114 protein-coding genes, 2 tRNA genes and 7 pseudogenes (2 of these 123 cut by a window edge) are annotated in these 110805 nt (G+C 63.0%); 56 read left to right on the top strand and 67 right to left on the bottom strand.

Going from position 1 to position 110805, the window contains the following annotated elements; all coding sequences use genetic code 11:
- On the bottom strand, positions 1-1244 hold the 5' portion of the coding sequence (gene groL, locus IVB18_RS32960; protein ID WP_247984489.1) for a chaperonin GroEL. 397 nt of this gene lie to the left of the window's left edge; 1244 of the gene's 1641 nt are visible here — the first part of the coding sequence; its start codon is at positions 1242-1244; its stop codon lies beyond the left edge, outside the window.
- Between the two features lie 44 nt (positions 1245-1288).
- Positions 1289-1603, bottom strand: a complete 315-nt coding sequence (locus IVB18_RS32955) for a co-chaperone GroES (protein ID WP_045008422.1) — start codon at positions 1601-1603, stop codon at positions 1289-1291.
- A gap of 377 nt (positions 1604-1980) precedes the next feature.
- Between IVB18_RS32955 and IVB18_RS32950 the strand changes: the two genes are divergently transcribed.
- Together IVB18_RS32950 and IVB18_RS32945 are read left to right on the top strand one after the other, a co-directional pair.
- Positions 1981-2268 (top strand): usg protein, encoded by a 288-nt coding sequence (locus IVB18_RS32950; RefSeq protein ID WP_247984488.1) that lies wholly within the window; start codon positions 1981-1983, stop codon positions 2266-2268.
- A gap of 256 nt (positions 2269-2524) precedes the next feature.
- The gene (locus IVB18_RS32945) at positions 2525-3064 is read left to right on the top strand and encodes a cupin domain-containing protein (protein ID WP_247984487.1); all 540 of its coding nucleotides are present in this window, start codon (positions 2525-2527) and stop codon (positions 3062-3064) included.
- A 204-nt stretch (positions 3065-3268) separates the two neighbouring features.
- Here the strand turns inward: IVB18_RS32945 and IVB18_RS32940 are convergent, their stop codons facing one another.
- The gene (locus tag IVB18_RS32940; RefSeq protein WP_247984486.1) at positions 3269-4519 is read right to left on the bottom strand and encodes a nucleoside transporter C-terminal domain-containing protein; all 1251 of its coding nucleotides are present in this window, start codon (positions 4517-4519) and stop codon (positions 3269-3271) included.
- Between the two features lie 172 nt (positions 4520-4691).
- Here IVB18_RS32940 and IVB18_RS32935 point away from each other — a divergent pair, with 172 nt between their 5' ends.
- Positions 4692-5915 carry an MFS transporter gene (locus IVB18_RS32935; protein ID WP_247984485.1) on the top strand — a complete coding sequence of 408 codons (1224 nt, stop codon included), beginning with the start codon at positions 4692-4694 and terminating at the stop codon, positions 5913-5915.
- Positions 5916-6477: 562 nt separating this feature from the next.
- On the opposite strand, the gene IVB18_RS32930 is transcribed toward IVB18_RS32935, so the two are convergent.
- The 6 genes from IVB18_RS32930 to IVB18_RS32905 form a co-directional block, all read right to left on the bottom strand.
- Positions 6478-7659: an IS110 family transposase gene (locus IVB18_RS32930; RefSeq protein WP_247983422.1), complete on the bottom strand. Its 1182-nt coding sequence runs from the start codon at positions 7657-7659 to the stop codon at positions 6478-6480.
- Positions 7660-7930: 271 nt separating this feature from the next.
- A complete protein-coding gene (locus tag IVB18_RS32925; RefSeq protein WP_247984484.1) occupies positions 7931-8689 on the bottom strand; it encodes an SDR family oxidoreductase in 759 nt (252 codons plus the stop codon).
- Positions 8690-8716: 27 nt separating this feature from the next.
- The gene (locus IVB18_RS32920) at positions 8717-9475 is read right to left on the bottom strand and encodes a proteasome-type protease (RefSeq protein WP_247984483.1); all 759 of its coding nucleotides are present in this window, start codon (positions 9473-9475) and stop codon (positions 8717-8719) included.
- A 133-nt stretch (positions 9476-9608) separates the two neighbouring features.
- Entirely contained in the window at positions 9609-10451 is an 843-nt protein-coding gene (locus IVB18_RS32915; RefSeq protein WP_247984482.1) for a transglutaminase family protein, read from the bottom strand.
- A gap of 100 nt (positions 10452-10551) precedes the next feature.
- The gene (locus IVB18_RS32910; protein WP_247984481.1) at positions 10552-11496 is read right to left on the bottom strand and encodes an alpha-E domain-containing protein; all 945 of its coding nucleotides are present in this window, start codon (positions 11494-11496) and stop codon (positions 10552-10554) included.
- A gap of 4 nt (positions 11497-11500) precedes the next feature.
- Positions 11501-12919, bottom strand: a complete 1419-nt coding sequence (locus tag IVB18_RS32905; protein WP_247984480.1) for a circularly permuted type 2 ATP-grasp protein — start codon at positions 12917-12919, stop codon at positions 11501-11503.
- A 224-nt stretch (positions 12920-13143) separates the two neighbouring features.
- Here IVB18_RS32905 and IVB18_RS32900 point away from each other — a divergent pair, with 224 nt between their 5' ends.
- The 3 genes from IVB18_RS32900 (at position 13144) to IVB18_RS32890 (ending at position 15218) form a co-directional block, all read left to right on the top strand.
- On the top strand, positions 13144-13881 hold the full coding sequence (locus tag IVB18_RS32900; RefSeq protein ID WP_247984479.1) for a molybdopterin-binding protein: 738 nt from the start codon (positions 13144-13146) through the stop codon (positions 13879-13881).
- A 38-nt stretch (positions 13882-13919) separates the two neighbouring features.
- Positions 13920-14447, top strand: coding sequence for a xanthine phosphoribosyltransferase (gpt, locus tag IVB18_RS32895; RefSeq protein WP_247984478.1), 528 nt, complete (start codon positions 13920-13922; stop codon positions 14445-14447).
- A 153-nt stretch (positions 14448-14600) separates the two neighbouring features.
- Positions 14601-15218: a hypothetical protein gene (locus IVB18_RS32890; protein ID WP_247984477.1), complete on the top strand. Its 618-nt coding sequence runs from the start codon at positions 14601-14603 to the stop codon at positions 15216-15218.
- On the opposite strand, the gene IVB18_RS32885 is transcribed toward IVB18_RS32890, so the two are convergent.
- Both IVB18_RS32885 and IVB18_RS32880 read right to left on the bottom strand, forming a co-directional pair.
- Positions 15215-15448: a hypothetical protein gene (locus IVB18_RS32885; protein WP_247984476.1), complete on the bottom strand. Its 234-nt coding sequence runs from the start codon at positions 15446-15448 to the stop codon at positions 15215-15217. The genes IVB18_RS32890 and IVB18_RS32885 overlap by 4 nt on opposite strands.
- Positions 15448-16470 (bottom strand): methionine synthase, encoded by a 1023-nt coding sequence (locus tag IVB18_RS32880; protein ID WP_247984475.1) that lies wholly within the window; start codon positions 16468-16470, stop codon positions 15448-15450. The genes IVB18_RS32885 and IVB18_RS32880 overlap by 1 nt, the downstream gene beginning before the upstream one ends.
- Positions 16471-16579: 109 nt before the next feature.
- Between IVB18_RS32880 and IVB18_RS32875 the strand changes: the two genes are divergently transcribed.
- Genes IVB18_RS32875 through IVB18_RS32865 form a run of 3 tightly spaced genes read left to right on the top strand, consistent with a single transcriptional unit; the run spans position 16580 to position 18914 of the window.
- The gene (locus IVB18_RS32875) at positions 16580-17281 is read left to right on the top strand and encodes a glutathione binding-like protein (protein WP_247984474.1); all 702 of its coding nucleotides are present in this window, start codon (positions 16580-16582) and stop codon (positions 17279-17281) included.
- 47 nt (positions 17282-17328) lie between these two features.
- Positions 17329-17937, top strand: a complete 609-nt coding sequence (locus IVB18_RS32870; RefSeq protein ID WP_247984473.1) for a 2-hydroxychromene-2-carboxylate isomerase — start codon at positions 17329-17331, stop codon at positions 17935-17937.
- Positions 17937-18914 (top strand): NADPH:quinone oxidoreductase family protein, encoded by a 978-nt coding sequence (locus tag IVB18_RS32865; RefSeq protein ID WP_247984472.1) that lies wholly within the window; start codon positions 17937-17939, stop codon positions 18912-18914. The genes IVB18_RS32870 and IVB18_RS32865 overlap by 1 nt, the downstream gene beginning before the upstream one ends.
- Positions 18915-18947: 33 nt before the next feature.
- Here IVB18_RS32865 and IVB18_RS32860 read toward each other — a convergent pair whose 3' ends face one another.
- The 8 genes from IVB18_RS32860 to IVB18_RS32825 all read right to left on the bottom strand — a co-directional run bounded on the left by IVB18_RS32860 (position 18948) and on the right by IVB18_RS32825 (position 29499).
- Entirely contained in the window at positions 18948-19838 is an 891-nt protein-coding gene (locus IVB18_RS32860; RefSeq protein ID WP_247984471.1) for a crotonase/enoyl-CoA hydratase family protein, read from the bottom strand.
- A gap of 138 nt (positions 19839-19976) precedes the next feature.
- The gene (locus tag IVB18_RS32855) at positions 19977-21398 is read right to left on the bottom strand and encodes an amidase (protein ID WP_247984470.1); all 1422 of its coding nucleotides are present in this window, start codon (positions 21396-21398) and stop codon (positions 19977-19979) included.
- Complete coding sequence (locus IVB18_RS32850) at positions 21391-22563, bottom strand: M20 aminoacylase family protein (RefSeq protein WP_247984469.1); 1173 nt, start codon at positions 22561-22563, stop codon at positions 21391-21393. Before IVB18_RS32850 ends, IVB18_RS32855 begins: the two co-directional genes overlap by 8 nt.
- Positions 22564-22624: 61 nt before the next feature.
- Positions 22625-24130 (bottom strand): M81 family metallopeptidase, encoded by a 1506-nt coding sequence (locus IVB18_RS32845; protein ID WP_247984468.1) that lies wholly within the window; start codon positions 24128-24130, stop codon positions 22625-22627.
- Between the two features lie 348 nt (positions 24131-24478).
- Positions 24479-26128 (bottom strand): ABC transporter ATP-binding protein, encoded by a 1650-nt coding sequence (locus tag IVB18_RS32840; RefSeq protein WP_247984467.1) that lies wholly within the window; start codon positions 26126-26128, stop codon positions 24479-24481.
- 127 nt (positions 26129-26255) lie between these two features.
- Positions 26256-27143 (bottom strand): ABC transporter permease, encoded by an 888-nt coding sequence (locus tag IVB18_RS32835; RefSeq protein WP_247984466.1) that lies wholly within the window; start codon positions 27141-27143, stop codon positions 26256-26258.
- Positions 27144-27166: 23 nt separating this feature from the next.
- Complete coding sequence (locus tag IVB18_RS32830; protein ID WP_247984465.1) at positions 27167-28108, bottom strand: ABC transporter permease; 942 nt, start codon at positions 28106-28108, stop codon at positions 27167-27169.
- A 260-nt stretch (positions 28109-28368) separates the two neighbouring features.
- Positions 28369-29499, bottom strand: coding sequence for a M20/M25/M40 family metallo-hydrolase (locus IVB18_RS32825; protein WP_247984464.1), 1131 nt, complete (start codon positions 29497-29499; stop codon positions 28369-28371).
- Between the two features lie 270 nt (positions 29500-29769).
- Here IVB18_RS32825 and IVB18_RS32820 point away from each other — a divergent pair, with 270 nt between their 5' ends.
- Positions 29770-31377 (top strand): ABC transporter substrate-binding protein, encoded by a 1608-nt coding sequence (locus tag IVB18_RS32820; protein WP_247984463.1) that lies wholly within the window; start codon positions 29770-29772, stop codon positions 31375-31377.
- A 231-nt stretch (positions 31378-31608) separates the two neighbouring features.
- Positions 31609-33204, top strand: coding sequence for a glycosyltransferase family 39 protein (locus tag IVB18_RS32815; RefSeq protein ID WP_247991792.1), 1596 nt, complete (start codon positions 31609-31611; stop codon positions 33202-33204).
- A gap of 206 nt (positions 33205-33410) precedes the next feature.
- Here IVB18_RS32815 and IVB18_RS32810 read toward each other — a convergent pair whose 3' ends face one another.
- Complete coding sequence (locus IVB18_RS32810) at positions 33411-34661, bottom strand: multidrug effflux MFS transporter (RefSeq protein ID WP_247984462.1); 1251 nt, start codon at positions 34659-34661, stop codon at positions 33411-33413.
- A 156-nt stretch (positions 34662-34817) separates the two neighbouring features.
- Between IVB18_RS32810 and IVB18_RS32805 the strand changes: the two genes are divergently transcribed.
- Complete coding sequence (locus tag IVB18_RS32805) at positions 34818-35597, top strand: crotonase/enoyl-CoA hydratase family protein (RefSeq protein WP_247984461.1); 780 nt, start codon at positions 34818-34820, stop codon at positions 35595-35597.
- Positions 35598-35662: 65 nt separating this feature from the next.
- On the opposite strand, the gene IVB18_RS32800 is transcribed toward IVB18_RS32805, so the two are convergent.
- The 5 genes from IVB18_RS32800 to IVB18_RS32780 all read right to left on the bottom strand — a co-directional run bounded on the left by IVB18_RS32800 (position 35663) and on the right by IVB18_RS32780 (position 38995).
- A complete protein-coding gene (locus IVB18_RS32800) occupies positions 35663-37225 on the bottom strand; it encodes a hypothetical protein (protein ID WP_247984460.1) in 1563 nt (520 codons plus the stop codon).
- A gap of 94 nt (positions 37226-37319) precedes the next feature.
- Positions 37320-38165, bottom strand: coding sequence for a hypothetical protein (locus tag IVB18_RS32795; RefSeq protein ID WP_247984459.1), 846 nt, complete (start codon positions 38163-38165; stop codon positions 37320-37322).
- Between the two features lie 264 nt (positions 38166-38429).
- A complete protein-coding gene (locus IVB18_RS32790; RefSeq protein WP_247984458.1) occupies positions 38430-38627 on the bottom strand; it encodes a hypothetical protein in 198 nt (65 codons plus the stop codon).
- A gap of 89 nt (positions 38628-38716) precedes the next feature.
- Positions 38717-38947 carry a hypothetical protein gene (locus IVB18_RS32785; protein WP_247984457.1) on the bottom strand — a complete coding sequence of 77 codons (231 nt, stop codon included), beginning with the start codon at positions 38945-38947 and terminating at the stop codon, positions 38717-38719.
- Positions 38908-38995 (bottom strand) — tRNA-Leu (locus IVB18_RS32780). Before IVB18_RS32780 ends, IVB18_RS32785 begins: the two co-directional genes overlap by 40 nt.
- A 222-nt stretch (positions 38996-39217) precedes the next feature.
- On the opposite strand from IVB18_RS32780, the gene IVB18_RS32775 reads away from it, so the two are divergent.
- Positions 39218-39907 carry an alpha/beta hydrolase gene (locus tag IVB18_RS32775; RefSeq protein ID WP_247984456.1) on the top strand — a complete coding sequence of 230 codons (690 nt, stop codon included), beginning with the start codon at positions 39218-39220 and terminating at the stop codon, positions 39905-39907.
- 48 nt (positions 39908-39955) lie between these two features.
- On the opposite strand, the gene IVB18_RS32770 is transcribed toward IVB18_RS32775, so the two are convergent.
- Positions 39956-40044: transfer RNA gene (locus IVB18_RS32770), tRNA-Leu, on the bottom strand.
- 167 nt (positions 40045-40211) lie between these two features.
- Here IVB18_RS32770 and IVB18_RS32765 point away from each other — a divergent pair.
- Positions 40212-40658, top strand: coding sequence for a twin-arginine translocation pathway signal (locus IVB18_RS32765; RefSeq protein ID WP_247984455.1), 447 nt, complete (start codon positions 40212-40214; stop codon positions 40656-40658).
- Positions 40659-40771: 113 nt separating this feature from the next.
- On the opposite strand, the gene IVB18_RS32760 is transcribed toward IVB18_RS32765, so the two are convergent.
- Complete coding sequence (locus IVB18_RS32760; protein ID WP_247984454.1) at positions 40772-41974, bottom strand: FAD-dependent monooxygenase; 1203 nt, start codon at positions 41972-41974, stop codon at positions 40772-40774.
- 19 nt (positions 41975-41993) lie between these two features.
- On the bottom strand, positions 41994-42239 hold the full coding sequence (locus tag IVB18_RS32755; protein WP_007602543.1) for a zinc-finger domain-containing protein: 246 nt from the start codon (positions 42237-42239) through the stop codon (positions 41994-41996).
- A gap of 293 nt (positions 42240-42532) precedes the next feature.
- On the opposite strand from IVB18_RS32755, the gene IVB18_RS32750 reads away from it, so the two are divergent.
- Positions 42533-43669: a hypothetical protein gene (locus IVB18_RS32750; protein WP_247984453.1), complete on the top strand. Its 1137-nt coding sequence runs from the start codon at positions 42533-42535 to the stop codon at positions 43667-43669.
- Positions 43670-43704: 35 nt separating this feature from the next.
- The gene (locus IVB18_RS32745; protein ID WP_247984452.1) at positions 43705-44460 is read left to right on the top strand and encodes an alpha/beta hydrolase; all 756 of its coding nucleotides are present in this window, start codon (positions 43705-43707) and stop codon (positions 44458-44460) included.
- Here the strand turns inward: IVB18_RS32745 and IVB18_RS32740 are convergent.
- A complete protein-coding gene (locus IVB18_RS32740; RefSeq protein WP_247991791.1) occupies positions 44418-45821 on the bottom strand; it encodes a hypothetical protein in 1404 nt (467 codons plus the stop codon). The genes IVB18_RS32745 and IVB18_RS32740 overlap by 43 nt on opposite strands.
- 277 nt (positions 45822-46098) lie before the next feature.
- Here IVB18_RS32740 and cysE point away from each other — a divergent pair, with 277 nt between their 5' ends.
- Together cysE and IVB18_RS32730 are read left to right on the top strand one after the other, a co-directional pair.
- On the top strand, positions 46099-46926 hold the full coding sequence (gene cysE / locus IVB18_RS32735) for a serine O-acetyltransferase (RefSeq protein WP_247984451.1): 828 nt from the start codon (positions 46099-46101) through the stop codon (positions 46924-46926).
- A gap of 135 nt (positions 46927-47061) precedes the next feature.
- Positions 47062-47280 (top strand): DUF3126 family protein, encoded by a 219-nt coding sequence (locus tag IVB18_RS32730; protein ID WP_007602550.1) that lies wholly within the window; start codon positions 47062-47064, stop codon positions 47278-47280.
- 159 nt (positions 47281-47439) lie between these two features.
- Here IVB18_RS32730 and IVB18_RS32725 read toward each other — a convergent pair whose 3' ends face one another.
- Positions 47440-48147, bottom strand: a complete 708-nt coding sequence (locus tag IVB18_RS32725) for a hypothetical protein (protein ID WP_247984450.1) — start codon at positions 48145-48147, stop codon at positions 47440-47442.
- 218 nt (positions 48148-48365) lie between these two features.
- On the opposite strand from IVB18_RS32725, the gene IVB18_RS32720 reads away from it, so the two are divergent.
- The 4 genes from IVB18_RS32720 (at position 48366) to IVB18_RS32705 (ending at position 51122) form a co-directional block, all read left to right on the top strand.
- Positions 48366-48695: a hypothetical protein gene (locus IVB18_RS32720; RefSeq protein WP_247984449.1), complete on the top strand. Its 330-nt coding sequence runs from the start codon at positions 48366-48368 to the stop codon at positions 48693-48695.
- Between the two features lie 84 nt (positions 48696-48779).
- Positions 48780-49310: a gamma carbonic anhydrase family protein gene (locus IVB18_RS32715; protein WP_247984448.1), complete on the top strand. Its 531-nt coding sequence runs from the start codon at positions 48780-48782 to the stop codon at positions 49308-49310.
- 119 nt (positions 49311-49429) lie between these two features.
- On the top strand, positions 49430-50626 hold the full coding sequence (locus IVB18_RS32710) for a PAS-domain containing protein (protein ID WP_247984447.1): 1197 nt from the start codon (positions 49430-49432) through the stop codon (positions 50624-50626).
- Positions 50601-51122: a PAS-domain containing protein gene (locus IVB18_RS32705; RefSeq protein WP_247984446.1), complete on the top strand. Its 522-nt coding sequence runs from the start codon at positions 50601-50603 to the stop codon at positions 51120-51122. Before IVB18_RS32710 ends, IVB18_RS32705 begins: the two co-directional genes overlap by 26 nt.
- Before the next feature lie 27 nt (positions 51123-51149).
- On the opposite strand, the gene IVB18_RS32700 is transcribed toward IVB18_RS32705, so the two are convergent.
- The gene (locus IVB18_RS32700; protein WP_247984445.1) at positions 51150-51314 is read right to left on the bottom strand and encodes a hypothetical protein; all 165 of its coding nucleotides are present in this window, start codon (positions 51312-51314) and stop codon (positions 51150-51152) included.
- Positions 51311-51541 (bottom strand): hypothetical protein, encoded by a 231-nt coding sequence (locus IVB18_RS32695; protein WP_247984444.1) that lies wholly within the window; start codon positions 51539-51541, stop codon positions 51311-51313. The genes IVB18_RS32700 and IVB18_RS32695 overlap by 4 nt, the downstream gene beginning before the upstream one ends.
- A 112-nt stretch (positions 51542-51653) precedes the next feature.
- Between IVB18_RS32695 and IVB18_RS32690 the strand changes: the two genes are divergently transcribed.
- Together IVB18_RS32690 and IVB18_RS32685 are read left to right on the top strand one after the other, a co-directional pair.
- Positions 51654-51968 carry a hypothetical protein gene (locus IVB18_RS32690; RefSeq protein WP_247991790.1) on the top strand — a complete coding sequence of 105 codons (315 nt, stop codon included), beginning with the start codon at positions 51654-51656 and terminating at the stop codon, positions 51966-51968.
- A gap of 98 nt (positions 51969-52066) precedes the next feature.
- The gene (locus IVB18_RS32685; RefSeq protein ID WP_247984443.1) at positions 52067-52426 is read left to right on the top strand and encodes a hypothetical protein; all 360 of its coding nucleotides are present in this window, start codon (positions 52067-52069) and stop codon (positions 52424-52426) included.
- A 194-nt stretch (positions 52427-52620) separates the two neighbouring features.
- On the opposite strand, the gene IVB18_RS32680 is transcribed toward IVB18_RS32685, so the two are convergent.
- From IVB18_RS32680 to IVB18_RS32655, 6 genes are all read right to left on the bottom strand, one after another.
- Complete coding sequence (locus IVB18_RS32680) at positions 52621-53121, bottom strand: hypothetical protein (RefSeq protein WP_247984442.1); 501 nt, start codon at positions 53119-53121, stop codon at positions 52621-52623.
- A gap of 177 nt (positions 53122-53298) precedes the next feature.
- The gene (locus IVB18_RS32675) at positions 53299-54030 is read right to left on the bottom strand and encodes an aspartate/glutamate racemase family protein (protein WP_247991789.1); all 732 of its coding nucleotides are present in this window, start codon (positions 54028-54030) and stop codon (positions 53299-53301) included.
- 4 nt (positions 54031-54034) lie between these two features.
- A complete protein-coding gene (locus IVB18_RS32670; protein ID WP_247984441.1) occupies positions 54035-54913 on the bottom strand; it encodes an ABC transporter permease in 879 nt (292 codons plus the stop codon).
- A gap of 3 nt (positions 54914-54916) precedes the next feature.
- Positions 54917-55876 (bottom strand): ABC transporter permease, encoded by a 960-nt coding sequence (locus IVB18_RS32665; RefSeq protein ID WP_247984440.1) that lies wholly within the window; start codon positions 55874-55876, stop codon positions 54917-54919.
- On the bottom strand, positions 55876-57165 hold the full coding sequence (locus IVB18_RS32660) for a PotD/PotF family extracellular solute-binding protein (protein WP_247984439.1): 1290 nt from the start codon (positions 57163-57165) through the stop codon (positions 55876-55878). The genes IVB18_RS32665 and IVB18_RS32660 overlap by 1 nt, the downstream gene beginning before the upstream one ends.
- Positions 57166-57207: 42 nt before the next feature.
- On the bottom strand, positions 57208-58194 hold the full coding sequence (locus tag IVB18_RS32655; RefSeq protein WP_247984438.1) for an ABC transporter ATP-binding protein: 987 nt from the start codon (positions 58192-58194) through the stop codon (positions 57208-57210).
- A 253-nt stretch (positions 58195-58447) separates the two neighbouring features.
- Here IVB18_RS32655 and IVB18_RS32650 point away from each other — a divergent pair, with 253 nt between their 5' ends.
- Positions 58448-59155, top strand: coding sequence for a GntR family transcriptional regulator (locus IVB18_RS32650; RefSeq protein WP_247984437.1), 708 nt, complete (start codon positions 58448-58450; stop codon positions 59153-59155).
- Between the two features lie 41 nt (positions 59156-59196).
- On the opposite strand, the gene IVB18_RS32645 is transcribed toward IVB18_RS32650, so the two are convergent.
- Positions 59197-60546 (bottom strand): tripartite tricarboxylate transporter substrate binding protein, encoded by a 1350-nt coding sequence (locus tag IVB18_RS32645; protein ID WP_247984436.1) that lies wholly within the window; start codon positions 60544-60546, stop codon positions 59197-59199.
- A 9-nt stretch (positions 60547-60555) separates the two neighbouring features.
- On the opposite strand from IVB18_RS32645, the pseudogene IVB18_RS32640 reads away from it, so the two are divergent.
- Both IVB18_RS32640 and IVB18_RS32635 read left to right on the top strand, forming a co-directional pair.
- A pseudogene (locus tag IVB18_RS32640) lies at positions 60556-60795 on the top strand (amidohydrolase family protein); the annotation flags it as partial.
- A gap of 115 nt (positions 60796-60910) precedes the next feature.
- Positions 60911-62678 (top strand): annotated as a pseudogene (locus tag IVB18_RS32635) (CHAD domain-containing protein).
- A gap of 122 nt (positions 62679-62800) precedes the next feature.
- Here IVB18_RS32635 and IVB18_RS32630 read toward each other — a convergent pair.
- The 4 genes from IVB18_RS32630 to IVB18_RS32615 all read right to left on the bottom strand — a co-directional run bounded on the left by IVB18_RS32630 (position 62801) and on the right by IVB18_RS32615 (position 66928).
- A complete protein-coding gene (locus tag IVB18_RS32630) occupies positions 62801-63427 on the bottom strand; it encodes a transglutaminase-like cysteine peptidase (protein ID WP_247984435.1) in 627 nt (208 codons plus the stop codon).
- A 331-nt stretch (positions 63428-63758) separates the two neighbouring features.
- Positions 63759-64370: a PilZ domain-containing protein gene (locus tag IVB18_RS32625; RefSeq protein WP_247984434.1), complete on the bottom strand. Its 612-nt coding sequence runs from the start codon at positions 64368-64370 to the stop codon at positions 63759-63761.
- A 68-nt stretch (positions 64371-64438) separates the two neighbouring features.
- Complete coding sequence (locus tag IVB18_RS32620) at positions 64439-65605, bottom strand: MFS transporter (RefSeq protein ID WP_247984433.1); 1167 nt, start codon at positions 65603-65605, stop codon at positions 64439-64441.
- An 81-nt stretch (positions 65606-65686) separates the two neighbouring features.
- Positions 65687-66928, bottom strand: coding sequence for an MFS transporter (locus tag IVB18_RS32615; RefSeq protein ID WP_256476480.1), 1242 nt, complete (start codon positions 66926-66928; stop codon positions 65687-65689).
- Between the two features lie 250 nt (positions 66929-67178).
- On the opposite strand from IVB18_RS32615, the gene IVB18_RS32610 reads away from it, so the two are divergent.
- The 3 genes from IVB18_RS32610 to IVB18_RS32600 all read left to right on the top strand — a co-directional run bounded on the left by IVB18_RS32610 (position 67179) and on the right by IVB18_RS32600 (position 69362).
- A complete protein-coding gene (locus IVB18_RS32610) occupies positions 67179-68330 on the top strand; it encodes a zinc-binding dehydrogenase (RefSeq protein WP_247984432.1) in 1152 nt (383 codons plus the stop codon).
- Between the two features lie 3 nt (positions 68331-68333).
- Positions 68334-68816 carry a DUF5680 domain-containing protein gene (locus tag IVB18_RS32605; RefSeq protein WP_247984431.1) on the top strand — a complete coding sequence of 161 codons (483 nt, stop codon included), beginning with the start codon at positions 68334-68336 and terminating at the stop codon, positions 68814-68816.
- A gap of 117 nt (positions 68817-68933) precedes the next feature.
- Positions 68934-69362 (top strand): VOC family protein, encoded by a 429-nt coding sequence (locus IVB18_RS32600; RefSeq protein WP_247984430.1) that lies wholly within the window; start codon positions 68934-68936, stop codon positions 69360-69362.
- 105 nt (positions 69363-69467) lie between these two features.
- Here the strand turns inward: IVB18_RS32600 and IVB18_RS32595 are convergent, their stop codons facing one another.
- Positions 69468-69836, bottom strand: a complete 369-nt coding sequence (locus IVB18_RS32595; protein WP_247984429.1) for an antibiotic biosynthesis monooxygenase family protein — start codon at positions 69834-69836, stop codon at positions 69468-69470.
- 97 nt (positions 69837-69933) lie between these two features.
- Here IVB18_RS32595 and IVB18_RS32590 point away from each other — a divergent pair, with 97 nt between their 5' ends.
- Both IVB18_RS32590 and IVB18_RS32585 read left to right on the top strand, forming a co-directional pair.
- Positions 69934-70410, top strand: a complete 477-nt coding sequence (locus IVB18_RS32590) for a MarR family winged helix-turn-helix transcriptional regulator (RefSeq protein ID WP_247984428.1) — start codon at positions 69934-69936, stop codon at positions 70408-70410.
- A gap of 368 nt (positions 70411-70778) precedes the next feature.
- Complete coding sequence (locus IVB18_RS32585; RefSeq protein ID WP_247991787.1) at positions 70779-72725, top strand: DEAD/DEAH box helicase; 1947 nt, start codon at positions 70779-70781, stop codon at positions 72723-72725.
- 109 nt (positions 72726-72834) lie between these two features.
- Here the strand turns inward: IVB18_RS32585 and IVB18_RS32580 are convergent, their stop codons facing one another.
- Positions 72835-73122 (bottom strand): hypothetical protein, encoded by a 288-nt coding sequence (locus IVB18_RS32580; protein WP_247984427.1) that lies wholly within the window; start codon positions 73120-73122, stop codon positions 72835-72837.
- Between the two features lie 127 nt (positions 73123-73249).
- Positions 73250-73756 (bottom strand): GNAT family N-acetyltransferase, encoded by a 507-nt coding sequence (locus tag IVB18_RS32575; protein WP_247984426.1) that lies wholly within the window; start codon positions 73754-73756, stop codon positions 73250-73252.
- A 138-nt stretch (positions 73757-73894) separates the two neighbouring features.
- Between IVB18_RS32575 and IVB18_RS32570 the strand changes: the two genes are divergently transcribed.
- On the top strand, positions 73895-74284 hold the full coding sequence (locus IVB18_RS32570; protein WP_247984425.1) for a hypothetical protein: 390 nt from the start codon (positions 73895-73897) through the stop codon (positions 74282-74284).
- A 478-nt stretch (positions 74285-74762) separates the two neighbouring features.
- Positions 74763-75569, top strand: a complete 807-nt coding sequence (locus IVB18_RS32565) for a transglutaminase family protein (RefSeq protein ID WP_247984424.1) — start codon at positions 74763-74765, stop codon at positions 75567-75569.
- 34 nt (positions 75570-75603) lie between these two features.
- On the opposite strand, the gene IVB18_RS32560 is transcribed toward IVB18_RS32565, so the two are convergent.
- The gene (locus IVB18_RS32560) at positions 75604-76032 is read right to left on the bottom strand and encodes a cupin domain-containing protein (protein WP_247984423.1); all 429 of its coding nucleotides are present in this window, start codon (positions 76030-76032) and stop codon (positions 75604-75606) included.
- A gap of 506 nt (positions 76033-76538) precedes the next feature.
- Between IVB18_RS32560 and IVB18_RS32555 the strand changes: the two genes are divergently transcribed.
- Positions 76539-77024 carry a phasin gene (locus IVB18_RS32555; RefSeq protein ID WP_247984422.1) on the top strand — a complete coding sequence of 162 codons (486 nt, stop codon included), beginning with the start codon at positions 76539-76541 and terminating at the stop codon, positions 77022-77024.
- A 278-nt stretch (positions 77025-77302) separates the two neighbouring features.
- On the opposite strand, the gene IVB18_RS32545 is transcribed toward IVB18_RS32555, so the two are convergent.
- Together IVB18_RS32545 and IVB18_RS32540 are read right to left on the bottom strand one after the other, a co-directional pair.
- Entirely contained in the window at positions 77303-78094 is a 792-nt protein-coding gene (locus IVB18_RS32545) for a Crp/Fnr family transcriptional regulator (protein WP_247984420.1), read from the bottom strand.
- Between the two features lie 217 nt (positions 78095-78311).
- Positions 78312-78866 carry a PAS domain-containing protein gene (locus IVB18_RS32540; RefSeq protein ID WP_247984419.1) on the bottom strand — a complete coding sequence of 185 codons (555 nt, stop codon included), beginning with the start codon at positions 78864-78866 and terminating at the stop codon, positions 78312-78314.
- 441 nt (positions 78867-79307) lie between these two features.
- Here IVB18_RS32540 and IVB18_RS32535 point away from each other — a divergent pair, with 441 nt between their 5' ends.
- Both IVB18_RS32535 and IVB18_RS32530 read left to right on the top strand, forming a co-directional pair.
- On the top strand, positions 79308-80114 hold the full coding sequence (locus IVB18_RS32535; protein ID WP_247984418.1) for a rhomboid family intramembrane serine protease: 807 nt from the start codon (positions 79308-79310) through the stop codon (positions 80112-80114).
- 187 nt (positions 80115-80301) lie between these two features.
- Positions 80302-80730, top strand: coding sequence for a CBS domain-containing protein (locus tag IVB18_RS32530; RefSeq protein ID WP_247984417.1), 429 nt, complete (start codon positions 80302-80304; stop codon positions 80728-80730).
- Positions 80731-80736: 6 nt separating this feature from the next.
- Here the strand turns inward: IVB18_RS32530 and IVB18_RS32525 are convergent, their stop codons facing one another.
- A complete protein-coding gene (locus IVB18_RS32525) occupies positions 80737-81768 on the bottom strand; it encodes a patatin-like phospholipase family protein (RefSeq protein ID WP_247984416.1) in 1032 nt (343 codons plus the stop codon).
- A gap of 237 nt (positions 81769-82005) precedes the next feature.
- Here IVB18_RS32525 and IVB18_RS32520 point away from each other — a divergent pair, with 237 nt between their 5' ends.
- On the top strand, positions 82006-83076 hold the full coding sequence (locus IVB18_RS32520) for a hypothetical protein (protein WP_247984415.1): 1071 nt from the start codon (positions 82006-82008) through the stop codon (positions 83074-83076).
- Between the two features lie 73 nt (positions 83077-83149).
- Here IVB18_RS32520 and IVB18_RS32515 read toward each other — a convergent pair whose 3' ends face one another.
- Positions 83150-84043, bottom strand: a complete 894-nt coding sequence (locus IVB18_RS32515) for a LysR family transcriptional regulator (protein ID WP_247984414.1) — start codon at positions 84041-84043, stop codon at positions 83150-83152.
- 105 nt (positions 84044-84148) lie between these two features.
- Between IVB18_RS32515 and IVB18_RS32510 the strand changes: the two genes are divergently transcribed.
- The 4 genes and pseudogenes from IVB18_RS32510 (at position 84149) to IVB18_RS32495 (ending at position 86976) form a co-directional block, all read left to right on the top strand.
- Complete coding sequence (locus IVB18_RS32510; RefSeq protein WP_247984413.1) at positions 84149-85132, top strand: aldo/keto reductase; 984 nt, start codon at positions 84149-84151, stop codon at positions 85130-85132.
- A 122-nt stretch (positions 85133-85254) separates the two neighbouring features.
- Entirely contained in the window at positions 85255-85650 is a 396-nt protein-coding gene (locus IVB18_RS32505) for a hypothetical protein (RefSeq protein WP_247984412.1), read from the top strand.
- 51 nt (positions 85651-85701) lie between these two features.
- A pseudogene (locus IVB18_RS32500) lies at positions 85702-85944 on the top strand (LysR substrate-binding domain-containing protein); the annotation flags it as partial.
- Positions 85945-86598: 654 nt separating this feature from the next.
- A complete protein-coding gene (locus IVB18_RS32495; RefSeq protein WP_247984411.1) occupies positions 86599-86976 on the top strand; it encodes a Rap1a/Tai family immunity protein in 378 nt (125 codons plus the stop codon).
- A gap of 160 nt (positions 86977-87136) precedes the next feature.
- Here the strand turns inward: IVB18_RS32495 and IVB18_RS32490 are convergent.
- Positions 87137-87978 (bottom strand): annotated as a pseudogene (locus IVB18_RS32490) (IS5 family transposase).
- Positions 87979-88119: 141 nt separating this feature from the next.
- Here IVB18_RS32490 and IVB18_RS32485 point away from each other — a divergent pair.
- The 4 genes from IVB18_RS32485 (at position 88120) to IVB18_RS32470 (ending at position 90789) form a co-directional block, all read left to right on the top strand.
- Complete coding sequence (locus IVB18_RS32485) at positions 88120-88650, top strand: AIPR family protein (protein WP_247984410.1); 531 nt, start codon at positions 88120-88122, stop codon at positions 88648-88650.
- Between the two features lie 14 nt (positions 88651-88664).
- Entirely contained in the window at positions 88665-89129 is a 465-nt protein-coding gene (locus IVB18_RS32480) for a hypothetical protein (protein WP_346732566.1), read from the top strand.
- A gap of 312 nt (positions 89130-89441) precedes the next feature.
- The gene (locus IVB18_RS32475; protein WP_247984409.1) at positions 89442-90272 is read left to right on the top strand and encodes a hypothetical protein; all 831 of its coding nucleotides are present in this window, start codon (positions 89442-89444) and stop codon (positions 90270-90272) included.
- A gap of 295 nt (positions 90273-90567) precedes the next feature.
- Entirely contained in the window at positions 90568-90789 is a 222-nt protein-coding gene (locus tag IVB18_RS32470; RefSeq protein ID WP_247984408.1) for a hypothetical protein, read from the top strand.
- On the opposite strand, the gene IVB18_RS32465 is transcribed toward IVB18_RS32470, so the two are convergent.
- Complete coding sequence (locus IVB18_RS32465; RefSeq protein WP_247984407.1) at positions 90779-90958, bottom strand: hypothetical protein; 180 nt, start codon at positions 90956-90958, stop codon at positions 90779-90781. The genes IVB18_RS32470 and IVB18_RS32465 overlap by 11 nt on opposite strands.
- A 247-nt stretch (positions 90959-91205) precedes the next feature.
- Here IVB18_RS32465 and IVB18_RS32460 point away from each other — a divergent pair, with 247 nt between their 5' ends.
- From IVB18_RS32460 to IVB18_RS32430, 7 genes and pseudogenes are all read left to right on the top strand, one after another.
- On the top strand, positions 91206-92393 hold the full coding sequence (locus tag IVB18_RS32460) for an MBL fold metallo-hydrolase (RefSeq protein WP_247984406.1): 1188 nt from the start codon (positions 91206-91208) through the stop codon (positions 92391-92393).
- Positions 92394-92459: 66 nt separating this feature from the next.
- The gene (locus IVB18_RS32455; protein WP_247984405.1) at positions 92460-92888 is read left to right on the top strand and encodes a hypothetical protein; all 429 of its coding nucleotides are present in this window, start codon (positions 92460-92462) and stop codon (positions 92886-92888) included.
- Between the two features lie 465 nt (positions 92889-93353).
- Positions 93354-93562 (top strand): annotated as a pseudogene (locus IVB18_RS32450) (SOS response-associated peptidase); the annotation flags it as partial.
- A gap of 727 nt (positions 93563-94289) precedes the next feature.
- Entirely contained in the window at positions 94290-94481 is a 192-nt protein-coding gene (locus tag IVB18_RS32445) for a hypothetical protein (RefSeq protein ID WP_247984404.1), read from the top strand.
- 522 nt (positions 94482-95003) lie between these two features.
- Complete coding sequence (locus tag IVB18_RS32440; RefSeq protein ID WP_247984403.1) at positions 95004-95390, top strand: hypothetical protein; 387 nt, start codon at positions 95004-95006, stop codon at positions 95388-95390.
- Positions 95391-95453: 63 nt separating this feature from the next.
- On the top strand, positions 95454-96053 hold the full coding sequence (locus IVB18_RS32435) for a TetR/AcrR family transcriptional regulator (protein ID WP_247984402.1): 600 nt from the start codon (positions 95454-95456) through the stop codon (positions 96051-96053).
- Between the two features lie 606 nt (positions 96054-96659).
- On the top strand, positions 96660-97415 hold the full coding sequence (locus IVB18_RS32430) for a Crp/Fnr family transcriptional regulator (RefSeq protein ID WP_247984401.1): 756 nt from the start codon (positions 96660-96662) through the stop codon (positions 97413-97415).
- 745 nt (positions 97416-98160) lie between these two features.
- Here the strand turns inward: IVB18_RS32430 and IVB18_RS32425 are convergent.
- A pseudogene (locus IVB18_RS32425) lies at positions 98161-99002 on the bottom strand (IS5 family transposase).
- Positions 99003-99127: 125 nt separating this feature from the next.
- Between IVB18_RS32425 and IVB18_RS32420 the strand changes: the two are divergent.
- From IVB18_RS32420 to IVB18_RS32410, 3 genes are all read left to right on the top strand, one after another.
- Entirely contained in the window at positions 99128-100348 is a 1221-nt protein-coding gene (locus IVB18_RS32420) for an IS701 family transposase (RefSeq protein WP_247984400.1), read from the top strand.
- A 943-nt stretch (positions 100349-101291) separates the two neighbouring features.
- Positions 101292-101474, top strand: coding sequence for a hypothetical protein (locus IVB18_RS32415; RefSeq protein WP_057855957.1), 183 nt, complete (start codon positions 101292-101294; stop codon positions 101472-101474).
- An 827-nt stretch (positions 101475-102301) separates the two neighbouring features.
- Positions 102302-102541 carry a hypothetical protein gene (locus IVB18_RS32410; protein ID WP_247984399.1) on the top strand — a complete coding sequence of 80 codons (240 nt, stop codon included), beginning with the start codon at positions 102302-102304 and terminating at the stop codon, positions 102539-102541.
- A 529-nt stretch (positions 102542-103070) separates the two neighbouring features.
- Here the strand turns inward: IVB18_RS32410 and IVB18_RS32405 are convergent.
- The 13 genes and pseudogenes from IVB18_RS32405 to IVB18_RS32345 form a co-directional block, all read right to left on the bottom strand.
- Positions 103071-103658 (bottom strand): hypothetical protein, encoded by a 588-nt coding sequence (locus IVB18_RS32405; protein WP_247984398.1) that lies wholly within the window; start codon positions 103656-103658, stop codon positions 103071-103073.
- A complete protein-coding gene (locus tag IVB18_RS32400; RefSeq protein WP_247984397.1) occupies positions 103630-104073 on the bottom strand; it encodes a hypothetical protein in 444 nt (147 codons plus the stop codon). Before IVB18_RS32400 ends, IVB18_RS32405 begins: the two co-directional genes overlap by 29 nt.
- A 169-nt stretch (positions 104074-104242) precedes the next feature.
- Positions 104243-105622, bottom strand: a complete 1380-nt coding sequence (locus IVB18_RS32395; protein WP_247984396.1) for a phage/plasmid primase, P4 family — start codon at positions 105620-105622, stop codon at positions 104243-104245.
- The gene (locus IVB18_RS32390; protein ID WP_247991785.1) at positions 105612-105914 is read right to left on the bottom strand and encodes a primase C-terminal domain-containing protein; all 303 of its coding nucleotides are present in this window, start codon (positions 105912-105914) and stop codon (positions 105612-105614) included. Before IVB18_RS32390 ends, IVB18_RS32395 begins: the two co-directional genes overlap by 11 nt.
- Before the next feature lie 51 nt (positions 105915-105965).
- Positions 105966-106396: pseudogene (locus tag IVB18_RS32385) on the bottom strand (bifunctional DNA primase/polymerase); the annotation flags it as partial.
- 252 nt (positions 106397-106648) lie between these two features.
- Positions 106649-107017 carry a hypothetical protein gene (locus IVB18_RS32380; protein ID WP_247984395.1) on the bottom strand — a complete coding sequence of 123 codons (369 nt, stop codon included), beginning with the start codon at positions 107015-107017 and terminating at the stop codon, positions 106649-106651.
- A 51-nt stretch (positions 107018-107068) separates the two neighbouring features.
- Positions 107069-107992, bottom strand: coding sequence for a hypothetical protein (locus tag IVB18_RS32375; protein WP_247984394.1), 924 nt, complete (start codon positions 107990-107992; stop codon positions 107069-107071).
- Between the two features lie 225 nt (positions 107993-108217).
- Entirely contained in the window at positions 108218-108616 is a 399-nt protein-coding gene (locus IVB18_RS32370) for a hypothetical protein (RefSeq protein WP_247984393.1), read from the bottom strand.
- Between the two features lie 70 nt (positions 108617-108686).
- On the bottom strand, positions 108687-109130 hold the full coding sequence (locus tag IVB18_RS32365) for a hypothetical protein (protein ID WP_247984392.1): 444 nt from the start codon (positions 109128-109130) through the stop codon (positions 108687-108689).
- 16 nt (positions 109131-109146) lie between these two features.
- Positions 109147-109656: a DUF3102 domain-containing protein gene (locus IVB18_RS32360; RefSeq protein WP_247984391.1), complete on the bottom strand. Its 510-nt coding sequence runs from the start codon at positions 109654-109656 to the stop codon at positions 109147-109149.
- Positions 109657-109736: 80 nt separating this feature from the next.
- The gene (locus IVB18_RS32355; RefSeq protein ID WP_247984390.1) at positions 109737-110009 is read right to left on the bottom strand and encodes a hypothetical protein; all 273 of its coding nucleotides are present in this window, start codon (positions 110007-110009) and stop codon (positions 109737-109739) included.
- 110 nt (positions 110010-110119) lie between these two features.
- The gene (locus IVB18_RS32350; RefSeq protein ID WP_247984389.1) at positions 110120-110572 is read right to left on the bottom strand and encodes a hypothetical protein; all 453 of its coding nucleotides are present in this window, start codon (positions 110570-110572) and stop codon (positions 110120-110122) included.
- Positions 110573-110678: 106 nt separating this feature from the next.
- A protein-coding gene (locus IVB18_RS32345; protein ID WP_247984388.1) for a site-specific integrase crosses the window boundary here: on the bottom strand, positions 110679-110805 show its 3' end. It continues 1124 nt past the right edge of the window; only the last 127 of its 1251 coding nucleotides appear in the window; its start codon lies off the right edge, out of view — the gene reads right to left on this strand; it ends in the stop codon at positions 110679-110681.

Raw genomic sequence — 110805 nt, 5'->3', positions numbered from 1 at the left:
CCGCCCGGGACGATGCCTTCCTCGACCGCTGCGCGGGTCGCATGCATCGCGTCATCAACGCGATCCTTGCGCTCCTTCACCTCGACCTCGGTCGCACCGCCGACGCGGATCACCGCGACGCCGCCTGCGAGCTTGGCCAAACGCTCCTGGAGCTTCTCACGGTCGTAGTCCGAGGTGGTCTCCTCGATCTGCGCCTTGATCTGGGCCACGCGCGCCTCGATGTCGGCCTTCTTGCCGGCGCCGTTGACGATCGTGGTGTTCTCCTTGTCGATCATCACCTTCTTGGCGCGACCGAGCATGTTGAGCGTGACGTTCTCGAGCTTGATGCCGAGATCTTCCGAGATCGCCTGGCCGCCGGTCAGGATCGCGATGTCCTGCAGCATGGCCTTGCGGCGATCGCCGAAGCCCGGAGCCTTGACGGCCGCGACCTTCAGACCACCGCGCAGACGGTTGACGACGAGGGTCGCGAGGGCTTCACCTTCGACGTCCTCGGCGACGATGATCAGCGGCTTGCCGGTCTGCACCACGGCCTCGAGCAGCGGCAGCAGCTCGTTCAGCGAGGAGAGCTTCTTCTCGTTGATGAGGATGTAGGCGTCGTCCATCTCAACGCGCATCTTGTCGGCGTTGGTGACGAAGTAGGGCGAGATGTAGCCGCGGTCGAACTGCATGCCCTCGACAACGTCGAGCTCGGTCTCGAGCGACTTGGCTTCCTCGACGGTGATGACACCCTCGTTGCCGACCTTCTTCATGGCGTCGGAGAGGAACTTGCCGATCTCGGCGTCGCCGTTGGCCGAGATGGTGCCGACCTGGGCGATCTCGTCGTTCGAGGTGACCTTCTTGGAGTTCTTGACGAGGTCGGCGACCACGGCTTCCACGGCCAGGTCGATACCACGCTTCAGGTCCATCGGGTTCATGCCGGCGGCAACCGACTTGGCGCCTTCACGGACGATCGCGGCCGCGAGCACGGTTGCGGTGGTGGTGCCGTCGCCGGCCGCATCGGCGGACTTGGAGGCGACTTCGCGCACCATCTGGGCGCCCATGTTCTCGAACTTGTCGTCGAGCTCGATCTCCTTGGCGACGGTGACGCCGTCCTTGGTGATGCGGGGAGCGCCGAACGACTTGTCGAGGACGACGTTGCGGCCCTTGGGGCCGAGCGTCACCTTGACGGCGTTGGCGAGGATGTCGACGCCACGCAGCATCTTGTCGCGTGCATCGACGCCGAATTTGACTTCTTTAGCTGCCATCTGGATTTTTCCTTAGGTGTTTAGCTGGTGGAGAGAGGGGGCTCTTAGGCCGCCTTCTTCTTGGAAGCGGGGACGTCGAGGACGCCCATCACGTCGCTTTCCTTCATGATCAGCAGATCTTCATTGTCGATCTTGACCTCGGTGCCGGACCACTTGCCGAACAGCACGCGGTCGCCGACCTTCAGGTCGATCGGGATCAGCTTGCCGGCTTCGTCGCGGCCACCGGGGCCGACAGCGACGATTTCGCCCTGCGAGGGCTTTTCCTTGACGGTGTCGGGAATGATAATGCCGCCAGCGGTCTTCTCTTCTGCGTCGATGCGCTTGACCACGACGCGGTCGTGAAGCGGACGGAATTTCATGCAGTCCTCCTAAGCGTTTGCTCGGATTGATGTTTTCAGGGTGTTAGCAGTCGATGCCCGCGAGTGCCAATGCGGGTGAAGATCAAATAGGCCAGGATTTTTGCGGGAGCAAGGGCTTCTAGCAGAAAAATAAGCACTCAGAAGCGCTGCCTGCCAGAATTCTTTACCATCGTTAACCGGCCTTGGGGACCGTATTAGCACCGTGCCGCATCTGCTGCTAACGCATTGAATTTCAACAGCTTGTTAAACTTTTGGGCTTGAGATGCATTGTCAGTTTGCGTCACATTTCTCTCATGTGAGCGCATCTCCACCGGGTGGCTCGTAGGGCGTACCGGAAAGCCACCCCTTGAATATGCGCTCCTGCACAGGAGGTTGGCATGGTCTCGCGGGTTGGGGTTGTTTCCGACGACTTCCGGAAGCAGGTGCTGGGTTACGGGCTGACGACGGCGCAAATTCTCTACCGAATGCCGGATCATCCTTCGCTGCTCCAGACCTACATCTGGCAGAACTACGACATGTTCCCGAAATTTCCGGTGCTGAAGGATTTCCTCGCGTTCTGGGAGGAAAAGCTCGACGGCCCCCTGTTCTCAGTGACGGTGGCGCATTCGAAGCTGATCAAGCCGGCCGAGCTGCGCGCAGTGGATGGCGTGTTCAGGCTGCATTGAGACGAGGCTTCGGGTGGGCAAAGCGGAGAGGCTGGGCAAGTATTCATTGCGGCGGCCGCGTCGTAGAACATCGTTCTTATCGCGTGGGCCCAAGGCGACTTTGATGGAATTTCCTGACTGCCTCCTCGTACAACAACGGATAATTTTCTACAGCATTGAAGATGCATTGGATACTTGCCCAGCCTCTCCGCTTTGCCCACCCTACGATTTCCCAATGTGTGATAGCCTCTCCCCATAACAACAACGGGAGGCAGCCATGGCCAAGAAGGTGAAATCGCGCAACGCGGCGCAAGCCGCCGTGAAGAAGAGGAGCGGCAGCAAAGCCGCGGCGCGATCCTCGGCACGCAAGGCGGTGAAGTCGAAGGCCCGCTCGGCATCGGCCAGATCATCTGCCAAGAAAGCTGTGCGGCCCAAGCAGCGCATCGCGATCAGCCATCACCGCGAGGAAGACTTCAAAGCCGATGGCCTGCGTGCCTACGCGAAATATCGCGATCTCGGCATCGCCGATGCGAGCCACGGGCTGGCTCGAGCGCATGTGATCCGGCTGCAGGGTCCCTGTAATCCGGACGAAGTGTCAAAACTGCACTTTCACGCCGTCGACTTCCAGATGGTCTACGTGCTCAAGGGCTGGGTGAAGACCTACATGGACGGCGAGGGCGAGACCTTGATGAAGGAAGGCAGCGCCTGGACCCAGCCGCCGAAGATCAAGCATATGATCCTGGACTATTCGGACGACGTCGAGCTGCTGGAGGTGATTTTGCCGGCGGAGTTCAAGACGGTGGAGTTAAAGGCGTAGGCGCTCTCTCCTCGTCATTGCGAGGAGCTCTTGCGACGAAGCAATCCAAAATCTCTCCGCGGATGCAGTCTGGATTGCTTCGCTTCGCTCGCAATGACGGGTCCCTTGTAGCCCGGCTGGAGCGAAGCGAAATCCGGGAAAGTCTCTCCGCGGAGAAGGTGGTCCCGGATTGCGCTGCGCTCCATCCGGGCTACGAGCTCGTTGCTATGCCAGCACCCCCACGATCGCTCCCATCAGACACGTCGTCAGCGTGCCCGACACGATCGACTTCAGCCCGAGCGTGTTGATCTCCGCGCGCCGTTCCGGCGCCATCACGCCGAGGCCGCCGATCATGATGCCGAGGCTGGCGAAATTGGCGAAGCCGCACATCGCGTAGAGCATGATCAGGCGCGAGCGCGCGTCGAGCGCGTCCGGCGCAAGTTTTGACAGATCGACATAAGCGATCAATTCGTTGAGCACGGTCTTGGTGCCCATCAGGCTGCCGGCCGTCACCGCCTGGTCCCACGGCAGCCCCATCAGCCAGCACACTGGCGCCATCACGAGACCGAGCAGGCGCTGCAACGAGATCGCAGCGCCGCCGATATTCGGCAGCAGTCCGAGGATGGCATTGACGAGATAGACCAGCGCCACCAGCACCAGCAACATGGCGACGATGTTGATCAGCAGCTCGATCCCTGCGCTCGTCCCTTTCACGATCGCATCCATCGTGCCGGAGACTTCCATCTCCGGATCCTCCAGCGCGCCGCCGGTGCGCTTGTCGGAGGTCTCCGGCACCATGATCAGGCTGACCAGGATCGCGGCTGGCGCGCCCAGCACGGAGGCGATAACGAAATGCGCGGCCGCGTCGGGAATGAGGGGCGCAAGGAGCGTCGCATAGAGCACCAGCACCGTGCCGGCGATGCCGGCCATGCCGCCGGTCATCACCAGGAATAGTTCGCTGCGCGTCATCTGCGCCAGATACGGCCGCACGAACAGCGGCGCCTCGACCATGCCGAGAAAGATGTTGGCGGCGGTCGACAGTCCCACCGCGCCGCCGACCCCGAGCGTGCGTTCGAGCAGCCAGGCCATGCCGCGCACGATCGGCGGCAGCACGCGCCAATAGAACAACAGCGTCGTCAGCACGCTCATCACCAGCACGATCGGCAGCGCCTGGAACGCCAGGATGAAATCGGCGCCCGGCACCTTCACGTCGAAGGGCGGGGGACCGCCGCCGACATAGCCGAACACGAAGGAGGAGCCGGCGCGCGAGGCCGCGGAGATCGCGCCGACAGCGTCGTTGATGGCGCCGAAGGCATGCGCGATGACGGGCAGCTTCAGGAGGACGATCGCGGTGACGAAGGTGGCGACAAGGCCGATCGCCGCCTGGCGCAGCGACACCGCGCGACGATTCTCCGCCAACGCCCAGGCGATCGCCAGCAATGCGAAAACGCCGAGTGCTGATTGCAGCCGCAGCATGATGTCCCCAAACCTCCAACGATTATGGCCGTGCGTGCGATGCAAACGCAATGCCGGAAGATCGACGGAGCGTCCCGCTGTTGACAAGCAAGTCCGCGTCAGCCACGCGAGGCCTCGTCAATATCAGGCGGATGGTCCAAGGGTGAGCCAGGAGCTAAGTGGAGTGCGGCCGGTGCCGGCGAATCCGCCAGTCAGCGCCCGTGCACTCCTCTCCCACCGCGCCTTCCTGTTCTTTCTGCTCTCGCGCAGCCTGTCGCGCTTTTCCAGCCAGATCGCTGCGGTCGCGATCGGCTGGCAGATCTACGATCTCACCGGCTCGGCCTTCGACCTCGGCATGGTCGGCCTCGTGCAGTTCCTCCCTACAGCGCTGCTGGTGTTCGTCGCCGGCCATGCCGCCGACCGCTACGAGCGCAAGCGCGTCGTTCAGCTCTGCCAGCTCGTGGAAGCCGCGACCGCGCTTTATCTCGCAGTCAGCACTTACCTCGGCGCGGTCAGTGAAGTGCAGATTTTTATCGCGACCTTCGTGCTCGGCATCGCCGGGGCCTTCGAAAGCCCGACCACCGCGGCGCTGCTGCCGCTGATCGCGCCGCAGGGATCGCTCCAGCGTGCAACGGCGGTTTCGAGCGGCGCGGCGCAGATCGCGACCATCACCGGGCCGGCGCTCGGCGGCTTCGCCTATGCGATTGCGCCGCATCTCGCCTACGCCGTGATGGTGCTGTTCTGGATTCTTGGGATGATCCTGACCGGCTTCATCCGGCCGCGCCCGCAGGCGGTCGCCAAGGATATGGCCGGCGCGGACAATATCTTTGCCGGCGTTCGTTTCATCCGCAGCAATCCGGCGATCATCGGCACCATCTCGCTCGATTTGTTCGCGGTGCTGTTCGGCGGCGTCACGGCGCTGCTGCCGATCTATGCCCGCGACATTCTCCAGACCGGCCCAATGGGGCTCGGGATCTTACGCGCCGCGCCGGCGGTCGGCGCGCTGGCGATGACCATGGTGCTGGCGCGGCACGCCATTTCGCGGCATGTCGGCCTGCGCATGTTCCAGGCCGTGATCGTGTTCGGCGTCGCCACCGTGGTGTTCGCGCTGTCGTCCTGGATGTGGCTGTCGGTGCTGTCGCTTGCGATCCTCGGTGCGGCCGATACGATCAGCGTCGTGATCCGCTTCTCGCTGGTGCAGCTGGCAACCCCCGACGAGATGCGCGGCCGGGTCGGGGCGGTCAACTTCCTCTTCATCAACGCCTCGAACCAGCTCGGTCAGTTCGAAAGCGGGGTGGCGGCCGCGCTGTTCGGCGCCATGCCGGCCGCGGTGCTCGGCGGCGTCTGCACCATCGCGGTGGCGCTGTTGTGGATGAAGCTGTTTCCGAGCCTGCGGCGGGTGGAAACGTTGGAGTAGGGCGAGAAGCTCTCCCCGTCATTGCGAGGAGCGAAGCGACGAAGCAATCCAAGCTGTTTCCGCGGAGGCAAGGATGAGCAGTCACCTTTTTGTTCGACTGCAGCCACCTCTTCGTCCCGACCGCGGGTTCTGCAGGATGGCGCGCGCAGATCAAGTCAAGGCCGGCCTGTTAGGGCCGCCGCGAAGCGGCTTGGCCTTGAGTTGAGCGAGCACGCCATCATGCTTGGTGCGTTGGGCCGATAGGAGCTCCTCGCGTTGGCGGTTCTGTCAGGGCATCTGCCATCCTCGCATTTGCGATCCAAGGGTCGAGCCGGTTCGACGATCTGGGTTGCTTGCCAGATCAAACTCACATTCGGTCGTCGCACAAGGCGACTGCACCACGATTCCGCTTGCGGCGGGCAGGCTCGAGAGGACGAGGCCATTCTTCGTTGCGGCGTTTGAAGCCATGCAATCCATCGGTTCGTCCACCCGGATCTTCCGAGACTGATCGGGCCTCGGCAGATGGGTTATGGTTCTTTCGTTGCGCGCGGGCGGCGAAGCACGCCGCTTGGTGCGGTCCGGATCAGGCGGCGGGCTTCATCACGGCCCCCTCGATGGTCTCGCCCGCGGTGACATACTTCCACAAGGTCACGAGAAGCTTGCGCGCCAGCGCCACGATCGCGCGCTTGCGGCCTTGCGGGCTTCGCTCCTTGAACCAGCGCGTCAGGGCCGACTGCGGCTGGTGACGTATCCACAGCCAGGCGAGCTGGATCATTGTGGTCCGCAGCCTGGGATTGCCGGCCTTCGACACGCCCTGCTCGTGCCGGATGCCTCCGCTTTGCCACGGCGTCGCCGCAAGCCCCGCATAGGCGGCGACCTGGCGGCGGTTGGAGAACTGCCGGTAGAACGCCTCCGACCAGAGCACGGCCGCAAAGTTGGCGCCGAGCCCTTTCAAGGCCAGCAGCATCGCCACCGGATCCGGCGCGACCTTGTCTGCAGCGTTCTTGTCTGCAGGCTTCCGGGCTGCGGCCAGCAGAGCATCTCGCGCGGCCTCGACCGCCTTGATCTGTTCCAGAAGCAGTTCGACCCGATCGAGCTCGCGGCCGATCTGCGCCTTCAAATGCGAAGGCAGCTCCCGCCCGTCGCCCGTGCGCAAGGCCTCAAGCCGCGCCCGCCGATTGCGCCGCAGCGGCACGTAGTCGGATATCCCCTGCGCGAACAGAAGACCCTTGATCCGGTTCACATGCGTGATGCGCTCGGCGATCAGCGTCGCTCGTTCGCGACACAGCCTGCGCCGGTCCTCCTCTTCAGGCGAGGGCGCAACCACCATCGCACAGACCCGCGGCTCGCCGCGCTTGTAGGCCAGAAGCGCCCGCAACAGCGCCTCGCCATCGAGCCTGTCAGTCTTGGCCCGCCGCCGCCGTCGCGACGTCGCAATCGAGGCGGGATCGACCACGTGGCTCTCAATGCCGTTCTGTTGCAGAACACGGTGCAGCCAGAACCCGTCCAGCCCAGCTTCCTGGATCGTGATGATCGGATAGCTCTCGCGGGTCCTGGCCTCCGCCTTGCGCCTGAGTTCCGCAAACAGCTTCATCAGCTCAGCCGTATCGCCGGCCGTGACGCTGTGCCTGGACATCTTCTCGCCCGTACCAGGCGAAAGTGACGTAATCACCCACGTCGAACGGCTCAGTTCCAAAGACACAAAAATTGCGCCAAACTGCGTGCGGATAGCGGTCGGTCCGTCGGAAGGATGATCGAGCAACATCGTCGTCTCCAGGTTGAGGGGGTCAGCAACCTCAGTCTGGCCTCAGACCTGGTCGCTATCCACTCCCCATGGAATCTTCGCTTCGCTAGGAAGAAAGTGGGTAGGTTCTGGGTCAAATTCGACCAGAGATGCTGACCCATTTTCATTCAGTCGGGTCGGCGCCTCGACGCCGGTCCCAACTCGCAATGACGACTGCGGAAATAGCGCAGATGAATCAATGGGGCGCCGCCGCGCGCCTACTGTGCATGGGGTTGTTTTCGCGTTTTTGTAGTTAGCCCCGTCCCACGAACGGCATCTTGCTGGCCATCACCGTCATGGTCAGCACGTTGGCATCGAGCGGCAGGCCGGCCATGTAGGCGACGGCATCGCCGACCGCCTTCGCATCCATGCGTGGCTCCTGCTTCATCGTGCCGTCAGGCTGCATCACGCCGGGGCCGGCGACCATGCGGTCGGTCATGGGCGTCGCCGCATTACCGATGTCGACCTGACCGACAGCGATGTCGTACATGCGGCCGTCGAGGTTGGAGGCCTTGGTCAGGCCCGTGATGGCGTGCTTGGTCGAGGTATAGGCCGCCGAGAACGGCCGCGGCGCGTGCGCGGAGATCGAGCCGTTGTTGATGATGCGGCCGCCGCGCGGGGTCTGGTCCTTCATGATGCGGAAGGCGTGCTGCGTGCACAGGAACGGGCCGGTGAGGTTGGTGTTCACCACCGCCTGCCACTGTTCGAGGCTGAGATCCTCGAAGTTCACCGGCGGCGCGCCCATGCCGGCATTGTTGAAGAGAACGTCGAGCCGGCCATAGGTCTGCGCCACCTTGGCGAACAACGCGGCGATCGAGTCCGGCTTGGTCATGTCGGCGGTGACGCAGAGGCTCTTGCCCGCGGGACCGAGCTTCGCCGTCTCCTCCAGCATGTCGAGCCGCCGGCCAACGAGCACCACGGTGAAGCCGGTGTTCATCAGCGCCAGCGACGCCGCGCGCCCAACTCCGGTGCCGGCGCCCGTCACCACTGCGATCTTTTTCGCTTCACTCATCGTTTCCTGCCTTTTTCTCTTAAGTTGTCAGGTTTTGGATTCTTTTTCGTTCTTGTAGGGCGGCCGCGGGATGTTCTGGTGCGCCGCGCGCAGCGCCGCCGACCAGCGCGAGCGCAAATCGTGGAAATAGGGCTCGCCCGCCTCGATGCGATGGTTGAGATCGGCATCGCAGGCATCGGCGCGCACCACCAGCACGTCGATCGGCAGGCCGACACCGAGATTCGAGCGCATGGTGGAATCCATCGAGATCAGGCCGGTCTTCAGCGCCTCGTAGAGCTCGACGTCGTAATGCATGGCGCGGTCGAGCACCGGCTTGCCGTATTTGTGCTCGCCGATCTGCAAATAGGGCGTGTCGGTGGTGCACTCGATGAAATTGCCGGCGGTATAGACCATGAACAGGCGCATCCGCGCGCCCTTGATCTGGCCGCCGAACAGGAAGGAGACGTCGAACGAGACGTCTTCCGATCTCAGCGCCGGCCCTTCCGTGGCGTGCACGGCGCGGATCGCCTTGCCGATGCGCTGGGCGGCCTGGAACATGGTCGGCGCGTTCATCAGCGTCTCGATGTCGCCGGTGGTGGGGTCTTCCAGGCCCTCGGTGAGCGTGGAGAGCACCGATTGGCTGATAGCGAGGTTGCCGGCGCTGGCGATCGCCATGATGCGGTCGCCGGGCTTGGAGAAGATGTGCAGCTTGCGGAAGGTCGAGACGTTGTCGAGGCCGGCATTGGTGCGGGTGTCGGCGATCATGACGAGCCCGTCCCGAACCAGGATTCCGCAACAATAGGTCATTTCCAGTCCCCGAACGCGTTTACGCGGAATTACTAGCCAATTTCAACGGCCGCTCCAACCCCAATTCCCGGGAGGAGGTGTCATTCCGGGGTGCGACCAACGGGTCCGCGCGAAGCGCGGCCCGGAACGACAGCTAGCTCTGCCGCTGCGATTGCGACTGGCCGCCGCGGCCGGCCTGCTCGACCTTGACCGAGACCGTGAGCGTCTCCGTGCCGCCGCCGTAGCGGGTGCCGCGCACGGGTGCGGCGCCGAGATAGTCCAGCCCGATCGCGACGCGGACATGGGCGTCGGTGGTGCAAATGCTGTTGGCGGGATCGAAGCCGACCCAGCCGAGATCGGGCATGTAAGCCTCCGCCCAGGCATGGCCGGCGTCCTGATGGACGGTGCCGTCGGAGCGCAGGAAATGACCGGAGACGAAGCGCGCCGGCACGCCGCCGCTGCGGGCGCAGGCGATGAAGATGTGCGCATAGTCCTGGCAGACGCCGCGCTTAAGCGTGAACGCCTCGGCCGCCGAGGTGCCGCTGTTGGTCGGGTCCTCGTCGAACGTCATGTGCTCGCTGATCTGCGTCATCAGCGTGTGCAGGAAGCCCAGCGTGTCGCTCTCGGCCTCGCTGCGCAACTGACGCGCGACGGCCGCCATCGCCGGATTGACCTCGGTCAGCTCGGTCGTGCGCAGGAACATGCCTGCCGGAAAGCGCTCGTCGGCGCCGCGCAGCACGCCGCCGGTGTCGTGGGTCTCGATCAGTCCCTCGGCGGTGATCTTGACGTCGCCGACGGGCCCGCAGGACAGCACATGGGTGACGTTGCCGAACGCGTCCTCATGGGTGTCGAGCCTGGTGTCGGTCGAGACGTCGATCTGCCATTCCGCCACGTACTGCCCGTCATGGCTGCCCGGCGTCATGCGCAGGATCTGGATCACGCCGGTGACCGGCGGCTCGTAGCGGTAGGTCGTGGTGTGCAGGATTCGCAGGCGCATGGTGTTTTGATTCCGTCATTCCGGGGCAGTCCGCAGGACCGAGCCCGGAATCTCGAGTTTCCGGGTTCGCCCTTCGGGCGCCCCGGAATGACAGCGTCTATCAGATCAAATACTGCTTCGTGATGATTTCGCCCAGCCTGGAATTGTCCGTGATGAATTCCTGAATGAATTCATGGACGCCATGCTGGAAAATGTCATTCATATTGCTGTGTTCGAGCCGGTTGCGGATGCCGCGGGCGTGGCGCTGGGCCGGGCCCTGGCGGCCATAGGCGACGCCGATCTGGTCGAGATTGCGTACGAGATTGCCGTAGCAGCTTGCAAGCGAGCGCGGCAACGTGTCGTTGAGAATGAGCAAATCAGCGATCAGCCAGGGCTTCAGCGTCTCGCGATAGACCCAGTGATAGGCCGTCAGCGCCGAGACCGAGCGCAGGATCGAGGTCCACTGATAGAAATCGAGTGGGCCGCCGACATGCTCCTCTTCGGGCAGCAGCACGTGATACTTCACGTCGAGAATGCGCGCGGTGTTGTCGGCGCGCTCGAGATGCACGCCCATCCGCGAGAACCAGTAGGCGTCGTTGCGCAGCATGGTCCGGTAGGCTGAACCGTCGAAGCGCAACGAGGTCTCCTGCACGAATCGCAGGAATTTTGCCAGGTCCTCGCGCGTGGAGGTCCCTTTGCTCCAGACCTCCTGCAATTCGATCCAGGCCGAGTTGATGGTGTCCCACATTTCGCTGGTCAGCGCGGTGCGCACCGAGCGCGAGTTCAGCCGCGCCGCCTCGATGCAGTTCCGGATCGATGACGGATTGTTCGCCGAGAACGAGAGGTATTCGACGACGTTGTGCTCGTTGGCTTCCTGATATTGCTGATAGAAGCTCGCGGCGACGCCGGCGGTCAGCAGCGCCGAGTCCCATTCATTGGTCTTGCCGATATAGGCGGCGGGAAGCGCGGTGACGCGCAGCGTCGCATCGATGGTGCGCGCGAGATATTCGGCCCGTTCGACGTAGCGGGCGAGCCAGTAGAGGTTTTCGGCGGTACGCGACAGCATCTCTCTACTCGTCCAGGATCCAGGTGTCTTTGGTGCCGCCGCCCTGGCTCGAATTCACCACCAGGGAGCCTTCCTTCAGAGCCACGCGGGTGAGTCCGCCCGGCACGATGGTGGTGCTCTTGCTGCCGGTGAGCACGAAGGGCCGCAAGTCGACATGGCGCGGTGCGAGGCCACTTGCCGTGCAGGTCGGGCAGGTCGAGAGCGCCAGCGTCGGCTGCGCGATAAAGCCTTCCGGCTCGCGCTTGAGCTTCTCGCGGAAGGCCTCGATCGTCGCTTTCGTCGCGGCGGGTCCGATCAGCATGCCGTAGCCGCCGGAGCCGTGCACTTCCTTCACGACGAGCTCGCCGAGATTGTCCAGCACATAGGCGAGGTCCTTCGGCTCGCGGCAGCGCCAGGTCGGCACGTTCTTCAGGATCGGCTCTTCGCCGAGATAGAATTTCACGATGTCCGGCATGTAGGAGTAGATCGCCTTGTCATCGGCGATGCCGGTGCCGACCGCATTGGCGAGCGTGATGTTGCCGGCCGCATAGGCCGACATCAGCCCGGGAACGCCGAGCACGGAATCGGGGCGGAAGGTGAGGGGATCGATGAAATCGTCGTCGACGCGGCGATAGATCACGTCGACCCGTTTCAGCCCCTCGGTCGTCCGCATGAACACTTCGTTGTTCTTGATGATGAGGTCACGCCCCTCGACGAGCTCGATGCCGAGCTTGTCGGCGAGGAAGGAGTGCTCGTAATAGGCCGAGTTGTAGACGCCGGGCGTGAGCAGGGCCACCGTCGGCTCGCCCGAGGCGCCTTGCGGCGCGACCGAGCGTAAGGCGGAGAGCAGTTCGTCCGGATAGCGCTCCACCGGCGCCACCCTGTGGCGGGCGAACAGGTCCGGAAACAGCCGCATCATGATCTCGCGGTTTTCCAGCATGTAGGACACGCCGGACGGCGTGCGCGCGTTGTCCTCCAGCACGATGAAGTCCTCGGCGTCGACCCGGACGATGTCGATGCCGGCGATGTGCACGTAGACGTCGTGCGGCACCTGCTGGCCGTTCATCTCGGGACGAAACACGGGGTTCTGGAAGATCAGATCGTCGGGCACGATCTCGGCGCGCAGGATGTCGCGGCCGTGATAGATGTCGCGCAGGAACATGTTGAGCGCGCGCACGCGCTGCTTCAGGCCCTTCTCCAGCAGCGCCCATTCCTTGCCGGACATGATCCGCGGGATCACGTCGAACGGAATCAGGCGCTCGGTGGACTCGGTATCGCCATAGACGGCAAAGGTGATGCCGATCCGGCGGAACAGTAGCTCGGCTTCCTGGCGGCGATATTCGAGCGCCTCGGGAGGCGTCTCCTTGAGCCAGCGCGCCAGCTCCTGATAGGCAGGGCGAAGGTCCCCACCGGGAATATTCATTTCATCAAACGCGACTGCCATAGATCCCGACTGTTTTCCGTGGCCATGCGGCAAGATTGCATGACTTCCCTAGATGGTAGCAAGGGCCGGGCCAGCGCGATATGCATGGACTGAGGGCATTTGCCGGGGATGGCCGGAAAGCTGCCTGAAAAAATGGCTGAGGACTGCTTATTTCGGCAGCAAAACCGCGTGACTTCAACGCGTTACCCCGGCAAATTCGGCGCGATAGGCGAGGGACTTAAGGTATGAGCGAGATCGTCACGGCGGGCATTCTGGTCATCGGGGATGAGATCCTGTCCGGCCGGACCAAGGACAAGAATATCGGCTTCATCGCCGAATACCTGACCAATATCGGCATCGACTTGAAGGAGGTCCGGATCGTCTCCGACGACGAGGACGACATCGTCGCCGCCTTGAATGCACTGCGGCAACGCTACACCTACGTCTTCACCACCGGCGGCATCGGGCCGACCCATGACGACATCACCGCCGACAGCGTCGCCAAGGCGTTCGGCGTCGGCATCGACCACCATCCGGAGGTGGTCGCCCGTTTCCGCGAGCGCTGGAGCGAGCAGGACCTCAACGAGGCCCGCCTGCGCATGGCCCGCATTCCCGACGGCGCCGAGCTGATCCAGAGCGCGACCATCCTCGCCCCCGGCTTCAAGATCGGCAATGTCATCGTGATGGCGGGCGTGCCGTCGATCATGCAGGCGATGATGGACATCGTCTCGCCCAAGCTCAAATCCGGCGTGCGCATGCTTTCCGACACGGTCCGGGCCAATGCCAGGGAAGGTGACATCGGCAGCCCGCTGCGGGCGATCGCCGCCGACCACCCCGACACCATCATCGGCAGCTATCCCTTCATGGACGAGGACTCCAAGCCGAACACCAACCTGGTCGTGCGCTCGCGCGACGCCGACAAGCTGGCAGCAGCCATGGCGGCGGTGAAGGAAATGCTGGCGGGATTGGACATCACCCGGTAGCAGGGAAGCTGCCGGACGATGATTGGCAGGAGATGACGATGGGCGGTGAAGCACCGGAACCGAGTGCGCAGGAGCGGGCGGGCAAGGCCTTTCCGGTCTCGTGGGACCAATTCCACCGGGATTGCCGGGCGCTGACCTGGCGGCTCAACGAGGTCGGTCCGTTTCACGCGGTGATCGCGATCACCCGCGGCGGCCTGGTGCCGGCCGCGATCGTGGCGCGCGAGCTTGGCGTGCGCGTCATCGATACGGTCTGTATCGCCAGCTACGACCACACCAAGCAGGGCGACCTTCAGGTCCTCAAGGGCATTTCCGACGCGGCGATGAAGCTCGGCGGCGGCACCGGCAAGGGGCTCCTCATCGTCGATGACCTCGTCGACACCGGCAAGACCGGCAAGCTGGTGCGCGAGATGCTGCCGGACGCGCACTTCGCCACCGTCTACGCCAAGCCAAAGGGACGTCCGCTGGTCGACACCTTCATCACCGAAGTCTCGCAGGACACCTGGATCTTCTTCCCCTGGGACACGGCGCTCACCTACCACCCGCCGCTCCGCGACGGCGCGGCGTAGCTTTTCACTTCGCCCCGCTTGCGGGGAGAGGTCGCGCCAAAGGCGCGGGCGAGGGGGACGCTCCGCGAGTCCCACTGTCACCGAATTTGCCGAAGCAGCCCCTCACCCCAACCCTCTCCCCGTAAGAACGGGGAGAGGGAGAAGAGCCGCGCCATGCCCCTGCAAAACCGCGTCACGCCTACCGGCGATGTCGTCGCCACGCCTCACCGCGGCCTGTTCACCGGCAATCGCGGCATCATCCATGATCCCGCGACCAAGACGCTGCTGAAGAAGCGGTGGTCGTCGCCCGCCTGGATCACCTGCCTGTGCGAATTCCGCGGTTGGCGGCGGCCGGTGATGGCGCGGCGGAGCTGGACGGAGCTGTTCTTTCTCGACGAGGCCACCGCTTTTGCGGCCGGCCACCGGCCCTGCTTCTTCTGTCGCCGCGACGATGCCACGCGTTTTCGTTCTCTATGGCAGGACGGAAATGGTGTGAAGAATATCAGCGCGAAAGCGATCGATGCCGTGCTGCACCGGGAACGGCTCGACCGCGGACGCAAGCGGCTTCACGCATTGCCGATACCACTGGCAGAATTGCCCGATGGCGCGATGGTGCAACAGGGCGAGGAGAGCTTTCTGGTGACGCAAGGCAAGGCGCTGCTGTGGTCACCCGCGGGTTATGCCCCGGATGCGCGCACCCTCGATCGCCCGATGTTGCTGACGCCCCCTTCCACGCTGCGCGCGATCATCGCCGGATATCAGCCTGTGTTGCATCCGACGGCGCGCGGCTAGCGCAGCGGCCGTCCCTGTTCATCCACGGTCGTCCGTGCATCGCGCAGCGCCCATTCGCGGATCACTTGGCGGCAGCGGGTTAGCTCGGCTTCGCCCGCGCGGCCCGTGTCCTTTGAGGCGCGCTCGACCATCGCCTTGCAGTTCAGCAGCACGGAGCGATCTTCCGCGTGCGCTGGAAATGCAATCGCTGCAAGCGCTACGATCACGAGCGCTGATCGGATCGACGCCATCAACCCAGCTTCTCGCGCGCCAGCGCGGCACCGGCGCCGAGCGCCATCAGCTTGGCTTCGGCGATCTCCCGCCGCATCGGCGCCATGCCGCAATTGGTGGTGGCGATGATGTTGCACTTGGGCACGAATTTCGCGACCGCATCGATCACCTTCACGACGTCCTCGGCGGTCTCCACCGTATCGCTGGCGACGTCGATCACGCCGGCCTGCACAATCTTGTTCTTGAGCAGGGCGAGGAGATCGAGCGGCACCTTCGAATTGCGGCACTCGATCGCGACGTGCTGGATCGGGCTGGCATCGATCGCCGGAAAGATCTGCTCATATTGCCGCCACTGCGCGCCGAGCGTCTCCTTCCAGTCGGTGTTGGCCTTGATGCCGTAGCCGTAGCAGATGTGCACGGCGGTGGCGCAGGTCAGGCCTTGCGCCGCGCGCTCCAGCGCCTTGACGCCCCAGTCGTTGACCTCGTCCATGTAGACGTTGAAGGCGGGCTCGTCGAACTGCACGAGGTCGACGCCGTCGGCTTGCAGCGCCTTGGCCTCCTCGTTCAGCAGATCGGCGAAGGCAAAGGCCATCTTGACGCGGTCGCCATAATAGCGGTCGGCAATCGTGTCGATGATGGTCATCGGACCGGGCAGGGTGAATTTCAATTTCTTCTTGGTGTGCATGCGCGCAACGCGTGCCTCGTCGGCATGGACGCGGCCCTTGAGCCGGAGCGGCGCGATCACCTGCGGCACCATCGCCTTGTAGCGGTCTTTGCGGATTCCCATCTCGACCTTGTGGGCGAAGTCGATGCCCTCGATCTTCTCTAGGAAACCGTGCACGAAATGTTGCCGGGCCTGCTCGCCCTCGGTGACGATGTCGATGCCGGCGTCCTCCTGGAGCTTGACCGCGAGCATCGTCGCATCGCGCTTGGCGCGAGCAAGCTCCTCGCCCTTCGACTTCCAGGGCGCCCAGAGCATGTTGGGCTCGGCGAGCCATTCCGGCTTCGGCAAGGAGCCGGCGATCGTGGTTGGAAACAGCATGGCGGCCCTCCCGGCGGGTTGTGTTGCGCCTCTTCCTGCCATGTCTTAACGTCGAGGTACAGAACAACAAAAATCGTCATTCTAGCTGACGATAGCGACAGGGAAGGCGATGATCGATCTCTACTATGCGCCGACGCCGAACGGCTGGAAAATCTCGATCATGCTGGAGGAACTCGGGCTTCCCTATCGGGTGATGCCGGTGAACATCCGCGCCGGTGAGCAGTTTCTTCCGGGATTCCTGGACGTCAGCCCGAACAATCGCATTCCCGCGATCGTCGACCACGCGCCTGCTGACGGCGGCGAACCGTTCTCGGCGTTCGAGACTGGCGCGATCCTGATCTATCTGGCGGAGAAGACCGGCCGCTTCTTGCCCACCGATCTGCGCGGCCGCTCCACCACCATCCAATGGGTGATGTGGCAGATGGCGGGGCTGGGGCCGATGCTCGGCCAGCACGGCCATTTCGCGCTTTATGCGGCGGAGAAGATTCCCTACGCGATTCAGAGGTATCGCGACGAAGCGGCACGGCTCTATGGCGTGCTCGGCCGGCAGTTGGCCAAGACCGGCGCTTATGTCGCCGGTGACTATTCCATCGCGGACATCGCCTGCTTCCCCTGGACCATGACCCACAAGGCGCAGGGCTTTACGCTCGACGACTTTCCGAACGTGAAACGCTGGTACGCGGAGGTGCGTGCACGACCGCAGGTGCAGGCGGGGCTTGCGATCGGCAAGTTCGTGAAGGAGCCATTCGACGAGGAATCACGCAAGATTATGTTTGGCCAGAAGGCTAAGGAGCTGTTGGGAAAGAAATAAGCTGCCGCCACAGGAGAGGGCGAAACAAACACGACAAAGGAAACGCCATGATCGAATTCTTCTTCGACTGCTCCAGCCCCTGGACCTATCTCGCTTTCCACAACATCCAGCCGCTGGCAAAGGAGCTCGGCACCGAGATCATCTGGCGACCGATCCTGGTCGGCGGCATCTTCAACACGGTCAACCCGAGCGTCTATGCGCAGCGTGAGACGCCGGTGCCGTTGAAGGCGCACTACATGAAGAAGGATCTTCAGGATTGGGCGCGCTCGGCGGGCCTTGCGATCAAGATGCCGCCGACGGTGTTTCCGGTGAATAGCGTGAAAGCGATGCGCGGCTGCATCTGGCTCGGCAAAGACATGGTGCCGTTCGCGACCGCGGTATTCGAGACCTATTGGGGCGAGGACAAAGACATCTCGCAAGATGCGGTGCTCGTCGACATCTGCAAGAAGGTCGGCATCGATGAGCAAAAGTTCTTCGCCGGAATCGCGGAGCAGGGGATCAAGGATCAGCTCAAGGCCAACACGGAAGAGGTCGTGGCCCGCGGCGGCTTCGGCTCGCCGACCATCTTCGTGGACAAAGCGGACATGTACTTCGGCAACGACCGCCTGCCGCTGATCCGCGAGGCGCTGCTGCGCCGCAAGGCGAGTGCGGCCTGATGGTGCGGGCAGTTGTCTGCCGCGAACTCGGTGCGCCCGAGACGTTGCGGCTCGAGGAGTTTCCGTCGCGTCGCCTGAAGCCGGGCGAGGTGCGCGTCGCGATCCGCGCGGCCGGCTTGAATTTTCCGGATGTGCTGATGGCAGCAGGTGAGTATCAGCTCAAGCCCGAGCTGCCGTTCACGCCCGGCATGGAGGCCGCGGGTGACGTGACTGAGGTCGGCAAGGAGGTGAGCGGCGTCGCCGTCGGCGACAAAGTCATCGTGAAAATGCGCCACGGCGCTTTCACCGATGAAGCGGTGGTGACGCCCGCGCAGCTTACGCCGATGCCTTCCACCTTCGACTATGCGGAGGCCGCGACCTATCTCGCCGGCCACGGCACCGCCTATCACGCGCTGATCGATCGCGGCAGGGTCGAGCCGGGCGAGGTGTTGCTGGTGCACGGCGCTGGCGGCGGCGTGGGTCTCGCCGCCGTCGAGATCGGCAAGATGCTGGGCGCCACCGTGATCGCGACGGCCTCCAGTGACGAGAAGCTCGCCATCGCCAAGGCGCGCGGCGCCGATCATCTCATACGCTACGATCGCGAACCGTTTCGTGATGCCGTCAAGCGCATCACCGACGGTCGTGGCGCCGACGTCGTGTTCGATCCCGTCGGCGGCGAGGTGTTCGAGAACTCGATGCGCTGCATCGCCTGGGGCGCACGGCTGCTGGTGATCGGCTTCACTGGCGGCATCGGTTCTGCAAAGACCAACCTTCTGCTGATCAAGGGCGCCAGCGTGCTCGGCGTGCGCGCTGGCGAAGCGGTTCGAAGAAATCCCGCACTCGGCGAAGTGCGCCTGAAGGCGTTGCTCGCCTGGGCGGAGGAGGGCAAGCTACGCCCCAACATCTCGCACCGCCTGCCGCTGGAAGAGTATGCGAAAGCGATGCGCTTGTTGATCGAGCGCAAGGCGATCGGGCGCGTGGCGCTGGTGATGGATTGACACTGTCGGCGGAGCAGGAAGCGACGCCTCGCGTCACTTGTACTCCCGCTCCGTCCACCACGGGAAATAGTCCGGCATATCCGTCGACACCTTATTCTTGAACTGCGCGGGACGCTTCTCCAGGAACGACACCACGCCTTCCTTCACATCGTCGGAACGGCCGCGGGCGTAGATGCCGCGGCTGTCGATCTTGTGGGCTTCCATCGGATCGTCCGCGCCCATCATGCGCCACATCATCTGGCGGATCAGCGCCACCGAAACCGGCGCGGTCTTTGCGCAAAATTCCTTGGCGAGCGCACGCGCGGTCGGCAAGAGATCATCCGGCGGCACCACCTTGCTGACGAGGCGGCCGGCCAGAGCTTCCTGCGCCGGAAAGACGCGGCCCGAATAGCACCACTCCAGCGCCTGCGAGATGCCGACGATGCGCGGCAGGAACCAGCTCGAGGCAGCCTCCGGCACGATGCCGCGCTGGGAGAACACGAAGCCGAACCGCGCAGCCTCGGACGCAATGCGGATGTCCATCGCAAGCTGCATGGTGACGCCGATGCCGACCGCTGGGCCGTTCACCGCGGCAATTACCGGCTTCAGGCACTTGAAGATGCGCAGCGTGACCTGGCCGCCGCCGTCGCGTACTTGGGAATCGCTGTAGTCGACCTTGCCGTCGGCGAAACGCTTCACCGGTCCGCGCCGCGCGTCGCGATCAAAAGTGTCGGCGCCGGAGGAGAGGTCGGCGCCCGCACAAAAGCCGCGGCCGGCGCCGGTGACGATGATGGCGCGGACATTGTCGTCCTTGTCGGCGGCGTCGAACGCGTCGATCAGTTCGGCCTGCATCTGCGCGTTGAAGGCGTTGAGCTTGTCGGGCCGGTTCAGCGTGATGGTGAGGATCTGCTCGGCGACCTCGTACTTGATCGTCTCATAAGCCATGTGGTTTTCTTCCCTTCTTGAATTCCGTCTCGAAGAGACGTCATGCATGGCCGCCAGCGTCCGTCTTGCGCGGACTGGGCATGTGGCGGCCGGTATGAGAACGTGGATGGCCGGGACAAGCCCGGCCACGACGGAACGTTATTTGGCCGGCGGGCTCGGCCACGGCCGCTGCGGGCCCCGCAGGCCTTCGAAGGCCTTGGCCATGCCGAGCACGCCGATATCGTCGAAGCGGCGGCCGACGATCTGCACGCCGATGGGAAAGCCCTTGCCATCGAAGCCGCCGTTGATGGAGATCGCCGGGTTCTCCGACATATTCCACGGCACGGTATAGGCAATGTGCTCGAACGGCTTCATGGGATTGTTCGTTGGAGATGCGAACTCCGCCGGATAATTCACGTTCGGCGCCGTCGGCGAGATCACATAGTCGAGCTCGCAGAACAGCTTTGCCGCCGCGGCGCGGATTGCCATGGTCTGGTTGAAGCCGCTGATGACGTCGACGCCCGAGAGCCTCGCACCGGACTCGCCCCATTTGAAGATATAGGGCAGCACCTTGGCCTGCTCGGTGGGCGTCAGCTTCGACAGATCGTCCCACATCCGCGCGCGCCAGAAATTATCGAGCCCATCGAGCATTTCGCGCGTGAGGATGCCGTCGACTTCGGTGATGACCGCGCCGGCGGATTCGAACGCTTTCGCGGCCTTCACCGCGACCTCGCGGACCGGCTGCTCCAGCGGCTGGCCGACGCCGGGATCGAGCATCAGGCCGATACGCAGTTTGCGCGGAGACTTCTCCAGTGCCTTCCAGTTGAGAGGGTCGGCGGGCAGGCTCATGCCATCACGCCGGTCGGCCTTGGCAATCACGCTCATCATCAGCGCGCAATCGTCGACCGTGCGGGTCATGGGTCCGGCGACGCGGCCCACATAGGCCGGATCGATCGGCACGCGGCCAAAACTCGGCTTCAATCCGACCAGGCCGCACCAGCCTGCGGGCAGGCGCACGGAGCCGCCGATATCGGTGCCGAGATGCAAGGGACCATAGCCGGCCGCCGCAGCGGCGCCCGCACCTGCGCTGGAGCCGCCGGGGTTCTTGGAGAGGTCCCACGGATTGCGCGCGAGCGCGTGGAAGCTTGAGAGCCCCGAAGACAGCATGCCGTAATCGGGCATGGTGGTCTTGGTGAAGATGATCGCGCCGGCCTCGCGCAGGCGCGCAGCGGGCGGCGCGTCCCTCTCGGCCGGCACCAGCTTTACGCTCGCCGCGCCCAGCGGCACCGGTACGCCCTTGGTCGCGATGTTGTCCTTCACCGTCACCGGCACGCCGTCGAGCGGGCCGGACGGCTCACCGCCGGTCCAGCGCGCGGTCGAGGCCTTTGCGGCCTCGCGCGCGCCGTCGGGATCGAACGCATAGAGCGCCTTGAGATGCGGCTCCCACGCAGCGACGTGCTCGAGCACGTCCTCCAGCACCTCGCTCGGCGAGAACTGTTTTGCGCGATAGCCTACGATCAGATCGACCGCGGAGAGATCGTGCAGCGGGGTGACCGCCTCTTCGACGCTCTTTTTATGCATGAGCACCCACCGGCATACGCGTCTCGATGATACGCGCGAACATGCTGGCGCCGATCGGCAGGATCTTGTCGTCGAGCACATAGCCGGGATTGTGCACGGGGACCGAGCCGTCATGGCCGACCCAGAAATAGGCGCCGGGAATGGTCTGGAGCATATCGGCAAAATCCTCGCTGCCCATCTTCGGCTGGGTGCGGGTGATCACCTTGGCGGGATCGACGACGGTGCGTGCGACCGCCTCGACCACCTTGGACTGCTCGACCTGGTTGACCAGCACGCCAAAGGTGTCGCGGATGTCGGCCTCGATCTCGCACTGGAAGGCGGCCGCGACGCCGGCGCAGATCGTGCGCATGCGGTCGCGGATCAGCGCGCGGACCTCGTCCGAGAAGGCGCGGATGGTGCCGCAGAGATGCGCCTCACCGGGAATGACGTTGTAGGCCGAACCGGCATGGATCTGGGTGATCGAGATGACGGCGGACTGCAGCGGCTCGACGTTGCGGCTGACGATGGTCTGGATCGCCTGCGCCAGCGTGGTCGCGATCACCACCGCATCCTTCGAACGCTCCGGCATCGCGCCGTGCGCGCCATAGCCGGTGATACGGAGATCGAAGAAGTCGGCGCCGGCCATCGCCGGGCCGGGCAGGATCGCGATCTCGCCGAGATTGAGGTCGGGCGCGTTGTGCAGGCCGTAGAGCTCGTCGCACGGAAACTTCTCGAACAGCCCGTCCTTGATCATCGCACGCGCGCCGCCGAGGCCTTCCTCGGCCGGCTGGAAGATCAGGTGCACGGTGCCATCGAAATTCTTCGTCTCGGCGAGATAGCGCGCGGTGCCGAGCAGCATGGTGGTGTGGCCGTCATGGCCGCAGCCGTGGAAGCGGCCGGGGATGGTCGAACGCCATCGCAGGTTGGTGTTCTCCTCCATCGGCAGGGCGTCCATGTCGGCGCGAAGCCCGATGCGCTTGCCGCTCGAACCCTTGCCCTTGATGACGCCGATCACGCCGGTGCCGCCGAGACCGCGATGCACCTCGATGCCCCAGCTCTTCAGCTTGTCGGCGACGATGCCGGAGGTGCGGACCTCCTCGAAGCCGATCTCCGGATGAGCGTGGATGTCGCGGCGAATGGCGGTGAGTTCGTCGGCGTAGCCGTCGATGCGGTCGATCGTGGGCATATGTTCTGTCCGGTTAGCGTGACTTGGGATTAGCGTGACTTGGGATTAGCGGGACTTGGCATTAGCGGGACTTGGGAGTGAAAACGGGGCCGTTCGGCTTGATGCGGATGCCGGGACGCAGGCGCGTCCAGGGCAGCGAGGCGGTATCAGCCGGCATCGCGCCGGGCGCGGCGCAGATCAGGAGCTTTGCCGCGATCGGCTCGAAGTCGGCGCGGAAGTGCACCGAGCTCTTGTTGACCAGGATCTTTTGCGCGGTCGGCTCGATGCCGACGTAGCGGTACATCGCCTGGTCGGCGAGCTGCGCCTTGTGCGAGGAGACGACGACGCGGACGTCGCCGATGCGAAGGCAGGCGGAAAGACCCATCTCCATCTCGCGGCCGCCATAATAGGGGCCGGGTGCGATGAAGCGGCCGTCGGACAGCTTTTCGACGACGAAGGTCTCGGTGTAGGGCTCGTCGCCGGGAATGCCGGACTTGCCGCCGAGCGACAGCGTTACGGTGGCACCGACGCCGGCTGCATGCGCCGCCTTCGCCGATTCCGGATCGTAGATCGCACCGGTCGCGGCACTCGCCCTGTTGCGCACCAGCGCGCGCAGCATCCCGGTGGTATCGGAATCGCCGCCGGCACCGGGATTGTCCTGGGTGTCGGCGATGATAATCGGCTTGCTCGCGCTATTCGCCAGTTCCATCGCATGACGCACGCCCTCGTCGGGCGACCAGATCTTGCCGTCGAAATCGTCCTCGTGGCTTTCGATCAGCTTGACGATCGCATCCGCCGCACGGTCGGCATCCGCTTGCGTCTTGCCATAGGCGAACACGCTCGGCCCGCAGTCGCGGAAGTCGGCGGCGGGGAAGCCCGGCGCGAATGACAGCGTTGGAACCGCGTCGCTCTCCAGCGCGGCCAGCTTCTCATAGATGCCCTTGGTCGGCTGGTCGTTGGTGCACTGCCAGCTGATCGGGATCAGGAACGGCAATTGCCAAAACGATTTTGCGAAGCGCTGCTTCGTGTTCAGAAGCAGTGCGAGATGCTTTGCGGAGGCGCGGCCAGTCTCGGCCATGTCGACATGCGGATAGGTGCGGTAGGCGATCAGCGCGTCCGCATGTTCCATCATCTCCGGCGTGACATTGGCGTGGAGGTCGAGGCTTGCGACCAGCGGAACATCCCAGCCTATGACGCGGCGCACGCGCGCCAGAATCTCGCCTTCGCCGTCGTCGAGATGCTCGGTCACCATTGCGCCGTGCAGGTCGAGATAGACCGCATCGAGAGGCCCCGCAGCGGCGATGCCGTCGACCATCACCTTGACGATGCGCTCGAAGGCGTCCCTGGTGACATGCGCCGACGGGCTTGCACCACAGGCGATGGTCGGAATGAGTTCCCAGCCATTGGCTTCCGCGCTCTCGACGAAACCGGCGAGGCCGACATTGATGCGCCGCATCACCTTCAGCACGTCGGCGCCTTCCGTCATCGCCGGCCAGCCGCCGCCATGCTGAAAATCCCCGAACGTCGCCTTCGTCGGCGCGAATGTGTTGGTCTCGTGCAGAAAGCCGCCGACGGCGATGCGTGTCATTCAATTCAGTCCAGGCGATTGAAAGTGCGCGACGTTAGCCTTCGACGTTAGCCTTGGCCTTGCGGCGAGAGCAAGCCGGGAAGCAATTCGAAAGCGCATGGGGTCAAGCTGTTTTGGGAATGCTGCGGATGCGATGGGTGTTGTGGGTGTACCTGCTAACCACACTCTCGGCGTCGTCCCGGCGAAGGCCGGGACCCATAGCCACAGGGAGCAGTTTTGCGACGACTGGTCGCCCGGGACTCGCGCCATGCGCAATCGATAGATTCCGCGGTATTGGTCCCGGCCTTCGCCGGGACGACAGTGGGGAGGCAGGGCGCCTCCACACTCCCACCATCGCGCGCGACGATGTCAGGCGCTCGCCGCCACGCCCTCCGCCACTGGCCGGAAATTCGCGAAATCCCAGCCGCGGCCCGGCGCTGCCTCGAGTAGCGCCCTGGTGTAGGCCTCCTTCGGATGCGTCAGCACTTCGGCCGCAGGGCCCTGTTCGACGACGCGGCCGTGCTGCATCACCACCACCTCGTCGCAGATCTGGGCTGCGACGCGCAGATCGTGGGTGATGAACAGGATCGCGATGCCGAGCCGCTTCTGGATCTCGTCGAAGAGTTCCAGCACCTGCGCCTGCACGGAGACGTCGAGCGCGGAGACGGCTTCGTCGGCGACCAGCACGTCCGGATCGAGCGCGAGCGCGCGCGCAATGGCGATGCGCTGGCGCTGGCCGCCGGAGAACTGGTGCGGATAGCGCGACACCGCATCGGCCGGCAGGCCGACCAGCTCGAGCAGTTCACGGGCGCGTTTGAGCGCGTCGGTATGCGACACGCCGTAATTGATGGGACCTTCAGCGATGCTCTCGCCGACGGTGACGCGCGGGTTGAGCGAGCGGTAGGGATCCTGGAACACGATCTGGATCTTTTGCCGGTGTGGCTGCAGCAGCCGCCGCGAGATGTCGGAGATCTCGCGGCCGGAAAGGCGTATGCCTCCGGAGGTCGGATCGATCAGGCGGACGATGCAGCGCGCCACGGTCGATTTGCCCGAGCCGCTTTCGCCGACGATGCCGAGCGTGCGGCCCTTGCGCAGCGTCAGCGTAACCTTGTCGGCGGCGACGACCTCGCGGCCTTTGCCGAAGAACGAGCGCTCGCGATAGACCTTGCCGAGCTCGTTGGCTTCCAGCACCACCGGTTCCTTGGTCTCGGGTCGGGCCGCGCGCGGCACCAGGCTCGGCACCGCGGCGAGCAGGTTGCGGGTGTATTCCATGGTCGGATTGCGCAGGATGGAATCGAGCGTGCCGGTCTCGACCAAGCGGCCCTGCCGCATCACCGCGACGCGATCGGCGATCTCGGCGACCACGCCCATGTCGTGGGTGATGAACAGTACGGCCGTACCGTGATCGCGCTGAAGGTCGCGGATCAGCGTCAAAATCTGCTTCTGCGTGGTGACGTCGAGCGCGGTGGTGGGCTCGTCGGCGATCAGAAGCTTCGGCTCCAGCACCAGCGCCATCGCGATCATGATGCGTTGGCGCTGGCCGCCGGAGAGGCGGTGCGGGTAGGAGGCGAAGATACGCTCGACCTGTGGCAGCCGCACCTGCTCCATCATGTCGAGGATGCGCTTCTTCCGCGCTTTCGCGTCGAGATCCGTATGGGCGCGCAGGACTTCGTCGATCTGGCGGCCGACCGGCACCACCGGATTGAGCGCGGTCATCGGCTCCTGGAAAATCATCGCCATCTGCGTGGCGCGCAGCTGCCGCAGGCGGCGGTCGGTCGCGGTGAGCAGCTCCTCGCCGACCAGCTTGACGCTGCCGCCGGTCGGAACCAGCGTGCCCTTCGGCAACAGGCCCATCGTGGTGAGCGAGGTCACCGACTTGCCCGAGCCGCTTTCGCCGACGAGACACAGCGTCTCGCGCTCGCGGACCTGGATCGAGATGCCGTCGATGATGTTCGCACCCTTCGGCTTCTTGCCGATGGAAACGACGAGGTTGTTGATGTCGAGAACGGTGTTGGTCATGCAATGTCTCCACCGTCGTTCCGGGGCGCGCGCAAGCGCGAACCCGGAACCTCGAGATTCTCAGGTGCGGAAGCCCGCACCTTAGTTAGGTGCTTCGCACCGCCCCGGAATGACGGAATGAATGATTTCACTTCCCCTCCCGCTGCTTCATGCGGGGATCGAGTGCGTCGCGGGCGGCGTCGCCGATCAGGTTGATGCTGAGGATGGCGATCGACAGCAACAGGCCCGGCCAGAAGATCAGCGTCGGCTTGAGCTGGAAGTACTGGCGGCCCTCGGCCATGATGTTGCCCCAGGTCGGCGTCTCCGGTGAGATGCCGGCGCCGAGGAAGGAGAGGATGGCCTCGGTGAGGATCGCCGAGGCGCAGACGTAACTGCCCTGCACGATCAGAGGTGCGATGGTGTTCGGCATCAAATGCCGCCACATGATCTTCGGCAGGGATGAGCCGACCGAGATCGCCGCCTCAACATAGGGCTCCTCGCGCGCCGACAGCACGACCGAGCGCACCAGGCGTGCCACGCGCGGAACTTCGGGGATCGTGATCGCGATCAGCACGGTCCAGAGGCTGGCGCCAGACAGCGACACCACGGCGATCGCCAGCAGGATGCTCGGCATCGCCATCAGGCCATCCATGATGCGCATCATGACGGAATCGACCAATTTGAAGAAGCCGGAGACGAGGCCGATCGCCAGGCCAATGACGATCGACATGATCGCCGAGCCGATGCCGATCAGCAGCGAGACGCGGCCACCATAGATGACGCGCGACAGCAGGTCGCGGCCATAGGCGTCGGTGCCGAGCAGGAATTGCGCGGAGGAGGGCTTCAACCGCTGCGAAGGCGCGAGCTGGATCGGGTCATGCGGCGCGATCAGCGGCGCCAGGATCGAGACCAGCACGATCAGCGTGAGGCAGACCGTTGCCGCCGCAATGATCGGCGTCGAGGTGAGGAATCCGAAGCGCGGCCGCAGCGGCGACGTGATCGGAATGGACGACTGGGGAAGGGTATCGACCGACATTTTTGTCCTTGGTTGTCCTTGCCTCAGTACCGGATCCGCGGATCCAGCAGGGTGTAGGCGACGTCGATGAGAAGGTTGACGACGACATAGATCAGCGACGTCAGCAAAATCATCGCCTGGATCACGGGATAGTCGCGTGCCAGCACCGCATCTACCGTGAGGCGGCCGATGCCGGGGATGTTGAACACGCTCTCGGTGACGACGACGCCGGAGATCAGCAGCGCAAAGCCGGTGCCGATCACGGTGATCACGGGGACGGCGGCGTTGCGGAGCGCATGCCGCATCATCACGGCGACCTCGTTGATACCTTTCGCGCGCGCGGTGCGGACATAATCCTCGCCGAGCACGTCGAGCATTGCCGCCCGCGTCATGCGCGCGATCAGCGCGATATAGATGAAGGAGAGGGCACAGGTCGGCAGGATGATGCGCTCGAAGAACGGCCCAAAACCGTTCGAGATGCTACGGAAGCCCTGCACCGGCACCCAGCGCAGGTCGATCGCAAAAACCTCGATCAGGACGTAGCCCACCACGAACACCGGCACCGAGAAGCCGAGTACGGATAGCCCCATCACGAAGCGGTCGATCCAGGTGCCGTGCTTCCAGGCCGCGATCACCCCCAAGGGAACGGCGACGACGACGGCTAGGATGATGGTCGACAGCGCAATCGAGATCGACGGTTCGACCCGCTGGCCGATCATCTTCATGACCGGCAGGTTGGAGATCAGCGAGGTCCCGAGATCGCCGTGCAAGAGCTTGTTCACCCAGGTGACGAACTGCACGATCAGGGGATCGTTGAGGCCGAGCGAGGTGCGGATGCGCTCCAGCCGTTCCGGCGTCGCGTTGTCGCCGGCGAGAATCGCGGCGGGATCGCCGGGGGTGAGGCGGAGCAGGAGGAAGACGAACAGCGCGACCACGCCCATCACGGGCACGGCGGCGAAAATTCGGCGAAGGAGATATCCGAGCAAGTTGGATCCGTCAGATTAGAGTCAATCGGAGGCAGCGGTCATGGCCTGTTCTGCCATCAGCCTAACATTTCAGCAATTCCCGTGCCATTGGGGGCAACCGGTTTTGCAGTGCGGCTAGTTGTTTGGGGGGCGCCTTTCATCCCACAGAGTCATTCCGGGGCGATGCGTCAGCATCGAACTAAGGTGCGGGCTTCCGCACCTGAGAATCTCGAGGTTCCAGGTCTGGTCCTTCGGACCATCCCGGAACGACGGCTGGGTCGTCACTCCAGCGTCGCCAGCAGCCCAGCCATCAGGCGGCCGCGTTCGACCAGGCTCTCGACCTCGATGTACTCTTCGAGCGTGTGGCCGTTGCCTCCGCGCACGCCCAGGCCGTCGAGCGTCGGGATGCCCATCGCCCCGGTAAAATTGCCGTCCGAGCCGCCGCCGGCGCTCGCATGCGGCAATTCCGCCCCGAGCGCCTTGGCGATGCCGCGGGCCTTCTCGTACAGCGCCATGGTGCCGGCGTCCGGCTCCCACACCGGCCGCGTCACGCCACGGGTGACCTTGAAGGTGACATCATTGGTTGTGCCAGACAGCGCCAGCATCCTCTCGACGCCGCGGTCGAGATCCGTCTGGCGCTTGGCCATGGAAAGGGCTTCCCCGGTGGCAGTCGTGGCAACGCAGTTGACCCATTGTCCGCCGTGCACGACGCCGACCGAGAAAGTGCAGTCCTCCGCCGTCATCGCGTCGATGGCGAGGATCTGCCGCGCCATCTCGCGGATGGCCGAGCGTCCCGCCGACAATGTCGCGCCGGCGTGGCTGGGCCGTCCCGTTGCCTCGAGATTGAAGCGGGCGATCGCGTAGCGTCCCGTGGTGACGCCGTTGTCGGCGCGGCCGGGCTCGGGCACAAGCACATATTTGTTGCGCGCGGCCTCCGCCTCGATGATATCCCGCGTCGAGGGCGTGCCGACTTCCTCGTCCGGCGTGAACAGCACGGTGATCGGCAGCGGCGTGGTGAACGAGGCGCGCGCCAACTGACGGATTGCTTCCAGCGAGAGATAATTGCCGCCCTTCATGTCATAGATGCCGGGGCCGTAGCACCTGTTGCCTTCGCGCCGCCATTTCAGCTTCTCGATGGTGCCGACGGGGTGGACGGTATCCATGTGCCCGGCGATCAGGATTCCCGGCTCGCCCTGCTTCGGATGCGGAAAGCGGGCGCGAACCGCACCGCCGAAGCCCTGCCGGCCGGCGATGCGCTCGATCGTCGCACCCATGATCGCCATGTCCCGCGCTGCGATATCGAGCATGCGGTTCACCGCATTCGCGTCCCAGGTCGGGCTTTCGCATTCCACCCAGCTGCGCAAGCCCTGGAGCATCGCCTCGGAATCAAGGGGAAGATTGGCTGGATTCATCTTAAGGTCTCGCAAGCTTCGAAAGATGGAACGCGCATTGCATCCGCGTGGGGAGGGATGAGCTGATGGTGTTGTAGAGCTAAACCGATCCTTGTGGAGCCCGTGCACGCGCCGCCAGGGGCTGCGGCGAAACCGGATTGACGCGCTCGGCACCGTCTGCAAGTCTCGAAAAGATAAAGGCATTGCATGAGGTTATTTCGCCTAAAGAACGAACCGAATGCTCAACCAATGACCTGCCTTTGAACAGTTTCACGTCAGGAGAAACTTTCTATGTTCCACTTGATGCGCCGGGGGCGTCGCGCGTTGGCCTCCAAACTTGCGCTGTCGGTCGTCGCGCTTTCGACCGCGCTGGCCTCGCCAGTGCTTGCGGCCGGCAAGACCATCACCGCGGTGATGCATTCGGATCTGCGCATCATCGATCCGATCTTCACCACCGCCTACATTGCGCGTGACCATGGCTATATGGTTTACGACACGCTGATTGCGACGGATGCGAACTTCAAGATCCAGCCGCAGATGGCCGACTGGAAGATCTCCGACGACAAGCTCACCTACACCTTCACGCTGCGAGACGGCCTGAAGTGGCATGACGGCACGCCGGTGACGGCGGAAGACTGCGTCGCCTCGCTGAAGCGCTGGGCCGCCGTCGACGGCATGGGCCAGCAGATGTGGACCTTCACGGCCAGCATCGAGGCGACCGATCCCAAGACCATCACGCTGAAGCTGAAGGAGCCCTACGCGCTCGTGCTCGAGTCGATCGGCAAGCCGTCCTCGCGCGTGCCTTTCATGATGCCGAAGCGTCTGGCCGAGACGCCGCCGGACAAGCAGATCCCGGAGCAGATCGGCTCCGGCCCGTTCAAGTTCGTGCAGGGTGAATTCCAGCCCGGCGTGAAGGCGGTCTACGTCAAGAACACCGACTACGTGCCGCGCAAGGAGCCGGCGAGCTGGACCGCCGGCGGCAAGGTGGTGAAAGTCGACCGCGTCGAGTGGATCACCATGCCGGACGCGCAGACTGCGGTGAACGCGCTGCAATCGGGCGACATCGACTTCATGGAAGTGCCGCCGTGGGATCTGCTGCCGGTGCTTGAAGGCAATGCGGATCTCAAGGTCGAGACGCTGAACAAATTCGGCTACCAGACGCTCGGGCGCATGAACTTCCTCTATCCGCCCTTCGACAATCCGAAGATCCGCCGTGCCGCACTTCTGGCGATGAACCAGAAGGACGTGCTCGACGCGCTCGTCGGCAATCCCAAATACTACAAGATCTGCGGTGCCTTCTTCATCTGCGACACGCCGTTCGCGACAGACGTCGGCTCGGAATCGCTGGTCAAGGGCAACGGCATGGCGGAAGCCAAGAAGGCGCTCGCCGAGTCCGGCTATGACGGCACGCCCGTCGTGGTCATGGTGCCCGGCGATGTCGTGACGCTGAAGGCGCAGCCGACGGTCGCGGTGCAGTTGCTCCGCGAAGCCGGCTTCAAGGTCGATGCGCAGGCGACCGACTGGCAGACGGTGGTGAGCCGCCGCGCCAGCCAGAAGCCTCCGAAGGAAGGCGGCTGGAACATGTTCTTCACCAACTGGGTCAGCGCCGACGTCTCCAACCCGATCTCCAATCTCTCGATCGGCGGTCAGGGCAAGAAGGGCTGGTTCGGCTGGGCGGAGAACGCCAAGATCGAGAAGCTCAAGGACGACTTCGTTCGCGCCGCCTCGCTCGACGATCAGAAGAAGATCGCGACCGAGATCCAGAAGGAAGCCTATGACCAGGTGATCTACGTTCCGCTCGGCCAGTATCTGGCGCCGAGCGCGTGGCGGAAGTCGCTCACCGGCGTGCTCGACGGCCCGGCGACCCCGGTGTTCTGGAACGTCGACAAGACCGAGTAGGGCGAGAGCGCGTTCCGTACCTTTCGTCGCGACCATCACGCGGCGCCGCTGTCATCAGCGGCGCCGTTGTCGTTTGTCAGCTTGGCGTCAGCTTAAAGACGTGGAGCTTTGAGCTCTTCCAGTTTCCAATCATTGCTATTTGTTTCCTTTCTGAAATAGATGGTTTGTCTTCGAACATCACTTTCCTTCCTCGATTTGAATCACGTGCCGATCGATTTTGCACTTCAGGCGATGGCCGAACGGTCCGATCGCGCGCCGGCGCGTTGGCGTCGGCCGATTCTGCGTTGGCTCGACGCTGTGGAGGCGGGCTGGGCGGTGCCGCTGCTGCTGGTCTGCTTCGTTGCGCTCTGGACGCTCTATCTTGTCATCGCCTATGCCGGCGGCGGCCTGCATCCCGACACGCTCGAGGCCTGGGCGCTTGGACGGAATTTCGCCTGGGGCTATCACAAGCATCCGCCGCTGATGGGGTGGGTTACGGCGGCTTGGACCTCCATCTTCCCACTCAACGACTGGTCGCTGCAACTGATGGCGATGACGAATGCGGGCCTCGCGCTGTTCTTCGTCGACCTGATCGCGCGGCAGTTCGTGACCGGGCACAAGCGCATCCTGGTCCTGCTGCTGCTGATGCTGACGCCGGCCTACCAATTCCACGCCCAGCGCTTCAACGCCAATGCGGTGCTGCTCGCGGCCTGGCCGCTGGCGACATATTGCTTCCTGCGCGCGTTTGAGACCCGCAGCGCGTTCTGGGCCGTCGCCGTCGGATGCACCACGGCGCTGGCGATGGTCGGCAAGTATTACTCGGTCTTTCTCGTCGCGAGTTTTGCCTTTGCAGCGCTGGCGCATCCGGCGCGACGCGCCTATTTCCTCTCCGCTTCGCCCTGGATATCGGTCATCACGGGGCTCTCGGTGCTGTCGCCGCACATCTCCTGGCTCGTGACCACGGGAGCTTCGACCTTCACCTATGCGATGACCCACGCCAACGGCAACGCCGTGAGTTCACTTGGCGAGGTGAAGAACTTTCTGCTGGGGCTGGCGGCAGCGATGAGCGTATCGGCTGTGGTGTGGATGTTGATTGCGGGTACGCGGCTGAAGCAGTTTCCGGCCGACTTCGCCGCGATGAACCCGAGCCTGCGGCTGCTCTTCTACCTCGCCATCGGCACGATCGTGCTGCCGGTCCTGACGTCGCTGGCGATGGGCACCGATCTGCCGTCGCTATGGGCGTTGCAGGGGTTGTTCCTGTTCGTCGTGCTCATCGTCTGCGGCACGCGCTACCCGATCGAGCGCTTCTACACCGTCAATGTCACGGTCATCACCGCAGTCGTCGCGCTCGCCGCAATCTTCGTCGCGGCGCCGATCCACGCCGTCTACCGCAACACGCACGGCTACGAAGAGGGACGTAACCTCTACGCACAGGCAGCGAACGAACTCACCCGCCAATGGCGCGAGCTGACCGGAGAGCCGCTCGGCGCCGTCAGCGGCGACGATTCGCTGGCCTTCGCAACGGCGTTCTACAGCCCGGATCATCCGCACTACGCGCGGGCATTCGACTATCAAGACACTTGGGGCGTGCCGCGCAAGGCAACGCTGGACCGCGGCTGGGCGGCACTCTGTTTTCGCGGTCAGGACTATTGCAGCCGGTGGATGGAATGGGTGTCCGGGCGAGCCGGACACTTCGTCAGGCGTGAGTTCACCGTGCAGGGGACCCTGTGGGGTCGGCCAGGCCTCACGCGGGAAGTGGTTGTGCTGATGGTGCCACCGCGCGCTACCAGCGCAACGCCCGAGAGCGCCGCGGATGATTTCGGCGCCAGCAGGCGTACTCCGGAGTAGCCCTCGCGGTTAGCAGTGACCGCCGCGCACTTGTTCGAGCCCCTCGCTTGCGAATGGCGGGTGCGGCACGGTCGGCGCCGAACGCGACGGGGTTTGCTCGGTGTCCCGCCGGTCCAGAGCGTGTTTGTCTTCGCGGTGTTCCGGTTCCATTGTCGGTCGGCCTTTCGAATTGCTGCAGTACAACATCAAGGCCGCGTGGAAGTTCCTCACGCGATCGGGCGATGATGTGGCTTGAACAGCCGTCCTTTCTCCACCACCAGCACGATCGCGAGCGCTGCGAGCGTCGACAGGAAGAAGCCGACCGAAAACGGCAGCAGCGTGCCGTCAAAGCTCTGACCGATCGCCATGCCCACCACGATGCCGATCAGCGTCGTGATCGAGCCGTAGAGCGAAGAGGCGGTGCCGGCGATATGGCCCTGCGGCTCCATGGCGAGCGCGGTGAAGTTGGCGACCATCATGCCGAACGAGAACATCATCAGGGCGGAGAGCGCCATGAACAGGGCAAGCGGAAGTGCGTTGAGGCTCTCGGCAAGCAGCATCACACCGGCCACCGCGGTGTAGAGCGTCAACGCACCGTGCGAGATCACCCGCATGCCGAGCCGCCCGACCAGTTTTGCGTTGAGGAAACCGGCAATGGCGGTGCCGGCCGCGATCGCGGCGAAGGCGAGGGGGAAGTAGTGCCCCAGGTGGTAGATGCCGGTGAAAACCTGCTGGGCCGAGAACACATAGGCGAACAGCGCACCGATGACGCTGCCGGCGGCCGTCGCGTAGCCGATGGTCTGGCGATTGGTGACGGTCTGGCGGAAGGCCCCGAATACGTCGGCGGGCGCGAGCGACCTGCGTTCCGATTCGGGAAGGGTCTCCGGCAGCCGCCACACGCTCCACGCCAGCGCGAGCAGGCCGTAGAGCATCAGCGCGACGAAGATGCCGCGCCATTGCGTCACCAGCAGCACCGCCTGTCCGAACGAGGGCGCGATCACCGGCACCGCGATGAACACCATCATGGCAAGCGACATCACGCTCGCCATGCGCCGCCCGACATAGCAATCGCGCACGATCGAGGTCGCGATCACGCGCGTCGCCGAGGTGCCGAGCCCTTGCAACGCGCGGGCGAGCAACAGCGTCTCGAACGATGGTGCGGCGACCGCCAGCACACTGGCGACCGCATAGACCGCCATGCCGCCGAGCAGCACCGGCCGCCGGCCGAAGCGGTCGGACAGGGGCCCCATGACGAACTGACCCGCGCCGAAGCCGGCCAGGAAAGTCGACAGCACGAGCTGAAGATGGTTGGCGTTCGGAATGTTGAAGGCCGCCCCGATGTTGGGCAGCGCCGGCAGCATCATGTCCATCGCGAGCGGATTCAGCGCCATGATGGACGCGATTACGACAACGAATTCAGGAAAACCCATCGGACGGTGTCCCGAGGACACCCAACCGTCGGCATTGACGTCGGACAACGAAGCTCACCTCTGATTCAGGGGGCCTTAATCCATCGTCCATGCTGCGTTCACCATTCCTGGACATCGGCCCAATGTATACCGTCTAGTGAGTATACACAACGAAACGGATATGGCTGACTGCCCACGCCTGTTCGACCTGGAAGGAGCTTGCACTTGTCCGACTTGATACTCTCGGAAACCAGGGGCGCCGTCGCGCTGCTCACGCTGAACCGCCCGAACAAGCTCAACGCGCTGAGCTACGCTCTCATCGATCAGTTGATGGCGGTGCTCGATCGCATCGAGGATGACCCGCGGGTTGGCGCCATCGTGCTGACGGGGGCGGGAGACCGCGCCTTCTCGGCGGGCGCCGACATCGCCGAATTCTCCGAAAGCGTGAAGCTGGGGCCGGACGCGGCGGTCAAGGCTTTCGTTCGACGCGGGCAGGCGATGACGGCGCGCATGGAGGCATTTCCGAAACCGATCATAGCCGCCGTCAATGGCATCGCCTTCGGCGGCGGCTGCGAGATTACGGAAGCCGTGCATCTCGCCGTCGCGAGCGACCGGGCAAGCTTCGCCAAGCCCGAGATCAACATCGGCATCACGCCGACATTCGGCGGCACGCAGCGCCTGCCGAGGCTCGCAGGCAGGAAGCGGGCTCTCGAATATCTTCTGACGGGAGATCATTTTTCGCCGCAACGCGCTTATGAGATGGGCTTGGTCAACCGCATCGTGCCGCACGCCGATCTGCTGGATGCAGCCTTCGGGCTGGCAGACCGCATCATGCGGCATTCGCGACTTGCCACGGCCCGGATCATCACGGCGGTCACGCGAGGCCTCAACGCGTCGATCGCCGAGGGTCTCGCAATCGAGAGCGAGCAGTTTGCGCGCATGGCGGCGACACAGGACGCGCGCGAGGCGCTCGATCACTGGCTGGCCGCCCGCTTGTCGGGGTAGGCGCTGCAGGCGAGGACCGCGTCATATACGGACTTCTGAACGGCAACCGTCGCGTGATACCGGCGTCATGTCGGCCTACCGTCAACGGGATTACCGAAAGTCCTCACGGGTATGCGAGGCACCGCTCTCGGCTCGGCCACTTTCGGCCTGACATAAACGCTCTCATACAGGCCCGTATGTTCCTCCTTCCAGCCTCTTCTTTCCACCAGGAACCGCCTCAATTGCACATGCTCCCTCACCCAGAGAACCGCATCGATACGATACTTTTCGATGACCGTGTCCCACGCGGCCTCGTCAATCTCGTCTCGAACCAGCTTGAAATAGTCACGCAGCAACTCATCGGGATAGGCGGTAGCCGCCCGCCCATCGACGAATACGGGTACCGTGCCGCGGGTGTGGAAGATCAAGAGCCCGCCGGCGTTCCAGTGGTTCAGAAGCCGCGCATGTGAGAGATGTGTCTTGAGATAGTTGGCATCCTGCTCCGAGAGCATTTGTGGAAGTTCGAGAGCCGGCTCCGCCCGCAAAAAGGTCGACGGCAGCGCCAGGGCTCCGATCAGGCCGGCAACCAGCAGCGATTTTTGAATCTGGAGTCCTGGCAGTTGTTTGGGTAGGAACCGGTCGATGTGAAGAGCCAGTGGAAGCGCTGAGAATATGAAGAAGAAGTCCATGTACCTGAACTGATAGAGCCCTAGCAGCAGGAACAGCCAAGCGAGCAGCCGCGACTGCAAGCAATTGAGGCTCTGCCTTCCGTAGTAAAGTTCGAGCGCCACAAATGTCGCAATGTAGATCATGCCCGGGATGCTTCCCGGTATTTCGAAGTTATGGGAGTAGGGGAGCCATTCGCCGATGTTGGCCTGCACGAAGTGCCCCATCGTCGCCGTTACGCCGTCGTAGATGTGCCAGCCAAGCGGATTGACGAGCACTGCGGCAGCGCAGCCGACTCCCGAGAGACTATAATTTTTGAGACTTGGCCAATCGTGCTTGAGCAGAGAAATGCTGCAGAACACGCCCAGGACATGGAAGCCAATCAAAAAGCCACCGTGCAGATTGACCCAAAGGACCATCATCGCTGCCAACAGCAACCATTTCGGTTCCTTGACGCACTCTCTGTAGAAGATAACGCAAAACAGCATCGTCGCGATATTCGGCGAAGCGGCGAGATAAGTGTTGGGGGCCGCTTCATAGGCGGGATAGAGAAGACACGCGGAGAAGATAGCGATGCAAACGGCGACCGCCGAAGCTCCGCTCCCCAAGCAGACGGACGCGAGGCACCCCATTATCGTTGCGCCGCAAGCGACGACAAGCGGTACAAGACCACTCAAGCCCGCGTATTGAAACACCACGCTGGCGATCACGTCCCAGAGCCAGGAAAGATTATACCACCGCTTGTCTCCGAGGGTGAACGACCAGGGATCCTGAAGGGGAATAGCCGAGCCGTCTCTAATCAAGTCCCCGGCAGCCAGGTGCCATCCCAAGTCGTAATGGCCGAGCAGAAGCGGTGCGTTGGAAATGTAAAACACACATGTGAAGGATGTTAGAAACGCATAGGCTCCGATATTCGACCACGGCTGGATGGTATTGGGGGTGCCGTTTTGCTTGGAGTTGCTCCAGGCAACCTGCGCGTCCATCTTGCGTCCCTGCGATCGAAACGGACAACCAAAGGTCCGCCATGCTTTTTGGATCTGCCTCGTCAGAAGCAAACATCCATCGCTCTAGGGGCCATTACCTAAGGTTGTGTAAATAGAAGTTGTGATTCTGCCGTTCCGCACGCGGAACAATCCTGGGGCCCCGCGCATGGAACCCGGAAGCATCGTTCCGCCGGGCTGGTATGGAGTGATCGCCGGGGACTGCGTCGGACGAGTTGATCCGCCGTCGAGGCAAGGTTGGAAACCCGGGATTCACCATATCATTGGGGTCGGCACGCCGGGGTGATGAATCCGCAACGCATCCTGTCCATGGTGGCCTCACCGGGCGCCGGTAAAGCGTCGGGAACCCAAGGCAAGCAAGGTATTCGCGGTGTCCGACGTCTCCGATGCAACAAGATGGTTTGAGCCGTCGGCCGCCACGGCCGCGAGACGGCACCCGTGGCTTGCCGGCCTGGTCGCGCTGGTGGCGCTGCTGGTGCTCGGCAATCTCGTCAACGACGCCACGCTCGATATGAAATATGGCTGGGATGTTCGCGTCAATTGCGCGGCGGTCGACGCCCATGTCGAAGGGCTCGATCCCTACTTCGTCAAGAATCTGAAGGGCACCAAGCTTTCCTATCCCTATCTGCCGGTCACGCTGGACGTCTTCCGCCCCTTGTGCGCGGGCGGCCTTCTCGTCGGTCACTACAGGGGCGTCTATTTCGTCCTCGCCGTACTCTGCGGCCTGCTGCTGCCCGGTCTCGGTCGGACGCGCAGTTTGCGTGACGTCGCGCTCAGGGTTCTCTGGGTGCTCGGCGCATTCGTCGGCTTCGAATGGGTTCTGGCCTCGGGGAATTTTGCGATCCTGGGTGGCGCACTGACCGCCGTCGCACTTGCGCTTCTGCTTCGCCTCGCGGGGCCTGCGGCGCGCGATGATCGGCATGACTTGCCTCGTGTCGTGGGGGCTGCATTGCTCGGACTTGTCATGTCGCTCAAGCTGGTGTTCTGCCCGGTGCTGGCCGCGCTCTATTTCCTGCCGCTGCCGCGTCGGCAGAAACTCGTCCTGATCATGGTGGCGGCCGTCAGCTTCGTGCTCCCGATCCTGGTCTCGATCGCATTCTATCCACAGCTGTCATCGAGCTGGTTGCTCGCGATCACGGGAGGGATTCCCGACCAGCATTCGGTCCAGCTGGACGAAATCAATCCATCACTGCTGCTGCTGGCGCGAAGTGTCGTGGACTGCGTCGGCCTGGCCGACAGCAAACCGATCGTGTTCGCCGTCTATGCGCTGGCGGCAACCGCGCTGGTGCTCGCGCCGCTCGGCTGGTCGATGCTGCGCACGATCCGCAACGGTGAGGGATCGTTGCCGACGCGCCTCGACCGTTGGCTGATCGATCATCCGCATGCAGCCATGCGCTTCAGCGTGCTCGCGATGTACGGACTTTATCTCTGCTCGCCGCGCCTCAAGGAGTATGCCTTTTTCGAACTGGCGGTCTACGCCGCCGTCCTGATCGTCGATCTTCCGGCGGCGGCGCTTGCGGCCGTGCTGGCCATCGGCGTTGCCATTCCAACTCTCGTCTCGATCACGGGGGACACGATCGAGGGCAGTTTCATCCAGATCGCGGTCGCGCTTGCCTGCTTCTGGATCATGCTGTTGGCGCAGTCGGCGCCGTCAGCTCGCGTTGTGCGGGCAGCCGGGGTCGAACCGGCACAGCGCTTGCGCACCGAGGGATCTTAAGTCCTCTCCTTCCACTCCTGTGGCCAAGCGCCAGCGTTCATTCCTGTAATCCTTTTGTCTGTTTGCACGAAAAATTTCGCGGCCTGCTTGCGTCGTTCGCCAGCAGGCCTCAAGAGATATTGCCTCACGGGCAACACGCGTTGCTCCAATGACCGGATGACGGCAAGCGCAATAACATCCAAGCATGTGCTGGACCACGTCGGGCCCCAAGAGGGCGCGAGGCCGGCTCATCCAGGTCGAAGAAAGGGAGTTGCATCGTGGCAATTGGAACAGTCGTGCTCGTGCACGGAGCTTTCGCGGATGGCTCTTGCTGGGCCAAGGTCATTCCTCTCCTTACGAAGCGGGGGCTGAAAGTTCTTGCCGTTCAAAATCCCCTGAGCTCGCTCGCCGACGACGTTGTGGCCACCCACCGCGTCGTAGACATGCAGGAAGGCCCCGTTCTCATGGTTGGGCACTCCTGGGGCGGTGCCGTCATCACCGAGGCTGGCAATCATCCCAAGGTGAAGGGCCTTGTGTATGTCGCCGCGGGCGCGCCCGACAGCGGTCAGTCGTTCGACGGTTGGTGGAAGCCCTACAAGCCAGCGCCTGGTGCGGCCGAGATCAGGCCCTATGGTGAAGGTTATGTGGCCCTGACGCAGGAGGGTGTACGCAAGCACTTCGTCCAGGATATTCCGATAGACGAAGCTGACATCGTCTACGCAACGCAAGGCCCGCTTGCGGTTAAATGCTTCAGCGATACTATTTCGGAGGCGGCCTGGCGCTCGAAGCCTTCATGGTACGTCGTTGCAGCACGCGATGAGACCATTCCGCCGGACGTGCAGCGGGACTCGGCCAGCCGCATGGGCGCGGAAACGCTCGTGCTCCAGAGTTCGCACGTGCCGATGCTCTCCCAGCCCGAGGTCGTGGCGGAATTCATCGCAAACGCCGCCGCATCTATCGGGACGTAACAGCTGAGCTGCGAAGGCTTGCAACAAGCCGATCGCCGTCAGCTCTGGTGGTGCGGGCAGCCGGGGTCGAACCGGCACAGCGCTTGCGCACCGAGGGATTTTAAGTCCCTTGCGTCTACCAATTCCGCCATGCCCGCTTGATCCAACGAGATCAAAGACTTAAGTTCCGTTCGGCCGCTTTTGGTGGCGGGGGCCGGACGGGATGTCTCCTCCTTAAGCGAGCCGCCTGCACAAGGCAAAGCCTCAATCCGGACATCTCGGCTTGCTTTAGGCAATCTCAATCTACGGGGACTACCAATCCGGCATGCCTGTCTCGTTTCTCCACCACCGTCGCTCTGCGCGTGTGCTGCTTCCGCTGCTGGGGCTCTGCGCGGCGCTCGGCGGCTGCGCGAGTGTCAGCGACACCATCAGCCCAGCCTTCGTCGATCCGGCCCGCTATGACCTTTGGGATTGCAAGCAACTCGCGCCCGAGCGGAAAAACCTCGTCAAGCGCGTCGAGGACCTCGAGCGGCTGATGGCGAAGGCCGAAACCGGGACAGGCGGCGTCGTAGTGGCAGAGCTAGCCTATCGCAACGACTACATCGCCGTGCGCGGACAGCAGAAGTTGATGGAAGAGACCTGGCGGAAGAACAGATGCCGCGAGAGCGACATGGAGGCGGCCACTCCGCCCGCTCAACCGACATTTGTGCCTGCACCGAAAAGCGAGGCCAAGCCGGCGCCGGGCTCGAAATCCGGCGGCGCCGTCCACTGACGAGCGCGCGGCTGGAAGCATGATCCGGAAAAGTGTCCGGCGGTTCTCCGAAAAGATCATGCTCAAACGATAACCTGGAGCGCGATGACGATTGCTCCCAATCTCATCGCGCCTTAGGCCCGCCAGCCGTAGATCCAGTCTTGTCGCGCCAGCATGCGCCCCGGCCCAAGCGCGCGGATCGCAAGATCGCGCGCGAGCGCGAGCGGACCGGTCAGATGATAGATGCGGCCCTGCTGCTGCGCGGTCCGCTGCACCCGCCGGACGCGCGCCTGCCGCGCGCGGCCATATTGCTTCAGCGCTGCGGCGATGCTGCTTGCGCTCTCGGCAGCCTCAAAGCTCAGGTGCCGCGCGAGCACGGCGGCATCCTCGATCGCCATGCCGGCGCCCTGGGCGGCGAACGGCAGCATCGCGTGCACGGCGTCGCCGAGCAGTGCCACCTGGCCTTTGCTCCAGGGGCAGCCCTCGGGCACGCCGAACAGCGCCCATTTTTGCCAGCTGTCGACCGCGGTGAGCATCATCCGCGCCGGCGGCGGCCAGCGCGGCGCGGCAAAGGCATCCATCAGCTCGAAGGGATCGCCCGGCGTGCTCCAGCCCGGCCTGTTCCAGGTGCCCGGCAGCACCGCGACCACGTTGATCTGGCGTCCGCCCGCGATCGGATAGGCGACGAGATGGGCGTTCGGCCCCATCCAGAGCTGCACCCGGCGCGCCGTGTAGTCCTTCGGCAATTGCGTGGCATCGAGCGTGCCGCGCCATGCGATCAGTCCGGAGAAGCGCGGCTGCACCTCGGGAAACAGTTGCTGGCGCACCGTCGACCAGATGCCGTCGGCGCCGATCAGCGCGCTCGCCAGATCACTGCGGCGTATCGTGCCGCTGCGATGGACGATGGTCAGTCCCTTGGCGTGGGGTGCAACATCCTCGTAGGTCGCGCCGAGCTTCAATTCGATGTCGGGATGGTCGGAGACAGCACCGGCCAGCGCCGCTTGCAGGTCGGCACGATGCACCACCCAATAGGGGGCACCGGCGCGCGCCGAGGCCGCTTCACCGAGGGGCATGCGTAGCAGCTCGCCGCCGGCGCGCGCGCTCATGATGCACACCGCCTCCGGGGTCACCGCGCGCAGCTTGAGGCGATCCGTCAGGCCGAGCTCGACCAGCACGCGGCTCGCATTGGGAGACAATTGCAGGCCCGCGCCGACGTCATCGAGCCGCTCGGCCTTTTCCAGCACGACGATGCGAAAGCCGCGGGCCGCGAGCGCCAGCGCGGCCGTCAGTCCTCCGATTCCGGCACCGGCGATGACGATTGTTCGGGAGAGCGCCACCCCTGACCGAAGGGACCGGTCAGGCCACCTTGTCCTTCAGGACACATTCCGGCGGACGCGCCTCGCCGGCCTTCAGGTCGGCGGCGAAACGGTACAGCGTCGAGCAGTAGGGGCAGATGATCTCGTTGTCGTTGCCGAGGTCGAGGAAGACGTGCGGATGATCGAACGGAGGATTGGCGCCCACGCACATGAACTCTTGCGAGCCGATCTCGATGACGGGGACACCGGCATCGTTGTGGAAGTGCGGGACGACATGGTCGGACATCGTAACTCATCCTGGAGTGGCAATGGCGGCAGACAACAATCACGACTGACGCGGCTTCTTTAAGGCGCCGCGGACCATACTGGCGGGTGCAGATGATTGCTAGTCCAGCGGAACCGAAAGGTTCGCAATTGCCCCATGCTCATTTGCTCATGCAAATTCGACACAATCTTGCGGCTTGAGAGAAGCCCTTCTTTCGTCGGGGACGTTGTGTCGCAATTTTGGCATACTATGTCCTTGGATGAGCGCAATTGCGGCAAAAGACGAACCATCAGGCGGACGTCCGGGCTTTCAGCATGAAGTGGCTGCGAATCAGCACAGCGTTGACCGGTATTGCGGCATGCAGCTTCATGCTCGCGCACGTAGCGCCGCATGCCCGCGAGGCCGGCGCGATCTTCGCCGCTCAGGACGACCCGGCCGTGCTCTCCGAACTCGGGCTCGACGCCCTTCTGCGACAGAACGACCGCCTGGTTCAGGACAACATCGAAGCTGCGCTCGCAGCAGGCGATGCCGATCTCGCCAATAGCTTCGTCGTGCTCGCGCGTGAACGCAACATCGCGCTTTCCGATGACGTCCTGAACCACGTGAGCGATGCGGTCAAAGAGCAGAACTCCACCTCGCATTTCGCAAAACGGTTCGCCACCGGCCTCATCACCGGCAGCGCCGACGATGTCGCCAGCCTGTCCGGGACGGTCGCCGGCGATCTCTTCGTGATCGGCGACGTCCGTGATGTTGTGCGCGAGGGCAAGCACCTCGCGATGGGCGAGGACGCCGATCGTCTCGTTCTCGGGCTTGCGGCCGCGGGGCTTGCGGTGACGGCGGCAACCTACGTGTCCGTCGGCGGCGCGGCGCCGGTGCGCGCCGGGCTGACGCTGGTCAAGGATGCCCGGAAAGTCGGGCGGCTCGGCGAGGGGCTCGCCGCATGGGCCGGCCGGTCCGCGCGCGAGGTGGTCGATACGCCGATGCTCCAGAACGCGGTCGCCTCCGGTTCGGTGCTGCGGCCGGGCGATACCGCGCGCGCGATCAAGGCCGCATTCCGTGCGGAGAAGATCGGCGCGCTGATGCGGCTCGGCAAGGATGTCACGCGCGTCGCCGAAAAGACCGGCACGCGCGGCGCCATGGACACGCTGCGCGTCGCCGAAGGGCCGAAGGACGTCGCGCGTGCGGCTCGGCTCGCGGAAGCGCAGGGCGGCAAGACGCGCGCGATCATGAAGCTGCTTGGCCGCGGTGCGCTGCTGCTCGTGGGCGGCGCGTTCGATCTTGCGCTCTGGCTGTTCGGCGCGGCATTGACACTGTTCGGCCTTCTGTCCTCGATCAAGGCGACGGCCGAGCGCCTGACCCAGGTCTGGTGCGATCAGAGACGGGCGCGGCGGCTGCGCCGGGCCCAGATCGCAGCCGAAGCCGCCCTCCCAAGCGCGGCCCTCAGGGCCTAAGATCAACCTTTCCCCTCAACACTGCGGAACAAGTGATGCCGAGCTTTCACAACGGCGCCGTTGAAATTGCCTATCTCGACGAAGGCGAGGGCGATCCGATCATCCTGGTGCACGGCTTTGCCTCCAGCAAGAACGTGAACTGGGTCTATCCGACCTGGGTCTCGGAACTGCGCAAGAACGGACGCCGCGTGATTGCGCTGGACAATCGCGGGCATGGTGAAAGCGCAAAGCTCTACGAGCCCGCGCAATATTCGATCCCGACCATGGCCGGCGACGTGCTCGCGCTGATGGATCATCTCGCCGTCCCGCAGGCCGACATCATGGGCTATTCGATGGGCGGACGGATGGCCGCCTGGCTTGGGCTGAACGAGCCGCAGCGCCTGCGCTCGGCGATCCTCGGCGGCATCGGCATCGGCGGCCTGATCGAGGGCACCGGTCCCGGCGAGAACGTGGCGAAGGCGCTGGAAGCGGCCTCGCTCGACGACGTCACCGATCCCGTCGGCCGCACCTTCCGCGCTTTCGCCGATCAGACCCGTTCCGACCGCCGCGCGCTCGCCGCGTGCCTGCGCGGCACGCGCGAGCTGATGACGAAGGACGAGGCTGCACGGATCGACGTGCCCGTGCTGATCGCGGTCGGCACCACCGACGACGTCGCAGGCTCTGCCGGCGCGCTCGGCGCCATCATCCCCGGCTCGGACGTGCTCGACATCCCCAACCGGGACCACATGCGCGCGGTGGGCGACAAGGTCTACAAGACCGGCGTGCTCGACTTCCTGTCACGCCGCCGCTGAAGTTTCGCCCGCGGCTCCTCGTCGCCAAAACGGCGCGCCACCGCCATCAGCACCACGAAGGTCGCAACCCACACCATCCGCGCGCCGTAGCGGTCGTGCGGGCCGGAGATGACGGCGCAGATGAAGGCGTTGCCGAGCAGCGCCAGCGTGACGGTCGCCGCCAGCAGGGTCAAATCGTCGAGCCGGCGGTTCGCCAGCGAATTCGCGAGCAGTCTGACCAGCGCCAGCATCGAGGCCAGCGCGACGGGAACGTGCAGCCGGTTGACGTACTCGAAATCAACACCCCAATTCTGTTGGCGCGCCGCGCGCATCGGCGCGACCTGGGAGGGGATGTAACGCTCGATGATGCCGTAGGTGTGCGGGATCCAGCCGCTGGCGCCTTCGCCGGTCGCCACGTGCAACAATTGCTGTCCTATCGCCCGCAGGGCCGCGCCGGCCTGCCAGGCCGGATAGTCGGCGAGCGAATGCACGACGATGTAGTCCATCTCTTCATTCATGCCTTCGAAGCGGCCGAGCGTGTTGAACATGCTCTTGCCCCACAGGAACTCGTCGGCGGTCGCCGGCAATTGATTGCGGTAAGGACAGAGCTTGAAGGTCTCGTGCGGACAGTGGTCGTTGAGATAGCGCGCGACGATGCCGTCCTGCATCATGCGACCGAAGGCGACGCCGTAGCCGCCGGGCGTCCAGGCCCATTGGCCCGATAGCGCTTGGTTCGCCGACACCAGCATCAGTCCGCCCGCGACGATGGTCAGGCTCGCCTGTGCTAATCCGGCAAGCGGAAGGCGGCTCCCCAGCAGCGGCCGCGCCATCCAGCCTGCGGCGCAGAGCCCGAGCAGCACGCCGAGCGTGGCGCTGTGGGTTGCGGCGGCAAAGGCGGTGAAGACGAACAGCGAGACTTTTTCGAGCGTCGAAGTCCGGCTTCCGCCGACGATCAGGAGGAACAGCGACAGCACCGACAGTCCTGCAAAGATGTCGGTCAGCAGCATGCTCGCAAGCCAGGGCAGTGCAGTCGACAGGATCAGGAGCAGGCTGATCGCGACGAAGCGGAACGTCTGCATCAGGCCGAGCACGCGCAGGGTGAGCTGCAACAGCCACAGCGTTGCCAGTGATTGGACCGCGAGGTTGATCCAGAAGCCAAAGCTCTCGCCACAATGCAGATAGAGGCCGAACACGGTGGAGCGGCTGGGGACGAGATAGCCCTCATACCAGCGGGCCAGATAGCCGCCAGTATCCCACTGAAGCAAGGGATAGCCGTTCCAGAACGCGGGCGTGATCATCAGGAGGGGAAGGGCCACCGCGGCGAGCCGCAGCAAGAACGAGCCCGCGCCGCGCGCACGCAAACTATCGGTGGTGATGGTCAAATCCGCTCCGTCGTCGCCCGCGACCATGCCCGCAATAACCGTTGAGGCGGAATTCACCAATAGTTTGACACCGCACGGCTTGAATTTGGCAAAACTCTGACCATTTTGAGCCGACCTTGCCGCTTGGGGGCGTCAGAGGAAAGTGTTGTGATTCAACGCGTTGGCATGCTTTTGCGGAGCAAGGCGTTGTTCACTCTCAGGCAAGCCCGTCAGGACTTTGTCGCCTAAGCTGTGTTATAGAGCCAACAAAACGGGCCCATTCGAAAGAGCAGATCCCATGGCAGCAGTGCATCAGGTCAATCCGGGAGGAAAGCTCGCGTCGCTCGATCCGATCTGGGAGCGGATCCGGGGCGAAGCGGAGGACATCGTCCATCGCGAGCCGGAGCTTGCGACCTTCATCTATTCGACGGTGCTGCATCACAACCGCCTGGAAGATTCGGTGATCCATCGTCTCGCCGACCGGCTCGATCACGCCGCGCTGTCGGGCGATCTCGTGCGCCAGACCTATGACGAAGCGCTGCGCGACAATCCGGATCTCGGCAACGCCTTCCGCGCCGATCTCGTCGCCGTCTACGACCGCGATCCCGCGACGTCGCGCTTCATCGATCCCTTGCTCTACTTCAAGGGCTTTCACGCGATCCAGACCCATCGCCTCGCGCACTGGCTCTATCTGAAGGGCCGCAAGGATTTCGCGTATTATCTCCAGAGCCGCGCCTCGGCGGTGTTCCAGACCGACATCAATCCCAATGCGCGCATCGGCCGTGGCATCTTCCTTGACCACGCCACCGGCTTCGTCTGCGGTGAGACGGCCGTGATCGAGGACGACGTCTCGATCCTGCATGGCGTCACGCTCGGCGGCACCGGCAAGGAGAACGAGGACCGTCATCCAAAAATCCGCCACGGCGTCTTGATTGGCGCAGGTGCAAAGATCCTCGGCAACATCGAGATCGGCCATTGCGCGCGCATCGCCGCCGGCTCGGTCGTGGTGAAGCCGGTGCCGCACAACGTCACGGTCGCCGGCGTGCCGGCCAAGATCGTCGGCGAGGCCGGCTGCGCCGAGCCGTCGCGCACCATGGATCAGATGATCAACGCCATGGGACTTTGATACGGGGCTTTGAGCTTGAACAGGGCCTGATTTTCCGGCCCTTTTCGTCCCCAAATTCTTTGGCAATTCCTGCTGGCGGTTCGTCGCGTCTCGTCCTAAAAGCCCGCCAACCCAGATTTCGATTGGAGACTTGCCGTGGACGTCAAAGAAGTTAGGAAGCTCGACGCATATCTGAAGCGCGTGTTCGGCAATCCCAAGATCCGCGTCGTGCCGCGGCCGAAGAAGGATGACTCCGCCGAGGTCTATATCGGCGAGGAGTTCATCGGCGTGCTGTTCGTCGACGACGAGGACGATGATCGCTCGTTCCAGTTCCAGATGGCGATCCTCGAGGACGATCTCGTCGATCAGGAGTAGTTCGCGCTCTCCAGTTCGCCCGCTTGCCGGGAGAGGTCGCAACTCTGCAAATTTAACTCTCACCGATCTCGTGGAGAGTCCCCCTCATCCGAACGCTCTCAGAGCGAGCGAAGCTCGTCTCGGCCCCGCGAGCGGGGCGAGGAGCGCAGCCATAGCGTGTTATCCACTTGGCCCGCGCAGCTGCACCGTCAGCCTGTCCATCGCTTCCGCCACATCGCGCCATTGCGACAGCCAGCTCCGCGGAAAGCGGAAGGTGAGGTCGGCGCCGCCGACGCGGCGTTCGGAGAGGCACATGCCCGGCGTCGACGCATCGCGCGTGCAGCGCGCGGTGAGCGCAGGGCTCGCGCCCGAAAACAGATCCTCGCTGCCATAGGGCGTGTCGCTGCGGAACATCCGCATCGTCAGCCCTTCCTGCGGCGTCGCCGCGGCCTGGTCGAGATAGCGCGGAAAGATCGTGCCGACGCGCTGCTCCGGCGCCAGCGCATCGTGATGCGCCGCGATCGACAGGAAGATGCGGTCGATCGGCTGCATCGTCGCATCCACGCCGTCGGCGGTGACATGCTTCGGTGCGCCCGGCGACTCGAGCGAGGGATAAAGGAAGTCGAGGTCGATGCGCTCCTGGGGTCCGGAGTGCCGCTGGATCCTCATCCGGATCGCGGCCGCCGGCAGGTTGAACAGCGTGCCGCCGACGCTCACCGGCAGCTTGTCCGGTGCGTTCGCACCGCCCGCGCCCCAGGTCGGCCACAGCAGATAGGCGACAAGCGCGATCGCGCTCGCGGCGAACACGCCGCCGAGCACGACCGGGACGAGATGCGCCCGGGTGTGCGTCCTTGGGGACCGAGGGGAGGTTGCCGAAAACACCGTCATGACGTCGCGCAATGAACCGGAAGTCGGCCGGTGGCCGAATCAGCGGCGAATATGCCACGCGGCAGCGGTTTCGCGGAGGGTTCCTGGTTACCGGGAAAGGGATAGGGCCCTGCGTGGACCGGCCGGCGCCGTTAACCTTCGCTTAAGGATAATGTAGCGTTAACCGGCACTATTTGTCACAGGAAAGCTCCGGCGTTGCGTAAGGGCGGACCGTTCCGATGACACCTGAAGCTTTCAACACTTTCTTCTCGATCTGCATCGGGTTCGCATTCGCGGGCGCGCTCGTGAACGGATACCAGGCGCTGGCTCAGCGGCCCGCCGGCTTCGGGCTGTTGCAGGAGGGCGTGGCCCCGAAGACTTTTGCGGCAGTGCCGTTCCTGGTGTTCGCCGCGCCCTTCATCATCATGCGAAACACGCTGCGCGGCATGCGGGTGGAAAGCCGCCGCGTCGAATTCGTGATGATGGCAACGGTCATCGCCGGCTTCTGGAGCATGATGAGCGGCACCTTCTTCCTGATGACGCTGCGCGCGGCCGGCGTTCTGGCCTGATGCACGCGGGCTGCCCGGCAGGGCGGCCCTTTGCCTGACGGCGCGTGTTTCGCTATGCCAAGGGTCAGGTGACAGGAGACCTTCATGGCGATCTATGAGCTCGACGGGCAGGCACCCGATCTTCCCGCCGACGGCAATTATTTCATCGCGGAGACCGCGACCGTAATCGGCCGCGTTCGCCTGAAGCCGGGCGCGAGCGTCTGGTTCGGTGCGGTGCTGCGCGGCGACAATGAGTGGATCGAGATCGGCGAGGGTGCCAACGTGCAGGACGGCTCGACCTGCCACACCGATCTCGGCTTTCCGCTGGTCATCGGCCAAAACTGCACCGTCGGCCACAACGTCATCCTGCACGGTTGCACCATCGAGGAGGGCGCGCTGGTCGGCATGGGCTCGATCGTGATGAATGGCGCCAGGATCGGCCGCAACAGCATCGTCGGCGCCGGCTCCGTCATCACCGAGGGCAAGGAATTTCCCGAACGCTCCCTGATCATCGGCTCGCCCGCGCGCGTGATCCGCACGCTTGATGACGCCCAGGTACAGCGCATGGGGAGCGCAGCCAGATTCTATGTCGCGAACGGCCCACGCTTCAAAAAGGGCCTGAAGCGGATCGGCTGATGCCGCCCCCGAGCCTGCCCCGCGGCGGTTCCGGACCGTAACAATACCGGCTGAAACTTTAAGTACCCGCTAGCGCGATCACGCCTATCTTGGGGTGTGCTCAACCAGGGGGCGGCGCCATGGACGATGTGGCACTGAGGTCCGGTCTCGGCGCCGGAACCAAGCTACTGAAGAAGTTCGTTCGTTTCGCGCGCGGCGCCGACACGCTGACCGTCGCGGAGAAGGTCTACAGCATCGCGGGCTTTCTCGCGATCGTCACGACGTTCCTGCTCGTGATGTCGATCCAGTCGGTGCGGTTGCAGACGACCTATCGTCACATGCACGCCTCCTCGGCAGAGGCGGCGATCAACGTCGGACGCATCAACGCGCTGATCTACGCCATCGTGATGGAGTCGCGCGGCATCTACATGTCCGCCGATCGCGGCAGTGCGAAGCAGTTCGCGGACGGGCTGCTGCGGCGCAACCGCGAGCTCGCCGAGGCGGTGAAGAACATGGAGCGAACCGTCGGTGACGACGACGCTGAACAAACTGCCACCTTCCGCCAGCGCGTCTCGCAGTTCGTCGAGTTCCGCCAGGAGCTGGTGCGGCGCGGCCTTGAGATCAGCCCGGCGGCGGCGCGCGAATGGGGCGACAACGACGCCAACCGGACACTGCGCAAAAAGCTCAACAGCGATCTCGAGACGCTCGAGAAAATTTACGGTCAACGAGCCCGCGAGGCGGACGATCTCGCCAACGAGAACCGCTACGCCGCGGCCTATCTGTTCGCGCTCGGCCTCGCGGCGCTGCTGCTCGCGGGACTGAACGTCGTCGTGATGCGGGGCTCGGTGGTCGGGGCGCTGGCCGAGATCACGCAGGCGACCGACCGGATCGCCACCGGCGACGTCAAGAGCGAGGTGCCGCACCTTGGCCGTCACGACGAGATCGGGCACCTTGCGCGCGCCGTGCAGAACTTCCGCGACGCTGTCGCGCGCATATTCGAGCTTGAGGAGCTCGAGCTCGGCACTGCGCAGGCGCGCGACGCGGCCAGGACCGAGCGCGACAAGTTCAACGACAAGTACCAGGCCAAGAAGTGGCAGCTCTCGGCTGCGATCAACAGCATGCCGCAGGGCCTGATCATGCTCGACGCCAAGGCGGCCGTGGTCGCAATGAACCGCAACTACCGGCAGATCTACAACCTGCCCGAGACGATCCAGGCCGGATCGACGCTCGAGGAGATCCTCCAGCACCGGGTCACGAGCGGATTGTTCAGCGGCGACGTCGCGAAATTTCTCGCGGCGGTGCTCGACCGGATTGCCCCGCGAGCCGGCGACCTCTGAAATCACCCTGAACGACGGCCGCATCATCAAGATCTACGAGCGTCCGATGGACGGCGGCGGCTGGGTGTCGGTGCAGGAGGATGTCACCGAACAGCGTCAGCGCCAGCGCATCCTCGAGCGAATGGAGCGTTTGCTCGCCACCATCATCGAGAATGTGGCTGAAGGCATCATCGCCAAGGATGCGCGCAATCTGCGCTATGTCTTCGTCAACAAGGCTGCCGAGAAGATGATCGGCATGTCGCGCGGCGAGATCATCGGCAAGACCGCGCGGGAATTGTTCTCCGCGGAGACGGCCGAATTGATCGAGCGGCGCGATCGGCAGCTTCTCACGCAGAAGCAGCAGCTCGAACCGATCGTCGATACCATCGACAATCCCGCGCGCGGGCGCCGCGTGATCTCTGCCCGCCGGGTCCAGATCGGCGGCACCGGCGAGGAGTCCCACATGTTCGTGACCATGGTCGAGGACCGGACCGAGAAGATGGTGGCCGCCGCATAGATCCGCTGCTTCACCCGTGGCGAAGCGTCAGCTTCCCTTGGACTCGCGCGCTTCGATCGTGCCGGCGACCTTCTCGTGGCCGGCGGCCCACAGCGCATGCTCGTCGCTGCCGTCCTGGTACGGATTGGCTTCGGCCGGAATGTTCTCGCGCGCGGCGCGTTCGCCCTCTGCAAAGGGATCGCGATCGGTCATCGTGATTTCGCCTTTCTGGCTTTGGAACGTGCTGCCGGCCTGCCCGATTCAGCGTCGAGCCTGGTGCTCTTGCGCAACGCATCCCTGAGATCGATCGGAATGCCGTGCTTCTTCAGGAGATCGGCAAAGGCCTCGTCCGCGAGCTCTTGAAACGTCGCCATTCTGTCGCGTCCCAACTGCTTCAGCTTGTCGAACGTGTCCTCGTCGAACGCGATCAGTTTGCGCATGATCGTGACTGCTCCTTGCTTTCAAGCTGATGTGACGGGATTTGTTCCGGAACCGGACTTCGCCGCGGCTGTTGATCGGCAAAGGGAGAATTTCCCAAAGGAGAATCTTTCAATGGCTGGATCGTCCGCAACCGTTTCAATCAAGGCCTTGATCGTGATCTGCGGCATCGCCGCGATGTCGGTCGCATCGCTCGCCCAAGGTATTGGCGGCACTGGCGGCTCCACTGGTTCGAGCGGCGGCGTTGCCAATTCCCCGGCTCCGCCGCCCGGCACCAATAGCCTGGGCACGGCGCAATCGTCCGGCGCGAACGCGGCGCCCGGGGTCACCACCGGCGCGGGAGGCAGCGCGGCTGCCGCCGATGCCACCGTGAATGCCGAGAACAGGCAGCTCGAGAGAAAGTTGAAGAGCATCTGTCGCGGCTGCTGACGCTCGCGCGGAAGTGAGGCAGGGTGGCTGTCAGGAATGCCTGAGTGACGTTAGCGTGATCCTTTAGCGTGGAGCGTGTCCACGCGGAGGATCGAGTGATGTTACGCAGGATGATCATGGCGGCACTGGCCGTCGCGGCGGTCGGGCTGTCGGCGCCGCAAGCGGCGCAAGCGGGGGGCGGTTTCGGGGGCTTCCATGGCGGCGGCTTCCACGGTGGTGGAGGCTGGCACGGTGGCGGCCATTGGCATGGCGGCTTCTGGCCCGGTGTCGCGATCGGCGCGGGTCTCGCCGGTGCGGGCTACTACGGCGGCTATTATGGCTACGGCTCCCCCTACTACGGCGATCCCTACTATTATGGTACCGGCTACGACGATGGCTACGGCGGCTGCTACGTCGTGCGGAAGCGCGTGATGACGCCTTCGGGATGGCGATTCCGTCGCGTCGACGTCTGCGAGTGAGGCGGAAAAGGCGGCTGTACCCACCAAAAAACAAGGTCGTTGACGCAGTATACCGTCAACGACCTTGCCAGCCCCGGATATTAAAATCGGCTCACGCCATCCGGTGACCCCCAGCATCGCTCGGAATCATACGGACGAATGTGATCCAGTTCACAAGTCAGAAAAATTAAAGTCGGGAGCGGGTTGCGGCCGGGTCAGCTGCGCGACTTACCCGGCTTGCGCGCGCTGGCATGGACGCGGTGGCGCGCCGGTTTCCTCCGGGTAACCGAGGGGGCCTCGGCCTCGGTGGCCCGGGCGCTGGCAAAGGATTGCCGCAAGCCGTCGATGGATTCGTTCAGGGTTGCGACCTGCTCAGAGAGCCGCTTGGTGTCGGCCTGTTGGAATGCAAGCAGCCGCTTCACCGACAGGAGCTGGTCCTGCACGACCTGCAACTGGTCGATCGATTCCTGCTGGGTCGCCTCCAGCCCCTTCGTTTTCTCGACGAGCTGTTCTGAGGCCTGCGCGGTGCGGGCCTGGAGCTGTCGCGACGCCACCACGCGGTCGGTCTCGGGTGCCGCGCCGGTGTAGGCACGCCAGATCGCGATCGAGGTCACGCCGGCGATCAGGAGCAGGAGGGCCGCGGCGGTCAGCGCGATAGGCTGGGCGCCGAGACGGGCGAACGGGTTGGAGGGTGTATCCTCTGCGAGATCGATCATCGCTAACAAAGCCCAAATTGAAACTTGGTGAGTGGCGAAGAGCGGCAACCCAAGGGTGGCCGGGACGTCCCGAAAACGTAACATTTCCGCAAGGAATGGGACGAAAAAGAGGCTGAGGACCAAAAAACCAGCAATCAGCTGGCCTTGAGCCCTCCGAGCGCCACGCCAGGGCAGGAATTACGGTTGAAACGGCGAAAACGGCCCGGAATATGTCTTCGCCCGCGGCGCCGCGTAGGGCCCGAGCCGGGACGTCTTCAGCCCCAACCGCACCAGTGATTCCGCCAGCGTCACCGCCGCGGCGACGCCATCGACCACGGGCAGGCCATGCGCGGCCGCGAGTTCGGCGGCGAGATCGGCCATGCCGGCGCAGCCGAGCACGATGGCCTCAGCGCGGTCGTCGCGGATCGCGGACGTGATTTCCGCCGAGATTTTGCCGAGCGCCTCGGTATTGCGCTCCTCGAGCGCCAGCACCGGGACCTCGGCGGCACGGACGCGGGCGCAGCGCTCGGCGAGGCCGTACTTCTTCAGATTATGCTCGATCGGGACGATGGAGACGCCGAGCGTCGTCACCACGGCAAAGCGCGCGGCAATAAGGCTCGCCATGTGGAAGGCGGCCTCCCCAATTCCGATCACCGGCGCCTTGGCAACGGCGCGGGCGGCATCGAGGCCGGTGTCGTCGAAGCAGGCGATGACGTGGGCATCCGCGCCGTCGCGGTCGGCCGCGCGGATGCAGCCGAGCATGCCGGGGACGGCAAAAGCTTCATCGTAAAAGCCCTCGATCGAGACCGGCCCCATCGTGGGCTGGCGCGCATCGATCACGGTGTCGGGCAGGGCGGCCGCGCGCGCGGCAGCGCCGATCTTCGCCGTCATCGACGCCGTGGTGTTGGGATTGACGACGTGAAGTCGCATCGGTTCAGACAAGTCCCTTGCCGGCGTCCGAGCCTTTGGCCGCCTGCCGCTTGTTCAGCATGTGGATGGTGCCGAGCGCAAGGGTGATTACCGCGAAGGAGACAGCGGAGATGATGGTGCCGAGCGCGTAGATGTCAGGGTTCGTCACTGTGGTGGTGAGGCCCTGGAGATCGAGCGGCAATGTATTCACCGCCCCGATCGCCTGGCTGGAGCGCGCGAGCTCGTCCCAAGACAGCGTGAAGCCGAACAGCCCGATGCCAATCACGGAGGGCAGGATGATCGGCAGCACGACATGACGGAAGGCCTGCCACGGCGTGGCACCGAGATCGCGCGCGGCTTCTTCCAGCCTGGGATCAAAGCGGTTGAAGATCGCGAACATGATGAGAAGGCCGAACGGCAGCGTCCAGGTCAGATGCGCGCCGAGGCCGGAGGTGAGCAGGCCCATCGAGGTCTCGAAATTCTCGTTCCAATGCGCCTTGATCAAATCGTCGATGATGCGGAATTCCAGCGAGATGCCGAGCGAGGTGATGATCGAGGGAACGATGAGGCTCGCGATCGCCGAGTAGAACAGGATGCTTTGCGCCTTGAATTTTCGGCGGAATGCCATGCCGGCAGCGACCGATAGCACGACGGTGACGGCCATCACCATGAGACCGAGCAGCAGCGAGCGGCGGAAGGCGGCGCCGAGGTCGACGATGCCGGTGCCCTGGAACAGTTTGGATAGCCAGTAGGTCGAGACGCCGTTCATCGGGAAGGTGAGGCCGCCCTGCGGCCCTTGGAACGACAGGACGTAGATCGCGATCATCGGGCCGTAGAGAAACAGCACATAGGCCGCGAAGAAGATCGCGAGAACATAGAAGCTGCGCGGGCGTCCCTCCGTCATCGCTTACAGCTCCTTCCTTATGTCGACGATGCGCGACATCATGGTGATGATCAGGAAGGTGATCGCGAGCAGGATCACGGCGTTGGCCGCTGCCGCGGGGAACTGCAGCGCGTTCACCCGCGTCTCGATGATCTTGCCGGCGGCGGCGATCTGCTGGCCACCCATCACGCCGATGGTGATGAAGTCACCCATCACGATGGTGATGACGAAGATCGAGCCGATCACGATGCCGGGCTTGGCCAGCGGAATGATGACGTTGACGAGCGTCTGGAAGCCGGTTGCGCCGGCGTCATAGGCAGCCTCGATCAGCGCCTTGTCGATGCGCACCATCGAATTGAAGATCGGCACCACCATGAAGAAGGTGAAGAGGTGCACCAGCGCCAGGACCACGGAGAATTCGGAGAACAGCAGCCATTCCAGCGGCTGGTTGATCAGTCCGCTCTTGACCAGTCCGGAGTTCACCAGCCCGTTGCGTCCCAACAGCGGGATCCAGGCGATCATGCGGATGACGTTGGAGGTCCAGAACGGGATCGTGCAGAGCAGCGACAGTCCCATCTGCCAGGTCTTCGACTTGACATGGAAGGCAAGGAAATAGGCGACCCAGAAGCCGATGAAGAGCGTGATCACCCAGACCAGGAAGCACAGCTTCAGCGTCATCAGATAGGTCTTGGCGATCGTGCAGAGATCGGGAAGCTGCGCGATGCAGCCTTCGAACGTGTCGGTGTAGCCGCGGCCCGAGAAGGCCGGCAGCAACTGATATTCGTTGTAATCCCAGAAGGAGACGATGACGACGAAGACCAGCGGAATGAGGAAGAAGGCGAGAAACACCAGCATCATCGGCCCGGCCTGGAGCCAGGAGATGAAGGAGGGCGCCAGGCGCGCCGGCTTGGTGCGGCGCGCCGTGTCGGATCCCCGGACCAGGTCCGGGGATTTCTGTTGCAGGATGTCCTCTGACGTATCCATCAGGCGGCGATGAACTCGTTCCACTTGCGGACCATGTAGTCGTTCTCGTCCATCACGGCGTTCCAGCAGGCGACGCCGCCCATGCGGTCTTCGTAGGAGCCGCCATCGCGCACGGCGCCGGCCTTTTCCAGCAGCGAACCGTCGGGCGCCTTGATGTCCTTCTCGGCCGGCTTGCCTTCCATCCAGTAGGCCCACTCGTAGGGCTCCATGTGGGCCTTCGCGGTGGAGAGTACGGCCGAGTAGTAGCCTTGGCGGTTGAGATAGGCGCCGGCATAGCCGGACAGGAACCAGTTGACGAATTCATAGGCCCATTCGAGCTTCGCACCGGAGACGCCCTTGGAGACGCAGAAGCCGGACGCCCATGAGCGGTAGCCTTCCTTGAGCGGTTGGAACGTGCAGGCGATCCCCATTGAGCGGACCTTTGTCACCGCCGGCGACCACATCGACTGGATGACGGTTTCGCCCGAGGCCATCAGGTTGACGCTCTCGTTGAAGTCCTTCCAGAAGGCGCGGAACTGGCCGGCCTTCTTCGCTTCCGTCATCACCTTCATGGTGAGGTCGATCTCTTCCTTGGTCATGTTGCCCTTGTCGGCATATTTGTACTTGCCGGAAGCTTCCACGACCATCGCGGCATCCATGATGCCGATCGAGGGAATGTTGAGGATCGAGGCCTTGCCCTTGAATTCGGGATTGAGCAGCTCGGACCAGGAGCCGATCGGGCGCTTGATCAGGTCGGGACGGATGCCGAGCGTGTCGGCGTTGTAGACGGTCGGAATCAGGGTGACGAACTCGGTGGCCGTCTTGGAGAACGTCTTGGAGTCCTTGCCTTCGAGATAGAGCACCTTCCAGGGCGCGGTACCCTGGTTGCCGATCTTCTTGCCGCCGGGCGTCTCACCCTTGGTGAACACCGGCGTGATGTTGTCGAATTGCTTGATCTTCCTGGCGTCGAGGGCAAGGATGTTGCCCGACGGGACCAGCTTCTTCAGCGAGAAATATTCGGTATCCAGCACGTCGAAGGAATTCGGCTGGGTCATCACGCGCTTGGTGACGTCGTCGGTGGTGGCGGTGATGTATTCGATCTTGATGCCGGTGTCCTTCAGGCACTGCTTCGAGATGTCGTCGCCCTCGTTCACGGCGGTGCCGAGATAGCGCAGCACCTTCGGCTCGGCCGAGTTCACATAGGGAAAGCCCGTGATGGCGCCTGAGCCGGCGGCAAGGCCGGCGAGACCCGCGGTGCTCTTGAGTAGCGTACGGCGGCTGACGCCGGTCTTCCCAGTGGTCTCGGTCATATCAGTCACTCCTCTGTTGCGCATTGTGATGTACGGGGGGCGCTATTGCAGGCGTTGCGCCTTGGCGGGATCCCAGGTGGCCAGCACGCGATCGCCCGGACGGAACGGATGGACGTCGAAGGCGGCCTCGGGAAGGTGGGAGAACAGGGCGGTGCCGTCGTCGAGCGTGAGCGAGACGGCGATATAGGAGCCCTGGTACTCGGTTTGTGTCAGCAGCGCCGGTGCGCCGAACGCGCCGTCGGCGAACGGCAAGATGCCGAGCTGATCGGCGCGCACGGCGATGAGCTGGCCGGAGTCGCTGAGGACGTTGTGGCCGCCGATGAAGCGCGCCACGAATTCGGTGCGGGGATGGTGGAAGATGTCGCGCGCGCTACCCTGCTGCTCGATCTTGCCGTGGTTCATCACCACGATGTGGTCGGCCAGCGCCATCGCCTCTTCCTGGCCGTGGGTGACCTGGATGAAGCTGATGCCGAGTTCGCGCTGGAGCCGCTTGAGCTCGCCACGCATCCTGACCCGCAGGAACGGATCGAGCGCGGACAGCGGCTCGTCGAGCAGCAGGATCTGCGGCTCGGTGATCAGCGCGCGGGCGAGCGCGACGCGCTGCTGCTGGCCGCCGGAGAGCTGCGCGGGGAGCCGGCCAGCATAGGGGCTCATGGCCACCAGCTCGAGCAGCTCGCCGGCCTTCTGGTGTCGGGTCTTGCGATCGATGCCGCGCATTTTCAAGGCAAACGCGACGTTGTCGATCACGGTGAGGTGCGGAAACAGCGCGTAGGACTGGAACATCATCGCCGTGCCGCGCTCGGCCGGGGGGAGATCCGTGACGTTCTGAGGGCCGAGGATGATGTCGCCCTCGCTGACTGCCTCGTGGCCCGCGATCATGCGCAAGGTCGAGGTCTTGCCGCAGCCGGAGGGACCGAGCAGGCAGCAATAGGTACCCGCGGGGATCTTCAGGTTGACGTTGTCGACCGCGAGCGTCGTGTCATAGCGCTTGGTGACGGCGACCAGTTCGAGAGCGGCGGGAGTGGCCATGGCGTGTCCGAGGCGAGGGCGATGCTCCGCCTCTCTCCGCAAGGTCCATGCCAATCGCCCCCGTCCGGCCAAAATTCAAAACAGTGCAGCGGACTCAGATCGTTAGATCGAATCCGGCGCAATTGGGCGGCTCGTCGCTTTCGCAGTTGCGTGCACACAAAACAGGCGCGGATTGTATAAAGTTTCGCCTGTGATTGGATACAGCTCGTCGATTAAGATTCGAGGCCATATTCGACGATCGAGCCTCACATCCATGGCTGCCAAGTCCCGACCGAAATCCGAGACGCCAGACGTGAGCGATCGCGTCAGCCGGATCCGGGAGGGCGTGACCGCCGCGATCCTCGAGCATCGCTTGCTGCCGGGCATAAAACTTGGCGAGGACGAGATCGGCGAGATCTACGGCGCGAGCCGCACCCTGGTGCGTACCGCGCTCCAGCAACTGGCGCACGAGGGGATCGTCAGCATCGAGAAAAACCGCGGTGCCTTCGTGGCGCGCCCCACACCCGCCGACGCGCGCGAAGTGTTCGAGGCGCGGCGCCTGATCGAGCCCACCATCGTCGATCACGCCTGCGACGCGGTCTCGCCGGCCTGGCTCGACCGCCTCGGTCGACATCTCGCTGAAGAGCGCGAGGCGGAATTGCGCGGCGACGCCCGCGCCTCGGTCCGGCTCTCTGGGGAGTTTCACCGCCTCGTCGCCGAGATGTCCGGCCACAGCATCTATCTCGGCTTCCTCAAGGAGCTGATCGCGCGCTCATCGCTCATCATCCTGCTCTACCGCCGTCACGACACGCCGGCCTGCGGCACCGATCATCATGCCGGGATCGTCACCGCGATCCGCAGGCGCGACAAGGCGGCTGCGCGCGCACAGATGCTGTCGCATCTGAGGGAGATTGAGGCCGAGCTGTTCCTGAAGGACCCAGCCGCCGACGAGTTGCGGCTCGCCGACGTGCTCGGCGTGTGAGCGCAACGAGGTGTCCGCACGCGGGAGCGGGGCCCTGGAATCTATTGCGGCTCCAATCCGAGTGTCTTGATCGACTCGAGCCAGATCGGCGCTTCCTTTTCGTAGAGCGCAACCGAGGATGCGCGATCCATTGCCGGCGAGTCGACCCCGAAGGCTTCGAGCAGCTTCTGCACACGCTCCGTCTTGCCGCCTTCGACCATCAGCTTGGCGAGCGTTTCGATCCGGTCTGTTGGTGTCGCAGCGGGCGCCACCAGCGTGGTGAAGCTGGTGAGCTGGAAGACCTTGCCGGTGACCCCTTGCTCGACGAACGTTTTGGTTTCGGGCAGCTTCTTCATGCGCACCGATGTCGGCACGGCGATCGCGCGGCCGACGCCGGTGTCGAGCACCGGAAGCGCGGCCTGATAGCTGCCGACCGCCGCCTGGATGACCCCGGCTGCAAAATCCTGCCACATCGGCGCTTCGCCGCGGTAATGCACGATGGAAATGTCGAGGCCGAATTGCCGGTTGAGCTCGGCAACGGCAATGTGCGCGAACGAGCCGATGCCGTACGAGCCGGCCGTGACTTTGTTGCGACGCGCATAGGCGACGAACTCTTCCAGCGTCTTTGCACCGGTGGCCGTATGGGCGACCAACGGCAGATGTCCCGAAGGCGTCAACGCGACGATTGAGAAATCCTTGTCCGGGTCGTAGGCCAGCGATTTCAGCAGCAGCCGGTTGCCGATCAGGGTGGACGAAATGGTGTACATCAGCGTGTAGCCATCCGCCGGTGAATCCTTCACCGATTGCGCCGCCAGCGCGCCGCTGGCCCCGGTTTTGTTCTCGACAATGACCGGCTGGCCGAGTTTCTGCGAGATGTAATCGCCATAGGCACGGGCGAACGCGTCGGTGATGCCACCTGGCGGAGTGGAGACGACGATCTTGATTGCCCGGGTCGGCCAGGCTTCTGCCCATGCCGTTTCAGCAGTGGCCAGCGTCAGGCATGCAATTGCGGCACCCAGGATTCTGGCGCATGTCCCCACTTTGGTTTCCCCTTTTCCCTGCGTCATTGGGCGACCGGCAGCCAGCCACCGCAAACAGGTGTCACACGGGCAAGAGAGGGCGTCAAGAAACACAAATACCGTTTCATATGGCTGTTCTAGCCAGCAGAAGGAGCGCTTGGCGCAGCAAGCTTTGCGACGAGCGACTCGGCAAGTGCGGAGGCGGCTTTCTTCATCGGCGCCGACCACGGTCGCGACGGGAATCGTGGCGTACTCGATGCTGGTCGCGGGCTTTGTGATACTCGGCGCCAAGCTCGCCCAGCGCTTCGGGGCGTTGCAGGTGTTCCGCGGCGCGGTCGCGCTCTTCTTCGTGTCGCAACTGATGATGAGGTTCAGCCCGACGGCGACGATCATGATCTCGGCGCAAGCGCGCTTGGGCCCGAGGTGCAGGACAAGAAGCGGCAGGTGCTCGCCGGTACCGACAGGGTCTGCGCGCTGGCAGGGAAATACGGCATCAAGACTGCGTTCGGCACCGACATCCTGTTCTCGCAGGCGCTGGCGGAACGGCAAGGCGCGATGCTGGCCGCGCTTTCAAGCTGGTACACGCCAGCTGAAGCGCTGGCCATGACGACGTCGACTAATGCCGAATTGCTGAGCCTGTCGCTCGGCGTGGTCTGTCATGCCGCGATGCACTGCGATTGACCTTGGGGAACTTTGCCGGGCTTCCCGCTCCGGCTATATGTTGTCGCTCTGTCATCGAACTGTCATGTCATCGTAAATGCTGAAGTCAGACGCAACGCCGGCCCGCAAAACTTCGAGCGCGATGGACGGGAACCCTGTCCCAAAGGACAGTAAGAGGGCGCAATACGCCGCCGGCCTCCTCAGGCAACGTGAACTCGCCGATCCCGGCGCGGAACCGACGTTCTTCAAGGGCGCCGTGGTTGATCAGACGCCGTCGCAAAGCGCGACGCCTGCACCAGAACTGTCCAACGGTGCCGCGCGTCCCGTGGGTGAGATCGAACTCAAGCTTACTCGTCGATGCCGATCTCATGGCGCATTTCAACGCCGCGCCGATCATCGCGATGAATGCGCGGAGCAAGGGCACACGCAAGCATCTCAAATCTGTCTACTATGATACCCCGGAGCGGACGCTTCGTCGCAACGGCTTGAGCTTGCGCGTTCGTCAGAGCGGCGCTCGTTTCGTGCAAACCGTGAAGACCGACGTCGCGGACGACCCGCTGCGCCGTGGCGAGTGGGAGGCGAGCGTTCCCTCGCTTGCCCCCGATCTGGCCCTCGCGATGCCTTTCATTCCGGAGAAGCTTCGCGCGAGTCTCGAAGCGCAGCCGCTCGAAGCGGTCTTCACTGCAGACATGCATCGCCACGCGCGTATCATCGATCTGCCGTCCGGGACGGTCGAGGTCGCGTTCGACCGGGGCGTCCTCGCGGCGGGCGATCGATCGATGCCGGTGAGCGAGATCGAGCTGGAGCTCAAGGGCGGCAGCACCAGCACGATCTACGAGATTGCGCTGCGGCTTGCGGAACATGGGGCGGTGAGGCCGTCCATCCGCAGCAAGTCGGCGCGCGGCTTCGACCTTGTCGCCGGCACGGCACCATCGGCACGGCGACCGCGAAAGCTCCGTCTCGAACCGTCGATCACGCTCGATGAGTCCTTCGCGGCGATCCTGCGATCCTGCTTCCATCATCTGCTTCAGTCGCTGCCGGCCGCCGCGGACGGCCGCAACCCGGAAGGCGTTCATCAGCTTCGCGTCTCGCTGCGCCGGCTTCGATCGGCGCTCGATCTGATGCGATCGGCGGGCGCGTTGAGCAATCTCGCCGCGCTGCGGTCGGAAGCTAAATGGCTGGCACAAAATCTCTCCGCCGCGCGCGACTGGGACGTCTTCCAGCTCGAGACGTTGCCGACGATCGCAAAGGCCTGTCCCGCGGTTGCCGGCTTCGACGCACTGGACCGGGTCGCGGCGAAGTGCCAATCGGACGCCTATCGCAAGGCGCATCACGCGCTCGACGATCGCCGCTGCGCCATTTTCCTGATCGGCCTCGGTGGCTGGATCGAGACGCGTGGCTGGCGCAACGACGTCGCTGCCGAAGATCTCGGCCAGTTCGCCGAACCCGCAGTCAACTTCGCGGAGCGCATCCTGTCGGAGCAGTATGCGAAGGTGCTCAAGCGTGGCCGCCGCTTCAAGTCGCTCGGCGTGGAAGACCTGCACCGCTTGCGGCTCGCGACGAAGCGGCTGCGCTATCTCGGCGAGTTCCTGCTGCCGTTGTACGAGGATCGCAAATCCGCCAGAAAGTTCTCCCGCGGGCTCGCCGCTTTGCAGGAGCAGCTTGGCGCCTTCAACGACATGGCGATCACGGCTTCACTGCTCGACGGGCTCGCTGCCGAAGCGCCCGACAGCGCCACTGCTGCTGCGGCGATCGCCGGCTGGCAGGCGCGCGCATCGGTCGACGTCCAGCCGTCCCTGCGAAGCGCGTGGCGCGATTTCACCACCGCGCGCGTGCCGTGGTCGCAGCAAGCCCGGCAGGAATGATCGCGTTTGCGCCTCGAAAAAAGTTGCGGCCAGCCATTGGGGGATGGCTGGCCGCGCGCGAACCGGTCTGGGACGGGGAGGGGTGGGGATGTGACCGGGTCGCGTAACTCTATCCTTCGAAACTACTGGTCCTTGGCGCTGGCGGTGGAGACCGCCGGCCTGGTATCGCCGAGCGAGACCCAGACATTGGGATCGCCCTGTGACTGGCGCTTGACGAAGCGATAGCCGGTCTCCGTCCAGGCCACGACGTTCTCGTTCTGATTGTCGAGAACGAACTCGCCCTTGTCGGTCTTCACCGTCAGCACCGCGTGTCCTTCGCCCTTCTTGTCGCGCACGACGGTGATGAGCAAGGCCTCGCGCGGCCACCCGGCATCGATCAGCATCTTGCGCTTCAACAGCACGTAGTCTTCACAGTCGCCGTAGCCGTCTGATGGTAGCGACCACTTCTCGATCACGCCCCAGTGCTCCTGATCGGTCAAAGGCTTCACGGTCTCGTTGACCCAGCGATTGACCTTGGTCAGGTCGCGCCATGCGGCCTGCGACATCACGATGTCGCGCGGCTGCGTCGGCCCGCCCTGGCACTGAGCGGCATTCTCAGAACAAAACTCGACCCAGCCGATCGGCGCACGGGTGGTGTCGCCGAGGCTCGCGTAGAGCAAGCGGCTCTCGCCGGCTTGCGCTGTCGCGCCGATCCCGAAGAGCATGGCGGCCAGCGCCAGCCCTTTCCCCTGTCCCCTGAAATCGAACATCGTGGCCCCCGTTTCTTGTTGGGACCACATTTCGCACGGAGCTTTTGAGTTGCCGCTAAATCGGCCAAGTCAAGTCGAGACGAATGCAAGTAAAACGAGCGACTAATTCGATCTATACTTGAATATAATTCGAATAAAATTCTATATTACTGCAATTGATTCAAATTGTAGGGATTAACGCGGAAACGTCGGCGGAACCGGTGTTTCCATGCGCCAGCAGGCCGCGCATTAACCCACGCAAGGCCCGTCGCGACGCATGAAAAAGGCGGCGTCCGCATCGCGGAGGCCGCCTTCAGGGCTGGAAAAACAGGGGTTTTGGAGCGCTTCCGCTTTACCGCGCGGTAACGCTCTCTTCGAGAGTCTCGATCGGCTGCGAGTGCATGAACTCGAGCGCGAAGCCGTCTTCGAGGTTTCGGACAACGCGGCCCTGGACCCGGCCGAGCAAAACCGTCGATTTCAGCGGCGGGCGGTTCTCCGCGGCAATCGCCGCGCCGGACAGCGAGAGGTCGATGATGCGGCAGGTCATCTTGGTGCCGTCTTCCAGGGTCAGCACCGCGATCGGGTTGCGCGGCACGATACGGTCGTGGCGGCGGTCCTCCGGCAGATTGAGAATGTCGCGGTTGGCGAGCCAGGTGAGCTGGGCGGCGAGCTTGTCGCGCTTGCGCGGTGTCGCCCCGACCGTCATGGCGAAGCCGTTGTCGATGATCCGGGTGATCTTGCCCTCGACGCGGCCGATATGGTCGAGATAGGCCACCACGCGGTCGCCGACATTGCCAATGCCGGGCGCCAGCAGCGCGAGCCCGCCCGGCGACATGTTGATCACCTGGCAGGGGAATTCACGGCGGTCCGGCAGCATGTAGCGGCCGAGCAGGTGCACTTTCACCCGCTGGAAACGCCGACGTTCCTCGGCGGCCGGAAGAAATTTTTTGTTCGCCAACGCCATTTTCACTACCCGACCCCCCGCCCGGGCGGAGTCCGGAGGACCGTAAGGCGCATAGGGTTAATGCCGCGTTATGATTTCGCGCGACGATTACGAACAGAAACAATCCGCTCGAAAAGCCACGTCAGCGGCGGGCAGGCCAACACGGTCAGCGCGCCGAGATCGAGCGCGATGGCGGCACTCCCCACCGATTTGGCGAGCCATCCTGCCACCGCCGGCCCCAGCATCATCGCGGCATAGAAGAGGGTGTAGAACATGCCCATGCCGATCGCGCGGGTCTCCGGCGCCAGCACACGCGCCGCCAGGCTCATGATCGGGCCGGCCGGAAGGCCGCCGATGAGCCCGATCAGGACGAGGGCTGCGATCACCGCCTCGGTCCGGGCCAGCCAGGCCAGCAGCAGGGAAACCACGAGGCTCGCCGCGATCGCCAACACGAGCGGCCGTTTGGTGCGATCGGCGAGATATCCGCCGGCCGGTACCGAGACCACCGACAGCCACATCACGAGACTGATCGCCGAGCCGGCCGCGGCAATGCTCCAGCCGCGCTCGGCGAGCAGCGAGGGTCCGAACGAGAAGATCATGGCGAAGCCGACATTATAGAGGCCCCAGATCGCGCCCGCGACGATCACCGCCAGCAGCGCCAAGGGATCAAGACGTGCCGAGCCAGCCGTCGTCGCGCTTGCTGCCGGTGGCGGCTGGTAGAATGCGATCAGCAGAATGCCGATGGCGGTCAGCGCACTGCCGGCCAGGAACACGGCGCCCGCACCATAGGCGGTGCCGAGCGCCGGCAGCACCAGCAGCGAGATCGCAACGCCTGCCGGCCAGGAGTTGACGAAAATCGCCATGGCGGTGGCGATCTCCTTGCCGGCAAACCAGTCGGTGCCCATCTTGGTCAGCTGCACCGTGAGCAGCACGCCGCCGGCGCCGGAGGCGAGCCGGCCCGCCATCTGCCAGCCCCAGACGTCGGTTGCGGCCATGACGAGGCTGCCGGCTGTCATCAGCAGCAGCGCCGCGATGGTCGTCGGTTTGTCGCCAACGGTCCGGCCGATCGCGCCGCCGGGCAGTGCCAGCACGACGCCCGGCGTGAAATAGAGTCCGATCAGGATGCCGATATCGGCGAGGCCAACGCCGAACGTTTGTTGGAGCAGCGGCGCGACCGCGGCCACGCTCTGGAACTGAAATGCGATAGTGAGGCGAACGACGAACAGGATCGCAAGAATGCCCCAGCGATTGCGCAATGCTTCATCTCCCCGGCTGCCGCGGCGAGCGTGCGGTGGCGAGCCGCCGGAGTCAACGGACCGTGTCGTAACGCTGCGCCCTCACGCCTTCTTCCCCGCGCGCTGATTCAGCAGAAGCAGCAGCGCCAATAGCACCGCGGCCGACAGCCCGAGCGACCAATGGATGCCGATCGCCGCGCCGAACAGTCCCACCGTGATGCCGCTGAAGGCGCGCATCCCGAGCCCGGCCATGTTGTAGAGGCCGATGACGCGGCCGCGGATGTCGTGCGGCGCATTCAACTGAACCAGCGCCTGCGCCATGGTGTTGAACGACAGCTCGAAGAAGCCTGCAAAAAACAACAGTACGATCGCGACCGGGTAGATCCGCACCGATGCGAAGCCGAGCAGCGCCACGCTCCAGAGCATCGCGAGCATGATCGCGGTGCGCGGCGTGCCCTTGAGCCGCCCCCACGATTCCAGCGCGATGCCGGCGAGCAGCGCGCCGGCGGCGTCGGCCGCGAGCAGCACGCTGTAGGACACGCCGGGATCGCCATGCCCGAGATCGCCGGCAAAGCCCGGCATCTGGGCGTGATAGGCGTTGCCGATCATGAAGGAGGTGAGGCCGGCGAGCCACGTCATCGCTGTCAGCACCGGCTGCGTGCCGATGGCGCGGATGGTCTCCATGATATCGGCGAGGCCGCGCACGGCGAAGCGCCGCACCGCGACGCTCTTGTCCCGCACCGGCGCCCACAACAGCCAGATCAGCATCGGCAGGTAGAACAGCGTGTTGAAGACGATGCCGTGCGAGGTGCCCAGCGTCAGCATGATGACGCCGCCCACTGCCGGCCCGACCAGGATGCCGAGATAGCGTGCCATCGCGTTCAGCCGCACCGCACTCGGCAGGTCGGCGGGACCGACGAGGTCGTAGAGCAGGAGCTGGTTCGGCGTCTGCCACAGCACGCCGGCGCAGCCGTGGATCACGAGCAGCAGCATCGCGTGCCACATCTGGATGCTGTCGGTGATGAAGAAAAAGCCCCATCCGCTCGAGGCCACGATGAACAGCACCATGCCGCACTGGATGATGCGGCGCGGATCGAACCTGTCGGCGAGCCCGCCGACCGCGACCGAGAACAAGAGAAACGGCAGCCAGTGCGACAGCACCGCAAAACCCGCCAGCGCCGGCGAATGGAATTTCTGGAACACCACCCAGTAGCTGATCACATGCTCGATGTTGTCGGCCATCATCGCCAGCACGTAAGCCACGAACTGGAGGCGGTAAGGCACGGACTTCATGGCCGCGAACGAGCCGGACGCGACCACGGGATTTTGGGGAAGGGGGTTCAATCGATCACCTGGGCAGGACTTGGGCCGTCCCTACACGGTCGCCGATGAGTGCTCAAGACACTTGGGTGTGTTGGGTAGTGCCTCTAGCCTGTAGTCCGGGTGAGCGAAGCGACATCCGGGACTGCCGGCTCCGCATTCCGAGCTGCTCGATGCGGGCTACGAAACTGCAGCTTGGCATCAGCGCACCTCCCGCATACGCTGCTCTCAACCCGCGCCATCAATCATAACAAGCGGGCAGCGAGGACACACCATGGAGCAAATCCGCGTCTGCACCCATGCGGGGCCGGGTACAGAGCCCGTCATCCGGACCGTGCCGTGGCCGAAGGTCGGCAGGAAGGGCGCGCTGATCAAGATCGGGGCTTGCGGCGTCTGCGGCACCGACCTGCACATCCTCAAAGGCCACTGGCCGAAGCCTTTGCCCTGGCCGTTCACGCTCGGCCACGAGCTCGGCGGCGTCATCGTCGAATGCGGCGATGAATTCACCGAAGACTTCATGAGCAAGCCGCTGAAGGTCGGCTCGAAGGTGATGATCCCGCCGCTGATGCCTTGCGGCCGCTGCTACTACTGCATCCACTATCCGCAGACCGCCAACAAATGCCTGACGCCGGTCTATTACGGCCGCTATCTCGGCTTCGACAAGGCGCCGCATCTGTGGGGCGGCTGGGCCGAATATGTCTATGTCGATCTCGACATGTTGCCGGGTACCAAGATCTACAAGCTGCCCGACGACATGTCGCTGCGGCTGGGCGCGCTGTCCGAGCCGCTGACCTCCTGCATCCGCGCCTTCAACCGCGCGAGCCGCGCCGGAGGCTTCACCTGGGGCGATACGGTGGTGATCCAGGGATCGGGTCCGATCGGCATCCTTGCTGTTGCGGCCGCACAGGAAATGGGGGCTGGGCGCGTCATCTGCGTCGGCGCGCCGGAAGAGCCACGGCTCAAGCTCGCGCGCGCGTTCGGCGCGGAGGCGACGGTGAACATCGATGAGCTGAAGTCGCCGCAGGACCGTATCGTGCGCGTGCGCGAGATCGTAGGCGGTTTCGGCGCCGATCTCGTGATGGACTGCTCGGGCCATCCGACCGCCGGCCCCGAAGGCATCGAGATGCTGCGCGACGGCGGTACCTATGTCGAGATGGGCCAGTTCACCGACGCCGGCGGAATCGAGACCTCATGGCACCGCATCTGCACCAAGGACCTCAACGTGCTCGGCTCCTGGGGCTTTACCGGCAACGATCTACCGCTCGGCGTCGACATGCTCTACCGCACGCGCGGCAAATATCCCTGGCTGAAGATGCAGGCGATCTATCCGTTCACGGAAGAGGGCGTTGCGCAGGCCGTCAGCGACGCGCTGGCGATGAAGACGGTGAAGTCGACGATCGTGCCGTGGCCGGAATTGGTGGAATAGCCGATGTCATCCATCCCTCACGATCTTGCGACGTTTCTGGTCGAAGCCAAGCGGCGCACCTATGCAGGGCTTGACGACGACGCCACCGTGGCCGCTCCGCTGCTCGCCGGCTCAAAGCAACTCGAGCATCGTGCTCCGCCCTATGTCTATCGCGACATCTATTTCGGGATGGGATTCTTCGTCGGGCAGGAGACCGTGTCGCGGGATGATCGCGTCGTCTGGTCGATGAGCTACAGCGGTGGCGCCCGCGCGGAGATCACGGATCGAGACACCTTCCACGCGATCTACAAATTCCTGCGCCAGGCGCTGCTGGCCGTCCGTGCCGAGGAGTCCTATCGGGGACCGCGCCTGTTCGAGCAGGCGGACATGATCTACCGCAACGAGTTCGAAGGCTCGCTCGATCGCTTCCACGGCATCGAGACGATCTCGCGGCAGAATGGCGCGTTGCTTTACGAGCTGCGCTATGGTGGCGGCCTGTTGCGATAATTCGCGAACCTTGTAGCCCGGATGAGCGAAGCGATATCCGGGAGTGTTTGTGGAAGAAGCTTTCCCGCATATCGCTTCGCTCATGCGGGCTACCGGCGTTTGGAATGAAAGACACCTATGATGGAAGAACAGACAACCGAACCAGGCCAACGCGCGCGCTCGCCCTTCAGCGCCATTCGTGCGATCGACTACACCGTCATTTTCGTCCGCGACATGATCGCGATGCGCCGCTTTTACGAGGATGTCCTTGCCTTTCCGCTGCTGCGCGAGCTTTCGCCAAACTGGATCGAGTACGGCGTGGGCAGCAACACGCTGGCCCTGGCGAAGCCGAGCCGGACCGCCACTGACGCGCCGATCCCGCACGGCAGCGACTCGCTTCAATTGGCCTTCAAGGTGTCCGCGGCCGAAGTCGACCAGTGCGCCGGCGAGCTCGTGCGGCAGGGCGTGGCACCGCTGTCTCCACCGACGAACCAGTCCTTCGGCCACCGAACGTTGTTCTTTCGCGACCCCGACGGCAATCTCCTGGAGGTGTACGCGGAGATCTGAGAGCGGCGCTCGACCAGCTACAGCCGACATCGGCGACCGTGAAAATCCTCCGATGAAGCACTTCCCCGACTGGTCGGGAACATCGGCTTCGGTGAAGCCTCTCCGCTACGCGACGCAGATACCCGGCACCGCGACCTTCTGGAACAGGTGCGGCGAAGCGACGGCCGAGGACGGATAGGCCGAGAGCTTCGCCCTGAACTCGGGATGCGTGAACGCAGCCCGGAAGTCCGCGGTCGATTCCCAGACGGCACAGTTGAGATAAGTCGGGCTTTCGCCGATCGCGCGGTGAAGCTGGGTCGAGATGAAGCCCGCCTGCCGTTTCATGAACGCGGCATCGACCTGCCAGGCATCGAGGAAGGTCTGCTCGTCCGCCTTGTCGAGTGTGAAGAGGTTCACCAGCACGATGGAGGTGGCATCGATCGCGATCTGACGGTCGATCGGGAAGGCAGGATCAAGAGGGCGCATGAGCGGCATGACGGTCTCCGTTGCTATTGGTTGCATGATGTCAAGTTGATATGATGGAGACATAATGTATTGACATCATAATGTCAATATAGGTATAGGATGACATATGCGCAACACCAAGCGGACGCCAGCCGGCGATGCCTTGACTGATCTCATTCTCGACCTGTTCCGGCTCAACAGCCGAATGCTTGCCGCCGGAGACAGGCTGGTCGCCGAACTCGGCCTGACCAGTGCCCGCTGGCAGATCCTCGGCGCCATCGTCACTGCCGAACGTCCTCAGCCCGTGGCGTGGCTCGCGCGCGATCTCGGTGCCAATCGCCAGAACGTGCAGCGGATCGTCAACGATCTGCACGAGGAAGGGTTGGTCGCATTCGAGACCAACCCGCATCACCGGCGGGCACAACTTGTCGTTCTGACCGACAAAGGAAGAGCGGCCTTCGACGCTGCCATGCGCTTGCAGGGCCCCTGGATCAGCAGCCTCTCGGACGGGCTGTTGGTCAAGGACATCAAGACAGTCCACCACGTCATAACGGCGTTGCGAAGAAAACTGGAAGGCACCGACGAATCTGAAGAGCAGTCCTGAACGTTAGGGCACGCTTGCGGTCTCTATCCACTGGCTGAGGGCGGTCCTGATCTTGGCTTTGCTCGGCTCAGGCTTGTTACCCGCGATGACTATGAAAATCCGCTGCTTTGGCCCAAAGGCTCTCTATATGCAGCAAAACGGCCCAAAAACGCTGGATGTAGTGGGTCGGGGCAACGGTAAGCTTATTCTCGGCGTCGCCAAAGCCATGCGTCATAGGCATGGTGATTTGCCTGCGCTTGGCGTAAAGAGCATCCAAATCAAATCACCACGCGTGCGGCCGGACCATCTGCCGCGCATGAGCTTCAGGTCGCGCGGCTCGATGTTCCGCGCCTGGACCAACCAAGGTTTATCCCGTGTCTTTTCCGACCATGAGTCCGCCGCTCGCCCGAGCTTTGGCCGAGCGCAACTACGACCGTCCGACCCCCGTTCAACTCGCCGTGCTCACGGAGGAAGCCGCCGACCGCGACCTTCTGGTTTCGGCCCAAACCGGCTCCGGCAAGACCCTCGCCTACGGGCTAGCCATGGCAAAGGATCTGCTTGATAGCGCCGAGCGGTTCGAGCGCGCCGGCGCGCCGCTCGCGTTGATCGTCGCACCGACCCGCGAGCTTGCCTTGCAGGTCCATCGTGAACTTGCCTGGCTGTATGAACATGCGGAGGGGCGGGTTGTCTCCTGCGTCGGCGGCATGGATCCGCGCCGCGAACAACGCGAGCTTGCCGCGGGCGCCCACATCGTGGTCGGGACGCCCGGCCGGTTGTGCGATCATTTGCGCCGCGGCCGTCTCGACATCTCGGAATTGAAGGTTGTCGTCCTCGACGAGGCCGATGAAATGCTCAATCTCGGTTTCCGCGAGGACATGGAGTTCATCCTCGAGACCACGCCGGAGACGCGCCGCACCTTGCTGTTCTCGGCAACGTTTCCGCGCGGCATCGTGGCGCTGGCCAAGCAATATCAGCAGCAGGCGTTTCGGATCGAGGTCGCGGGTGACGAAGGTGGTCACGCCGACATCGAGTACCGCGCCATCCGGGTCGCTCCCGGCGATGTCGAGCATGCGGTCGTCAACGTCCTGCGTTTTTTCGAGTCGCCGAGCGCGCTGGTGTTTTGCAACACGCGAGATGCCGTCAGGCATTTGCAGGCGGCGTTGCTGGAGCGCGGCTTCTCCGTGGTGGCGCTCTCGGGCGAATTGACCCAGAACGAGCGCACCCAGGCGCTTCAGTCGTTGCGGGATGGACGTTCCCGCGTCTGTGTGGCGACCGATGTGGCCGCGCGCGGCATCGACCTGCCGAGCCTCGACCTCGTCATTCACGCGGACCTGCCGAATGACGCAGAGGTCATGCAGCACCGCTCGGGCCGCACCGGCCGCGCGGGACGAAAGGGCGTCAGCGTCCTGCTGGTGCCGCCCATACGACGGCGGCGCGCGGAGGTGCTGCTGAATCTGTCCGGCATCGACGCCGTCTGGGGGACAGCGCCTCAGGCGGATGAAATCCGCAAGCTCGATCACGAGCGCATGCTGAAGGATGCGCTGTTTAGCGAGGAGACGACCGCCGACGATCTGGTCCTGGCGCAGGCATTGTTGGCCGAGCGATCGCCCGAGGATATCGCCGCGGCGCTCGCGCGGCTTTATCGCGCGCGACTGCCATCGCCTGAAGACATCATCGATCCCGGCGAGCGAAGCGGCCGGCCGCGTGATGATCGCGGCCGCAACGATGTCCGCACGCCGCGCGACGATGTCCGCACTTCGCGCGGCGATGATCGCCCTGCCGGGCCGCGATCGAAGACGGGGAAATCCTCGCCGCGTCACGGCATGGCGGAGTCCAGCGTATGGTTCCGGGCCAACATCGGACGACGAAAGAATGCGGAAGCGCGCTGGCTCTTGCCGATGATTTGCCGTCGTGGAGGCATTGACAAGGGCGACATCGGCGCCATCCGGATCATGGACACCACGACCGAGTTCGAAATTTCCGAGCGGGTCGCGGAATCCTTCGCTGCCAAGATCAAGCGTCCGGACAAGGAAGACAATATCCGCCTTGAGCCGATGGCGAATGCGCCGCAGGGCCAAGTGCCGTCGGAGAAGCGGCCGCACGCGCCTCGGCGCGAAGCCGGCGAGGCCGATGACGGTGCTCGTCGAGGCGATCACGCCCATGCCGCAAGAGGACCGAAGCCGCACGGCAAGCCTCACGGCAAGAGCGGCTCGAAATTCGGTGACGGGCCGACCTTCGGAAAGAAAAACAAACATCGGGACAAGCCCGGTCAAGCAACCGAGTGGTCAGCGAAAGCTTCATCTGGCAAGAAGGCAAAGAAGAAGCATCGCGGCTGATCCGTCGCCGCGGGAATGCCTGGCAACCGAAAATTGCCGGCGCGCCCTGACCAGAACGAATGAACGCCGCTGGCGCGAGCCGGCGGCGTTCCTGCAAGATCGTGTGGGCTCAGCGGCCACCGCCACCGCCGCCTCCGCCGCCACCTCCACCACCGGCATCACGCATCGCGGAATTGTAGCGCGGATCGGTCTGCTTCATGTAGATCGGCGAGGTGTCGCGATTGGCGGCGCGCCGGCCGGGCTGCTGCTGCGGCACTTCAACAAAGCCGGCGCAGCCCTCGAAGAAGGCCATGTCGCAACCATAGGTCCGCAACTGCACCGCGTTGGCGCTGGTCGCGGTGCAGGCGGTCGTCGCAACGCATGCAATGAAAGCAACTTTCGACAATGTGAGTCTCATGGAAATTCTCCAGCCTCGGTCTGGCGAGACCGGAACGGCTCGCACAGTCCTTCGACGAAAGCAGATCGAAGCCGGTTCGAGGAGGTGGTTTCACGCCCGCGTGAGCCGGGCGGCCGGCGAGGGGAGATTACCTGTCGGCGAGGTCGCGGAGCATGTAGGTCGCGCTCGCGCCGTAGGATTCGAGCTTTTCCCGCAGCTCCGCGTCGGCTGTTACGGGCCGAAAGCCGAAACGCTCCCACAGTGGCCGCGTGACGTATACCGAAACGAGCGCAAGCATCGCGATGCCTGATACGCGCGCGAGATCCTCGATTATTGCGACATAAGCGCGCGCCACGCCGCCGCGACAATCGGGCAGCACGGCAACGTCGTGCACGTAGAGGCAATCCGCATCACCGGGCAATGTTTCGAGGAAGCCATTGAGCGGCGGGACCTGCTGCTGCATCCAGGGATGCGAAAGCCCGTAGCCCACGATCTCATTGTCCGCGACGAGCGCGAAGCAGCCATCTGGATATAGCCGCATCTTCTCCGCGAACACTTCGGCTCGTTCCGGAAGATCGGGGTGGATGCGCGCCGCGATCGCGATGATCGCCGGCAACTCGGACGCGCATGCGTGGCGCCAATGCGGCTTGCTCATATCGTTCCGTCTCATCCATCCTAGTTTATTCCGTCGCGAAGACGCGCGCAGCCAAAAATATGCTTGCCGCCGTCTCAGGAATACGACGCCTCGCGCGGCGTCCTACCCATGCAAGCCAATTGCATGACAGGAGATACCATGACGACATCGCCGATCCGCCTCGCACTCACGCTCGCAGCGTCGCTCGCGATCATCCCCGCGGCGTTCGCCGCGACGCCGACCAAGACCGGCAAGACCGACAAGGGCAACGTGCTCACCGATGCCAAGGGCATGACGCTCTACACTTTCGAGAAGGACAGCGAAGGCAAGTCAGCCTGCAACGGCCCCTGTGCAACGAACTGGCCGGTGCTGAAGGCCGAGGCCAGCGACGCAGCCGGCGAGGGCTACACCGTCATCGCGCGCGACGACGGCTCCAAGCAATGGGCCTACAAGGGCAAGCCGCTCTATACCTTCACCAAGGACCAGAAGCCCGGCGACGTCACCGGCGACGGTTTTCTGAACGGCGCCTGGCACCTGGCGATGCCGTGATGGATCGCTAGCGCGGGACCGGTGGGTTACATCGACTGGACCGCGTGCTCGCTTCACCTCTCCCGCTAGCGGGCGCTTGCGGGGGAGGCAATCGCATAGCTTGCTTGGGTGGCTGTTCGAGGGTCCAAGATCCTGGAAGTCTAGGATATTGCCGCGAAACAAGGCCCATCCTGAGGAGCCATCAGCGCCACGATGAAGTTGTGCCGCTGTTTTGCCCGACGTGTCAAATGTCTTCCCGACGCCGCTCGACAGCACGCCGGCCGGCGGGCCTTCTACTTTGCATGGGGTTGTTTTCGATATTTTTGTGGGAGCGCGCGAGATGCACGCGGGCGCGCACCTGCTTCGCGGCGGCAAGCAGTTCCGGCGCTGCGTCCTGACCAGCTTTGCTGGCTCGAAACACGAGACGTCCGGCTGCCCGCCTTGTAATCGACGGATTCGTAGCCACTTCGAGCTGAGATCTTGCCGAAAGGGCATTTCGATGAAGTTCCGTGTCGGATTCGAAATGCTCTACGATTTCCCGCAGGCAACACCGATGATCATGGTGCTGGGCACGCATTTCACGCGCGCCTCGGATGTCATCGTGCCGGACTTTGTCACCTCCACGCCTGCGGTCGAGATCACACCCTATCGGGACTTGTTCGGCAATTGGTGTAGCCGCATGGTCGCGCCGGCCGGTCGCATGCGCCTTGCGGCGGACGGCGTCGTTCGCGACAGCGGTCTGCCCGACCCGGTGTTTGCCTCGGCCGTTCAACACAGGATCGAAGATCTGCCGTCCGATACGCTGGGCTATCTGCTCGGCAGCCGCTACTGCGAGACCGACCGGCTTTCGGAGATCGCCTGGAAGTTGTTCGAGAAGACGCCTCCAGGTTGGGCGCGGGTGCAGGCGATCTGCGATTTCGTTCACCGCCACATCGACTTCGGCTACGAACATGCGCGCGCCACCAAGACGGCGTGGGAGGCGTACCAGGAAGGCAAGGGCGTTTGCCGCGACTATGCCCATCTGGCCATTGCGTTCTGCCGCTGCATGAACATTCCCGCGCGGTATTGCACCGGGTATCTGAGCGACGTCGGCACGCCGCAGCCTTGGGCGGTGGGCGATTTCGCCGGCTGGTTTGAGGCCTTCATCGGCGGGCGCTGGCACACCTTCGATCCACGCAACAACGTGCCGCGGCAGGGGCGCATTCTGATCGCACAGGGGCGCGATGCCTGCGACGTTCCGATTACGCAGACTTTTGGCCCGAACAAGCTGGTCAGCTTCAAGGTCTGGACCGACGAGATCGCGTAAGGGCCGGTCATTTCCGTTGGGCGGCGAGCCTGGCTCACGCAGCCGGCGCCGGCACCAGTCCATAGCGCAGCATCGTCTCTTTCATCTTCGCGGGGTCGGGTGGCGCGCCGGCCGACAGGAGCGCGGCCATCTCGGTGAAATATTGTGGTCCCAGCACCCCGGGGCTCAGGATGCACAGGCAGGTCGCCGGCCTCGTCGAACGGTTGGTAAAGCCGTGCACGATGCCGCGCTTGATGAAGACTGAGGCTCCGGGGGCGAGATCGTTTTGCTGGCCGTCGATCGTCCAGGTCGAGACGCCGGACAGCCCGTAGATCGTTTCGTCCCAGCGGTCGTGATAATGCGGGATCGGCATCCGCGCATTCGGCTGCAACGTCATTTCGAAGATATCGACGCTGCCGCCGGTGTCATCCTTGCTGTGCAGGAAGCGGAGCTGAAGCGAGCCGAAATTGATGATGTCGGGCATGGTCGTTTCGTCCAGGTGAGAGGCCGCATCGAGATCGCGGCGCTCGCTCACGTCGAAACGAGAACTACCGCAGCCCCCTCATACACCATCAGCCCGCGAGCGACCGGCCAATTTGTCGCACAGGGACCGTTGCAGGCCGACCTGCCGGTTGCGCAAGCGGCAGAACATTCCGGCTCAAACGGCTCCGGGATCGAGCCTCTGAATAGCTCGCCGGTGCTGATCTCAAGTTGGCGCATGCAATTGCAGCAACTTTAAAGACGCAGGATTCTCTCTGCGCCGCTTCATCGCAAGATTCGAATTAATTCAAATTGAGAGTCCGAAAGCGAACCGAAGCTTCGACCTTCGTCGGTCATAGTTGGCTCCGGCAGGGGGCGAGAGCTGCATATCCGCAGCAGCATCCCACCATCGTGAAAATAGGGGCACTGGTGTCCCGGTGCAGTAAGCACCTGGACGCGTCGGGGAGTCTTCAATCCATTATCTAGTTTCGCTTGAAAGGATGAAAGCCCGTGAGTGATGTTAATGTGAAAGCCGAGACGAATGCCGCTCCGCTGAATGGGACGGCGAACGGAAATGCAAACTTCAAATTCGACGTACCGTTTTTCAACATCCAGGCGATCTTCGGCGATCTCGCCGCGCCGGCCGCCACACGGGCCAAGGCAAATTTCGAGCAGATGAAGACGACTTCCGAGGAGATCACCGAAGCTCTCTGCGACGCCTGTTCGACCAATGCCAAGCGTGCCGCCGATTACGGCACGAAGGTCATCGAAATATCCAACGCCAATACCAGCTCCGCGCTGGAATTCCTCTCCCAGCTTGCAGACGCGAGGTCGTTTGCGGACCTCGTGAACCTCTCCTCCGCTCACGGCCGCAAGACCTTTGAAGCGGCTTCCGCCCAGAACCGGGAGCTTTGGGATCTGGCCCAGAAGGTCGCGAGTGAGACGGCCGAGCCGATCAAGAACAGCTTCAACCGGGTTCTGCATAGGGCTGCTTGAATCGAAGCTACTGGCCACGTGGATCGGCTGGACGAGCGTCTTCGCGAGAAGAGACGCCGTCCAGCCGGTGGCGGCCATCCCTCGCTGTGAGGTGATGCCAAGCTGGAGGAAATCAGGATGGGTATGGTGATGATCAAGTGCCCCGAAACGGGAAGCTCCATTCCGACGGGCATCGAGACGGATCGCGAAAGGTTCCGATGCAGTGCAGTCTTTTTTTCGCGCACCTATTGCAGGATATGCGCGGCTACGCACGAGTGGTTCGCCAGAGAGGCCTGGGTCTACGAAACGGTCTTGGCCAACGGGAATTCCGGGGGCAGGCGGTCGTCCGGCGTCGACGCGGCGTGAAGGACCCTCACGGCATCCTGCGAAACGATCCGATTGATCTTGCGGCTCATCACCTTGTAGCATTCGCATGCGAGGCCCTCGAGCCGCCGCCTGTCGATCTCGAGTTGGCCGCGCCGACTGGATTTCACGGCCCTTGATGTTCGAAGTGCACTCACGACGTGCGTGACCGTGGTGCGTCGGACGCCGAGCAATTGCGACAACGTTTCCTGCGTCAAGGGTAGCACGTCACCGCCATTCGTCCGATCGTGAATGTGAAGCAGCCAGCGGGCTAAGCGGGCTTCGACGGAGTGCAGCGCGTTGCAGGCAGCGACGTGCTGGAATTGCGTCAGCAGCGCCCTGGTAAGAAGCTGAACCGCATTTGCGAGGGCGGGACTGCGTTCGAGCGCCGCGTGAAATCGCGCAGGCGAGATCTGCAGTGCGGTCCCGGCCACGCGGACAACCGCAGTCATGGGTGACCGGCCGGGGCCGAGCGCCGACATAAGGCCGACGGCGCCCTCGTTGCCGATCACGGCGGTTGCGGCCGTCTGTCCGTTCGGCAACTCCATGATGAGGGCGATCGCGCCGCTGCAGGGGAAGTAGAGGTGTTCGATCCGGTCGCCCGATCGAACGAGTACTACGTCGTGCTGGAGGGGTACTTTCCGCAAATACGGTGCAAGCAAAGCGAAATCGGCCGGCGGTAACGCAGCTAACAAGCGATTACCAACTCTGGTCGCGTGCTCCATCACGGGAATCTTCCCTCGACGGAGGCCCGGTGGCTAGCAAACGCATCTTGTCCGGCCGAGCCGCTTTGCCGCGCAGACGCTTGCCACGGCAAACGCATAAACGCGCCTCAACACGTAAGGTTCCAATCACGGATCGCAAGCCTGCATGGGCCGGCGCGTCTGACTGCGATGAAGATCGGGCGGTTTGCAAACGCTGCGCGCCCTGACACGAGGGTTACTCCTACCTCAACCCCTCATACACCATCAGCCCGCGTGCGATCTGCAATTTGCGGATCGTGCGTGGCAACAGTTTTTCCGGCTGGTGCAGATAGCGCCAGGAGGTGAGGGTGAACGCACCGAGCGCGCCGCATTCGTCGTCGAACGGAGCGAGTACGCCGGTGACGCTGACAGGCGTGTGCGGGCGGGCGTTGAAGGGCAGCAGCAACAGTTCGAGATGCGACTTGCTACCGTCCTCGCGCGCAGCGGTGAGGCCGGCGATGGCGCCGAGCGTCTCGTCGGCGACGATGGTGGTGATCTCCTCGATCTCGCGGCGGCTGGCTTCGGTGAACAGCGCCGCAAAGCTTTGGTCTTTGAGGTCGAGCCCGGCAAGCGCGCAGACGCGCGTGCCGGCGACGCGAAACGGAAAGCCGAATTTGGGTTCGCAGGATAGCACGAAGATGTCGCCGAGCAGGCCGCGGACGGCGGCCGGGTCGATGTCGGCCCTATCAGGTGCTCGCGCGGTGCCGCGTTTCCTGTCCCAATACGTGAAGAACTCGCGGCTCGACTTATGTTTCATGACTGAACGCTTACCCCGGGGGCGCAACCTCGTGGGACAGACCTGTCCCGCTTCAGTGCACCCGCGATCCCTTTGGTTGTTGTGCAGGAGGGGATTTGCAGCGTCCATGCCGCCGGGGCGTTTTCGGACCAGTTGGCGCCGCCTTTGCGTCGTTAACGTTAAATTAACTATGCGTTTTGCGTCCGCCGCGCCCCTGCTATGGTGACCGCGGTCGCAAGCCTCGCCGCTTTTATCCAGGTTCTCGGCGAGGCCTGGCAGTTTGGTCACTGGCCGCGGGGAGGGGTGGGGATACTCCTTATTCCTCCGGGTGCCGGAAGGCCGACACGGACAGGGAGGGCTTTCCCAGAGCCCTCCCTTTTCCTTTTGTGCACTTGCAGAGGGTGGGCAAAGGCGACTATCTCCAAGCCTGCCGCTCTGATCGCGCCTGAAAGCGAAGCCCCCTTGGATTCCCCACCGAACCCCCCGCCGGATGCACCGGCCGTCGTCGAGGAGGCTCCGCGCGAGCCGATCCTGACGCTGCCGGCGGCGTTGACCGCCTATATCGTCCTGTTGGCGGTGATCCATCTGCGGATCCTGCTGCCGCCGGAACTGGAGAATTGGACCATCGACGTCTTGGGCTTCATCCCGAAGCGCTACGATTCCTCGCTGCTCAATTTGCAGATCCCGGGCGGCACCGGCGCCAAGGTCTGGACCTTCGTCACCTATTCGCTGCTGCACGCCAACCTGACCCATCTCGGCTTCAACGTGCTGTGGCTGTTGCCGTTCGGCAGCGCGTTGGCGCGGCGCTTCGGCGCGATACGGTTCTTCCTCTTTCTCGCGGTGACGGCAGCGGCCGGCGCGCTCGCCCATCTCCTCACCCATGAGCACGCGGTGGCGCCGATGATCGGCGCCTCAGCCTCGGTGTCGGGCGCGATGGCGGCGGCGATACGGTTCGCCTTCGTGCGCGGCAGCTTCCTGTCGTTCAGCCGTTCGGACGCCGAGACTGCGGCAAAGGTTCCGGCGCTGCCGCTGTCGCGGGCGGTGCGCGACGGGCGGGTAGTCGGCTTCCTCGCGGTGTGGTTCGGCGTCAACATCATCTTCGGTATTGGCGCCCTCGGGATCGACCCCGAAACCACCAGCGTGGCCTGGCAGGCGCATATCGGCGGCTTCTTCGCCGGCCTGTTGCTGTTCGCGCTGTTCGATCCCGTGCCGCGTGTGCGAAGCGATGCTGCGGATGCGTCATCACAGGACATTTCAAACCGTATTTGAAGCGGCGCTTGCGGCGCGGCCCGATTTCATCCATCATTCCCGTGAAGAATGCTCGAAGCTGCAAGCCGCTAGCGGCGACGCTTCGACAAGCGCCTGAGCGTGAAACCGGCGCCGAAACTGTTAGTTGAAGACTCGCGAACAAGCCCGAACCGCGAAAGGCGGACGGGCCCGATTCAGGGAGGCGACAATGACGGTACGTTCCATTCTCAACACCAAGGGCCACCAGATCATGAGCGTCGAGCCCGACGCCAAGCTGGCCGCCGCGGTCAAACTGCTCGGCGAGAAGAAGATCGGCGCGGTGCTGGTGATGGACCAGAGCCGGCTCGAGGGCATCCTGTCGGAGCGCGACATCGTGCGCGTGATCGGCGAGCGTGGCGCCGGCGCGCTGGAGGAGTCCGTGAGCCAGATCATGACCCGCAAGGTCGTGACCTGCAAGGAGACCGATACGGTTGCCGAACTCATGGAGATAATGACCACCGGCAAGTTCCGCCATCTGCCGGTGACCGACAACGGCAAGGTGGTCGGCCTCATCTCGATCGGCGACATCGTCAAGCGCCGCGTCCAGGAATACGAGACCGAGCAGGAAGCCCTGCGCGACTACATCAAGACGGCCTGATCGGCCTCACTCTTGCGCTTTCGGCGCGGTGCCCTCGGGCGGCGGCGCCAGTACGTGGATCGCTTCCTGAATCGAATCCAACGCGCGCTCGGCGGCGCGGGTGCCGAACCCGATGAGGTCGTCGGCGCGGTGGAAGTCGAACCAGCCGAACTGGCCGACGCGCGGCGTGATCAGCAGGTCCGGCGGATCGCCGGCGAGGCGGGCGCGGGTGATACGGTCCTGCATGATGTTGAAGGCGTCCACCATCACCGATGAAATGCCGGGACGCGCGCCGCCGCCGCCGAAGAACTCGCGCTTCACGGTCTTCTCCACCGAGAAGAATCTCGGAAAGCGCCGTTTTGCCGTCGTAACTTCCGACACAGGGACGACCGGTTCGGGACTCGCGCCGTGCGAATAGACCGTCGTGGAATAGGTGAAGATATCGCTGGAAAGATTTGCGGCGATGACGATTTCGGCTCCGAGCGCCCGCGCGGCCGAAACCGGCACCGGATTCACCAGCGCGCCGTCCACCAGCCAGCGGTCGCCGATCAGGACGGGAGAGAAGATGCCGGGCAGCGCATAGGAGGCGCGCACCGCGTCGACCACGCGGCCGCGCGTCAGCCAGATCTCATGGCCGGTGCGGACCTCGGTCGCGACGGCGGCGAATTTCACCGGAAGGTCCTCGATCAGGGTCCGGCCGATCGACTCCTCCAGCCGGGTCGCGAGCTTCTCGCCGCCAATCAGGCCGGAGCCGTTGAGGCGGATGTCGAGATAGCCGAGGATGTTGCGCACCCCTTGCAGGCTGCGACCCCAATCTTCCAGCGTATCGAGCTGGCCGGCCGCATAGGCGCCGCCGACCACGGCGCCGATCGAGGTGCCGACCACGACATCAGGCACGATGCCGTTGGCGAGCAGGGTCCTCAGGATGCCGATGTGGGCAAAGCCGCGGGCCGCGCCGCCCCCGAGTGCCAGGCCGATAACCGGCCGGCGGATGCTGCCGAGGCCGATCTTCTCGCCGTTGGAGCCGTTTGCGCTCCGACCCTTCAAAATGTCCAGCACCGAAACTCTCCTACGCCGGGGCCAGCCCCAATCATCAGACTAGGCACCGGACTTGCTCTCTACCAGAACCAGGGCGAAGCATGGTTTATGCCGCTTTGGAAAGGGCTCGGGGCAGGAGTATGGCGATGACAGCTGCCTGCGGACTAATCACGCAGGCGTCAACCGGGTTCCAAATGACGTATTTCTTGGGGCTCCTGAGGCTTGAATTTGCCGCGTTTTCAGTGAAAAGCAGGTGACATGATTAGCGGGGGTGACGGCATCATCAGATGGCGGCGCAGCGGTTGGCTGCTGCCGGCGCTGATCCTTGCTGCGTGCCTCATTACCCTCGGCCCAGGCGCCGCCCAGGCGCAGCTTTTCTCCGATCGTCCGCCGCCGGTGCCGCCGGCTTCGGTGCCCGACCCCGGTGGCGCCGTCAGCCTGGCGCCGCCCTCTGGGCCGGGCGCTGCACCCCCGAGTCTGCCGCCGACCCTGATGCAGCCGGCTTCGCCCACCATTCCGCCGGCGCTGACCACCGTGCCGTCGGCCGCGCCGCTCAATGCGGCCGTGCCCGGACAGGCCGTGCTGTCGCTGACCGCGAAATACGGCAAGGACTCCCCTGCGATCACCAGCGGCCTGGTCTGGCGGGTGTTTGCCGATCGTCCCGACGAGAACGGCACCTTCAAGCTGATCCGCGAGGACCGCAACGCCACGCCCAGCATCGTGCTGCCGCCCGGCAATTACGTCGTGCACGTCGCCTTCGGCCTTGTCAGCGCGGTGCGGACCGTCAGCCTGAAGGCAGAGACCGACCGCGAGTCCTTCGTGCTGCCGGCCGGGGGCTTGCGCATCGAAGGCCGTGTCGGCACCAGCCGCATTCCGCTGAACCAGATTTCGTTCGCGATCTACAAGGGCAGCCAGTTCGAGTCCGGAGAGCGCGCCTCGTTGGTGCCGAACGTTGCGGCTGGCGACGTCGTGCTACTGCCGGAAGGCACCTACTACATCATCTCCAACTACGGCGACGCCAATTCGGTGGTGCGCTCCGACATCCGCGTCCAGGCCGGCAAGCTCACCGACGTCACCATCACCCACCGCGCCGCCGTCATCACGCTCAAGCTCGTCAGCGACAAGGGCGGCGAGGCGCTCGCCAACACCGCCTGGTCGGTGCTGACCCCGGGCGGCGACGTCATCAAGGAATCGATCGGCGCCTTCCCGCGCGTCGTGCTCTCCGAAGGCGAATACCGCGCCATCGCCAAGAACGAGGGCAAGGTCTACGAGCGCGGCTTCAATGTCGTGAACGGCGTCGACGGCGAAGTCGAAGTCGTCGCGCGCTGAGGCGCCGCAAAAAAATCGAAAACAACCCCATGCAAAGTAGACCTGTCCCGGGCATGACGGGTCTGGAGGTCGGTCACTTCCGATACCGCAACGCCTCCACCAGCACGGCGAAGGCCGGCGCCGGTTGCCGCCGGCTCGGGTAATAGAGGTGATAGCCGGCAAACGGCGCGCACCAGTCGGCGAGCACGCGGATCAGCCGGCCGTCGGCAATCTCGCGCTTCACCATGTCCTCGGGCAGGTAGGCAAGGCCAAGGCCGGCCAGCACCGCATTCATCCGCAACAGGCCGGTGTTGAGCACCAGTTGCCCGTCAACGCGCACCTTCATGACGCGGCCGCGTTTCTCAAATTCCCACGCATAGATCCCGCCATAGGTCGGCAGTCGGAGGTTGAGGCAGTTGTGCTCGGTGAGGTCTTGCGGCAGCTTCGGCTTCGGCTGTGCGGCGAAATAGGCGGGCGTGCCGACCACGGCCATGCGCATTTCCGGTCCGATCCGCACCGCGATCATGTCCTTGGCGACCTGCTCGCCGATACGGACACCGGCGTCGTAACGCTCGGCGACGATATCGGTCAGGCCGTAGTCGACGACGAGCTCGACCTTGATGTCGGGATAGCGCGGCAGCAGCTTTGCCAGCGCCGGCCATAGGATCGTCTGCGCCGCATGTTCGCCGGTGGTGATGCGGACGGTGCCGGCCGGGGTTTCGCGCAGCGCTGTCAGTGCCGACAGTTCCGCATCGATCTCGTCGAAGCGCGGCCCGACATTGCGCAAGAGCCGCTCGCCCGCTTCCGTCGGCGCGACGCTGCGGGTGGTGCGGGTCAGCAGCCGCAGGCCGAGCCGTTCCTCCAGCGCGCGTACAGTGTGGCTGAGCGCGGACTGCGACACGCCGAGTTGGGCGGCGGCGCGGGTGAAGCTGCGCTCGCGGGCGACCGCGAGAAAGGCGAGGAGGTCGTTGATATTGGCTCGGGCCATTCATGAATCCGGATCATGAGTTCATGCCGGTTTTATCACCTAACCGCAGGCTGGCGCGCGGCCTAAATTCCGCATCGAACGTGATTTTCGCAAGGGAGAACTGCGATGCAGACGCGCAAATTGGGCAAGAGCGGTCTCGAGGTCTCGGCCCTCGGCCTCGGCTGCATGGGCCTGAGCTATGGCTACGGTCCCGCGACCGAGACGTCCCAGGCGATCACCTTGATCAGGACCGCCTTCGCGCGCGGCGTGACGTTCTTCGACACGGCCGAGGCCTATGGTCCGTTTGTCAACGAGGAACTCTTGGGCGAGGCGCTCCAGCCGTTCCGCGACAAGGTGGTGATCGCCACCAAGTTCGGCTTCAAGGGAGGCAAGGTCGAAGCCGGGCTCGACAGCCGGCCCGCCAACGTCAAGGCGGTGGCGGAGGCCGCGCTGAAGCGGCTGAAGACCGACCGCATCGATCTGTTCTACCAGCACCGCGTCGATCCCGAGGTACCGATCGAGGACACGGCGGGCGCGATGAAGGATTTGATCCGGGAGGGCAAGGTGCTGCATTTCGGCATGTCCGAGGCCAGCGCGCTGTCCATCCGCCGGGCCCATGCCCTGCAGCCCGTGACCGCATTGCAAAGCGAATATTCGCTGTGGTGGCGCGAGCCGGAGCAGGAAATCCTGCCGACGCTGGAAGAGCTCGGCATCGGCTTCGTTCCCTTCAGCCCGCTCGGCAAGGGCTTCCTGACCGGCGCGATCAGCGAGACCACGACATTCGACCAGAACGATTTCCGCAACATCTTAGCGCGCTTCTCATCCAGCGCACGAAAGGCCAACCAGACGTTGGTCGATCTCCTCGGTAAGATCGCCACGGCGAAGAAGGTGACGCCGGCGCAGATCGCGCTGGCCTGGCTGCTCGCGCGGAAGCCGTGGATCGTGCCGATTCCCGGCACCACCAAGCTGCACCGGCTCGAGGAGAATGTTGGCGCTGCCGCGGTGAAATTGTCGGAAACCGATCTCGCTGCCATCGCCGAGGTGCTGGCCAAGGTCGCGGTGCAAGGCGACCGCTATCCCGCGCATCTCCAGGCGCGAGTCGGCCGCTAGAGCTCGGCATTGCAAAATTCAGCGTCTGACGCCCAGTGAGCATTCGCTTACCGGGCGTCCTCGTTCTTGTGTTCTGATCTGAATACGTATGTCAGCGCTACCAAGCTGCGCCGAGAGGTTTAGTGAAACACCCGCAGCAGGGGCTTATTCCCAAAGCGTCGCGACTTCGTCAGAACCGGTGCAAGATACGTATTTCCGACAATCAATTTTGTTCTCTTTCAGTGCCGCTGCGCTATATGTCGGGCATCCGTCTAGTGGGGGAGGCCGGAGCAGGCTTGTATGCCTGCGAGACCGGCAAGGAGCAGGGGGCCAAGCCCGTCGGCATGTTCGAAGTGATCCTCACCAGGCGCAAACGGTTCGGCTGGCGGTGGCAGGTGTGCGACCAGTCCGGCAAGATATTTGCGGACGGGTTCGAGCGCAGCCGTCCGTCCGCCAAATACCATGGCGAGCGCGCATTGTTCTTTCTGTTGTCGCAGGCCTATCTGCGCAACCGCTCCGCAGCCTCCAGCGAGGACTAGCGGCACCCGCATCTGCGCGTGCACCGCGAAGAGCCCGCGATCGATGTCTAACCGAATGCGGAAGTCGCTTCTCGCAGCAACAACAGGCAGGCGCAGGCCGAGCTCTCCGCGGGAGGCGGCGGACTAGCCGTGCTGCCGCGTCCGCTCGGCGACCGCGATCGCCGGCTGGTCGCGCTCGACATCGGAGCGACGCCGCCAGGCCGCGACACCTTCGTCGGCTATCACCGCGATCTGCGGCGCCTCGCGCGCTTGCGCGCGCTGCTCGATATCGTGATCGAGCGGCTGGCGGGGTGATCATAGATCGTAGATGCGGTAACGGGCCGGCCGCCCGTTACCGCATCTACAATCCCTTGCGTTGCGTGACGGGCAAAACACGCGAGCCGTAGGTCGATACGCGCCGGCGAAAATATTCCACTTTACCGAAATTCGGAATTGCGTATATTTCGCCTCACTCCGGCCCAAGGAAGAGGGGCGTATCGCGATCGTCACGACACGCGGGCCGGACGGCGGTGGACGCAAGCAGCACTGGCGCGAATAGCTTCGCAGGGCGGGCAACCGTGAGCGAAAGCGTCGCGAACACGACCGGTGCGGCCTGCGTACGGCAAAATCGTGCGGTCCTGGCGCCCGAATCTGGCGCCAAGTCTTGTGGTGGTGCATCGGCCCAACCGGGCGCGCGCATCAGCCATCCGCAAGGCGACGGGGGCAATTGGGTTCGACTCCCCGGGGAGCTCACGACATAAACCGTTTCAACCACTGCGCAGGGAGAGTGCTGGCCAAAAAAGCCTAGACATATCAATGTGCTGACGGCGCTGTGTCTACATTTGTGTCGCGATCCGGTGACGGTCCGGCCGCGAGAAAATTATATGAACTCCTATCAAGTCCTGTGGATGGCGGTGAAGGCTGGCGGCGGGTGGGACGGTCGCGCTACGATCAACGGATGGCGAATCCTTGACCAATAAGATCCTGCCCGCCCTGCTGGTGTTCGGTGTGGTAGCTGCTGCGCAAAGCACGCGAGCAGAGCCCGTTAGCTTTTCGGGAAATGAGGTTTTAGAGTCGTGTCGGCGCTACGCCATGTTCAAGCAGCCGATCTCAACTGACGACGCTCTTTTTATAGGCGATTGCGCTGGGATGACGCGGACACTCGCTGCGATTGGCAGCCACCTTCCGCCGAAAATTCGTTTTTGTGTGCCGGGGGCCGTTACATTCCAGCAAGCCGGTAAGGTTTTCGTGGCTTTTCTCGATGCCCACCCTGAAAGGCTCCAAGAACTTTCTACTGTCCTAGCAATCGAAGCTTTCCGAGCAGCTTGGCCCTGCAAATCAAATTAGGCGACTGCAATTTTCAAATTAAGCCACCGAGGTTGGAAACGGACCAGTATTGATTCGCGAGGCGGGGTGATCCCGGCAAGACGGATCAGATTGCTTTAATAATTTAATCGGCCCGGACCGGGTAGTCCGGGCCGACTTTTACTTCAGAGTCTGTCCGGGATCATGCTGTTTTTTGGCAGAGCTTTCGCAGCATGAGGCGGATTGAGGCGAGGCGCAAGAACGCCAATGCCTTTCGGTTGAGGCACTCCCAATCCTTGGCCAAACGGCGGCAGCGGTTGAGCCAGGCGATGGTGCGTTCGACGATCCATCGCTTGGGCAAGATCGCAAAACTCTTTGCTGTATCGGAGCGCTTGACGATCTCGACGTCGATTTGCCGGAGGATTTTGCGAACGGCGGACTGAAAGATCGGCCCCTGATAGCCGCCGTCAGCATAGAGCTTCAGCAGGAATGGATGCAGGCCAAACAGCGTGGCCATCACCAGCACCCCACCGTCACGATCCTGGATGTCCGCCGAATGCACGAGGGCGTGGAGCAGCAAGCCTTGAGTATCGACTAGGATGTGGCGCTTCTTGCCCTTGATCTTCTTGCCCGCATCGTAGCCATGCGGGTCGATCCACGCCCCCCTTTTTCCGCGCTCTTGACGCTTTGACTGTCGATGATGGCGGCGCTCGGGCTGGGTTCTCGGTTAGCCAATTCTCGACATTGTACATAGAGCGCGTGATGGATGCGATCGAGCGTGCCGTTCCAAGCCCACAAGTCAAAATAGTCGTGCACCGTGCTGCGTGGCGGCAGGTCCTTCGGGATCGCTCGCCATTGGCAACCGGTGCTCAGCACATACATCAGGCCATTGATCACCTCGCGCACATCGACCGTGCGCTTGTTGCCGCCTCGCTTGGCTGGCGCAATCAGCGGCTCCACCAACGCCCATTCCTCATCAGTCAAATCGCTTGGATAGCGTAGCCGGCTTCGGTCGTAACGACCGCGGTTCTCCTTCGTCCACATGGGCGCCCCTTCGAATCGGACCGCCACCCTTGAATCACAAATGATTCCGATGATTCAAGATGTTCCCGGACAGACACTAAGAATTCCATCTCGCGAGAGTTTGTATTCTCGAGCCGACAGGACATCCCCGAGATTCCGGGAGTGAGGGAGGCGTTTGTCGGCTTCATACCCGCGCAGCATTATCTTCCAATTGTCTGCGACAATGACGAAATTGTGCGGAGCGTTTTCTATGACAACGTCCGGGATTGGCAGGGATACAACGGCGTAAATGATGAAATTCGCTCAACCCTGCAATCGGATCGCCGAAAACGGTTCGTGCTGATGAACAACGGCATCACGATCATTGCTAGGAATATGACGCACACCGGCAGCAAGTTCGTCATTGAAGATTTTCAGATCGTGAACGGCTGTCAGACGAGCCACGTACTGTTCGAAAACAAGGAGCATCTCGACGCATCCGTCCTCGTGCCACTACGTCTGATCTGGACGCAGGATGAGGAAGTGATCGAAGATATTATCCACGCAACAAATAAGCAGACTGAAGTCACCAGCGAGCAGTTCTTTGCTATCACCACATTCGCCCGACACCTTGAAGCATTCTTCAAGAATTTTCCGGAAGGAAAGAGACTTACTATGAGCGACGCTCTCGCCAATACGATGGTCTGCCGATAGAGAAAACCCGCGTCGTGCTTCAAACGAATGCTGTTCGGGCTTTTTCGGCGATGTTTCTTGCTGAACCTCACAGCACGGTTCGCCGCTATAAAAGTCTTTCAGACCGTGTCGGCAAGGATATTTTCATTCATGAACACAAGCTCTATCCCTATTACACCTCAGCTTACGCGCTGTACCTATTGGAGTTTCTTTTCCGCAATCAGAAGGTAGACAGTAAATACAAGGTTGCTAGGTTCCAAATTCTCTTGGCGGTTCGTCTGCTGGGCAACGACAGTCCGATTCCAAAATGGAACGCGAATGCAATGGACAAGTACTGCGAGGCTATTTGCGAGAGCCTCTGGGACTCCTCAAAAGCTGACGCGCTGTTCGACAAGGCCCTCAAAGCAATCGATGCGGTTGCTGGAGCGGGTCTGGATCGTGATAAACTTCACGAAGCGAAATTCACCGAAGAACTGATGCTCTATTGCGCCATAATGTGATTTCCTGCGCCTTGTTCCGGAGGGTTGCAAATTCGGCTTCACAACATCTTGGATGCAATCACCACACTGCCAAGGGCGGCAGACGCCCAGACCAGCGCTTGGTAAATCCAGAGCTGACGGTGGATCATTGACGCGCCTCCCTTGGACTAGAAGACAGGCGTTCGACCGCAGCCGTGCCCTTCGCGATCAATGAATGTCGGGATCACATCTTAAAGAGTGCGAAGGCGAGCAGCGCCACCGGCAGCAAGCCGAGCACAACGACTGTGATACGGAAGACCGGTTCACTGCCCATGGGCGGGATCGTAGCGGGCGATGGCCGACAGCACCTGTGCAGTTGTGCCAGCTATGGTCGAAACAGTCGCGGAATTCGGCAAGGGCCGATGCAACTCCGGCGGGGGAAACATCAGAGCGATGGTGAAGGTCAACGAGTATCTGAACGTCCCGGATGGTTTAGAGAAAAGCTATCGCGGCTTGCTCAATGAACTCTGTCAGGAAGCAAATGATTTGCAGCGATGGCAGCCAGATGAGTTTAATCAGCACTCGGCTGCCATTCATGAGGCGTCGCACTGTGTCGTCGTCGCGCGTGAGGGGTACGCACCGAAGGACGCGCGCGTTTTTCAAAGCGACGGTAACTGGCTTGGCGACTTCCATATCGACTGGCCAGAAGCAACTATGCGCCACGATGTCGGCTCGCCGGAATTTCTAGCTCACCTGCGCATCATACTGGCCGGCCGACGCGGTGAACTATTGTTTCTTGGTGATAAATTCTGCCTGCGCGCGGGGCTCGACGAACTGACCTATGCGCTGCTGATGATCATGCCGGCGATTATGGCGCAGACCGGTGGTGACAGGGAAGCCTGCGACGAACTCTACGGCCCCACCTGGGAAACACTGCTGGCAGAGATCGACGAAACGTTGTTCGCACATCGTCAAACCGTAATGGCAATCGCCAAAAAATTAACTCTGAAAGGCTCACTGCGCAGCCGCAAGCTCTCTCAGCTGGTTGCCACGGTGCCGCCACGCTCAGCGCAGCCACCCCTTCGAATGCAGCATGAGCTTCACGTTGCTTATGACCCGTTGGCCTATCCGGCCTCGGACTCAAGGCGCGCAGAATTCATTCAGCGCAAGCAGCTAGGCAAGTGAAGCACGTCATGACTCGCCGGGGCGGCTAGGACAGGTGGTCGGTGCGCTTCTCAGAAGCAAAAGCGCCGCCCGCTTAAATGAAGCGCAGGCGGCGGATACCAGCCCCGGGAGGGAGATTGTAAAATCCCGATACCTGTATGTCTGCACGCGTCGTGCCAAGGTTCATCGTGCCGGGACGAGACACCCGCAGAGGGGAATTAGGGGCACTAGAGCAAACGGCGTCGCGTCGCGGTCGCTCCGGCAACGCAATGGGCGAGCGCCGTCCCGTAATTCTACGGAGCCCTAAGAGTAGGCATTGCCGTTGCCTGTCTTCGATCTTTGGCATCTACTTCAGATTGATTTTATGACGATCCAAATGTTTTTCGGACGAGGGCGCATGAGCGTCAAAGCCATGATGGCGATGATTCTCCAAAACCAGCTGACGTTGGGCGGCGTGCATTCCCTCACGCCATCGGACTACGAAGACATCGTAGAGTCGCTGATCGAGCAGCTCAGAGAGCTGGAGCTTAACTTGTGAAGACCATCTCGGCTTGAAGCGTTGCGTAGCTATCAATGGCGCTTACGTCGGCATGGGCGGGCCGCCCGCGCGGCGCGGTGCGGCTGCCACATCTGAGCAACATGATGTTGCCGAGATCGATGCCGAGATCAGAGGGGCGCTCACCAAGATCGGTACTGACGACCATCATGCGTGACGTCGGCTCTCAGGGGCAAAACAGAAGTGTTTTGCTCCCTCTGAGGCTTACCGGGTCTGTCCCAACGCGGACCTGCCGCCATGCGACAGGTCAAAGCTCATGGCGGGATTACTTGACGTAACAGCAAGTTGGTAGAATTGTATCTATCTAGGACGCCCGACCCTGCGGAACGAAGATACGTCCGAGCGGTCCCGCGCCTTCTGTTTGTGGCCCACGTTGTTGGCAGGAATAGGAGGTAGCAATGGCTGTCGAGTATACTTCACACGCGCCATATCATGCAGGCCCTTCTCGGCGGCAGTTTTTCTGCGATGAGGTTGGGCGTCGAGAATTTGTCTGCGGCGGCGGCGCCAGTATCCTGAGTGTGATACTTGCCACGCTCCTTGCCGGCTCCAAACCGGCTAGAGCCCAAGCCGTCACTGGATCGGTGCCTGAGCTTGACCGGATTGCCGTCCGGATAGTGATCGACAGCTATCAGTTTGCTGTCTCCCCGAGCAGGAAGCTGTCCAATCTTGATGTCCAACACTTCGGCTGGGGTCTCAGCGACAAGCCGCCGGGCAGAACGTTAATAAGTGAATTCGGCCTTGCGATGCAGGTCCAGTCGCAGCGCGGTAACGAGACGCGCAATATCCTCATTGATTTCGGTTTCACGCCGGAAGCACTTCTCAACAACACAAGTCTGCTTGGAATTGATCCCGCGACTATCGACGCACTTGTGCTGAGCCACGGGCACCAGGACCACTTTGGCGGCCTCGTCGGTTTCTTGCAGGCGCACCGTGGCAAGCTAAAGCCCAAACTGCCGTTGTTTGTCGGCGGCGAAGGATGCTTCTGCGCGCGCGAGTGGACTGCGCCCCCGGTGCGGGGCAACTTCGGCGTCATCGATCGCAAAGCACTCGAGGAAGTCGACGTCGCCGTAACCTCCACTGAGAGACCTGCCTTGGTTGCCGATCACGCCGTGACCACGGGGCAGATTAACCAGAGGAGCTTCGAGAAGGTGCTGTCGCCGAGCGCAATGACCATTGGTTTCGACCGAGGCGTCGGATGTTATCCCGAGCGCCTCAGCGAGGCGGAACGCAGTGCGCCCGTTGTCCCGGATCAATTTCAGCACGAGATCGCGACGGCATTCAATCTGAAAGGACGCGGGCTTGTCGTTCTAACTTCATGCAGCCATCGCGGGGTGGTCAACGCGATCAGACAGGCTCAAGCCGCCTCCGGTGTGGAAAAAATTCATGCGGTGATCGGGGGTTTTCATCTCGCGCCGTACCAAGAGGAATACGTACGAGACACTGTCAAGGCACTCCAGGAACTTGATCCGACTTATGTAGTTCCGCTGCATTGTACGGGCGAACCTTTTTACGAAATCGCGCGCGCTGTAGTGCCGACGAAGCTCTTACGCTCGTACACCGGAACTCGCTTGGTTTTCGAGGCGTGAGTGGAGCGCGCGGCCGCTATCGGGGGCAAGGCGGACTTTCGGCCAAGGTGACCACATAATCGTAGCATGACCACGGTCGCCGTCATCCGCCGCAACGCGCTGCGCTCGCTGATCCCGCCGCCTGCAATTTTCGGAATGGATCGAGGGCAACATCCGCCTGCCGGTCGGTTTTCAACGCCCGCGATCGGCAGTAGGTCGGCGCCTTTCCCGCCACAACCGACAGCATCATTTGCCGACCGACCCGTCGTGCGCTTTGATGCGCGCATGCGCGAGTTGACCCGCCGCCGTGATCTCAATGCCAGCCAGGAAGCTTGGCAGGTCTTTTGCGGCGATGTCCGCGCTGGCGAGATCGCGATAGATGCGGCAATCCGGACGGCTCCGATCCGTGGTGCTGGCGCTGCCGGCTTCTATCCGGGATCGGAACCTGGCGAGTGCACCCCCGGGACGACGGCGACGTTCGAACAGGCCCCGGGCGCGCCCCTTCGCCGATCCTGAAACCGCGCGGGTGTCCCCAATTTGTTGGGAACCAGCGTTCGTTCTGTCATTTAATATGTCTAGCGGTGACGGGTTGGTTTCGTCTGCGGTGGAGCGGACGATGAATTCTTCGAATGGCGATAAGCTCCCACCTCAGCAGGAGCAGGAAGATCGTCGCTGCCCTCGGTGCAACCGCCAACCCCACTTGCTCACCAGGTTACTGGATACACGCACGGGTAAGACGGTTCGTATTTTTCGGTGTCCCCAATGTGGCGAGATCACCTCGGCTGACGAAGGCGCTGACTTGTACTGAAACGCCGCTCCCCGCACAACCTCGGGCAAAGCCGCGAATAATCTCGCCACCTTCATACTGCATCCCGGTCTCGTTGGATCAGTACGCGCGCACCGTGGCGACCTGCTCGGCTGACGGCGATCCCCAAACCGCCGCAGCCTCCAAAATAAGCCTCTCCCGGGACGAGCCCGGTCGTCTACGGCTTCCTGACCATCGAAGCGAACGCCGTGGTCGACCGATCCATCCCAAGGCCATGCCGGTGATCTTGACGACGGACGGGGAGCGCGATGTATGGATGCGCGCGCCTTGGGATGAAGCTAAGGCGCTGCAACGGCCCTTGCCCGACGACATGCTCAAGATCGTCATGCGCGGTGCGGATAAGGAAGATAGGCTTGCCGCATGAAATTCAAAGCCGACCGGCCCTACGCCGATGCCGAGGAAGCAGCCCGGACCTCTAGGCATATGGCGGCACCTCGACCAGCGTACCGATCAAACGCAATAGCGCTTGGTGCTCAGGTCCTCTCACGTCGCTCCGCAAGAACTCACCTAGCTCAATGTGCGACAGTCGACCACCAGAAGGCGCATTTGGCTGATGAATGATGAACGCATTTCCGCTGGTCGGTTCGCGCCCAAGGAACCATGCATCTCCATTCGGACTGCGATACAGTTCTCTTCTCTCGGACATAGGTTGCTCCTGAATTTTGCGGAGCGCGACCACTGACGCGGCCCGGAGCGGCCCGCCAATTCACTCGTTCTCATCCTCGCTAAGCTCTGGTGCTCTAATTCGCGGCAATCCGTGCTCCGGCTCATGACCACCTCCATCTAGTTCCAGCGGGTGAGCGCGTGTGTCTTGGGATCAGCGGTTTTCCGATCCGATAACGGTGCCGGGCCGGAAGCCGCTGCTCACGCTGCGCGATGCGGCAGTATACATTACTAAGCTGCCGCGTGCAGAACACAACGCGAGGAATGGCAGGCCGCGATGGAAGCGCTGTTGCTGGTAGCGGAACATGACGGGCCAAGATGTTTGCCCGGATCGGCGTCATGAAAGCATTGAACCGGCGTCACGTTCGCGAGTTTAACCCATCTCGCAAGGAACCCCACTGGGGACGCCGCAAGCTGGCGCGAGATCGATGAAAACGGTCTGGATTTACGTCGATACAAAGAAACAGGTTGGCGACCGTGACCATCTCAAGGTGTTTGCAAATTCGGACCTTGCCGATGAGTGGTTCGTGGTGAACGATCCCGAAGGCGTCGTCTTTGAGTACGAGGTCGTAGGCGTTGCAGATGACGAAACCGGGTCGGGACGTCAACGGCGTCGCTAGGACCGAGGCCGACCACCGCATGAAATGATGCCCGGCCTGCGGGCAATGGTTCAACATGCGCGATCTCGGTCAGGTCGCAGAGCACATCCACGACCACAGCGAGATTGAAGTATCGGAAGCTCCGGGCCGCCGCGAGATGGGTCAGTGAGATCAGGCGCGTGACCAAGGATATTATGCGGCACGCAATCGGTGGCGAAGTCCGCGAACCTTGGAATTTGGAGCGGTAGCTTCCAGGAACCTTGGCGCTACCGCGTTTGCAGAAGAACGGGCGGATCGCCTGTTGGCTGTTCCGATCAACCATAGCTATGTCCGCTTTGCTTCGCATTGCAGACGCAGCGCGGACATCGAGCGAAGTCCGAAAAGTGCCATAGGACTCAGCATCATCCCTGAGATGTCCGATTTGGTTTCGGACCCCGGTGTACCTGCGGCAATAAGCGCGGCAGGACTTATGCTGTCCCCTTTGACGCCGTGCCAGGAGCGCGATAGCTTCCACTAGACCAACCGGTCTAGGAGGAGATAACCATGCGCGTTGCGAAAGATGACATCGATGTGAAGTTACAGATTCCGGGTGCCGTGATCCGCCAAAGAACGAATTTCGGGAATGCCAGCGGCTACGACCAAATCAGCGGCGAGTACTTTACTCTGTCGGCGGGGGTCGATACGACACCGCTGTTTCAAGGACTGGATGGCGATCTCTGCCAATGCCCGCATTGGGGATTTGTTTTGAAAGGCCGCCTCACTACGACCGATGGCGCGGGCCAACAAGAGAGCGTGGCCGCGAATGACCTGTTCTATTGGCCCCCGGGACACAATGTGAGAGTGGACGATGACGCCGAGATCGTTATGTTCAGCCCTCAGCATGCGCATACCCACGTCATCGATCACATGATCCGGAAAGTGCATGGTTGAACACAGATCGCTTCTGATCACGGTCCGACCGCGTCGATGCGACGCGGTCGTGCGTGTGTTCTGATGCATTCGACCAAGGAGCGCCTGATTGGCGCCGGGCTCCGGATGCTACTCGAGCATGGCTACAACGCCCTCGGTATTCAAGCAGTGCTCGACGAGACTGCGACGCCCAAGGGCTCGTTCTACCACCACTTCAGGGACAAGGAGGATTTCGCCCTCCAGGTGATCGAGACTTACATCGCTGAGGTCCATACCGTGCTTGATCAATGTCTGGAAGACCCGCACCTGCCACCGCTGGAGCGCATCCGTGCTTTTTTCAGTATCGTGCAACAGAAGTACCGTGAAGAGGGCTATATGGGCTGCCTGATGGGCGGCCTCGGCCAAGAACTCTCTGGCGTCAACGAGAATTTCAGAAAGCTCGTAGAGCGATGTCTCTCCTCAATCGCCGAGCGTCTTTCGAACTGTCTTGACGAAGCACGGCAGGCAGGCTTGATCGCGCAGGCCTCTGATGTCCGTGCCATGGCCGACCTTCTGGTCGACTGCTGGGAGGGGGCTGCCCTCCGCAGCCGGCTGCGTCGCGAACCATCATCGCTAAGGGCAATGCTGGACTTCTATCTGGCCTCAATCACGGTACTGCCGACCAACCGCAATCGAAGCAGCTAAGCAGGGCGTTGCGTAGTTCTGCCGCTCGCCGAGGGGCCTCGAATGTCCGAGTTGGGTCAATCGCGTCGGTTTACCCCTGAGGCGATGACTTCCGGTCTAACCGGGTAAGCGGACATGGTCAGATCGGACCGGCATGTCTCGAACGGGCCACATGTGTGGACGAAGCAAGTCGCGTGAAGAAGGCGACGGGCGCGGTCCACTGTCCCCATCAGGCGCGATATAGGCGTCGTGGATCAATCCAGCAAATACATTGAGGCGGCAAAGCGCTCGCCGGGACTGTCCTTGCTGCCGATCGTCAGATCAAGGGTAAGTGTTGTTTTGATCCATCGAATGGCTTCATTCAATTGCGGCGCGTCAATAAGACAAACTAATGACAGTCATAAATGCATTTGCCGCATTCCAGTTCTGCGCGACGCTAGCTTGCGTTTTTAAGGCAACGCAAAGGATAACCAGTGATGCCTCGCAGTCGCGAGCGTTAGGAGTCTGATTGTTAAGAGAGAATGCGTCTGCAAGTGAATTGGATCCTGGTGCGCCTAGAGAAAGCAGATTTTAAGAAAATGTTGAGGCCGCCGTTGGCGGCAGATTCCTCACAACTGGTCACCTACAGTGAAGGGTAACCGCATTCTGGCAGCGCTGCCGCCAGCAGATTTCGGTCTGCTGGTGTCCGGCTTAGAGATGGTCGGGCTCGATCAGGACGCGGTCCTCTCGCAAGCGGGCGAACAGATCGAGCATGTGTTCTTCCCTCACAGCGGCGCCATCTCGCTGATGATCGACATGGCGAACGGGCAGACAGTTGCCACCGCCGCAGTCGGGCGCGAGGGAGCAGTAGGGGTTCTTTCCGTGCTAGGGCCGTCACCTTCGGCCAGTACCGCCATCGTTCGTGCGGCGGGCACCGCCTCGCGGATCCCCGCATCGCGATTTCAAGCCGCGTTCAACCGGAGCCCCGCGATCCGGCACGCGATCCAGATGCACATGAGGGCGATGCTGATTCAGTTTCAGTTCGGCACGGCCTGCAATGCGCTGCATCCGGTCCAGGCTCGCATGGCGCGCTGGCTGCTCCATCTTCGCGACCGCGTCGACCACGACGTCCTCCCGCTCACCCATGAGGCGCTGTCGCAAATGCTCGGTGTGCGACGAACGACGGTGACGCTCCTGATGCGCAATCTGCGCGCGTCCGGAGCGATCAGATCTGATCGACGAGGCCAGATCGAGATCGACCGATCGCAGCTCGCGGCGGCGGCGTGCGAATGCCACGATACCCTGTGCCTCGTGGTCGAGGAGATCTTCGCGATGAATACAGCTCGATCTCGCGTTTTGGTTGCGCGGGATGATGCAGTAGGTGAATCGGGCGATGCCATGTGAGCCGTTTCCGCGGCGCGGCCCAATGAAGCCGGCGGAGACGGTGCTGAAATCATAGCCGCTTCGCCCGAGAGGAATAGCTGGTCCTTCCGCCCCGATCAGGCTGGCGAGCGGCCCAATGCGCTTGACCAGGGATTCCCCACCTAATGTCCGTTGAGGGCCAAATTCGTCGATTTTGACATGTCCGCCACATGTCCGGTTAGCGGGGAATCTCAGACATGGTTCGCGTCGCACCGGAGCCGGACCTGTTCGCATAAATGGGGGCGTGAGCTATGTCGTGGGATCAACGGTTCTTCGATCCGATCACGGTGCTAGAACAGCCGCCCGGGCGATCACCGGACGGCTCATTCAGCAACTGCCGGCACGGCGCCGGTTCCATCGCACATTGCTTATTTCGGCGGGGCCGTCGCCCCGGGGCAGAGCGGCGGTCCCTCATCGCGCGGCATGCATGGCAGAGGGTTTGATGGGGCGTCGGCCAAATCCGCACGACTATCGATACGCTAAAACTTAAAATGCGAATGGCAATTGCAATTTCGAATTAACCCTAAGGCCTCGGCGCTGTCGGAGCCTTTCAGCGTCGGCGTTCACCGTAACGGCGAATTATATCTTGGCAATCAGTTCGCAATCGGCAGCGACGGTCTCAAATCGCTCCAGTTTTGCTTGAAGGACGCCATCCCCTAACGCCACTGAGAAGGGCAATAGCGTTACGCCTTTGGCGCCCTGCCTTTGGCTAAGAGTCTGTCCGGGATCATGCTGTTTTTTGGCAGAGCTTTCGCAGCATGAGGCGGATTGAGGCGAGGCGCAAGAACGCCAATGCCTTTCGGTTGAGGCACTCCCAATCCTTGGCCAAACGGCGGCAGCGGTTGAGCCAGGCGATGGTGCGTTCGACGATCCATCGCTTGGGCAAGATCGCAAAACTCTTTGCTGTATCGGAGCGCTTGACTATCTCGACGTCGATTTGCCGGAGGATTTTGCGAACGGCGGACTGAAAGATCGGCCCCTGATAGCCGCCGTCAGCATAGAGCTTCAGCAGGAATGGATGCAGGCCAAACAGCGTGGCCATCACCAGCACCCCACCGTCACGATCCTGGATGTCCGCCGAATGCACGAGGGCGTGGAGCAGCAAGCCTTGAGTATCGACTAGGATGTGGCGCTTCTTGCCCTTGATCTTCTTGCCCGCATCGTAGCCATGCGGGTCGATCCACGCCCCCCTTTTTCCGCGCTCTTGACGCTTTGACTGTCGATGATGGCGGCGCTCGGGCTGGGTTCTCGGTTAGCCAATTCTCGACATTGTACATAGAGCGCGTGATGGATGCGATCGAGCGTGCCGTTCCAAGCCCACAAGTCAAAATAGTCGTGCACCGTGCTGCGTGGCGGCAGGTCCTTCGGGATCGCTCGCCATTGGCAACCGGTGCTCAGCACATACATCAGGCCATTGATCACCTCGCGCACATCGACCGTGCGCTTGTTGCCGCCTCGCTTGGCTGGCGCAATCAGCGGCTCCACCAACGCCCATTCCTCATCAGTCAAATCGCTTGGATAGCGTAGCCGGCTTCGGTCGTAACGACCGCGGTTCTCCTTCGTCCACATGGGCGCCCCTTCGAATCGGACCGCCACCCTTGAATCACAAATGATTCCGATGATTCAAGATGTTCCCGGACAGACACTAACATTACAGTTGCTTTGTTTGCGGGCTTCTGAATCCATGGGCAACCATGATTCGAATGTCGTGGACGCGGGCCGCGTCGGTTGAGGAGACGCTTGCGTTGTGGGCGGCGTCGCTTCGAGAGGTCAAGCAGCGGATACGTCCGTTGTTCACGCAAGAGCGTGTGGCGACGAATGCAGGCCTGTTCCTGGAAGGTCTGCTCGGAGATGAGCAGCGCAAGACCGGTTGGATGCGCGCGGAGGCGGCTGGCGATCCCGGCCCATGGCGGCAGCAGGCGATCCTGGGTCGCGGGGATTGGGACGCTGATGCCCTGCGCGACATCGTCCGGGACTATGTCATCGAGCACTTGGCGGATGACGATGCGGTGCTGGTGATCGACGAGACCGGCTTTCTCAAGCAGGGCAAGGCCTCATGCGGAGTGGCACGGCAATACACTGGTTCGGCAGGGAAGATTACGAACTGCCAGATCGGCGTCTTCGCTACCTACGTTTCGCGTCATGGTCATGCGTTCATCGATCGCGCGTTGTATCTTCCGAAGGAATGGACTGACGATCCAGATCGTCTGGAAGCCGCATATGTGCCTGCCGATGTCGGCTTTGCGACCAAACCAAAGCTTGCGACGAGAATGATCGCACGTGCGATAGCCGCGTCTGTACCATTCAAGTGGGTTGCCGGTGACACGGTCTACGGTGTTGGCGATATCGAACAGCAGCTACGGCGGGCAGGCAAAGGCTATGTGCTCGGGGTCAGCAGCTCTCATGTCTTCCGATCCTGGGGCAAGCGACAGCCGGTCGCCGGCAAGGCCGAAGACATCGCCCGGACGCGGCGCCCGTCCGACTGGAAGCGCTTGTCGGCGGGAGCCGGAACCAAAGGACCGAGGCTGCATGACTGGTGTTATCTCGAACTGGCCGATCTCGAGGTCGAGCAGTTCAACAGCGCAAATGATGGTTTATGGACGCGCGGTCTGCTGATCCGTCGCCATATCGCCGATGGCGATCTCGCCTTCTTCACCACCTGGTGCCCAGCGGGAACATCAATTGAAACGCTGGTCGCGGTCGAAGGCCATCGATGGGCGATCGAGGACAGCTTTGAAACCGCGAAAAACGAGTTCGGGCTCGATCACAACGAGAGCAGGTCCTGGCATGGCTGGCATCGCCACGTGTCCCTGGTGATGCTCGCCTTCGCCATGATGGCGGCGATCCGCCATCGCGCCAATCCGCCACCGCCCAAAAAAACCAAACGCCGCCCCCCGGCAAAAGCCAAAGCATAACCACACCGCCACTGATCCGTTGGTCAATCCAGGAAATCCGCCGCATTGCCATCAGGCTTGCTCGAAAGCGGATCCAACCCGCGCATGTCATCGCATGGTCATTCTGGCGCAGAGCTCACCAGGCTGCCGCTCAGCGCGCGCATCTCAAAGCAAAACGGCAACTGTAATGCTAAGGTACTTTGGGGCGGATAACTTGAAGCGGGGACGCGGGACCGCGCCATTTCAGGATATCTGCGCTCCGCCTTTTCCGATTTTGATCCAGCGGTTAATGTTGCGGAATCCGCAGCATAGGCGAGGCATGACCAATCTGGACCAAGCATGGTCGGCATGGCGGGCCCTTTCCAGAGCCGAAAGGGCGCAGTTTCTGGTGCTGCTCCGCGAGGCCTATGGTCGGGAGCGCGAGGCTAGGGCGCGGGCGAATGGTGGGGGCGCCTGCGGCGAGAGGCCATCGAACCTGGGGCAACTCGCGCTGAGCGACTCGGACATTGAACGGCTTCGGGTGTAGACGGCCGCTGGTGCGTTTGCCGGCGCCCGGCTAACCGAGATCGAGCCGCTTGCGTAAATCGCGGTAAACCGGTTTACCGGGGCGGGAAATCGCAAGATGGATGCGGCTCAACAAGCGCCGCCGATTTTGTTTTCGGTCCGGGCGTCTCAACTCGCGGTGTGGCAACTTCCGCTTCGCCCTACGGAGCCGCCGCAACGAGAAGGGCGGAAAGAGTCCGGGTTGGGCACAACAGCGGTCATTCCGCAACCGCGTAGATGAGTGCTGCCCTCACCGGGAAGCGAGGCGGCGCATCGGGTGGAGCGGGTACAAACGCCGCAAGCCATTTGAAGCGCCTCGCCTTTACGTTTTCGGTACACAGGCTTGACCTTGACGCCCGCGCGTCGCAGGTTTCGGGGCGCCGCTCGCGGCTCGCGTGCCCAACAGGCAGGATCGATCTTCATGGCATTCGTGCAGTTCACGCAACCGGACGATCAGCCCATCGTCATCAACACGGATAGGATCGTGACCGCCACACCACTGCCCGACGGACAAGGCACGCGCATCACCTTCAACAACGGTGGCCATCAGGACGTGAAGCAACTCATCGCTGACGTGCTGCGGCAGTTGAACATAAGCGCGTAGGCTCAGGACATCGCCGCCTGGGCGAACCATTCCGCCGATCAAGTGAGATCGTGCACTTTCTTGAGTGCTGCCCAATGTCGCAGATGGGTCATTGAACAAGCAAAACGGCCTCAGTGCGCGCACATCTGAGGCCGTTTGAGACCTCCCGCCGGGCATTGGACAAAATGTCGACCGGTCGGTGGCTTGGCTTTCGGAGATAGGATCGCCGATTGCTGAGGACCAAGACCAGCCGAGGTGAATCGTTCCGTCCCAATCTGAAGTATTTAGCGCCCTGATCACACCGCGGATGGCGCGCTGGCCCTGTTTTGACCCTTGAATCGCTAGGTAACCACTAGTTCGGCAACCGAACACGAATTAACTAGCTATTTGGTTCGATCGGGATCCATATAGCTCCATCACCGCTGCATCACGGGCATCCACCGGTGACAGAGAGTGTTGCGCTCCCGCCTATTCGAGGGGAGGCATCATATGCCCCAATCTCAACGCATGTCGTCCGCCATTCCGCCGGTTGCATTTGGGCGCCCCGCCTGTCCGAAGTGCAAGGCCGAGATGATGCTTACCCGCATCGAGCCAGCACGCCCAGGCGTCGACTTGCATACGTTTGAATGTGCTGTCTGCAATCACCTGGTTACAGCCCTGGCCGCCTATGAAGATCCAATGAAGTCCAAGGCTCTTGGACGCTGGCTTCAAGGCGATTTGCACTCGCCGACGTAGTTAAGCGTAAACAAAAAAGGGCAATTAGGCCTCGAGCTCCCGGGAAACTCCGATGCGATTTTCGACCCACCGACAAAAAATTGCGTAGTAAGCAAACGCAAAAGGAGGAGGAAATGAGGGATTACACATACGAGCGGAAGGTGCCCACCGCGGCCGAGCGTGAGGCACGAAGAGCCTTCAAGGAGGCGGACGTCAAGGTAGCGATGGCCGAGTATGAACGCACTCAAAAGGCGTTCCATGCAAATCACGAGCGGTTAAAGGCGGAGCGATTGGCTCGCGACGCCGAAGCAGCGCAGCAGCTCAAAACGGGCTTTCGGTCAAATCTGAGTAGCTCCTCGAACCTGTTAGGCTGAAATATCTTGCCGTACTCGTCGGTGATCTGCACCTGCCATCCGGCCCTAACTTGGGTGCGAGCTTTTGCAACCGCCAGCATTGGACTGACGTGGCTCGCAACGACCGTTTTCCCGTCCTCCTTCCTCGCATGAATGCTGAACGTCATCGCATCCTCAAAAGAGAAAGGCCGGCGGGCGTTACGCCGCTCTGCAGGACTATTAGCTGCAAACCACTGCTGGCCGCCTGGTCATACGTTGGTCGGTATCTGCCCCTCAGCGAAAGCCAGCATAGATGCGCGCGCTCGACACCTCGTCCCTCTCACCACTGGGTGTGATAGTCACACTGTCCTTTACGACAGCTAGGTCAGTGCAAGCGTCGATTCGGTGTCACGACTGAAATGACCAATGTCTCAATTGGGTCAAAACCGGCGGTGCAACTGGACGGCGGCCGACGTCCGATCAGCCGCGTATAGCCGGCATGGCATGGTTCGCTCAGGGCCACAACTTGACCGCCTCCCATCCCGTCGGCGTGCGAGCGCCTACTACCACATTAGCCAGTTTTTTCGGCCGGGCGCGGTCGACGCGGGATCTGGGCTTCGCCGCGCTCGACGGCTCCCGCCAGGCCACGCAGGAGAGGCGGCGTGATGCCCGCCGCGACCTCGATCTCCCCGGCTGTTTTCCGAAGGAAATGACCGAATCGAAAGGTCTCGGCCGTCAAGTGCTCGAACGCGACAAAGCTTTCCCCGAGACTGCGCAATTCTCGGAGCAGCGACTCAAGCCCTCCCTGAAGTGCGCTGGCCATAGCCGTGATCTCCTTTGCCGCGGCCTCTCGCTCCTCGCGCTCGGTCTCGGTGGCAATCTTCTGTTCCACGTCAACGATCTGGGCTGCAAGCGCTGCGCATGCGTCACTGAGGCTTGAAAGCCGTAGCGTCGCCGCGCCAAGCGCGTTTTCAAGTCTCGTGATCGTGCCGATGTCGTTGATGTCGGCATCGAGGAAGAATCTCTGCTGATCCGCTTTGGCTCGATCGAACGCAGATTGGGCTTCCGCCTTTCGCTCGTTGAGCGTCGAATGCCGCGAACGTAATGCCGCGAGGGCGGTTTCGAGCTTCTCAACCGTTGTCGTCTTCCGTAGTGCCATGGCGGGATGGTATGTCGCCGTCGCACAATTGGAAGGGTGGTTCTGGCGCCGCGCGCTCATTTCGTGGTGAAGCTTGCAGCGGCTCGGTCATTTGAGCGAGTTTCGTCGCCCGTGTCATGGCGCAGAGCGCCGCGTGTTCGCCTTCGTGGTCCCGAATCCAATCGATCAGCCGCCGCTTGCTGATGAGCCAGATCGAACCCGCGATCAAAATGCCGAGCGGCTTAGCGCATGCCGCTGCTTCGGCCGCGCGACGCCGGATTGTGGCCGACGAGACATCGGCAATGAAGGCGGCCGTATCGCTGTTTACCGCGTCGCCTGTGGTATACGCTCCCACCCAATCCTCTGAGAGCGGCAGTTTACGCACCTGCGCAGTGATCTGCTCAAGTGCACGGGCGATGCGCTCCTGTTCGGCCATCCTGGATCGCTCCCGAAATGCCCTTGCCGCCTGTTACGGTGGATCGACGCTGATCGCGTGGTGACGGCAGTGACGCCAGTGACGCCATTTTCCGTTTCCGCGCGCTACGCGCGCGCGTAGCGGATAAACCGGAAAAAGCGTCACGTCCGTCACTGCCGTCACCCTCCGCTCAAGAGTAGTGCCCGTCGGCGACAGGCTTGGTCCGTATGCTGATCCCGAAGAACTCTCGCGCCGTCTTGCTCCGGTAGAACCGGAATCCGGCGGCGATCAGATTGTCCTTGAAGGTAGCGGTCGTGCCCGGCTTCGTTCCGGCTGCCTTGGCGTAGCTGCTCCACGATTTAAAGAGGACGCTGCTGGCCTCAGATCGATCCATGTTGCCCGGCTCGCACACGCATTCCTCGTGCAGCCAGTGCTGGAAGCAGTCTTGGTCGCTGAAGTATTCCGCCGTCGCCTCGATCACAGACGCCGGGCGGATTAGGCCGTGCTGCTGCCAGTCGAGGCAGCCGTCGATCATGAACTTGAGGATGCCTGGCGCCTCCTGCATCAGCTTCGATTCGAGGTCGCGATCCGGCGCTGCGGGTTTGAGGATGAACGGCACGATATTGAATCGGCGCTTGGCCGCCTCGTCGACATTGTTCAGTACCGGTTTGTGATTGCCGATCACGATCAGCTTGAACTGCGGCAGATAGGTGAAGTTGTCCTGCCGCATGAAGCGGGCGGTGATTGGATCTCCTCCGGTTAGCTGCTTGATGCGCGTCTCGGCCCAGGCGCGGCCTTCCTCGGTTTCCGATGCCGTCACCAGCCGGGCGTCGCACAACATCGCGAGATCGGTCGAATGCTTGTCGCCGGCCGAGACCGTGAAGGTTTCCATCGCCGACGTGGCGGCGTAGTCCTTCAAGATCGAGGTGATGACGTTAAGGAAGACCGACTTTCCGTTACCACCGGGGCCATAGATAAACACCAGCGCATGTTCGCGCGTGACACCGGTCAACGCGTAGCCGCACCATTGTTGCAGGAAGCGGATCAATTCTCGGTCGCTGCCGGTAGCCTCGTTGAGAAATGCCAGCCAACGCGGGCAGCCGCAATTTTCCGGTGTTACCAGCGTCGTCTTGCTGATGCCGTCGTCCTGTGAGGCGGGCCGCAATTTGCCGGTGCGCAGATCGATGGTGCCGCCGGGCGTGCCGAGCAGCCACGGGTCGCGGTCCCAATACTCGACGGTGACGGCGATCTTGGGATCGCAGCGCGCAAATTTCTCGACGCCAGCCGCAAAGCCGGTCGAGTTGATCTTGTAGCGCTTGCCTGATTTTTCGTGCTCACTGAGATCGCGGGCCAGTTCGCGCGCCCAATGAAACGCAAGCCTAGTGTGATTGATCTCCCAGTACGAGCCGTTCCAGTAGAACCACCCGCCGCGCGAATGGCAGAATCGCAGCCTGTCGCCGTGCAGCTCGACGAAGTACTGGGCGGCGCTGTCCTCGGTAATCTCGGTGGGCAAGCCGTCGATGTATTCCGCGAGCTTGACGATATTGTCGATGTTCGGGCTATCGGTCATGTCGCCTCCGCGCCATTTCGCGACCGGCGATCGAATTGACAACGGCTTCGATCTCCGAGGCCGCGAGGGGCGGCTGGCACCGCGCGAGGTTCCAAGCCAGCATGAATTCGAGGGTGAGGAGCGGATCGAGACCGCGCCGCAGAAGAAGTCCCGTGAGTTGCGTCACGGAATCGTTGCGTCGACCTTCCGAGACCCCATTGCGAACCAGCGCGCGCCACGTGTGCAATCTTTCTGATGGCAGGCCTGGCTTGATGCGCGGCTCTGCCAAGGCAGCGATCAGCGAGTCCGGCATCGGCGCGAGGTAGTGGTGGGACTGCCATGCGTACCGGCCCCCGCTGATGTGCCTGCTCGGCGGCGCAACGACATAGCCACCGCATCCGCTACATCGATGCCGGCGCCGAGAAGGCCGGCGGAATTCCGGATCGCGATATCAGTAGGCGCCTTGAAAAATATGTGGAGGCCGCCACCACCGGTGCCGACGCGCCAAGTCGGCGGAATCTTGCCATGATCGGATTCAAGTTGCGCGAGCGAAGCGTCGCCGCCGTGCCGCGGGTCGATATCGATCACGACGACGGAGCCGGTCGCAAGCGCGATATTGGCATCGGGTTCGCAGTCCCACCAATCCTTGATCGTCCCTTCATCAACGGTTGCGTCCTTCAAGCCGCGAGGGGCCAAATAGTGTATCGGATGTTTGCCTGGACTGGCGCAGCGCAGAGTTTTACCGCATTTGCACGTGAAGCCGCGCGAGAACGGCAGCACCGGCCACACCGGCATAACCGGCAAGCCAAAGCTGGCGTAGTGAAGAGCGGCTTTTAGATTGGTCATGCCATCGCCTGGAATTAGTGAGGTGCCGCTGCGATGGCGCGCGTCCTCGCGCGGCGGACTTGCATCCGAAGGCGGGCTGGAATATTTCGGCGTCATCTGAAGGTCGACCCCTTCGGTGGTGTCTCTCTTGTTTCTTGGACAGCCTCCTGCTGTCCGCTTTTTGCCCCGGCGGCTTTGGCGGTCGCCGGGGCAGCGCGTGAGTCACATCGGGATTTCGTCATCCAGATCGTTCTTCGTGGCGGCTTTCGCTGCCGCAGTCCGCTGCGGCGACGGGATCGGCGGCGAGACGGGCCGGACGATCACGCTGTCCTGCACCGCGCCCTGGAATTCGATCTGGCCCAGCTGCAGCTCGATTTCCTTGCCGATCCAGCCATCGCTGTCGGCGCCATAGGCTTTCACCAAAATCCGGGTGTTGGTCGCGTTCAGCGACAGGATCTCGCCGGTTTCAAAGATCACGTCAGGCCTGTCGTACTTGCCTTCCTTGATGAATGCGATCCGCACCAGTAGCGGTCCATCGCGGACGTCATCGAGCTTGATGAATTGCGTGCCCGCAAACTTGGTCATGTCCATTGGCTTCTCTCCTGTCTTGCGTCTTCGAGGATGGCTGGGTTCGAGTGCTGGCTAGGCAACGGCAGCGGCAACCTCCGTCGGCGGGAAACTCCATGCTGTCGGGGCGATCAGCCCCAGCTTCTCGTCGTCGCCACGCAGCACGATCGGCTGCTTGTCGGCGGTCTCGATAGAGATCCGCTGGCAGCCGAACTCCTTGAGCATGTCGACGAGCTGCCTGACCGGCACCGCGACCTGCGCGGCGCCTTTCGTTGCGGCGTCGATCCTGTCGCTGCCGTCGGATGGCTGGCGCGCAAGAAAGAGATCGAGCTGCCCGGCGTCGTCATAGCCCCACTGCAGGGCCGCTAGATGGGTCGCGACGGTTGCGGCGGCGCGCAGTCGCGCCAGCGCGGCGAGCAATTCGCTGCGGCTGCAGATCAACGTGTTTGGCGCCGGCGCCGGACCGCACGCCGCGCAGCGCACATCTTCCTGCACGAAGACGGTCATATTTTCGATGCGGGCCGACAGCAAGCGAGGCTTGTCCGGATGATTTTTAAATGTCGGGGTCGACATGTGCCTACTCCTTTTCAACCGATGCGATCGATCGTGGTGGGGCCAGCGTGATTTCGGTCCCAGACAAACCATGCGAAGGGAATCGCCGACGCAGCACGTGGGGCCACTCCAGCCGTCGCGATGCATCATCGGCAAGCGACGCCGGAATACGTGAACGCGGGCGAGCGTGCCGGCATCAAGGATCGGTGCGCGTCGTAGGCTTTCGTAGAAAGCCAGGCGGCACAGCATCGCGACCAAGGGACAAAGGCGCAGCGCTTGCGCCACGAATTGACCAGCGAGACGATAGGGCGGATTCGTGACGATCGCCTGGATGCGGGTCGGCGCCTGCTTAACCGTCAGGAAATCGCACACGAAATCCAGCGCGTAATCGTAGCTGTTGATGTCAGAAGCAATCACCGAATGACCAGCGCTCCGCAGCACCCGCACAATGGCGCCGCGACCGGCAGCTGGCTCCCAGATGAACTGCGGAAGCTGCTCGACGCGCTGCAGCGCTTCGATCGCGATGCTGGGCGTCTCGTATAGATCGCGACCACGGTCGGCATGGCGGTGCTGTTTGCTTTGGCATGAGAGGCTTAGTGACATCGGCAATGCTCGGGCAAAGTCGGCGCTACCGGTCGATCAAGACCGGGCCGGCAGCGCCGAACGTTTGATCTATTCCGCGGCTTCCGCCGCCACCGCGGCGGCGAGCATCCGGTCTGGGCCAACGCGACGCGCGAGATCGACCAGCTGGAAGTCGGGGACTTCGGCAGGCACCAGCGAGCTGGCGCCGTTCGCCTTCGGCGGCACAAGCGGAATGGCGCCGGCTTCGATCTCGGCGCGCTCGGGCTGGCGCCGGATCGCCCAGTACACGTAGGCGCGGTTCGTGCCTGCCAAGAATGCCGCCTGCACGACCGTCGGCTTCACCAGCTGCTGCGCACCGGTGACGAGATCGGCCCCAATGAATGCGCGGCCGATCGGGCTGCGCTGGCTGTGCGCCAGGAAGTTTCCGGTGACTGGAATCGACGCCAAATTGACGCCGCAGTTCAAGAGGTGGTACGTGTTGCTGGCCATTAGGCATCTCCTTAAATCGGCCATTGCGATTGACGGTCCCGCCGCGCCAACGGTGGGGCCGTTTTCCGGCTCAGTGCCGGAAACCGGGAGCGGGATTCGCTGACAGGTTCAGTGTCTTCCGCTTTGTGGGGTTGGATTTCGGCTTGGGGATGCGGTCGCGAAGCTCACGACCGAAGGCCTCCGACATCCTTGTGCGCATTCCGTCGACCGTGAGCTTGTCGAGAAAATCCCGGCAGACTTCATCATCAAGCCGGTAGGCGGGGATACGGTCGAAGATCTCCGAACCGCTGGCCCTGGCGAAGAACTCGTCCAGCGCGAGGTCGCGGATGATCTTCCGTTCCTCGGCCGCGCCGGCTTCCCAGACTTTGAATAACGAGCGCCTCAACGACCTCGCGGCCGCTGCCGTGGTCGCGGTCCTGGTCCTCGACAACGGCTGCGTCGCGGTGGCGGTAGCTTGCTCAACCGCGGTGGGCTCATCATCTTCATCGACAGCATCGTCGCCGTCATCGCCCAAACCCTCTTCACCATCATCAAGAGGCTGATCGCCGGGGATGATCGTCCTTTCCAGTACGCCAATCGTAGTGGTGGACGCTGTCCGCCGCGGCCGAGGCCTCGGTCTGAGCCCTCTGGCGCGAGAGCACGTCCCTCACATCGGAGAACGTGAGCTGCTCGCCGGCCGCGTAGCGCGTGGCGAGCTCCTTGCGGGCCGCTTCAGCCTTCGGCGCGGCCAGCAGGTAAAGGACGCTGATGGGCAGGTCGAGATTCAACAAATTGTTGAATTTGCCGTCGCGGCTGAGTTCAAAGACATGAATGAAGCGGCGAGCGGTTTGGTCGCTCCAGCCGAACTCGCTGTCGAGCCAGGCCAGCCACTGACCTTCAAGAAGCTCACGCGCCTCGTGAAGGTGTCGGCCGATTTCAACGATGTCTTCCTGAGCGCGCTTGGCAAGCCGGCGGATCGCGACTGCATGGTCCGCGAGAATGGAGGTGGTGTCGATGTCGGGCTTGACGATTGAAGGGGTGGCGTCGATATTCTCGGTCATCTCGATGTTCCCTTTGATTGGCGGCGAGGAACAAAAAAGCCCCGGATCGACCCATCAGGGTCGAGTCCGGGGGCTTCGTCTTAGGCGGTGGCAGCTTCGCGCTCGCGGCGCCATGCGGCAGCGGCTTCGCGCGTGATCAGCCGGCGTGCGCCGATCTTGAACGTCGGTGGCATCTCGTGGCGGAACTTGTAGAATAGCTGGACCGAGATGCGATGACGCCGGCAGAATTCTTCAATCGAATACGCATCTGTTTCGTCCTCAAGAGGCGGCGCGCGCGGTTGATGCGCAACACTGCGCGACTCCGATCCGGCGGTCGTCATCTTGCGGCCAGTCACTTCGGGACGGGCGGCCATATACGTGTCTCCATGCGTGTGCATTGCGAATGCACACGGGATCATGGAGCTGCGCGGAGAAAACGCACGTGTTCAGATGTCCATGGACAAATGGACAGAATGGACAGCGCTCACTGGCGAAGGAGACGACCTGCGGCACGAAGGATGGTGTTGCGCGCTACCGAGCGTCGGTGTCGCTTTTGGTAGGCATCTCCGACCTGCTTAACGATGACCTGGTTGGAGAGGTCTGCTGGTGGCTTACCGTCTGACGGCCAGAACTCGCGCAAGATCGGTTTAACGAGGCGCTCCTGCCAGCCGAGTTTATTCGGTTCTGATTCCGGCTTGGTGGCGGATGTCGTTGGTTTAGATTCATCCGCCCATGGCGGCGGTATCAGGCCCATCTGGATTGCAATCGCCCGATCAAGAAGACTCCTCGCCTTCTTGTGCCTTCCCCACTCGGCCTCGATCTCCGCTGCCTCCGAAGGGGACAGCGTACGGGTCAGTACCCGGCCGGCTTCATTGGCGTCACCGACATTGCAGTCACGTCGTTGGCGGCGTGGTATAGGTTTCTTCGCCTTTCCCATGGGTTGCGTCCATCGGGTAGGTAGACCGGCCTGGGACGTTGCGAGCGTCCCAGCCGGTCGTCAGCGTATCAGCGCTACTATATTGTCGGCAAGCGGCGCGGACGAGTCAGCTCGCCAGGGCCAAGACGTTATCGCGGCTCGGGGGCTCATGCTGCAGCAGCGCTTTGCGCGAGATGTCGTCGCTGTACTCGGTGATGAACCGCGAGTAATTTCGTTCGATCATCGCGACGCTC

This window comes from Bradyrhizobium sp. 186, assembly GCF_023101685.1.
Classification (GTDB): Bacteria; Pseudomonadota; Alphaproteobacteria; order Rhizobiales; family Xanthobacteraceae; genus Bradyrhizobium.
Note: the sequence above shows the minus strand (reverse complement) of the source record. Positions and strands in the feature narration are given on the sequence as shown.

What these genes read in the sequence shown, in the direction of transcription:
- IVB18_RS32860 (WP_247984471.1), bottom strand. Translation starts at nt 19,838, where the DNA reads ATGGCTTATGAGACGATCAAGTACGAGGTCGCCGAGCAGATCCTCACC.
- IVB18_RS32395 (WP_247984396.1), bottom strand. Translation starts at nt 105,622, where the DNA reads ATGACCGATAGCCCGAACATCGACAATATCGTCAAGCTCGCGGAATAC.
- IVB18_RS32940 (WP_247984486.1), bottom strand. Translation starts at nt 4,519, where the DNA reads ATGCTGCGGCTGCAATCAGCACTCGGCGTTTTCGCATTGCTGGCGATC.
- IVB18_RS32955 (WP_045008422.1), bottom strand. Translation starts at nt 1,603, where the DNA reads ATGAAATTCCGTCCGCTTCACGACCGCGTCGTGGTCAAGCGCATCGAC.
- IVB18_RS32825 (WP_247984464.1), bottom strand. Translation starts at nt 29,499, where the DNA reads ATGAATCCAGCCAATCTTCCCCTTGATTCCGAGGCGATGCTCCAGGGC.
- IVB18_RS32710 (WP_247984447.1), top strand. Translation starts at nt 49,430, where the DNA reads ATGGACGATGTGGCACTGAGGTCCGGTCTCGGCGCCGGAACCAAGCTA.
- IVB18_RS32420 (WP_247984400.1), top strand. Translation starts at nt 99,128, where the DNA reads ATGATTCGAATGTCGTGGACGCGGGCCGCGTCGGTTGAGGAGACGCTT.
- IVB18_RS32690 (WP_247991790.1), top strand. Translation starts at nt 51,654, where the DNA reads ATGGCTGGATCGTCCGCAACCGTTTCAATCAAGGCCTTGATCGTGATC.
- IVB18_RS32665 (WP_247984440.1), bottom strand. Translation starts at nt 55,876, where the DNA reads ATGGATACGTCAGAGGACATCCTGCAACAGAAATCCCCGGACCTGGTC.
- IVB18_RS32835 (WP_247984466.1), bottom strand. Translation starts at nt 27,143, where the DNA reads ATGTCGGTCGATACCCTTCCCCAGTCGTCCATTCCGATCACGTCGCCG.
- IVB18_RS32360 (WP_247984391.1), bottom strand. Translation starts at nt 109,656, where the DNA reads ATGACCGAGAATATCGACGCCACCCCTTCAATCGTCAAGCCCGACATC.
- IVB18_RS32755 (WP_007602543.1), bottom strand. Translation starts at nt 42,239, where the DNA reads ATGTCCGACCATGTCGTCCCGCACTTCCACAACGATGCCGGTGTCCCC.
- IVB18_RS32890 (WP_247984477.1), top strand. Translation starts at nt 14,601, where the DNA reads ATGCCCCTGCAAAACCGCGTCACGCCTACCGGCGATGTCGTCGCCACG.
- IVB18_RS32575 (WP_247984426.1), bottom strand. Translation starts at nt 73,756, where the DNA reads ATGAGCAAGCCGCATTGGCGCCACGCATGCGCGTCCGAGTTGCCGGCG.
- IVB18_RS32725 (WP_247984450.1), bottom strand. Translation starts at nt 48,147, where the DNA reads ATGACGGTGTTTTCGGCAACCTCCCCTCGGTCCCCAAGGACGCACACC.
- IVB18_RS32675 (WP_247991789.1), bottom strand. Translation starts at nt 54,030, where the DNA reads ATGCGACTTCACGTCGTCAATCCCAACACCACGGCGTCGATGACGGCG.
- IVB18_RS32445 (WP_247984404.1), top strand. Translation starts at nt 94,290, where the DNA reads ATGAAAACGGTCTGGATTTACGTCGATACAAAGAAACAGGTTGGCGAC.
- IVB18_RS32605 (WP_247984431.1), top strand. Translation starts at nt 68,334, where the DNA reads ATGTCATCCATCCCTCACGATCTTGCGACGTTTCTGGTCGAAGCCAAG.
- IVB18_RS32885 (WP_247984476.1), bottom strand. Translation starts at nt 15,448, where the DNA reads ATGGCGTCGATCCGATCAGCGCTCGTGATCGTAGCGCTTGCAGCGATT.
- IVB18_RS32915 (WP_247984482.1), bottom strand. Translation starts at nt 10,451, where the DNA reads ATGCGCCTGCGAATCCTGCACACCACGACCTACCGCTACGAGCCGCCG.
- IVB18_RS32685 (WP_247984443.1), top strand. Translation starts at nt 52,067, where the DNA reads ATGTTACGCAGGATGATCATGGCGGCACTGGCCGTCGCGGCGGTCGGG.
- IVB18_RS32435 (WP_247984402.1), top strand. Translation starts at nt 95,454, where the DNA reads ATGCATTCGACCAAGGAGCGCCTGATTGGCGCCGGGCTCCGGATGCTA.
- IVB18_RS32840 (WP_247984467.1), bottom strand. Translation starts at nt 26,128, where the DNA reads ATGACCAACACCGTTCTCGACATCAACAACCTCGTCGTTTCCATCGGC.
- IVB18_RS32530 (WP_247984417.1), top strand. Translation starts at nt 80,302, where the DNA reads ATGACGGTACGTTCCATTCTCAACACCAAGGGCCACCAGATCATGAGC.
- IVB18_RS32380 (WP_247984395.1), bottom strand. Translation starts at nt 107,017, where the DNA reads ATGGACATGACCAAGTTTGCGGGCACGCAATTCATCAAGCTCGATGAC.
- IVB18_RS32400 (WP_247984397.1), bottom strand. Translation starts at nt 104,073, where the DNA reads ATGGCCGAACAGGAGCGCATCGCCCGTGCACTTGAGCAGATCACTGCG.
- IVB18_RS32630 (WP_247984435.1), bottom strand. Translation starts at nt 63,427, where the DNA reads ATGTTCGATTTCAGGGGACAGGGGAAAGGGCTGGCGCTGGCCGCCATG.
- IVB18_RS32510 (WP_247984413.1), top strand. Translation starts at nt 84,149, where the DNA reads ATGCAGACGCGCAAATTGGGCAAGAGCGGTCTCGAGGTCTCGGCCCTC.
- IVB18_RS32455 (WP_247984405.1), top strand. Translation starts at nt 92,460, where the DNA reads ATGACCACGGTCGCCGTCATCCGCCGCAACGCGCTGCGCTCGCTGATC.
- IVB18_RS32905 (WP_247984480.1), bottom strand. Translation starts at nt 12,919, where the DNA reads ATGGCAGTCGCGTTTGATGAAATGAATATTCCCGGTGGGGACCTTCGC.
- IVB18_RS32610 (WP_247984432.1), top strand. Translation starts at nt 67,179, where the DNA reads ATGGAGCAAATCCGCGTCTGCACCCATGCGGGGCCGGGTACAGAGCCC.
- IVB18_RS32750 (WP_247984453.1), top strand. Translation starts at nt 42,533, where the DNA reads ATGAAGTGGCTGCGAATCAGCACAGCGTTGACCGGTATTGCGGCATGC.
- IVB18_RS32440 (WP_247984403.1), top strand. Translation starts at nt 95,004, where the DNA reads ATGCGCGTTGCGAAAGATGACATCGATGTGAAGTTACAGATTCCGGGT.
- IVB18_RS32600 (WP_247984430.1), top strand. Translation starts at nt 68,934, where the DNA reads ATGATGGAAGAACAGACAACCGAACCAGGCCAACGCGCGCGCTCGCCC.
- IVB18_RS32565 (WP_247984424.1), top strand. Translation starts at nt 74,763, where the DNA reads ATGAAGTTCCGTGTCGGATTCGAAATGCTCTACGATTTCCCGCAGGCA.
- IVB18_RS32925 (WP_247984484.1), bottom strand. Translation starts at nt 8,689, where the DNA reads ATGAGTGAAGCGAAAAAGATCGCAGTGGTGACGGGCGCCGGCACCGGA.
- IVB18_RS32650 (WP_247984437.1), top strand. Translation starts at nt 58,448, where the DNA reads ATGGCTGCCAAGTCCCGACCGAAATCCGAGACGCCAGACGTGAGCGAT.
- IVB18_RS32460 (WP_247984406.1), top strand. Translation starts at nt 91,206, where the DNA reads ATGGCTGTCGAGTATACTTCACACGCGCCATATCATGCAGGCCCTTCT.
- IVB18_RS32415 (WP_057855957.1), top strand. Translation starts at nt 101,292, where the DNA reads ATGGCATTCGTGCAGTTCACGCAACCGGACGATCAGCCCATCGTCATC.
- IVB18_RS32715 (WP_247984448.1), top strand. Translation starts at nt 48,780, where the DNA reads ATGGCGATCTATGAGCTCGACGGGCAGGCACCCGATCTTCCCGCCGAC.
- IVB18_RS32475 (WP_247984409.1), top strand. Translation starts at nt 89,442, where the DNA reads ATGGCCGACAGCACCTGTGCAGTTGTGCCAGCTATGGTCGAAACAGTC.
- IVB18_RS32910 (WP_247984481.1), bottom strand. Translation starts at nt 11,496, where the DNA reads ATGCTGTCGCGTACCGCCGAAAACCTCTACTGGCTCGCCCGCTACGTC.
- IVB18_RS32695 (WP_247984444.1), bottom strand. Translation starts at nt 51,541, where the DNA reads ATGCGCAAACTGATCGCGTTCGACGAGGACACGTTCGACAAGCTGAAG.
- IVB18_RS32590 (WP_247984428.1), top strand. Translation starts at nt 69,934, where the DNA reads ATGCGCAACACCAAGCGGACGCCAGCCGGCGATGCCTTGACTGATCTC.
- IVB18_RS32560 (WP_247984423.1), bottom strand. Translation starts at nt 76,032, where the DNA reads ATGCCCGACATCATCAATTTCGGCTCGCTTCAGCTCCGCTTCCTGCAC.
- IVB18_RS32405 (WP_247984398.1), bottom strand. Translation starts at nt 103,658, where the DNA reads ATGGCACTACGGAAGACGACAACGGTTGAGAAGCTCGAAACCGCCCTC.
- IVB18_RS32945 (WP_247984487.1), top strand. Translation starts at nt 2,525, where the DNA reads ATGGCCAAGAAGGTGAAATCGCGCAACGCGGCGCAAGCCGCCGTGAAG.
- IVB18_RS32645 (WP_247984436.1), bottom strand. Translation starts at nt 60,546, where the DNA reads ATGATCGTCGCCGTCGGGCTGAACCTCATCATCAGTTGCGACACGAAG.
- IVB18_RS32880 (WP_247984475.1), bottom strand. Translation starts at nt 16,470, where the DNA reads ATGCTGTTTCCAACCACGATCGCCGGCTCCTTGCCGAAGCCGGAATGG.
- IVB18_RS32850 (WP_247984469.1), bottom strand. Translation starts at nt 22,563, where the DNA reads ATGCCCACGATCGACCGCATCGACGGCTACGCCGACGAACTCACCGCC.
- cysE (WP_247984451.1), top strand. Translation starts at nt 46,099, where the DNA reads ATGGCAGCAGTGCATCAGGTCAATCCGGGAGGAAAGCTCGCGTCGCTC.
- IVB18_RS32570 (WP_247984425.1), top strand. Translation starts at nt 73,895, where the DNA reads ATGACGACATCGCCGATCCGCCTCGCACTCACGCTCGCAGCGTCGCTC.
- IVB18_RS32355 (WP_247984390.1), bottom strand. Translation starts at nt 110,009, where the DNA reads ATGGCCGCCCGTCCCGAAGTGACTGGCCGCAAGATGACGACCGCCGGA.
- IVB18_RS32580 (WP_247984427.1), bottom strand. Translation starts at nt 73,122, where the DNA reads ATGAGACTCACATTGTCGAAAGTTGCTTTCATTGCATGCGTTGCGACG.
- IVB18_RS32680 (WP_247984442.1), bottom strand. Translation starts at nt 53,121, where the DNA reads ATGATCGATCTCGCAGAGGATACACCCTCCAACCCGTTCGCCCGTCTC.
- IVB18_RS32790 (WP_247984458.1), bottom strand. Translation starts at nt 38,627, where the DNA reads ATGCGGATGATCGATCAGCCAACGGTCGAGGCGCGTCGGCAACGATCC.
- IVB18_RS32745 (WP_247984452.1), top strand. Translation starts at nt 43,705, where the DNA reads ATGCCGAGCTTTCACAACGGCGCCGTTGAAATTGCCTATCTCGACGAA.
- IVB18_RS32390 (WP_247991785.1), bottom strand. Translation starts at nt 105,914, where the DNA reads ATGCCGGACTCGCTGATCGCTGCCTTGGCAGAGCCGCGCATCAAGCCA.
- IVB18_RS32585 (WP_247991787.1), top strand. Translation starts at nt 70,779, where the DNA reads ATGAGTCCGCCGCTCGCCCGAGCTTTGGCCGAGCGCAACTACGACCGT.
- IVB18_RS32920 (WP_247984483.1), bottom strand. Translation starts at nt 9,475, where the DNA reads ATGACCTATTGTTGCGGAATCCTGGTTCGGGACGGGCTCGTCATGATC.
- gpt (WP_247984478.1), top strand. Translation starts at nt 13,920, where the DNA reads ATGGGCGGTGAAGCACCGGAACCGAGTGCGCAGGAGCGGGCGGGCAAG.
- IVB18_RS32795 (WP_247984459.1), bottom strand. Translation starts at nt 38,165, where the DNA reads ATGCCGATCATCGCGCGCCGCAGGCCCCGCGAGGCGAAGCAGAAGCGC.
- IVB18_RS32655 (WP_247984438.1), bottom strand. Translation starts at nt 58,194, where the DNA reads ATGGCCACTCCCGCCGCTCTCGAACTGGTCGCCGTCACCAAGCGCTAT.
- IVB18_RS32540 (WP_247984419.1), bottom strand. Translation starts at nt 78,866, where the DNA reads ATGAAACATAAGTCGAGCCGCGAGTTCTTCACGTATTGGGACAGGAAA.
- IVB18_RS32370 (WP_247984393.1), bottom strand. Translation starts at nt 108,616, where the DNA reads ATGGCCAGCAACACGTACCACCTCTTGAACTGCGGCGTCAATTTGGCG.
- IVB18_RS32625 (WP_247984434.1), bottom strand. Translation starts at nt 64,370, where the DNA reads ATGGCGTTGGCGAACAAAAAATTTCTTCCGGCCGCCGAGGAACGTCGG.
- IVB18_RS32855 (WP_247984470.1), bottom strand. Translation starts at nt 21,398, where the DNA reads ATGCATAAAAAGAGCGTCGAAGAGGCGGTCACCCCGCTGCACGATCTC.
- IVB18_RS32660 (WP_247984439.1), bottom strand. Translation starts at nt 57,165, where the DNA reads ATGACCGAGACCACTGGGAAGACCGGCGTCAGCCGCCGTACGCTACTC.
- IVB18_RS32350 (WP_247984389.1), bottom strand. Translation starts at nt 110,572, where the DNA reads ATGGGAAAGGCGAAGAAACCTATACCACGCCGCCAACGACGTGACTGC.
- IVB18_RS32595 (WP_247984429.1), bottom strand. Translation starts at nt 69,836, where the DNA reads ATGCCGCTCATGCGCCCTCTTGATCCTGCCTTCCCGATCGACCGTCAG.
- IVB18_RS32700 (WP_247984445.1), bottom strand. Translation starts at nt 51,314, where the DNA reads ATGACCGATCGCGATCCCTTTGCAGAGGGCGAACGCGCCGCGCGCGAG.
- IVB18_RS32765 (WP_247984455.1), top strand. Translation starts at nt 40,212, where the DNA reads ATGCCTGTCTCGTTTCTCCACCACCGTCGCTCTGCGCGTGTGCTGCTT.
- IVB18_RS32845 (WP_247984468.1), bottom strand. Translation starts at nt 24,130, where the DNA reads ATGACACGCATCGCCGTCGGCGGCTTTCTGCACGAGACCAACACATTC.
- IVB18_RS32515 (WP_247984414.1), bottom strand. Translation starts at nt 84,043, where the DNA reads ATGGCCCGAGCCAATATCAACGACCTCCTCGCCTTTCTCGCGGTCGCC.
- IVB18_RS32900 (WP_247984479.1), top strand. Translation starts at nt 13,144, where the DNA reads ATGAGCGAGATCGTCACGGCGGGCATTCTGGTCATCGGGGATGAGATC.
- IVB18_RS32800 (WP_247984460.1), bottom strand. Translation starts at nt 37,225, where the DNA reads ATGGACGCGCAGGTTGCCTGGAGCAACTCCAAGCAAAACGGCACCCCC.
- IVB18_RS32950 (WP_247984488.1), top strand. Translation starts at nt 1,981, where the DNA reads ATGGTCTCGCGGGTTGGGGTTGTTTCCGACGACTTCCGGAAGCAGGTG.
- IVB18_RS32820 (WP_247984463.1), top strand. Translation starts at nt 29,770, where the DNA reads ATGTTCCACTTGATGCGCCGGGGGCGTCGCGCGTTGGCCTCCAAACTT.
- IVB18_RS32410 (WP_247984399.1), top strand. Translation starts at nt 102,302, where the DNA reads ATGAGGGATTACACATACGAGCGGAAGGTGCCCACCGCGGCCGAGCGT.
- IVB18_RS32670 (WP_247984441.1), bottom strand. Translation starts at nt 54,913, where the DNA reads ATGACGGAGGGACGCCCGCGCAGCTTCTATGTTCTCGCGATCTTCTTC.
- IVB18_RS32930 (WP_247983422.1), bottom strand. Translation starts at nt 7,659, where the DNA reads ATGTTGCTCGATCATCCTTCCGACGGACCGACCGCTATCCGCACGCAG.
- IVB18_RS32865 (WP_247984472.1), top strand. Translation starts at nt 17,937, where the DNA reads ATGGTGCGGGCAGTTGTCTGCCGCGAACTCGGTGCGCCCGAGACGTTG.
- IVB18_RS32465 (WP_247984407.1), bottom strand. Translation starts at nt 90,958, where the DNA reads ATGATGGTCGTCAGTACCGATCTTGGTGAGCGCCCCTCTGATCTCGGC.
- IVB18_RS32875 (WP_247984474.1), top strand. Translation starts at nt 16,580, where the DNA reads ATGATCGATCTCTACTATGCGCCGACGCCGAACGGCTGGAAAATCTCG.
- IVB18_RS32520 (WP_247984415.1), top strand. Translation starts at nt 82,006, where the DNA reads ATGATTAGCGGGGGTGACGGCATCATCAGATGGCGGCGCAGCGGTTGG.
- IVB18_RS32815 (WP_247991792.1), top strand. Translation starts at nt 31,609, where the DNA reads ATGGCCGAACGGTCCGATCGCGCGCCGGCGCGTTGGCGTCGGCCGATT.
- IVB18_RS32720 (WP_247984449.1), top strand. Translation starts at nt 48,366, where the DNA reads ATGACACCTGAAGCTTTCAACACTTTCTTCTCGATCTGCATCGGGTTC.
- IVB18_RS32870 (WP_247984473.1), top strand. Translation starts at nt 17,329, where the DNA reads ATGATCGAATTCTTCTTCGACTGCTCCAGCCCCTGGACCTATCTCGCT.